This is a genomic window from Caballeronia sp. LjRoot31 (assembly GCF_964253885.1).
Lineage (GTDB): Bacteria > Pseudomonadota > Gammaproteobacteria > Burkholderiales > Burkholderiaceae > Caballeronia.
The window spans coordinates 2,120,027-2,235,369 of the sequence record NZ_CAXURX020000001.1 but is presented as its reverse complement, the minus strand read 5'-3'; the positions used below and the strand labels follow the sequence as shown (position 1 = coordinate 2,235,369).

Here is a 115,343-nt window from a genome sequence, read left to right as displayed (position 1 = left end):
CGCAGCCGCGATACCGCCACGCGGCCAGCGCAAGCTCCTCAACGTCCACCCCTTCGGACTCCAGAATTTCCAGCACCACCCCGCGAGGATCGAGTCCCGCCTCGAAGACGATGGCCGCGAGCGTCTGCTCATAACCCGGCTGGATGAAGGTGGACGGCGCGACGTTCAGGAAGAGCCAGCAGTCGAGCGGCAGGCGCTTGCGGGCATTCGCGAGATGGAGATGGTGGGTCAGGGAATCCAGATCGCTGATGCCGGGATTCGACTGTGGGGCGAACAGCTTGTCGGGCTGCAGCGGCGTGCCATGCTGGTCAAAGCCGCGCAGCAGGGCTTCGAAACCGACCTGCTTCTGATGCGACAAACTGTAAACCGGCTGGTAGTGGGTGAATAGATCGAACGCGCCCCAGCGGGTGACAACGACCGGTTCTTCATCGACCCGGGTGTCATTGTCTTCATCGAGCGCGGTAGCGCGCACGCGCTCGACCCGCCTTGCCTGCTCCACGAACACCCGGTTATGGCCCGCGTGTTTCGCGCGCAACAGCGCTTCGTCGGCACGGTCGAGCAGTTCGACGACATTCTCGTTCGGCCGGCGATGCGCTACGCCGAAGCTGGCGGTGAGAAAACCGTCGGGTCGAAGTATCGATGCAACGAGGGTGCGCAGCGTGTCGGCAAGCCCGGTCGCCTGGTCGGGGCCGGGCGCCTTGATAAGGACCGCGAACTCCTCGCCCCCCAGCCGACCGACCACCGCGTCCGCGGGCACGGCGTCGTTCAGGACCTTGGTGACGTCCATCAGCGCTTCGTCGCCTCGCGCGTGGCCGTACTGGTCGTTCAGCGACTTGAAACGATCGATGTCCAGGAAGATCGCGCTGACGACTTCATCGTGACCTTTCGTCTCGCTCAGTATCTGTTCCGCCTGCTCGAGAAAGGCGCGCCGGTTCAGGAGCTGGGTCAAGGGATCGGTTGCGGCGAGCGCCCGCAGTTTCTCTTCGAGCAGGAAGTGGTTGAGCCGGAACCAATAGAAGCCGAAATGAAACGTGGTCGCTGTCGGAATGCCGATAGCCACCCACATCGCGCATAAGACGTAGTCGTCGTGCGTGAAGGGCACGGCCATCACAAAGGGCAGCCCGGCCAGGTAGAACGCAATCGTTCCCACGATGAAATGCCGCGGCGTCAGCCATAGCGGCGCCGCGCAGATCGGGATGACCATGCCGGCCGGTAACATCCAGAAGAGCGGTTTTTCGACGCCTTGGACGTTGATCACCACCCCGATCTGGAGAACGACGATATAAAGCACGCCGATCAGGCCAAATATAAAAGTAGACGGGGCCTTGGGGATTGCCGCGACGAGCAACAACATGACGAACGCACAGGTCAGGCGCGGCCAGAGCGGTAAGTCGACCCCCGTTACGTGGGACCGGGCGATGATGAAAATCAGGAGCGCCACCACGGTAAAGGCCATGGTGACCGTTGATAGCGGCCGTTGCTGATCCATCGAGCGGCGGTGGAAACAGAGTCGAAGCGCAGGTGTGATCGTTGGCGGAAGCAGGGAGGTGAGCATGTTCTCGCGTAAGTTTTAGCAGCCTCATTAATTGATGATGGCTGTCGGCTGTGTCGGGCCGAGTTGTTTGAACTACCGCAGGTACTGAAATCACATGATCCGATTATCGTCGGATGAAATGGATTGTCTTACTAGGCGCGATTGGGCTCAAGAGAATGTTTAATCGACCATATTGTTTTGGGGAATAAGGCCATGCGCAGCTATGGCGCTTTTGAGTGCCGGCGTTGTGCGGGAGGGAGAAAGGACGATTTGCGCACAATGCAGTTACGGCTCGCAAACGATTTACCGCGGCTATCCGATATTGCAGACAGTTCGAAATCGTATAAAGGGGCAGCGCAACAGCAGCTTAAGTGTCTTCAATTAGTGTCTTCAATCGGTGCACGGGGATCGCGTTGATTCGTTGTTGAGTTGTGCGTCGCACAACATGCCATTGTCCGCAGAGCTCGCGGCGCCTTCAATAAACCCGTTGTAATTCAACCGCCGGTCACCGACCAGTCACCCACCAGTCAGCCGCGAACGGGAATTGCGACTCATTTCAGCGAGTTGCCAACGGGCTCAGGCGCGATGCAGCCAACCCGAACCTGCATTTCTTCACATGCATGCGCGCCATCATGAGAGAAGTTCGTACCCTTAATTCTCGTCGGTCCCGGCGGGTGTGTTCAGAATCGTTAGTATCCGCACGATCATGCAATTCGCCGCAGCGTTGCGACCGCTTTGCATGGTTCCAATTCGTGTATTCATCTAGACGTCTTGCAAGCGTCACCGCAACGTCATGTTGCGTTCCTAGAATCCGTCTCGACGCTGAAAAGCTTTGACACGCGATTGTGAGGACACCATGGATGCAATTCACATTGAACGTCTCTGCAAGACGTTCAATAACGGCCGCAAGGCACTCGACTCCATCGACCTGAAAGTGGGGCAGGGAGAAATGATTGCGCTGATCGGTGCATCGGGTTCAGGGAAGTCCACGCTTTTGCGGCACATTGCCGGCTTTACAGCATCCGACCCCGCGCCCTCGCATGTCACGCTGCTCGGCCGGCCCATCCAGCAAAACGGCAAGGTCGCGCGCGAGGTTCGTCGAATTCGCCGGGATGTCGCGTTTGTCTTTCAGCAGTTCAATCTCGTGGGGCGTCTCACCGTGCGCACCAATGTGCTGCTCGGCGCGTTGTCGCGAGTCTCGTTGTGGCGGCGTCTTATCGGCCGGTTTCCGCGGGTGGAGCATGAGCTTGCGATGGCGTCGCTCAGCGCAATGGGCATTGGCGACCACATCAACGAGCGCGCCAGCACCTTGTCCGGCGGTCAGCAACAGCGCGCAGCGCTGGCGCGCGCGCTGGTGCAGCGGGCCCGTATTGTTCTCGCCGACGAACCCATTGCATCGCTGGACCCCGAGTCGTCGCGGCGTGTCATGGAACTGCTGCAGTCGCTGAACGAGGATCACGGCTTGACCGTGGTGGTGTCCTTGCATCAGATCGACGTGGCGATGAAATATTGCGCGCGTACCGTCGCATTGCGCGACGGCCGCGTGGTCTACGACGGCCCGTCCGCCAGCCTCACGCCATCCCTTCTGCGCGACCTGTACGGTGCCGCAGCCGAAGAACTGCTGACCGACACGGAGAGCGCGCAGCGCGACGTGGCGAAGCAGGTCGAACGTGCCGTTGACCGTGCCGCGTCGCGCCCCGAAGGCGCGTCGGCACGCTCCGCCGCGTTCGCGTCGGCTGCCAGTTCCTGAACGCGTGCCTTCATTGTGCTTTTGAGCCCCGTTTTGAACACCCGCTTTGAACACCCGCTTTGAACACCTTTAACCCTGGACCTATTCGATGAAATCAGCCCGTCTTCTTCTGGCCGGTGTGGCCCTCGCTGCCTGTTTTGTCACGCAGGTGGTGCGCGCCGAAACGCTCAACTTCGGCATTATCTCGACCGACAATTCGTCCGCGCTCAGGCAGCGCTGGCAGCCGCTGATCGACGACCTGAACAAGCAGACCGGCCTCGACGTCAAGCCGTTCTTCGCGACCGACTATGCCGGCATTATCGAAGCGATGCGGTTTAACAAGGTGCAGATCGGCTATTTCGGTAACGCTTCCGCTATCGAAGCTGTCGACCGCGGCAATGGTGAAGTGTTCGCGAAGGTGAAGTACAAAAGCGGCGAAGCGGGCTACTACTCGCTGCTGATCACGAACGTGAACAGCAAGTGGAAGACCGTCGATCAGGTGCTGAAAAACACGCACGACATCAACCTCGGTTTCGGCGATCCGAACTCGACGTCGGGCACGCTCGTGCCGTCGTATTACCTGTTCGCGAAGAACGGCATTTCGGTGCGCAATGACTTCAAGAGCGTGCTTCCGTCCAGCCATGAGGCGAACATGCTGGCTGTGGTGAACAACCGTGTCGACATCGCAACGAACAATACCGACATGGTGGAGACCCTGAGGCAAAATCATCCCGATTTGCTCAAGCAGGTGCGCGTATTGTGGAAGTCGCCGCTGATTCCGTCGGACCCGCTGGTATGGCGCCGTGACCTGCCGCAGGCGACGAAGGACAAGCTGCGCAATTTCTTCGATCACTACGCGCAAAGCGATCCGCGCGAGCAGGCGATCATGGCGGGAATTACAGGTCTGTCGGGCTTCGCGGATTCCACCGATGCGCAGCTTATCCCGATCCGTCAAATGGCCTTGTTCCAGAAGAAGCAGCAGGTCCAGAACGACGCGCACATGTCCGACGCAGACAAGAAATCGCAGATCGCGGCGCTCGACCAGAAGCTCTCGCAACTGGATAGCGTGGCGGCGAAGTGAAGCACAACGCCGACGCCTATTCCCTCGACAGCGCGCAAGGTGGTGCGCTGCCACTGAAGCTCGAATTGCGGCAACCGAAGCGAAGCTGGTTGTCCATGTTCGGATGGTTGGTGGTGGTGGCCGTACTCGGGCTGTCCTGGCATAGCGCCGACATGCGCCCGCTCGATCTCTTCAGCGATTCCGGCAACATGCTGCAATTCGGCAAGGACTTTTTTCCGCCGGATTTCTCTGACTGGCGCACCTACGTTCACGAGATGATCGTCACACTGGCCGTAGCGGTGTGGGGCACAGCGCTCGCGCTGGTATGCGCCGTGCCGTGCGGGCTGCTGTCGGCCTCCAACATCGCGCCGATGTGGATCGTGCAGCCAGTGCGCCGCGCGATGGACGCATGCCGCGCAATCAACGAGATGGTCTTCGCGATGCTGTTTATCGTTGCGGTGGGACTTGGGCCGTTCGCGGGCGTGCTTGCACTTTGGGTGCATACCACCGGCGTGCTGGCGAAGCTGTTCGCCGAAGCGGTGGAAGCGATCGATGCACGGCCGGCGGAAGGCGTGCGTGCAACCGGCGCAAGCAGTCTCGATGAAGTCCTCTACGGCGTGCTGCCGCAGGTCCTGCCATTGTGGATCTCGTATGCGTTGTACCGGTTCGAGTCGAACGTACGTTCGGCGATGGTGGTCGGCATGGTCGGCGCGGGCGGAATTGGCGTGGTGTTGTACGAAGCGATCCGCTCGTTCAACTATGCGCAGACCGCGGCCGTACTACTCATGGTGATCGTGATCGTGACGCTGATCGATCTGGCGTCCGCGTGGCTTCGTGAACGCGTGATCTGAATGTGCTGGCCGCCGGTCAATGGTAATGGTCCGGCGGCCAGCAGTTCAAAGCTGTTGCTGACTGATTGCGGCCAGTAGCTGCTGGCCTGCTTCGGAAAGCAGACCCGAATTGTCGATGGTGATGAGCCGCGCCTGCTCGGGAAGCGACAAGACGGGGCGACGCGCAAGCCGCGCTTCCATCTGCCGCGAATCTTCGCGGCCGCGCCGCTCGAGCCGGGCGGCCAGGATCGTGGGGCTTGCGTGAATCTGGACGAACTGTGTGAACGGATAACGTTCCAGCGCAGCCGGTGCATGTTGGCGCGATCCGTTGACGACGACCGGCAACCCCCGCGTGAGCCACGCATCGATCTCGACGCCGATGCCATAGTGCAGTCCGAGACTTTCCCAATGCATCGAGAAAACGCCGCTGGCCAGACGCGCGGCGAATTCCTCGCGGCTCAGGGCGACATGATTTTCACCATCGGAAACGGGGCGCGTGATGTAGCGATGCGCGAACATCACCTGCGCGCCAATGCGTTCACGAACGAAGCCGAGCAACGAGTCCTTGCCGGCGCCCGATGGCCCCATTACGTAGATCAGTCGACCGGTTTCCATGCTCATTCAAGGGCCTCGGAGTGGGCATTCGCGAAGGGCAGGCGCTGCCATAGCGTGAACGGCGCACCCGGGTTCGGTTGAACAAAAAGCGCTGCCTCGTGGAAGGGCAGCGGTCCGAGCGCTTCAGCGCGGGTTTGCCACAGCGAGACAATGGCCGCACGCACCGAAGCCGAATCGAGTGCATCGGAGAGCGTCATGTGGAAGCGGAATTCATCGAGCACGTACGGGTAGCCCCATTCATGCAACAGGGTTCGCTGCCGCTCGCTCAAGCCTGACGCCAGCCGCCGTTCGGCATCTTCCGCCGAGGGACGCGCACGCAGCGAGGCGAGCGCGTACAACGCGCTGGCAGCCACCCGGCGGATAGATTCGTCGTCATCCGGCCGCGCGGCTCGCAACGCGACGAAGCGGCCCATCTCGACGGCGGAGAGGGGGGCATCGAACCGGGTGATGTGACTGGCCCACTCGCGAGTCTCCGATAAAACCTGCTGCGGCGTAACACCTTCGGCAGTATGAAAAGGTGCGACAAGCGTTCCGTGCCAGCCATAACGTCGCGGTGAGCCGGTCAGCGCGGCAACGGTCTGCCCGAGTGCGGTAATGGCAGGTTCCTCGGGTGTTTCGGTCGAGCGTCCAGTTTCGGCATTGCGGCCCAGCCATTCGCAGCCCACGCGCCACCATGTGGAAGACGCCGGCGGTGCGTAGTAAAGCGCGATGCGTGCGTCGGGTGTCCAGACATTCAAGGCGGTATCGTTCGCTTCGCCGCTCATACGCCGTCCTCGACCAGCAATTGCACCCGGTCGGCGGCGAAGTGGGTAATACCGTATTTGATGGGCACACCGGCTTCGTCGACGTCGACGCTTTCAACCCACATCACCGGTTGCGCGCGATTGATCTGCAAGCGCCGCGCGACGTCCGAGCTGGGCAGGATGCAGCCGATACGGCTCCATTTACGCGTGTAATCCACCACGCCGAATTCAGCCAGCGCCGCGCTGACCCCTTGTACGCCGGCAAGCACGCCGGGTAGGTCGGCGAAGCGCATGGCAGGGAACCAGCTGCGCGCATAGGTCAGCGGCACGTCGTCGGAATCGTGGCGTGTCTCGATCTGGTACACGAACGTCCCTGCGCGGATGGAGAGCGCTTTCGCGGTGACCGGATCAGCCTTCACCTTTTCGCTGGAAAGGACCACGCCCACCGATGCCTGGTTATTACGCCGCAGGTTTTCAGTGAAGCGCGTGCGTCGCCCGATCTGGTAGTCAATCGCACCCGGTTGCACGAATGTGCCTCGACCCTGCTCGACGCTCACCAGCCCCGTGGCGGCCAGCCGCAGCATTGCCCGGCGCACCGTGTGCCGGTTGACGTCGAAACGCCGGGCAAGTTCAGCCTCGCTGGGCAGGCGGCCATCTTCGCCGAAGCTGTTCGCCGTGATCTCCGCCGAAAGAATCTGTTCGATCTGACGCCATACCGCGACGCCCGCGCCGCGTTCCACGGCCAGGCCCGGCGTGCCAGTTTCGTTAGATGTCATGTCGCTGTCATTCCTGTCGGTTTGAATATCGTTTTCGGCATTGTAGTGCGCCGCCGATGGCGAAAATGTGAAAGCAGGGCGCTAGCGAAGAATTTTCATCCGGTTGCACAAACGTCTAGACGACCGGATGACTATTCTAGTAGCGTTCAGGCTGGACAGAACGATGAAATCACGGACGCGGCTTGGGGCACCATCGCGCCCTTTATTGACGAGGTATGACCATGAGTACATCTGCGCAGACGCCCGCGCCTCCCGCGCCACCCGGTCCCGCGACACGGCGGGAGTGGTTGGCCATCCTGGCGCGCACGCCGCGAGCCTGCATGAAAGACGCGCTTGATACGGCACTGGATGGCGCGTCGCCGCCTGAATTCGACTGGCTGCGCGCACCCGATATCGGCCTTGCGATGGTGCGCGGACGGGTTGGTGGCAGCGGAGACGCGTTCAATCTGGGTGAAGTGACCGTGACACGCGCGACGCTTCGGTTGCGGGTTCGCGAGGGACGTGCGGCAGTGGGTATCGCCGTGCACATGGGGCGGGACAAGGAGCGGGCGACACTCGCCGCGCTCGCCGACGCACTCCTGCAGACGCCTGCTTTCGAAGCCCGGATGCATGAGCACGTGCTGGCGCCGCTCGCTGCGCGCATCGCGGAAAACCGGGCGCAAAAACAGGCCCGCGCCGCGGGTACCAAGGTGGAATTCTTTACGATGGTGAGGGGCGACTGATGTTACCTGACAAGCTTTCAAAAAACTTTCGGGGTGCGGACGCTGCGGATACCGCGGGTATCGTGGGTATCGACCTCGCGACCCTGACCCCCGGTTTCAACGATACCGTCCACGATTCGCAGGGTGTGTTCCGCGCATTGCTCGACGCGCTGTCCCGGCCCGGCAAGATGGTCTCGATCGACGCCGTATTGCCCGGCCTGGATCAGGACGGCAGCACGGCCGCGACCCACGTGCCCATGGCCGCGTTCGCCGCGCTGCTGGCACTGGCCGACTATTCGACGCCCGTGCTGCTGCAACATGAGCATCGCGGCTTGAGCGACGCGCTGCGTTTTCACACCGGCGCACCGCTGACGCACGATCACGCGCAAGCGGTTTTCGCCTACGTGCACGATGCGGGATCGATGCCGCCGATCGACGCATTTTCGCTCGGTGATCCTGAGACACCGGAGAACGCCGCCATGTTGTTCATCCGCGTGGACTCCCTCACGGACGGCACACCGATGACCTGGCGCGGCCCCGGTATCCGCGATACACAGGTCGTCCATATCAGCGGCATCCCTGATGCGTTCTGGCATGAACGCGCGCTGCTGGCAAGTCAGTTTCCTTGCGGTATCGACTGTTATTTCGTACACGGCGGATCGGTGATCGGCCTGCCGCGTACAACTCGCGTGGGGGTGGCCTGATGTACGTCGCAGTCAAAGGCGGAGAACGCGCGATCGAGCGTTCGTGGGACTTGCTCGCGGCCAACCGGCGCGGCGATGAAGCATTCAAGGAACTCAGCGTCGACCAGATTCGCGAGCAGCTTGGGTTGGCGGTCGCGCGGGTGATGACCGAGGGCTCGGTCTACGATGAAGAGCTGGCCGCGCTCGCGATCAAGCAGGCCGCGGGGGATCTGGTGGAAGCCATTTTCCTGCTGCGGGCGTATCGCACGACGCTGCCGCGCTTCGGTTATACCGTGCCGCTCGATACGCAAGCCATGCTCGCGGAGCGGCGCATTTCGGCTGCATTCAAGGACATTCCGGGCGGACAGATGCTCGGCGGCACGTACGACTATACCCAGCGTTTGCTCGATTTCAGCTTGCTCGCCGAAGGCGGCCCCCGCACGGCGAATGCCAGCGTCGCGAGCACGTCCGCAGCAAAGCAGGAAGCCATGCCGCGCGTGCTCGAGCTGCTCGACAAGGAAGGTTTGATCGAGCAGGAGAAGATGCATGCGGACGCGCCCGAACCTGGCGATCTCTCGCGTGAGCCCCTGATGTTCCCCGTTGCGCGCCCGGTGCGTTTGCAGAATCTCGCCCGTGCCGATGAGGGTTTCCTGCTGGCCGTCGGCTACGCCACGCAGCGCGGTTATGCGAACTCGCATCCGTTTGCCGGCGAGATTCGTTATGGCGAAGTCGCCGTCGAACTGGAGCTTGAAGAGTTGGGATTCGCGGTGGAGATCGGCGATATCGACATCACCGAGTGCCAGATGATCAACCAGTTCGCGGGCAGCGGCGATGTGCCGCCCACATTCACGCAAGGGTACGGCCTCGCGTTTGGCCACTCGGAGCGCAAGGCCATGGCGATGGCGCTGGTCGACCGCGCATTGCGCGCGCAAGAACTGGGCGAGACCGTTTCGTCGCCGACGCAAGACCCGGAATTCGTGCTCTATCACAGCGACAACGTGGAAGCATCGGGCTTCGTTCAGCATCTGAAATTGCCGCATTACGTCGACTTCCAGTCTGAACTCGAATTACTGCGGCGTTTGCGTGCAGGCATCGAGAAAGAAGCGCAACGCGAACGCGAAGCTCAAGAAGAGCATCAAGCGCAACCCGAGCCCAGCGAGGAGAACGCCGCATGAACGCGCGTATAGAAGAAAGTGCCATGGCTGAAGGCTATAACTTCGCCTACCTCGATGAACAAACCAAACGCATGATCCGCCGTGCGCTCTTGAAAGCCGTGGCCGTACCGGGTCATCAAGTGCCGTTTGCATCGCGAGAAATGCCGCTGCCTTATGGCTGGGGAACGGGCGGCTTGCAGGTTACGTCCGCGATCATCGGACGCAGCGACACGCTGAAAGTGATCGACCAGGGTTCCGATGAAACCACCAACGCCGTGAACATTCGCCGCTTCTTTGCGCGCACGGCCGGTGTAGCGACCACCACGCGCACGGTGGAAGCGTCCATTATCCAGACCCGCCACCGGATTCCCGAAACGCCGCTGACCGAAGCGCAGATCCTTGTGTACCAGGTGCCGATGCCCGAGCCGCTGTTCCGGCTCGAACCTCGCGTCACCGAGTCCCGCAAGCTCCATGCGCTGGCGGACTACGGGTTGATCAACGTGAAGTACTACGAGGACATCGTGCAGCACGGCAGCATTGCGACGACCTACGATTACCCGGTGCTTGTGAACGATCGTTATCTCACTTCACCGTCGCCCATCCCCAAGTTCGATAACCCGAAGATGCACATGAACGCTGCGCTGCAACTGTTCGGCGCGGGCCGCGAACGCCGCATCTACGCGATTCCGCCTTATACGAAGGTACGGAGCCTCGACTTCGAAGATCACCCGTTCACCATTCAGCACTGGGATCATGAGTGCGCTTTGTGCGGTTCGCGTGAGAGTTTTCTCGACGAAATGATTGTGGACGACGCGGGCGCGCGCATGTTCGTGTGTTCGGACAGCGACTACTGCCAGGAACGTCGCGCGGCTCAAGAACAGGAGGACGAATGAATCTCTCGACACCCGCACTCCCTCTGCTCACCGGCCGTGGACTCACGAAGCGTTATGACGGCCGCGGTGGCTGCATCGATGTGGACATCGATATCTATCCGGGCGAAGTGCTTTGCATCGTCGGCGAATCCGGTTCAGGGAAATCCACGTTGCTGAACGCGCTGGCTCTGCGAACGCCCGTGAACGATGGCGCGTTGCACTATAGAACCGTGGAGCATGAACTGCTCGATCTGTTCGCGTTACCCATGCCGCGCCGCCGGATGCTCGCGCGTACCGACTGGGGGTTTGTGCATCAGAATGCGCGCGACGGACTGCGTCATGGCGTGTCGGCCGGGGCGAATATCGGCGAGCCGTTGATGGCGAACGGGGCGCGCCACTATGGACGCCTTCGCGAAACAGCCTCGGACTGGATGAATCAGGTCGAGCTCGATGCCGCGCGTATTGACGAGCTGCCTTCCGCATTTTCAGGCGGCATGCAGCAGCGGCTTCAAATTGCGCGCAATCTTGTCACGAAGCCACGTCTCGTGTTCATGGACGAGCCCACAGCGGGGCTGGATGTTTCTGTGCAGGCGCGGCTGCTGGACCTGCTGCGTACGCTGACCGCCAAGCTTCATCTCGCCGCCCTGATTGTCACGCATGATATTGGTGTGGCGCGTTTGCTCGCGCATCGCCTGATGGTGATGAAGGACGGCCGAGTGGTGGAGAGCGGACTGACCGACCAGGTGCTCGATGATCCGCAACATCCCTATACACAGACGTTGGTTGCGTCCGTGCTGCCAGTTTGAGGTACGAGAATGAATGCCAATGCCGATCTTTCCAATGAGCTTGCGTTTGCTGAACGCGCGTCGCTGATGCTGCGCGCGCGCGGGGTCAAGAAGACCTTTACGCTGCATCAGCAGGGTGGCGTGCGCATCGCTGCACTGGGCGGTGTGTCGCTCGATGTAGAACGAGGCGAGTGTGTCGTGTTGTCGGGGCCTTCAGGTGCCGGCAAGAGTACGTTGCTGCGTTGCATGTACGGCAACTATCTGCTCACGCGTGGCACGGTTGCCATCCGCGACGACAGCCGATCATCGCAATACCTGTCGCTTTCGGATGCGTTGCCGCACGATGTAATTCGCCTGCGCCGTACTACGATGGGTTATGTGAGCCAGTTTTTGCGCGCTATCCCGCGGGTGTCGTCGCTTGATCTTGTCAGCGAACCCTTGATCTCGCGTGGTGTGCACGAAGAAGACGCGCGGGTACGTGCCGGCACGCTGCTTGAACGGCTCAACGTGGCGCGGCGTCTGTGGACGCTTGCACCGGCCACGTTCTCAGGCGGTGAACAACAACGCATCAATATCGCGCGGGGGCTGATTGCTGAACAGCCGTTGCTGCTGCTCGACGAACCCACTGCGTCGCTCGATGCCGAGAACCGGCAGGTGGTGGCGGATCTCATCGTGGAAGCGCGCGTGCGGGGCGCGGCAATCGTCGGCATTTTTCATGACGAGGACACGCGTGAACGTGTTGCCACTCGCGTGATCCAACTCAACGCGCCCGCCGCACAGGCGGCAACGGCTTCAACGACTACGGAAACCTTGCAGACATGCTGATCAAAAACGCGCGTATTGTCACTCGCGATGAAGAGTTCACAGGCGTATTACAGGTAGCCGGGGGCTGCATAACCGAGGTAGCGCCTGGCACGACCTCGGTTGCTGAAGCCGAGGACTGGGGCGGCGATTATCTGTTGCCTGGACTTGTCGAACTGCATACCGACAACATCGAAAAGCATATCGCGCCGCGTCCGGGCGTGTTGTGGAATCACGACGCGGCCATCCTCGTGCACGATGCTCAAGTGGCAACTGCCGGCATCACGACAGTTTTCGATTCACTCGCGATTGGCTCGCGTGGAGGCGTGGGCGTACGCGGCAAGGAGATACAAACCAACTGCGCGCGCTCGATCGAGCGGCTGGCAGAGAGCGGCATGCTGCGCGTTGATCACTTCCTGCATCTGCGATGCGAAGTGGCGGCAGCGGACGTGCTCGACGTATTCGAGGGACTGGTTTCGCATCCGCTTTTGCGCCTTGTCTCCGTGATGGACCATACGCCGGGCCAGCGTCAATGGCACGATCCGGTCCAGTGGCGCCGGTATCAGGAGCGTCATGGAAAATGGACCGACGAACACGCAAGCACGGTGCTCAGTGAACTGACTGAGGACCAGCATCGGTACGCGCGGGTTCATCGCAGCGAGATCGTCGCGCGGTGCAAAACGCTGGGTCTGCCGCTCGCGAGTCACGACGACACGTCCATCGAGCACGTGCTGGAAGCTGTGAATGACGGTATTGTCCTCGCCGAATTTCCGACGACGCTGGCCGCGGCGCAGGCGGCGAGGGATCATGGCATTGCAACGATCATGGGTGCGCCGAACGTCGTACGGGGCGGCTCGCATTCGGGCAACGTATCCGCGCTTGAGATGGCGCGTGCGGGGCTGCTCGACATCTTGTCGTCGGACTATGTGCCGTCGAGTTTGCTCACCGCCACCTTTGAACTCGTCGATAAAGCCGGGTGGTCGCTGCCACAGGCTATTCGCACGATATCGTCGGCGCCGGCCAAGGCGGCGGGTTTGTCGGATCGTGGCTCGATTGGCCTTGGCCTCAGGGCCGATTTTGTGCGGGTCGCAATGGCAGGTCGCTTGCCCGTGCCGCGCGCGACGTACCTCGAAGGCCTGCGTGTAGCGTGATTGCCGGAAGAGGGTAGACGCGTTGATTACTGACTCTGACTATGCGCTCGTGCCTTTGACCATCTGGAAGCGGCTCGTTCGGGCAGCATGAAGGCGCGATCTTGGCGCCGCGGCCCGATTCGCGTCGTTGTCCCTGAACGCCGACGCGTGCTCGAAGCACAAGGCGCCAAGACACGCCGAACCCAAGCTTCATCGAAAAGCAATTGTCGACCGGCACGCCCAAACCACACTCGCAGCCCTTCCAGCCGGGCGTTTTCTGCCAAGCATAGCGGTACAGCACCACGTCAAATAGCCTCTATACCGGCGCGAGCGGGCATCACTCCGTGCACGCGCCGGAGGCGCCTTGAACTGAGCGTTAACTAAAACAAAACCCCCGATTCAGAAATCACGACTTCGCGAAACGGGTAGACGGGTTCATAGTCGAAGTCATTGCTGACGCCGCCTATCTACCCCGCTGCCACGTACAACGAGAGACGCCATCGTGCCCGAAGCGACTGAAAGATTCGACGACTGGCTGGATAAGACGCAAGTTGTTCATGACGTGATTACCGCTTTCCCGCTGGCGGCCATGGCCGCTACGCTGAACCGGGAACCCGAGACGAAAAACGTGCCGCCGCTATGGCACTGGCTCTACTTTTTACCGATCGCGCCCTTATCTGAAACCGGTCCCGACGGCCACCCGAAACGCGGCGGTTTCCTGCCGCCCGTGCCGCTGCCGCGCCGGATGTGGGCGGGCGGACGCCTGACATTTCACGCGCCGCTAGTGGTTGGCGAAGAGGCGACGCGCACGTCGACCATTGTGAATATCGAGGACAAGACGGGCCGCACCGGGCGGCTCGTGTTCGTGACGGTGCAGCATGAGATTGAAGTGGACGGTACGCTCAAGATCGAGGAAGAGCACGACATTGTGTATCGCGACGAGCCCGCACCCGACGCCATCAACGCGCCGAAGAAAGAACCGGCCAAAGCACCCGCCGACGAGACCTTCAGCCGCGAGATACCGACCGAGCCCGTGCTGCTGTTCCGTTACTCGGCGCTGACTTTCAACAGTCACCGGATTCATTACGATCATCCTTATGTTACGCAGGAAGAGGGGTATCCGGGGTTGATCGTGCACGGCCCGTTGATCGCCACCATGCTCGTGGATCTCGTGCGCCGCGAGTTGCCCGATGCGAATATCGCAAGCTTCGCTTTCCGCGCGCTGCGCCCGACCTTTGCGCCCAATCCATTTACCGTGTGCGGCAAACGATCGGATGACGGCCGAACCGTCGAGTTATGGGCGAAAGACCACGACGGTTACCTGACGATGCGCGCCACCGCGACGCTCGCCTGAATCTAAAAAAGTCCCTATGCAGACCACCCACTCCGATCAGTTCCAGGACATTCGCGAAGCGGTTCGCGACCTGTGCCAGCAATTTTCCGGCGACTATTTTCGGAAGATAGATGAAGCGCGCGGTTATCCGGAAACCTTCGTTGATGCATTGACGAAAGCGGGTTGGCTCGCCGCGCTGATTCCGCAGGAATACGGTGGTTCGGGACTGGGCCTGACGGAAGCGTCGGTGATCATGGAGGAGATCAATCGGGCTGGTGGCAATTCCGGCGCATGCCATGGTCAGATGTACAACATGGGCACGTTGCTGCGGCATGGCTCGGCGCAACAGAAAGAACGCTACCTGCCGCAGATCGCGAGCGGTGATTTGCGCCTCCAGTCGATGGGCGTCACCGAACCGACCACCGGCACGGACACGACGAAGATCAAGACCACCGCGGAACGCCGCGGCGACCGTTACGTCATCAACGGCCAGAAGGTATGGATCTCGCGGGTGCAGCATTCCGACCTGATGATCCTGCTTGCCCGCACGACGCCGCTCGCCGATGTAAAACGCAAGTCCGAAGGCATGTCCATTTTCATCGTAGACCTGCGTGAGGCGATCGGCCACGGCATGACCGTGCAGCCGATCCTGAACATGGTCAACCATGAGACCAACGAACTCTTCTTCGACAACCTGGATATCCCCGCTGAAAACCTGATCGGGGAGGAAGGGCAGGGGTTCAAGTACATTCTCGACGGCCTCAATGCGGAGCGTACGTTGATTGCGGCGGAATGTATTGGCGACGGCTACTGGTTCGTCGACAAGGTGACGGCCTATGCGAAAGAACGCATCGTATTCGGACGGCCTATTGGGCAGAACCAGGGCGTGCAGTTTCCCATCGCGCGCTCGTTCGTTAACGTGGAAGCGGCAAGCTTGATGCGTTTTGAAGCGGCGCGTCGTTTCGATGCTCACGAACCCTGCGGCGCGCAAGCCAACATGGCGAAGTTGCTGGCGGCGGACGCGTCGTGGGAAGCAGCCAACGCGTGCCTGCAATTTCACGGTGGTTTCGGGTTCGCCTGTGAATACGACGTTGAACGCAAGTTCCGCGAGACGCGGTTGTATCAGGTCGCGCCCATCTCCACCAACTTGATCCTTTCGTATGTCGCCGAACATATCCTCGGTTTGCCACGGTCATTCTGAATCGTGAGACCACTCGACGGCATCAAGGTCATTACGCTCGAACACGCGATTGCCGCGCCGTTCTGTACGCGTCAACTCGCCGATCTGGGCGCACGCGTGATCAAGATCGAGCGGCCAGGAACGGGCGATTTCGCACGTAGTTATGATGAACGCGTGGATGGGCTCGCGTCGCATTTCGTGTGGACGAACCGCTCGAAGGAAAGCCTGTCACTCGATGTCAAGCAACCGGAAGCCGCGAAGATTCTCGATACTTTGGTGGCGGATGCTGACGTGCTGGTGCAAAACCTTGCGCCGGGTGCGGCGGACCGGCTCGGCCTCGGCTACGACACGCTGAGCAAGAAGTACCCGAAGCTGATTGTCTGCGACATCTCGGGCTACGGGGCCGACGGTCCGTATCGTGACAAGAAGGCGTATGACCTGCTGATCCAGAGCGAATCAGGATTCCTGTCGATTACCGGATCGCCCGGAGAACCTGCGAAAGCGGGCTGCTCGATCGCTGATATTGCCGCCGGCATGTATGCGTATTCGAACATCCTGAGCGCGCTGATCTTGCGCGGACGCACGGGCAAAGGTTGCCGCATCGACGTGTCGATGCTCGAAAGCATGGTCGAATGGATGGGTTATCCGTTGTACTACGCAATTGGTGACCAGAGTCCGCCTGCGTTATCCGGCGCGTCGCACGCGACGATCTACCCGTACGGCCCGTTCCTGGCCGGCGACGGCAAGACGGTCATGCTGGGTTTGCAGAACGAACGTGAATGGAAAGTGTTTTGCGAACGCGTGCTTGAACAGCCGTCGCTGGCCACCGATCCGCGCTTCGACGCGAATTCGAAACGCTCGGCATCACGCAGTATCTTGCGCGAACTGATTATCGCTGCGTTCAGCACACTGACCGCGGCCGAGGTCCTGCAACGACTCGACGCCGCGGGCATTGCCAACGCGCAGATGAATACGCTGGCCGATGTCTGGGCGCATCCGCAACTCAAGTCGCGCGATCGCTGGCGCGAAGTCGGCACATCGGCGGGACTGATTCCCGCGTTGCTGCCGCCGGGCATGCCGAACGGGTTCATGCCGCGCATGGACCCGGTTCCGGCGCTGGGCGAACACACGGACGCCATCCTGCGTGAACTCGGCTACGAAGCCTCGCAGATCCAGGCGTTGCGCGAAGCCGGCACCCTCTAAACCTTTCAGGCGATCACCATGATGACCGATCATCCCAGCCGCACGCTCGCGACCTTCGCGGCATCGCTTCACTTCGACGATATTCCGCAGCACGTCGTGGAGCGCACGGTGAACCTGTATGTCGACTGGCTCGGGTCGGCGCTGGGCGGCAAGGGCGCGCGGCCGGTCGAAAGCATCGCATTGTTCGCGAGCATGGCGGGCGCGGCGAACGGCAACGGCCAGTCGGAAGTGCTGATCGACCGCACGCGCGCGACGCCGTATTTCGCCGCGATGGTGAACGCGGCCGCCTCGCATTTCGTGGAACAGGACGACGTGCATAACGGCTCCGTGTTTCATCCGGCGACGGTCGTGTTCCCCGTCGCGTTGGCGTTGGCGCAGGCCGCGCACGCGTCGGGCCGGGACTTTATCGCGGCGGTGGTGGCTGGGTACGAGGTGGGGATTCGCATTGGCGAATTTCTTGGGCGCTCGCACTACAAGGTCTTTCATACGACGGGTACGGCCGGAACTGTCGCGGCGGCGGCCACCGCGGGACGGATGCTGGGTTTAACGCCGGTGCAGATGCTCGACGCGTTTGGTTCGGCCGGTACGCAGGCTAGCGGGCTGTGGGAGTTCTTGCGTGACGCCGCCGATTCCAAACAGCTTCACACGGCCATGGCGGCCGCCAACGGCCTGATGGGGGCCGCCCTTGGGGCCGACGGCTTCAAGGGCGCCACGCGCATCCTGGAGGGCGAGAAGGGCATGGCGGCAGGCATGTCCACGGACGCCGACCCGTCTCGCCTCACCGACCGCCTGGGCGAACGCTGGGCGCTGACTGAAACCTCGTTCAAGTATCACGCTGCTTGCCGCCATACCCATCCCGCCGCTGACGCGTTACTTGCAGTGATGGCAGAGCATGGCCTAAAGCCGCAAGACATCGAGCGCGTGACGGCGCGGGTGCATCAAGGTGCAATCGATGTACTGGGCGCTGTGACCGTGCCCACGACGGTTCATCAGGCGAAGTTCAACATGGGTACGGTGCTGGCGCTCGTCGCTTATCACGGTTATGCGGGCGTGACGGAGTTCGAGGAAGGCTACGCCGCTACAAAGGTCGCCGCTTTTCGCGACAAGGTAGAAATGGTCTTCGACGAAGAAGTTGACCTTGCCTATCCAGCCCGCTGGATAGGCAAGGTGACGGTCCACACGCGCGATGGCCGCGAACTGACGGGGCGGGTCGATGAACCGAAGGGCGACCCCGGCAACACGCTTTCACGCGAAGAGATCACCATGAAGTTTCGGCGGCTTGCCGCCTTCTCGGGCGCGGCGTCGGACGAAGACGCATCGCGTTTGCTCGACGCCGCGTGGGGCATTGCATCGGAGACACGCATCGGTTCGCTCTTTGAAACGGATGTGCGGGCATGAGCGAGCGTTCTTATCTGTTCGTCCCGGGCAATCGTCCCGAGCGTTTCGAAAAGGCCCGCGCGAGCGGCGCCGACGCCGTGATCTTCGATCTGGAAGATGCGGTCCAGCCGCAAGAAAAGTCATCCGCTCTTGATGCAGTGCTCGGGCACATGGACGCAGCCCGTCCCGCTTTCGTACGGATCAATGCAGCGGATACCGAGTGGTTTGCCAACGATGCAGCGGTGATCGCGAATCATCCGGGCGTGGCGGGTATCGTGTTGCCGAAGGCTGAAACGTGCGAGCAGATAGAGACGGTGCTGGCGCATGCGCATGCGTCGCTGACCATTCTGCCAATCGTGGAAACCGCGCGGGGATTCGCAAACCTTACGCTGCTATGCGGGGCTCCGCGGGTACAGCGCATCGTGTTCGGCACGCTGGATTTTCAGATCGACTTGAACGTGGAGGGCGACGGCGAGGAACTCGATATGTTCCGCTCGCAGATCGTGCTCGCGTCGCGGCTGGCCGGCTTGGCCATGCCGGTCGATGGTGTCTCGACCGTGCTGGACGATCCTGTCACCATTGAGGCCGAAGCACGGCGGGGCCGTCGTTTTGGTTACGGCGCGAAGCTCTGTATTCATCCGAAGCAGATCGACGCTGTGCATCGCGCATATGCATGGACGGCTGCGGAGCTGGCCTGGGCCGGGCGTGTGCTGGAGGCGGTGGAAGCAAGCGGCGGTGCGGCGGTAGCTGTGGACGGGAAGATGGTCGATATGCCGGTGATCCTGAAAGCACGGCGAATGGTGGGCGCACGCTGAGCAACGTTTAGAAAAGGCATACGGCGCTTTGACAGTTTCAAGGCTTCAACTCTGACAGAGCGCGCGGCTCGGTGGAATTCAGCATTGTTGAGGATGCGCTTCATGGTCCGTTAAGATTGCGGTTTCGGTTCATTTCCGCCACCGCTATCTGCCACCCCAAGCCGCCACCGACATGCATTTCGATTTCGTCGATCTGACGCTCATTGTCAATCTGGCCGACACCAGGAACCTCGCACGAGCCGCCGAGCGCTGCCATATCTCGCCTCCCGCGGCGAGCAACCGTATCAAGAACCTTGAAGAGCAGTTGGGTTTCAAGCTCTTGTACCGGACCAGCCAGGGCATGACGCTGACACCGGCGGGCGAGGCATTCGTGCATCACGCGCGCCTGGTGCAAGAGCGCGTGGAGCATCTGGCCGGTGACATGCAGGAGTATGGCGAGGGCATCAAGGGGCATGTACGCATCTGGGCCAACACCACCGCGATCAGCGAATTCCTGCCTTCAGTACTGAGCGCTTTCCTGCGCGATCATCCGGATATCAATATCGACCTGCGCGAAGTGCTGAGCGGCGAGATCGTCAAGGGCGTGGCGGAGAGTGCGACGGACATAGGTATCGTGGCGGGCAATGTGCGCGCCGATCACCTGGAGATGTTGCCGTATCGCGATGACCGGCTGGTGCTGGTGACGTCGCTGGATCATCCGCTGGCGGCTGAGGAATCGGTCGACTTCGCCCGTACACTGAACGACAATTTCGTCGGACTGCCAACGACCAGCGCGATCCATGCGTTCATCGTCACTGCCGCGAACGCACTGGGTGCGCGCCTGAAACTGCGCATTCAGGTAGGCAATTTTGAAGCTGCATGCCGGATGATCGAACTGGGTGTTGGCATTGGCATCGTTCCCGAATCGGTGGCGAAACGCCACGGCAAGACCTTGAATATCCGCATGATCCGCCTCAACGACCCGTGGGCCGAACGTAAGCTCAAGATCTGCGTACGCAGCATGAAAGACCTGCCGCCGCTTGCACGGGTGTTGGTGGACCGGCTGACAAGCGCTGTGTGAGGCGGCGAGGGCCGTTGCTGGCCTTCATACGGTGGATATCCGGGAACACGTTGATCCGACGTTCACGACACGCCAGTCAATGCAGCAGCGAGCGTTGCGGGAACGCCCGCGCCGGCTGCTAGCTGCGGTGTCTTATGCCAGTCCGCACAACGCTGCAGCGCGCGGCGCAGGTCGGCCGTCAAGCCTGTGCCCACGCGCACGCCCGGTTCGATATGCAGCGACTTGAGTTCAAAAATACCTTGCGTGCGATGCGCCTTCGCGTCGACCCGTCCAATCAGACGCCCGCGATGCAAGATAGGGAGTGCGAAGTAACCGTACTTGCGCTTTGCGGCTGGCGTATAACATTCGATCGCGTAGTCGAACCCGAACAACGTGCTCGCGCGCTTGCGGTCCCATACGACGGGATCGAACGGCGACAGTACCGTGGTCACTGTGGAAGCGAGGCGGCCGGTGACCACATCGTCCAGTTTGTCCGCCAGGTCGCGGTGCACGAACGCATCTGCCTTCCAGTCGTCGACTCGCACGGGTATCAACTCACCGGCATCGGCGAGTTCATGAAGCGCTGAGGTGTATGGACGGCGTGGCATGCGGTAATAGTCCGCTACCCAGTCGGCACGAGTAATACCCAGCGCGCGACAAGCGCGCTTGAGTAGTTCCTGCGGAACCGCTTCGGCGGGCGGCAGGTCGCGCGCGTCATTCCAGTCCGGCAGCACGCGCTCGGTCACATCATAAATCCGATGGAAATTGCGCCGTTCCGCGACCATCAGTTCACCGGTCGCGAACAGCACTTCCAGGTGACGTTTCTCGGGTTTCCAATCCCACCAGCCGCTGCCATTGCCGCCTTCGCGAGCAAAGTCCGCCGAGCGAATCGGGCCGGTCGCCCGAATGCGCTCGAGCAGGCGCTCGATGTCGTCGCGATGTTTTGCATGCCAGTCTGCCGCGTATTTCCAGCCCATCCCGACAGGATCAAGCATTCGATGACGCAACAGACCGTAGTCTTCTATCGGCACAAGGCAGGCCTCGTGCGACCAGTATTCGAACAGGGAACCCTCGGCCAGATGCTCGTCGAGCCATTGTGGCTGATAGTCGCCAAGGCGGCTGAATAACACAAGATAAGGACTGCGAGCGACCACGTGGATGGTATCGATCTGTAACTGCGCCATGCGGCGGATTGCGTCAAGCACGTCTGTTTTTGTCGCCTTGCGGCGCGGCGGCGTAAGCAGGCCTTGGGCTATCAGATGCAGGGTACGGGCGGCCGACAGGGGGATTGTCTTCATGCGGTGGGCTCATGAGCGGAGGCACTTTGGTCGGATACGTTACCAGAGGACCTGCTTGATCGTGTGGCGGGGGCGGGATGACGAACTGCCGTTGTCAGGATCAGGAAACATCCCGAAGTCCGGGCTCACCTTTCAATCTCGAAAGGACCGCGCGAGCGCCAGGGACGCCGAAGGTTCGAACGTGAAAGGAAGTCATTCAGCGCCGCACGGCGCCTTTGGTCCCGCATACGCACCCGTGCCCTCGCCGTCATCTAAGCATTTTCCCCTACGTGCAAATCGCTTGACTACGAAAAAATGGCAACCTACATTTTGATCCTGTTCATACATGTACTTTTTGGAACGAATAGGTAGGTCAGCTTGTTCACTGCCGTTGCACGTCCACTATTTTTATTACCGGGGGGGTATATGAAGCTGGGTCGATACGCTGCATGTGCAGCGTTGTTGTCGTGTAGTTACGCTCATGCGGATTCTGGCGTGACGCTTTACGGTATCGTGGATGAATTCTTTCAGTATGTGAATACTGGCAATCACTACACCGCCGCCGTCGGATCAAGTTCCGAATGGGCCAGTCGTTTTGGATTAAAAGGCTCCGAGGATATTGGTGACGGCAATAAGGTCAACTTCCAGCTCGAGAACGGTTTTAATCCGAATGACGGCACGTTCGCTTCCACGGGACAGATGTTCAACCGGCAGGCGTGGGTGGGTTTATCGGGTAACTGGGGTGAAGTGAGACTGGGCCGCCAAAACTCGCCCGTCTTTTACGACCAGGGTTATCTGGATGCATTTGGCGCCGCGACCCAGGCGTCCGGATTCAGTAACTTGATGACCTACGTCGTGCGCACAAGTAATACCGTGTCGTATCAGTCACCGGTCATAGGAGGCTTGCAGGCGGGCGTATATGCTGGTTTTGGCGATGCCGGCGGATTGCGCTCGGCGGGTTCGAGTTATCAGGCCGACCTCCAGTACAACAGCGGCCCGATCGCGGCTACCGTGGCATGGCAAGCCGTGAAGAACGCCACCAACTCCTCGACCGATACCGCTGTTGAGGCCGGCGCTTCGTACACCATCCAGAAGGCGACGATTTACGCCGGTTATGCCGCCAGCAGATGGACGGACATTAATCTGAATGTCGACGTTTATGGTGTTTCCGGTAAATATCAATTCACGCCGTCCGTATTTGTTTCGTTAGGCTATACCGCGTTGCATGATAAAACCGCTGCCGCCAATAATGCGAACCAGATTGCCGCACTGGCTCAATATGATCTATCTAAAAGTACCAGCGTATACGGCACGATTTCTTATCTGACCAATCACAATCAGGCGTCGTATACGTTGGCTGGATCAGCGAATTCAGGTTTACCGCTGGCTAATCCCGGCGCCAATCCGCACGGCATCTCGATTGGTATGTTCCATAAGTTCTAGATTTCATGTTTGGCAAGACGCATGAAAACATGTTCATACATGTTCGCATAAACTCATTTCCTTTCTTTCGACGCTCAGGACAGAAAGATCACCACGATCGGGGGCGCTGCAATGAAAAAACGTTCGAACAATGTGGGCGCCTCAAAAGCGGAAATGGTCGCCGCGACGATCCAGGACGAGATCTTGACCGGGCGCTTGCCGTACGGCGTCCTGCTGGAAAGCGAGAGTGAGTTGGTGCAGCGGTTCTCGGTCAGCCGAAACACGGTTCGCAAGGGTCTTGAGGAACTGATGAATACGGGCCTGATTACCCGCAAGGTCGGCGTGGGTTCGTTTGTCACTTACAACGGTCAGACGCTGGATAGTGCGCTGGGCTGGTCAAAGGCGCTCGAAACGGCGGACGGCGGTGCTCAAACCCGGTTGCTGCAAATCCGGGTGATCCAGGATGAAAAGCTCGCCGTTCAACTCGCGCTGCAACAGCCTGCCTTTATCGCAGTGGACCGGTTGCGGGTGTTGGCGGACTCGGAACGGCCGATTTCGCTCGAACTCAGCCGGATTCCGTTCTCCGACCGGCTGGCGGACCTGCCGTTGCAGGGGTTGATCGGCGGCTCCTTGAACCAGACCTTGATCGAGTACGGCATGGCTGCGGATCACGGCGAAGAATGGGCGGAGGTGATCGGGCTCGAACAAGCCGACGCCGACATCCTGAAGCACCCGCCGGGCAAGTCGTTCCTGCGCACCCGTCGTCTCACGCGTGACAAGAACGGCAACCCGGTCGAATACGTCGTCAGTCTGCTCGATCCCGCCTATTTTGGATTGCACCTGGAGTTTTGAACGTGCCTTGGGGCGGGCGAGCAAGGACAGATGGATTGACCGCCCATTGTGTCGCTTCCATGCAGCCGTTGCTGATGCGCTAAGAGGCGCCCGCCTGGGAAAGATCACCGCGCTTGATGATTCACTAAGTTGTATTAACTAGTTACTGCCGCAGCCTGTGCTGCTTGAGTTCAACTTGATTGCCGGGAGTCCATGAAATGGCATTGATCGATAAAATACTTAAACGGGCGTTGACGTGCGCAATGGCAACAGCCGCCCTGGCTTCGTTTGCCGTGCACGCCGAAGATGTCCACGTGCTGAACTGGAAGGGGTATGGCACGGATGAGCCCTGGGCGCTCAAGGAGTTCGAAGCGAAGACCGGGTATCACGTGGTCAACGACTTCTTCAACTCCGAGCAGGAAATGCTCACCAAGCTGCGTACCAACCCGGGCGCGTACGACGTGGTGATGGTCAACAGCGCGTTCAACCAGCAAGCACGCGAACAAAACCTGCTTCAGCCTATCGATGTGACGGGGATGTCGAACGTCGCCGACCTGAACCCCAAGATGCGCCATTCTCATTTGCTGGAGATTGGCGGCCAGAGCTACGGCATTCCGTGGGTGTGGGGCGTGACGTCGTTTGCTGTCAACGACACAAAGGTCCATCCGGTTCCGGACACCATCCAGGCGCTGTGGGACCCGGCGTACAAAGGCCATGTCGGCATGCGTGACGACGCAATCGAAGCGGTCCAGTTCGCAGCGCTCGCAACGGGCCAGAATATCAACGACATCAAGAATCTCGATGCCGTCAAGGACAAGCTCAAGGCGCTGACCGGGCAACTGAAAACGTTCTGGAGTTCAGAGAACGACTGGAACCAGTATGTGGCGTCGGGGGTGTTTTACATCTCCACGTATTGGAGCGGATCAGCCGCACGCGCGCGCAACAAGTTCAACCTGCCGGTCACCTTCGTGATCCCGAAGGAAGGGGCGATCGGCTGGCTGGATTCCCTGTCGATTCCCAAGGGCGCGCATAACGTCGCCGGCGCGAAAGCCTTCATCAACTACATGATCGATCCTGGTTTCTACACGCAGTGGGATTCCCGTGTCGGCGCGCCGGTCTCGGCCAACGTCAAGGCAGTTGCAGCGTTGCCGGCCGACGCGTTCAACCGTGCGGTGCTGGCGAATCCGGCGGTGCAGTCGCGGATCCAGTTCCAGGAGCCGATCACCGACGACAAGCGCAAGGCTTACCTGCAGTTATGGCAGGAAATCAAGGCCCAGGCCGACTGACGACGTTCAAGGAAGTGCCATGAAATTTGCCCTCAGTTCGCCGCAAGGCCGACCGCTGGTTCGCGCCATGACGCTGGCCGGACCCGCCTACGTATGGCTCCTGCTAGCGGTGTTCCTGCCTTTGTCGGTCATGCTGTTCTACAGCTTCATGTCCGACGTGCCGACGAGCGGCGGCAACTGGTCGCTGACGTTCCAGAACTACCTGACGTTCTTCGATGAACCGCTGTATCGGAAGCTGATGGTGCGTTCGCTTGGACTCAGCGCCCAGGTCACGCTGATCTGCACGGTGCTCGGTTTTCCGTGCGCCTACATGCTCGCGAAAGTAATACGTGGACGCACGCGTGAAGCGCTGTTCCTGCTGATCATCCTGCCGTTCTGGAGCAACGGGCTGGTGCGGATATTCTCCTGGAACATGGTACTGCGCAGTGGCGGACCGGTGGACTGGGTGCTTAATCATCTCTGGCCGTGGACAGTCAGCACCGACCTGATGTTCTCTTATCCGGCAATCGTGATCGGACTGGTGCATTCCTACTTGCCGTATTCGGTGCTGACCGCTTATCTGAGCCTGCAGGCTATTGACGACTCCCTGATCGAAGCGGCTCGTTCAATGGGCGCGGGACGCGTGACCATCCTGCGCCGGCTGATCCTGCCGCTTGCGATGCCCGGCATGCTGGCGGGCGCCGTGTTGACCTTCGTGCCCGTGGTGGGAGCCTTCATGGAACCGCGGTTGCTCGGCGGGCGCAAGGGCACGTTCATCGGCACGGTCATCGAGGACCAGTTCGTTGCCGTATTCAACTGGCCGCTCGGCGCTGCATTGTCGTTCACGCTGCTGGCCCTCGTGCTGGCAATCCTGTTTGCCGGCATGCGGCTCTCGCGGAGGAAGGACAAATGAAGCAGGACAACACCATCGGGTCAATCGAGTTGGACACGCCGGCTGCCTCCAACGCGCCGCATACACCGCGTCGCAGGACGTGGACCGTGGGTGCATCGCTTGGGGCAATCGGCTACGGGTACGTCGTGGTCATGATTGGCTTTCTATATTTGCCGATTTTGGTCATGGCGTTGATGTCGGCTAACGCGTCGCCGCTTTATGAGTTGCCGTTTCATTTCACCACGCACTGGTATCAGGCGCTCGCCGAGGACGGCGTGCTGAAGGCGGCGGCGTTCCGGAGCATCGAGATCGCGCTGTGGACCACGTTGTTGTCCACCATTCTCGGCGTGATGGCGTCGCTGGCATTCTTTCGATACGACTTCGCGGGCAAGCGTTTCCTGCAAGCCATGCTGTTCCCGCCGATGGCGATCCCCTGGCTGATCACGGGCACCGCGATGCTGATTTTCTTCTTCGCGATCGGTATCGGGCGGGGCTTGCACGCCATCCTGCTCGGTCACGTGGCGCTCGCGTTGCCCTACGTGATCATCGTGGTCGGCGCGCGCTTGCGCACGTTCTCACCTGAACTGGAACTGGCCGCCCGTTCGCTTGGCGCGAGCGGCTGGCAGATCACGTGGCGCGTGACCTTGCCCGCGATTGCACCTGGCGTGGTGGCAGGGGCCTTGTTTGCATTCGCCGTGTCGTTCGATCAGTTCGTCGTCTCGTACTTCCTGTCCGACCCGGGCGAGACCACGCTGCCGGTCGAAATATACAGCGCGATCCGCAAGGGCTTTACGCCCGAGATCAACGCAATTTCAACCATCATCATTGTCGTGTCGATGGGCACGATGTTGATCGTGTCACGGCTGTATCGATTTGGTGGAGAGCAATAATGGCCGAAGTCAACGTAATCAAGGTATCGAAGCAGTACGGCGAATCACGCGCGCTGGACGACGTATCCATCCGTTTCGCGGAGGGCGGCCTCTATGGGCTGCTCGGACCGTCAGGCAGCGGCAAGACAACGCTCCTGCGCATGATTGCCGGCTTTGTGTTCCCGGACAGCGGGCAGATTCGCATCGACGATCAGCCGGTCGAACGCTTGCCCGTGGAGCGGCGGGAGATCGGCATGGTGTTCCAGAACTATGCGTTGTTCCCAAATATGAATGTGGCCGACAACGTCGCATTCGGGTTGTCCGTGAGGCATGTGGACAAGAGCGAGATCAAGCGCCGGGTGGGGGAGGTGCTGGATCTCGTGCAACTCGGCAGCCTGCACGCACGCGGGATCAATCAATTGTCGGGCGGGCAGCGCCAGCGCGTCGCACTGGCGCGCGCCATTGTGACGCGTCCTCGCGTGTTGCTGCTCGACGAACCGCTGAGCGCGCTGGACAAATCTTTGCGAGTGGACATGCAGGTCGAATTGCGCCGCATCCAGCGCGATGTCGCGATCACGACCGTATTCGTCACGCACGACCAGGAAGAAGCGCTTACGTTGAGTGATCGTGTAGGTATCCTGCGCGATGGACGATTGATCCAGGAAGGGACCGCACGCGAACTCTACGATCAACCGGCCAGCGAGTTCGCCGCCACTTTTCTCGGCGATGCCAACATTCTCAACGGTCGACTGGAGACCGGTGGCATGCGCATTAACGATGGCAGCTTGATTCGTTTCGGATCGCGCTCCGCTGTATCTGGTCAGATGAAGTGTGCGGTACGTCCCGAGAAAATCGCGCTCCAGCGTGCAACGGGCGCGGCCGCGCCGAGCGCGCATAACCGGCTGACGGCACAGGTTGCCCATCACGTCTTTGCCGGTGTGAATACAACCTATATGCTCGACTGGTGCGGCCAGCGGCTCAAGGTCCATGTGCAAAACTCCGGCGAGGACCTGATCCCGGTCGGCTCGCAAGTGACGTTGAGTTGGTCGCCCGACAGCACGATCCTGGTCCACTAAGGAGCTTTCAAGATCCGCATACCCTCTGGCGCGGGGCAGGGGATAGTAATTCCGTTCGTCCTGGGTCTAGTCCGGGAGATCAGGCACATGTCGGATCGGAGGTGGCGCGCTCAGAGTCCCACCCCCGACCGTCTCCAACGTGATTGCACTCAATACGCAAATATTCCGAAAGGTCGCTGGCGATAACCAGCAGGCATGAATCTCGTGCTGCCAGGGGCACCCGCACCGCCGGTTACTCAATAACCCCGACTTGATAGTGTCGATGGGGATTCGGAAGTAAAATGCGCGCATACGACTCGTGGAAGCTGGTGTAAATCCAGCACGGTCGCGCCACTGTGACCGGTTTCAGCACAAACCGGAAGTCAGACCTCGGCGTCGTATACCTCTTTTCTGACTTTGGGGCGCGCACTCCCCGGGAGACAAACATGACCGATGACCGATACTGCCCGCGATCCTGGCTTACAGCCAGAGCGGCATCCCCTCGATTGGCCCGCCTAGACCCACATAGACCCGCATAAGTGAATTCGGCTGCCCGCTTGGGGCGTGATCGATTGCGCAGGCGAGGTGGGCATCAGCGGTTCGCCAGGACCAGCACCCGAGACATGGGCGCATCTGCCGCGCGAGAGAACTCACCGCCACTTAAAAGTGCCTTGGCCGCTGCGCGTCATCGCGGGTTGATCTCGTCTATCGCGTGGACGGCAGGCCGGTGACGCCTCCAGGGAGGCCCGCGTTTCGTCATTGCCGCCATCCGAAATCGACATGCTGCGTTTGCGCTCGCAGCACGTCGTCCAATCTTCCAATAAAAAGGTTTTCCCCGTATGAAGTTCCGTCATTTCATCCTCACCTCTGCGTTGACGGTTTCGGCATGGCAGGTCGCGCAGGCCGCGGACGACTCGTCGTTTCCGCAGCCGGAGCAGCTTCCGGACGCAGCCACGCTGCCGAATATTCTCGTCACCGGCGACATGCAGCACCTGCCGCAATCGTTCGATCAACGCTATGCGTCGACGCAGGTCCTGACCCGCGCGGATCTCGACCGTTTGTCGCCGAGTGACCCGAGCATCACGCAAGCCCTCGCCACGTTGCCAGGCGTCACTATTTCACAAAACGGCGGCCCAGGATCTTCTGCTGCCGTCAGCATTCGTGGATCATCGGGAAGTCAGGTTGCGGTGTTCATAGATGGTATCCGCGTTGGTTCTGCGACTACGGGTCAAGCCGAGTGGGCCGACCTTCCGACCTCCGCCTTTGACCGTGTCGAAGTGATCTCAGGACCGGCGGCCGCTTCATTCGGTGCGGACGCGGTGGGCGGCGTCGTGCAACTCTTCACGAACCGCGCGGCCAATCAACCCAACCAGACTACGATTTCAACAGGCGGTGGTTCGAACAAAACGTTCGATACACAGATCCGCACTTCAGGCAGTATTTCGTCCACGGGTCCGCTCGCGGCACTGGCCGGACTGACCTATTCCTTGGGACTGCACGACTACAATACCGCGGGAATCGATGCGACCCAGCCCGGGGCTTACGGGCACGAGGATGGCCGCAACCCGTACCATGCTCAGGACGTGGATGCGCGTTTAGGCTATGCGCACGACAACTGGTCGATCTCCACATTCGCGCTCTATCACCGGTCCGATCTGTCCTACGACAATGCCGGCGGCGATAACCGGCAGCTTGATCATCAACTGACGACCGGCGTTGCGTTTCATCTGGACATCACGCCGTTCACGCAGTTTGACCAGTCTGTCGGCTACTCCACGGATCGACAGTTCCTCTATGCGAACAACCCGGCCATCCCGACCGATGAGATCGACTCGACGCGCTTAAGCACGTCGACCTCGCTGACCCATCAGGAGCGTGGTCAAACGCTCTTCAGTCTGCCACTGTCCGGTGAAACCAAGCTCGCCTACGACTTCACCCGCGAGCAAGCCTTCCTGCCGGTCGACATCCCCACGGGCGTGCCGACGCGCAACGATTCAGCCGTCTCGCTCCATCAATCAGTCACGCTCGGCGCGTTGACGGTGTTCCTGGCGGGACGCCACGAGATCATCCAGGGCCGGTCGATCAATACCGGCAATGTTGCTGTCGCTTATGCAATTACGCCGGTTTATACGGCACGCATTTCGTATGGCAACGCATTCCGCCTGCCGACTTTTAACGACCTGTACTACCCGGGTTACGCGAACCCTAATCTGCAGCCTGAGCGCAGCGATACGGTCGAGGCAGCGCTTGACGCGGCCTCTTCGTTCGGTACCTTCACGGCCGCTGTTTATGACACCCGCGTGCACGACCTCATCACTTACGACTCGGTGACCTTTCTGCCCGTGAATGTAGGCCGCGCGCACATTCAGGGCATCGACCTGTCGTACAAGGGCACGCTTGGTAAATCGACACCGGTCAGTCTCGCGGTCGGCATTTTGAATCCGCAGGATGTGACCGACCGGACGTGGCTCAACCGCCGTCCGCGTCAGACCGTCAGCCTGAACATCGATCACACATGGGACGAGTTTCACCTGCACGCGCTGAGCACGGGCATCTCCTTGCTTTACGGAGGATCGACCTACGACGACCAGTTCAACGCGACGTATCTGCCGTCGTACACAACCGTCGGGCTGCGTGCCGCGTACAAGGTCAATTCGCATCTCACCGTGTCCGCCAATCTGTCCAACCTCTTTAACCGGCAGTACGTCACCGCATACGGTTACAACACGTTGGGCCGGACGGCATTCGGCAAGCTCGCCTACACTTTCTAACCAAGAGAGCCGTTCAGCGGAAACTATTGCGTTAACCGAAGCACTCCCAAATTGCCGGCAATCTGTTGGAAGATGGCATTGAGTGTGGGGTTGTCCGGCGCGTGATAATAATTTCCCGGACTGGCGCAGCTTTGCATCGCCTGCTGCGAAACCGAGTTTGAGGCAGCACTGCCGAAGGTGATCGCGTACACGATCACGCCGCTCTGCTTGATCGCTGCGCAAACAGCCGACTGGAAGGTGTTGACGTCATCAGGCCAGCCTGCATTGTTGCCGCTCGACGGATCGGCAGGATTGTTTCCATGGAGTTCCGACGAGTCGGTCAGGCCATTGCTGAGGGTAGTGCCGTCTGCGCGCACTACGGTGGGGGCGGCGAGGCTCCGCGAGCCGACGCCTGACAGGCCGTTGAAATACAGGTCGTTGGGAATCGAGCCGGCCGCGCCGATCTGGTTCTCGCCATCGGTCAGGACAATCATGACGCGTTGCAGTCCTACGGTGGTCTCCGGTTTCGGAAAGCTTGAATCGGTCGAAATCCAGCCATTGCCGTTGGCGACGTTATTGGACCACGACGACGACAGCATGCGCCATCCCCACAGCAAGCCTTCCGGAATGATCGTTGAACCGCCCGCGGTCATGTTGCCAATCGCCTTGATCAGCGTCGGCTCGTCATTGGTGAGGAAGGTAACGGGTTGCGCAATGCAGTCACTATTTTGTGTCAGGGTCGACGTCCCATAACCGCTGCTGGACATCTGGTCATAATAGATTCCGAGGCCCGTGCCCTGTACATTCGATAAATAGCCGCTGCAGTAGTTGGGCTCGCCATTGCCATCCAGTGTGACAGGCACGCCGAGTACCGTCGAGGTGGTTGATCGGCCGCAAAACTGGTTGGTGTATGTGCGAATTTGCAGACCGGCAGCCGGTACGTTGTAGTAGTACGGCGTGAACTTCAGCGTGTCCGAAGGGGAATACGCATTCGGATACAGAAAGCCGTTCACGTCTCGCGGTTCGACCGCGCAACCACCCCATCCGGCAACTTTATTTTTTGCGCTCATTCCGACATTCGTCGTGTTGTAGGCGAACGATGGATTCATCCAGGTGCCCGCTGCGGGCAAAGCGCCACCAACATTGACCGTGCTCGCGAAGGGCACGAGACCGACGTAGTAGGTGGAGACCGATTGCGCATATAAATTTTGCACGAGAGTCGTCGTCGCCGCCTGGAGACCCGCCATCTTGCTCGGCCCGTTCCCTGACCCCGCTGCGGGATCGTTCATGGACCCGGTGTTATCCAGGACCATCACGAGTTCGAGCGTGCTTTGCGGGAGATACAGCGCGGTGTTGTTGGCAGTCAAGGGCGCCGTGGCCGGTAAAGTCGTGGTTCCGGAACCGGAACCGGAACCGGAACCCGAGCCATTGCCGGACGTCCCTGGCAAGACCACCGGGGCGATCAGTTTCAAGCTGCCTGTCGCCGACAATTGAATGGTCTCTCCCGAGGCCGGCGACCCGGTCACCGTGGCCACAAATCCGCTGTCTGGCATGGTGAGGGACATATAGCCGGCTGGCATGTTCGCGTTGTAGTAGGCGCGTGCGTCCTGCTGCCACTGTGCAACCGAGAGACTTGCGCCGTGCGCGAGGTCAATGCCAGCCGAAAGTGTCGCGACATCGAGCGCCGATTGCATGCGTGAGTGCGTCATGCCGCCGTCGATCGTATCGAGCGAAATGCACATGCACGCGATCATCATGCTGCCGCATAGTGCAAACACGACTGTGACCGCGCCCTGGTCCCCATGCAGCAGCGCGGCGGCACGACGCAGGTTCGGCTCTCGCGCGCGGGCTATCCGGTCATCACGATGTTTTTTAGCGGAGCGAGTCAGCATCATTCCGATACCAGTGTGAGCGGCTGAAGAGTACGCGGACGCACGTAGATACGTTCGTAGAGAGTCTGCGTGCCCGGAGCGCCGGGCCACAATCCGGCCGTCATCGCGAACGGATTGAACGTGTAGAAAACCTCTACCACGATGGCTGAGTCACCGTTGCGGAACGGCCAGGTCGCGGGAAGAATGTTGGCAGGCGTTACCCTCGTCGTCATGCCGCTGCCGTTCCATGGAGCACTTGCCTGCCACCAGATCTGCGGCACGCCTGCCACCATGGTCGGTGGGGGCATCGCCGGCCATACGCACGACGAGGTGGTTTCGCATACCGAAGTAATGATGACGCCGCCGCCCTGGTTCAAGCTGTTCGGGGCGCTTAGCAGCGCCGCTGCGTTCCAGATCGAACCAAGATCATTCGAGTCGGTTGTGGCGTTGGTGTTGATGAGCCGCGTTGTTTGTCCGAGCGAATCGGCCAGCGTGAAAGCCGTGTGTTCCAGCGCGCTTACCGTGCGCATGTACAGGTAGATCTCACTGAATCCCACCATCAGCAGCACCATGATCGGAATGACGATGACCAGTTCCACGGCCACGCTGCCGCGGTCCGAGCGAAGCAGCTTCCGAAGAGCTGCGAGGAACTCCGGATGTCTGCGCGACCGTACCGTGGCGAAGGCAGTTGTCATTTTTCGTTCTGCACAATGTAGTTGCGCTGGAAAGTCAGCAGTGGAATGCCAACCAGTTGGGGGATACCTGAGATGCCCGGCGTTGTCAGCGTGATGTTGTACGACACGACATCACCGAGCGAGCCGAGCCCGGCGGTGTAACTACTGCTGCCGACATCGTTGTACGTGCTGTAGTCGAGCTCGGTGATGGTGAGGGTCGTTTGGGGCATGCCGGTCCAGCCGCTCATGATGCTCGTCACGATCTGTTGCGCCTGGTTTGCCCGCGTGCCCGAGGCAGGGTTGGTCGTCGTCAGCCCCACGCGGGACGCCGACTGAGCGGCGATCTGAACGGTCGCGTCGATCATCATGTCGACCGCGAGCTCCACGGTACCAAGCACGAAGATGAACACGAATGGCGCGGCGATCGCGAACTCGATCGCGGACACGCCGCCGCTGTCGCGGTGGAGGGTGGCAAGGAAGCGCACGAATCCGCGCAGGTTCCCCGCTGTCATCGCACGCTCGACGCCTGGATCGAGGCCGTCGGCACGGCCGTAGCCACCGTGGCAGGACGGCCTGCCGTCTTCGCCAGAATGGCGCGCTGGATTTCATAGAAACGCAGGTTGTCCTGTACCGACGCCTTCGGCAGCGTCTTTCCAAGGATTTCGGCAGCGGCCTCGGAATTGCCGAGCAGCCCGTAAGCGAGAGCCAGATCCTGGCGCGCCTGCGGTGGCGCTTCCGGATAGCGCGTGACGTCGAGCAGCACGTTGGCGCCCTCGCGTGGATTGCCGCCGAGCACCAGCGACAAACCCAGGTTCACGCTCAGCAGCGGGTCGCCCGGATTGGCCTTTAGCGCCTCCCGCAGCACGGCTTGCGCGCCTGCGTGGTCCCCCTTCAGGTCGAGCGCCGCGCCTAAACCCGCCGACGCCATCGGGTCGCCCGGCATGCGGGAGAGCACGCCTTGATAGGTCGCGATCGCATCGTCGAAGCGGCGTTGATGGATCGCGACACGCGCAATGCCGATCAGCGGCGCCACCGCGGCCGGATCGAAACTGCTGGCGCGCTGATAGTAGACGCCCGCGCGGGTGAAGTCACCGACAGCGTAGAGCGTATCGCCAAGGCCGGTCAGGCCCGGCACGGACTTCGGGTCGGCTTTCACGACCTTGTCGAAGAGCGAAGTCGCCAGGTCAATGTTGCCCGAGTCGAGGGCGGTGGCCGCGATGCGCAGCTCGCCCATCGTGCCCGGCGACGAATTACGTGTCACCGGCCGCGCTTCGGTCACGTGCTCGGTCGTCGTGCAGGCGGCGCCCGTGAGCAGTAGTGAAGCGCCCAGTGTCGTGAGGCACAGGCTTCGCAACATACGGACAACTGACGATAGGGCGGCAGCCGGCGTCGTTTCAACAGAAGAAAGCAGGGCGGACGAGTTCATTTTTTGTTGATCACTTCGAGAAGCTGAATGACGGCCGGCCCCGCTGCGATCACAACGACCGCCGGAAGAATGAAGAGCATCATCGGAAGCACCATTTTGGGCGCCAGCTTGGCCGCTTTTTCTTCAAGGGAAACGATGTGCGTCAATCGTTCCGTGCGCGACAAGATACGCAGCGCCTGGGTGATCGGGGTTCCATAGCGCATTGATTGCGTCAGCGTCGAGATCAGCGCGCGGATCGAGGGCAGGTCGATGCGCTCGGCGAGGCCGTGCAGCGCGCGGGTACTGTCGCCGGAAAGCTTCAACTCGTCGGCGGTCAGTGAGAATTCGTCGGACAGCGGCGGGCAGATCGTCGCGAGTTCATCGGCGACGCGCCGGATGCTGACGGCAAGGCTGTTGCCGGCATTCGTGCAGATCACGAGCAGGTCGAGTGCATCGGGCAGGGAGCCGGCCATCTCTTTGCGCCGGCGTGATGCCCGAAATGCGATCGCATATTCGGGGAGCATCATGCCGATCACGAAGGCACCCATCATGGCCGCGCCGCGTCCGACCGGAAACGAGCCGATCAATGGAATATGCTGACCGAGCATGACCGTCGGCGCGGCGCACAGCAGGCCAAAGCAAAACTTGACGGCAAGAAGAACCGACACCGCATAGTGGCTGCGATAGCCGCTGCGGACCATTTCCTGACGAAGTTTTGCACGGTATTTTGCGTCGAAGAGCGGCAGTTTGTCACCGAATGCGGCGAGCCGGCGCAACAGGCGGCGGCGAAAGGTCTTTTCTTGTCCGTCGTCTTCGAAATCAGCCGGGACTGTCTGATGACTGAGCGCGGCTTCGCGCACCCGCTCGGCAATGCGCCCGCGTTTGCCACCGTGTTTGGTCGCCCACCAGATCGCGAGCCCGACGAAAAGCGCCAGCAGCATCAGCAGGTTGATCAGCGTCTCGACGTTGGATGGACTCATCGCGAGGTATCCAGTTTCGCCAGCTTGTTGATCAGCGCTACGCCGAATACGACCGAGATCGCAGCGTAGGTCAGCAGTTTGTGACCCGCCTCCCGTTCGAATAACACCATCATGTAGGGGCGATTCATGAAGTACAGGCACAGCATGATGCAGACCGGGATGGCCGCGAGGATCTTGGTCGTGATGCGGGCTTCGGCGGTCAGCGCCTTGGTCTTTTGACGAACCTCTCGCCGGGTCCTGACAATGCCGGACAAGTTTTCCAGTGTCTCGCCGAGCTGGCCGCCGGTTTCCCGCTGCAGCAGCAAACAGACGCAAAAGAACGAGAAGTCGGCAATTTCGATACGCCGCATTGCTACTGCCAGTACTTCTTCGAGATCACGCCCGACCTGCAGCGAATCGCTCATCTGCTTGAACTCGTGTTTCAGCGGCTCGGGACAGTCGTCGGCTGCCGATCCGATCACGTGCGTGACCGGCACGCCCGCGCGAACCGCGCGCACGATCGTATCGAGCAGGTCCGGAAAACCATTGAGGAAGCGCTTGCGAAAGCGTTCGACCAAAAAATTGTAAGCACGCATAGCCCCGAACACAGGCAGCCCCAGGATCAGGAGCGGTTTCGCGAAACCGGGCAGCGGCATGAAGTGCGTCATGAGAAGCGCAATCAATTCGCCGGCAACCGTTATTGCAACAACGACGTGGATGCCATTGGTACCGGCGACAGTGCGTAGCCGCGAAAGCTTGGGCCGAAGCCAGCCGCTAAATACGTTGTCGGTTTTATCGACCGTGAACAGGTCCGAATTGACGTTGACCGTGCTGTTCTCGCGCGTCATGTGAACCAAAAATGATTCACGCATGCGCGTCTTGATTCTCGCGTCTGGCTGCTTGTGCCGCATGTCCATGACCACGAGCGCCATCACGCCGCAGAGAATCACGCCGATGAACGAGCACACCGTGAAGACGTCGATCGGGCTCATGTCCTCATGGCCTCCAGCAAAGACTCCTCCAACCCGTAGTAGGCTGCGCGCGCCGAAAAAGCGGGCCTGACGGACGCACATTCGTACACGCCCTTGACCTCTTCGCTGTAGGCGGTCGCGTCGTAGTGAAACGTGAACAGGTCTTGCGTGATGATCACGTCGCCTTCCATGCCGACCAGCTCGGTGATGCGCGTAACGCGCCGCATGCCGTCGCGCATCCGCTCGATCTGCACGATCAGGTGCACGGCACTCGCGATCTGCCGGCGAATCGACATCAGCGGCAGGTTGCCGTTGGCCATCATGACCATGCTTTCCAGCCGCGTGATACCGTCTCGCGGCGTGTTCGCGTGGATCGTGGTCATCGAGCCGTCGTGGCCGGTGTTCATGGCCTGCAGCACGTCGAATGCTTCGGCGCCGCGTGTTTCACCGAGGATGATCCGGTCCGGGCGCATCCGCAGCGCATTGCGCACGAGGTCGCGCTGGGCGACGGCGCCCAGCCCTTCGGCATTCTCCGGCCGCGTCTCCAGGCTGACCACGTGCGGCTGCACGAGCTGCAGTTCGGCCGCATCTTCAATCGTGATGGTGCGCTCGCCCAGTCCGATGAAATGCGACAACGCGTTGAGCAGGGTGGTCTTGCCGGAACCCGTACCGCCGGACACGATGATATTGAGGCGGCACGTGCTCGCGAGTTTGAGCACGTTCGCCATGGCCATCGACATGTTGCCCTGCTGCGCCATGCGGTAAAGCGTGATATTGCGCTTCGAGAATTTACGAATGGAGATGGTCGCGCCGTGAATGGCGAGCGGGGGTAACACGACGTTGACCCGGCTGCCGTCGGCGAGCCGTGCATCGACCATTGGACTGCTTTCGTCGACACGGCGTCCCACGCCCGCGGCAATCCGCTGCGCGACGTTGACGACGTGGGCGTTGTCGCGGAACTTGTACGCGGTCAATTCGAGCCGGCCGCTGCGCTCCACATAAACCTGGTCCGGGCCATTGACGAGCACGTCGGTGACAGTTTCATCGGCAAGCAGCGGTTCAATGGGGCCGAGTCCGAACATGTCGTTGAGCAACTCACCGACAATCTGCCCCTGCTCGGACATGGTGATATTCAGGCGTTCCCGTTCGGCAATGCTGAGCACAAGCTGTTCGACGCCAGGCTTCATCTGCTCGCGTGTCTTGCCGATCACCGCTGATGCGTTCATGGAGTCGAACACACCGTTGCGGATGACTTTGAACAGATCCGAGCGAACCAGCGCTTCGTTACCTTCGACCATCGGGGCATAGGTGGCGGCCGGCGCATCCGGGACGGGTGCGCCGACTTTCTCGAACGCCGCGAGCGCCGCCTCTCCAGCAGTGGGAACGGATTCGGTCTGGGTTCGCGCGACCTGTTTTTGCCCGAACATCAAGCTTTCCTCAGTTTGAACTTGTGCAGCAGTGTGCGTTCAACTGCCGCGTGCTGTCCGGTCAGATCATTGGCGATCCGGGTGATCGACTGGTTGAAACCGGTCGAGGCTTTTTCCTTCGGCGCCTCGCCGAGGTTTTCTGCGATCGACAAGGACTTCGCTTCGAACTGCACTTCGTGCAGCACATTGCGACCGACTGCCGTGGTGAAATCGGCCGTCTCAACCTTGCCCGCGCTCACCGCGTTAGGGCTGTTCAACAGCAGCGACGTTGCCGGGTTGTTATTGCGGTCCTCGATGTAGCGCAGCAGGCGGATGGTCTGCCGCGTGGAGAATACGGTGCGATCGGTGACGAGATACACACGCGATGCGTTGTCGAAGGCTTCTACCGCGAGTGGATCAACCGGGTTGCCGATATCGAGCAGTACATAATGAAAGCTGTCGCACAGTAGTTGCACCACGCGTTTCAGTGCTCCTGCCTGATAGGACTGTGCAGCGTCGAAGTCGAGCTCGGCGGACAGCACAAAAAGCCGGCTGCCCTTCGCAACGAGCGTGCGTTCGACATACTGTGGATCGAGCCGGTGCACGTTCTGAAGGACATCGTTCAGGCCATTGTTGCTCGTGATGCCGAGCATGCTGTTCGCGGCGCTGCCGTTCACGTTGAGGTCGATATAGGCCACCCGCCTATGGGTTTCATCGGCAAGATGGCGCGCGAGATTCAACGCGAGGGTCGTGACACCCACGCCTCCGCGCGTCCCGGCGAATACGATTGTCTTGCCGATCCGTGCAGTCGCAATCGGGCTGATTTTGCCCTCTCCGACATTGATGGTTCTCTTGAGCAGTTCGATGGTCAGCGGCTTCACGAGATAGTCGCGCACGCCGATTTTCAACAGGCTGCGGAAGAGTCCGACGTCGTTACGTTCGCCGAGCGCGACGACCTGGACCGACGGCTCGCATACCTCCGAGAGGCGGGCGAGGTCGGACAGCGGCATGGCGGAGTTATGCAGGTCGACCAGCAGAAAGAGCGGCGAGCGCTCAAGTTTTGCGATATACGCGATGGCGTCATCAATCCCGCCGATCACGACATGCACATGGGGCATTGCCTGTTCGAGCACAAACGTCTTCAGGACCCGTTCCGTCGCGCGGTCGGAGACGAAGGCGATGAAGTCGGCGATCCGCACGCCGGCGCCGGCTTTCGTCAAGTTGAACCCTGTGGTGCTCATGGCGTGTCTTCAATGAAGGTTGAACGCATCATTTGGAATCGCGCGACGTGGTCGTGTCGAGCGGGATCACATGGCCTGTTTCGTAACGGTGCACGGCGCTCGCTGCGACGGCGGCATCGGCGGGCGCGAGCTTCCCCGGCGCCACGAGGTCTTTCGGATTGGCAACCTGGGCAGCGAGGTTGGTGTACGTCGCGCAACCCCACTGCATGGAGGGACGGTGCCAACCTGCATCGGTCAACACCGAGCCGCGAGCAAGCTCGGTGCAGTCTGGCGACACCGCATTTTTGCCGTCGAAACCGATAACTGACTGGTCAGGCATATCGCGCGGCGGCTTGAAGCAGCCGCTGACGCAAGCGGTGGTCGCACAGACAAGAAGGAGGGTGAGGATTTTTGTGGAGTTCATGGCATCCGGCTCAATAAACGTATCCGGCCGCGCCGACGAGACGTGGCTCTTCAGCCTGCGAGGACGCGTTGGCTGCCCGGTGTTGCTGGAAGCTGTATTCCACGTCATTGCTGGGCGATACGAGCGATTCGAGCGGTGTACGCAGCTTGCCGGGGTCGGTTGGCTCGACCAGATAAGGCGTCACCATGATCACCAGTTCGGTCTTGTTGTTCTGGTAATTGGTCGACGAGAACAGCTTGCCCAGGATCGGAATGGAACCCATGCCCGGAACCTGCGAAATGATGTCGGTCGTATTGCTTTGAAGCAGGCCACCGATCGCGAAGCTTTGGCCGCTCGCGAGTTCGACGGTCGTATCGGCGCGGCGCACACTCAGGCCCGGGACCGTGATGCCGCCGGTTGTCACGCTCACCGTCGAGTCGATCTGGCTGACTTCCGGACGGACCTTGAGACTGATACGGCCTTCGCTCAACACAGTCGGGGTGAAGTCGAGCTTGACCCCGAACTGCTTGAACTCGACGGAAATCGCGCCGTTGACTTGCGACACGGGAATGGGGAACTCGCCGCCTGCGAGGAAGCTTGCCGTCTGCCCTGACAGCGCCACGAGACTTGGCTCGGCGAGCACAGTCACCAGACCTTCCTGGTTCAACGCGTCGACCAGGGCCTGAATGTCCGTGCTGCCGGTCTTGAATTGACCGAACAGCGAATAGGCATTGTTGCTCGGCAGATTGACCGGATAAGTGACCTGGCCGTTGGCGCCGGTTAGCGGCTGCGCCAGGTTGTAGATGGGGCGACCGCTATAGATGCCACCGAAGAAATTCCCGGCTGCATTACCGAGCGCCTGCCAGTTGATCCCGAGTTGCTGCGTGACATTCCGGTCGACCTCGGTGATGCGCACGCGCAATTGCACTTGCTGCGGCCGGTCGATCGTCATGCGATTGACCAGCACTTCCTTGTCGGCCAGATACGGCGTAAGTGACTGCACTACGGCGTCGGCATCGGCGGCGTTAGCGGCTTGTCCTGACACTTGCAATGATCCATTGCCCGCGCTCAATTGCAGATTCATCGATGGAAACCGCGCGGTTACCATGCTGTGCAGCGCGTCCATGTCGCGCCCGACCACGATCGAGCGCTGCAGCAGCGTCTTGTTGTTCGCGCCCAGCACATAGAGGGTCGTAGTGCCGGCCTTCTTGCCCAGCACGAAAACCGCCCTCGGTGAAGGGACATGAACATCGGCGACCGCCGGGTCCGCCACGAACACTGAAGTCGCGTCTTCGTTGAGACGCACGAGCGTGCCCTTGCCAGCGGCGACATCGAGTGAACCCTGGGAAACGGCCGGCGCGTCAGTGGCCGGATTGGCCGAGTTGGCCGCCAGCCGCGGCTGGGCAGCGTATGCCGGCGTGGCGAGAATCAAAGCCGCCGAGCACAAGGCACATACCGAAAGCCTTGTCGTGTTGGCATGCAAACTGAACGGCAGTGTCATGACTTCCTGTCCTGGCGAATGGCTGCGACGTCGAACGGCTTGCATGGGATCACCGCGGCATGGCGACGGTTGGTAGCGGCGGCACCGCATCACCACCGGCCTGGGCGACGCTAGATGTCGAGTCGGCCTTTTCGGAACCTCTATAGACGGTCACTGATTTCGGCGTGGCCGGCGAGGCCATCCCGCCTGCCTTGAGCGCAACCGGATGCGCTCTGGGCAGGTCACGCAACGCGCGGGAAATGTCGCCAGCCCAGACGGGCGCGCGCGGCGCATCGCCGTCTGCGGAGGCAGCAGCGGTTCCCGATGCGAGTGCATACGGGTCGCGCGACACGGTGGCAAAGCTACGCAATGCGAGCGACAAGCTGCCGAGCCGGGCGGCCACCGCCACGACCTCGCCCATGTGCGGCGTCACTTCGAGCGTTACGGTACGAACGCGCTCGTTGTGGTCCGTCGAGTCGCCACTTTTCGGACGGTTGATATCGGAGCCGGACGCCAGCACGCGAACATGTTCGACGACGGTTTCACTCGATACCGCCAGATCGGGCGAATCGGTCTTGCGGTCCATCTGCTGGGTGAGCAGCAGGTCCACGTAGTCGCCCGGTTGAATCAGTCCGGCGTTGCCGGAGACATCGTCGACGGCAACCGATACCGCGCGCATCTCGGGTTTGAGCGTGGCGGCCAGGAAGCCGGGTGCGTTTGGGAGAATGACGTCATCGGCGACGATGACCGTACCGCTGGTCACCGGATGGCGCAGCAGGGCGCCTTTTAGTTCGACCGCACCGGGGGCGCCGGATACGATAGCGCCTGGCGGCAATGTCTTGACGGGAACGTCCATCCATTTGATGTCTTCATCTCGCAGGAGCAAGCCTTGCGGAAGATCGGCGGCGCTCACGCGGACTTTTTCCTGGTTGATGACTGCCGTGGAGGGGCGTGTCGCACTCGCGACGACTACTCGTACGACCAATGCAACCAGGATGGCGCCTACGATAAGGATTGCGAATTTAATGATATTAGACATAAGGATGCCATCCTATCGCGCCAAAATCAAAGGCAGTAAGGCGGGCAGCATGATGACTGAACCGCCCCCGAGTGCGAGCGCTACACCGTAGGGCACGCCGCGCGCTCCTGAAAACATTGCCAACGCCCGCATGGGGAGTGAATGCTGGTCCAGATCCATGTGTCGTGTTGCAAGACTGACCAGCGATACGAGCGTTCCGATCACGGAAATCAGCGTAAGAGCCGGCAGCCAGAGACTCGGGCCGGCCCACAGAAAAATGATTGATGCGAGCTTTGCATCGCCCCCGCCGAGCATTTTTGCAGCGAACAATGCGGCGCAGATGACCAGCACGCCGAATGCCAGAAGCAGATGCGCAAGAACGTCGCCGAGAGACATGCGAACGATCAGTGCGTTTAGAAAAAACAGGCCGCCGATTGCAAGAACCGCTGGGGTCGGCAGGCGCCGGACCCGCACGTCGACAATAGCCAGCCATAGCAGCGCGCAAAGTACTACGAAGCGAATTGCCAGGGGCAGGAATTGCACAATGTCGTTCCGAGAACGGTGAATGAAGTGTAGGTTCGAACTTGGGTCCGAACCTACAGGAGCGATGTTTAGCCGCCCTTGGCCTGATTTGTCGCGATCGAGTTGAACATGGTGGTGAACATGGTCGACACGCTGCTGCTGAACGTCGTGGCTACCGCGCCAAGCGCTACTGCTACGATGCCTGCCAGAACCGCATATTCCATGGCGCTGACACCGCGTTCATCGCGAACGAACCAGCTGATAAATTTGCGCATTTTTAGATTCCCCTAACGTGATGGTTGGCGTCGGACCATCGGGTAAGTGAAAGCCCTGAAGACCGACAGATCTATCGTACCCAGCAGCCCCGATTTTCTAAGGAGCAGACACAAGACATATCTCGCCTCAGTTCGCACTTTAGGATCCGGGAGCGGGTGAATCACTTAACGACTGCGCGTAGAAAAACTTTAGGAATGGAAACAAATAAGTTCGCGTGGTAAGAAATTCCGCTTACTTTGCACCACCTCGGGAAGATTAGAAGTTAGGTTTCCAAAGGTTTACATATCGATTTTTTTATTGGGAATCTGGTTTTTACTGGGGGGTCACTAGCGCATGCGCTCTTGGTAAAACCCCTTGGTGCAACCGGTTCTTTAATGACACCCAGTCGGGCGAAAGGGGCGAAAGCCTAAGTGATCCTGATTGATTACAACCAGCTAACATTTGCGACCGAATCGCGCAAAATCAGACCGAAGGGCGGGGTGACGGGAAACCGATTTTGGGGTCGTCGTCGCTGAGCGATCTCGGCAATTGACACGAATGAAATTTGCACCGATCACCGAGGTGATCGCGACCTGACATTGGTTCAAATGATGAGAGAGATTCTGGCGGCGTTTAAAAGAGGTGCAGGGTAGTCAGTCGGCTAGTGATGGCATCGACGTCATCGATAACCACGAGTAATTTGCAGGCCGGCGTGCGTTCCTCAAACCACCGATGATCGCTGCCATCGATCTGGATCAGCTCGCCCAGGCACGAACGCCGGTTCCTCGGCTGGTGGATCTTGGGCGGGCGCTGCTTGCGCGGAATCCACAGGCCCGCGTCAGTCATCAGGTGCCGCACGGTTTCGGCCGCGAGCGTCAGCCCGTGAGATTCTCTGAGCTTCTCGCACGCGAACGTCGGCCCAAAATCGGCATAGCGCTCGCGAATGATCGCCAAGGCATGATCTGCCAGTCCGGCGGGCAATTGGTGATTGCTGCAGCGCTCGCGCTTGCGTGAAATCAAACCCGCGGCGCCTTCGCTTCGATATCGGTTCGTCAGCCGTTCCACCTGACGCCGGCTGATGCCCAATCGCTCAGCGGCACGCCAAGGCATCAGCAGTCCATCGGCGACCATTTGGATCGCCTTCAGTCGCTCAAGCTCACGCATGCTCATGGTGATCATCCCAGTGCGGTCCATGATCGACTCCCAGCGACGGCGGAGCCCCAGCATGGGCCTGATCGAGCCTTCGGTGCGACATTTCTACTTGGCTCAAGTACGACATTACTATTTGGGGCCTACAATGAAATGTCGAGGCCAGATTCAGATGTCGGGGGGCGGGCTAATTAGAAATGTCGGGTTTTGGGTTGGTTTGAGGTTGGTTTCAGCCTTCTAAATCTCTCTTGAAAGGGTCATTTCCCCACCGCGGCTACCCGCCTTTCGGCCGTTCTCAAGATGATGCCGTTCAGGTCCGCTTGCGTGAGCGCGCGCTGCTTGCGCGTGTTGTTGGCCCGCATCTTCGGCTTCGCCGGCTCGCCCTGATTAGTCCTCGACGGCGAACCCGAGATGCGCCGGTTGTCCCGCTCCAGCTGCACCTGCCGCGCCACCTCCAGCACGTGTCCCAGCCGCTTGTTATCCACCACCACCCCTTGGTCAATATCGGACAAGCGATCGTACTGGCGATAGGTCAGGGCGGCACCATTGGCCCGGATCTCGATGCGCCCATCGGGGTATTCGACCACGTCCAGGTAGTGGTGAATCAGGCCGCGGTTGGCCGGCGTATCGTCCAGCAAATACATCACCCGGTCATACTGGACGGTCAACGTCGCCGACACGCAGCGCGAGACCCGACAGGTCAGAATCAGATCAAGATTCTCATCCGCCCTGAGCGGCCGGTGCGCGTTGTACGCACTCCTCGGTGCCTTGCCAAAGCGGCCATTGAAGTCGGCAATGAAGTGGGGCGCATAAGCGTTCGCCGCTTCCTTCGTGTCGATCTTGCGCAGTCGCAACTCCTTCACCAAGCGGTCCTGCAAGGTCAGGTTGGCGCGCTCCACGCGCCCCTTGGCCTGGCTGCTGTTGGCACATAACGTATCCACGTTCAACTCGTACAAGGCCCGTCCGTATTGGGTTACACCCTTGCCGGGCGTGCTCGCCGGGTGGTTGCAGTGGAACACGCTCGCGCGGTCGCTGTAGAGTGCGACCGGTTTGCCATACGCTTCGATGTACTGGCGCGTCGCTTCGAAATAACTGAAGGTCGACTCGGTCGCGGTGAAGTGCAGCGTCATCAGCCGACTGGTCGCGTCGTCAATAAACACCAGCAGCGTGCAGGCCGGCGCGCGTTCCTCAAACCACCGATGATCGCTGCCATCGATCTGGATCAGTTCGCCCAGGCACGAACGCCGGTTCCTCGGCTGGTGGATCTTGGGCGGGCGCTGCTTGCGCGGAATCCACAGGCCCGCGTCAGTCATCAGGTGCCGCACGGTTTCCTTTGAAAGCGTCAGACCGTGAGATTCACGCAGCTTCTCGCAGGCCAGTGTCGGGCCGAAATCGGCGTAGCGGTCTCGGATCAAAATTAGCGCCCGGTAAGCCGTGGCTTCATCGAGCTTTCGATTACCAGGACGTCCTCGGGCAGCCGATCCAACGCCGCCCGGCCCGGTCTGTTTATACCGAAGCACCAGCCGCTCGATCTGACGCACCGTCAGGTGCAAACGCTCGGCGGCCAGGCCCGGTTTGAGCATCCGGTCCATCACAGCTTGAATCACTTTGAGTCGGTCGAGTTCGCGCATGTTCAACGTCACCAGGTCGGTTGGCTGCATGGCGAGCTCCCATCGTTGGATCGGAAGCTCCCAGCATCGCACCAGCACCAAAACACGACATTCCTATCTTGCTCAAACACGACATTAGGATATTGCTGCTACAATGAAAATGTTGATAATTTATGTTATGTCAACTTGAAAATTGCTATCCACGAACTGCTTCCGAATGCCGTCGCTCAACAACTTCCCGCCTCGGCCCCTGATAAACCGCGCCATTGACGATATCTTCGCAGAGGCGATCTCGGAAGCGGATTCGCTCTATGCCAAGACATCGCTTGGGTCTATATAGTACGAAAAAATCCACCGCTTGAAGCTACTGAATCCACTCAAGGCATTCAAGCCGACGCACCCACCCCGCGACTCAAGCAGCGAGCCTTCCCGAGGAACCATCCATGTTCTTGCCACAGGAAATCGTCCGTAAAAAACGCGACGGACAAACACTCTCGAAGGAAGACATCGTCAGTTTCGTTCGTGGCATCGTTGAAGGCAGCGTAACCGAGGGACAAGTCGCCGCCTTCGCGATGGCCGTGTATTTCAACGACATGAGTGTCGACGAACGCGTGGCGCTCACGCTCGCGCAGCGCGACTCGGGCCAGGTGTTGCAATGGGGTTCGTTCGACCTGCCGGGTCCGGTTCTCGACAAGCATTCGACGGGTGGCGTCGGCGACCTGACATCGTTGCTGCTCGGTCCGATGGTCGCGGCCTGCGGCGGATTCGTGCCGATGATCTCCGGCCGTGGCCTCGGCCACACCGGCGGCACACTCGACAAACTCGCCTCAATCCCCGGCTACAACATCGCGCCCGACACCGGCACATTCCAGCGCGTCGTGCGTGACATCGGTGTTGCGATCATCGGGCAAACAGCGCAACTGGCGCCTGCAGACCAGCGAATCTACGCCATCCGCGATATCACCGCGACGGTGGAATCGGTCGCGATGATCACCGCGTCGATCCTCTCGAAGAAACTCGCGGCGGGCCTCGAAGGACTGACGATGGACATCAAGGTGGGTTCGGGTGCGTTCATGCCGACCTACGAGAAGTCGGTTGAACTGGCGAGAAGTATCGTCGATGTGGGTAACGGTGCAGGATTGAAGACTACCGCAGTGCTGACCGACATGAACCAGCCGTTGGCGCGCTGCGCGGGCAACGCGCTGGAGATCCAGTGCGCCATCGACTACCTGACGGGGCGCGTCCGATCGGTACGGCTACATGAAGTCACCCTCGCGTTGGCGGCACAGATGCTCGTGCTCGGCGGTCTCGCCCCTAACCTCGCTCAAGCTCAAGTACAACTGAATGCGGTCCTCGACTCAGGCGCCGCAGCCGAACGTTTCGCGCGGATGGTCAGCGCACTCGGTGGTCCCGGCGATCTGCTCGAAGTGCCCGAACGTTATCTGGGCCATGCGCCGGTTGTCTTGCCGGTTGCCGCGCCGCATGCGGGTTTCGTTGCGCGCATCGATTGCCGGGCACTCGGTCTGGCGGTCGTCGGCCTGGGCGGCGGCCGGCGCCGGCCCGAGGACAAGATCGACTGTCAGGTTGGTTTGACGGCGCTCGTCGAACTTGGGCAAGGTGTCGAGGCAGGCCAGTCCCTCGCCGTTGTGCACGCCCGCGACCTGCAGTCCGCGCAAAACGCAGCGAGTGAAATTCAAGCCGCGTATGCGTTCGCGACGAGCGGCTTGCCGGTGCCCCCGAGCGTGTACAGCCTCGTAGATTGACATGCCCAAAACAATCGTCAACTGCCCTCGTTCGCGACACTCAAGACGCGATAAACCGCGCGATCACGAACGAGTTCAAATGTCTGCACGCCTTTAAAGCATGCTGAGCGCGGTGGCGAGCACGGCCTGCTTGAACTTCGCCGGATCGTTCGGAAGCGGGGAAAAAATCGACAGGAGATGACTGTACGAAACCGTCTTGCCTACTCCATTAGTTAGCATAGCGAACAGTACCTCCGGGTCATTGGGCGCCAGTTCGCCTGAACCGATCGCGTCGGCGAGCAGCGGGACAAACACGTCGTGGTAAGGACGCAGAAGGCGTTCTATCAGTACATCCAGCCGCTCGCCCTGCTCGGTTGCGACTGTCGCGAAAAACGTCCCGATATCCGGCTCGCTAAACACCTTGTCGATAAAAATACCCAGCGCCCGCTCTACTCTCTGACGATTCGTCAGATCGGCGGTACGCAGCTTTCCCGTTGCATCGATCATGGGTGCGGTGTGCTGCGCGATCTGCTCGACCACCGCGATCCACAATGCCTCTTTCGAGCCAAAGTGATGCGAAATGAGCGCCGGATCCACCCCCGAGTCCCGCGCGATTTCCCGCACGCTGGTCGACTCGAACCCGCGCTTGGCGAACGCCCGCCGCGCGCTTTTGAGCAGCGCGTCGGAGCCGGCTATCTGGCTGCAGGTGGGCCGGCCGCGCGAACGTTTCTCCTTGGCGGCTTGCGCCGGGCGTGCGGTTGAAGCTGTCATGGTTCGATCCGGATTCCAATGCTGTAAGGCGAGCCCGAAGTTTAACCGACGCAAAGTGCCCCACCCCGCATCGGTCCGCGCGGCGTTTGACATCGACCGCCGGAATGCCCTAATATCGCATTAATTCATCACTCGTTGAATATTCTTTCGCAGCGGACGCTTCGCGCAACTGAGTCCCGCCATGCTTTACGGACTGCGTCAGCAGGCTTTGGCAAAACGAGCCTGCCGTGACGGCCGAATGCATCGATGGCTTGTGCGACCGCCAATCCGCGTGACGTGATGGTCTCGTCGTGACGCCGGGGAAACCGGCTGCCCGGAATTTCTTGTAAAGGAAAGGTGAGATGCTCGAGAAACACACCAGTGCATGGTCCCGGACCGTAGCGTTACTCGATAACGCACGCGCCCAGCAAGTCGCTGACGAAGCAACACGAATTTCCCGGCGGCGTCCGGCAAAAACCATCTGGACCGATCACGCAGCGTTGATGGTCAGCGTGATCGAACTCCCCACTCCACGCACTGCCACGGTTTCATGGTGCGACCCCCTCTCGGGCTATTACGGGCATCAGACGTGGCGGGTAGCATTGGCCAAACAAGGCGGCGAGTGCGTGCTGAGCGGCAAGTCCATCAAGCGCGGTGACTTTATCTATCGGCCGGCGACTAGCCAGCCGCCGCCCGGCAATGCAGGCGCGATGATCATCGCGTCCGAGCTGGTGCCTTGCGCCACGCCGAGTCAATCGTAGTCAGGGTGCGAGTCGGTGCCTTGGCCGACGCACTCCGCACGAACACCGCTCAAGGGTTCTCGCATCGAAAACTTGAGGCATTGTTGACATTGCCATGGCCCAGATACTTCGGGTAACCGGGATACCGGCACAGCGGCCGGGTCCGGCCGTTGGTCGCGCTCGCTATATCCGTCCCGACCAGCGTCTCCGGCGCGATGTTCGCGGTGACCCAGCGGTCCAGCGCACCCAGTTCATCCCACGCCGGAATGAACACGCCGTTGCCGTGCTGGAATCCCGGCACCATGTAAAGCCGCATGAATGAATCGACAATACTCTGCCCGTACTTCTCAACCAGCGAATCATAGAAAGCGATGGTCTGGTTCGGGCTGATGACTTCATCGGCGAGACCGTGCATGGTGATCAACTTGCCGCCATGCGCAATGAATGCCGACAGGTCAGGGTTCATCGCGCCGACCGTCTCCGATAAATCGATCAGGCGGGACTTATAGATTCCCGGATGATCGACATCGAAACCGAGTGTGTTGAAGCGCAGGTCATGCGTGACGAAGTACTTCATGTAGCTGTCGCCTTGCGTGAACAGATAACCGTTGGCATCGAAGCGCGAGGGCTGCGTGAGCGCCGATGAATTTCCGAGTCCCAGCCCGCTGGAAAAATCCACGCCCTGGAACACGTTGTAGCCGTAGTACTTCGTGACCCCGTAGGCAAGTTCATACGGTAACGTAAAACCATCGCGCAGAACTTCCAGCGTCGCAAGCTGCGCCTGCGACAAACAACTGTCTCGTAACGAAGGCCGTTGCCCGTTCGCACATTGCAGTTGCGCGATGATCTGCGGTTCGTGTTCACGGCACGCTTGCACATTCGAGACAATGCCGTCGACCACGCCATCCAGCGCGTCGCATTCCTGGAGCACAGTCTCGACCACGCGTTTTTGCTGGACCGGCCCGACAAAACCCCCTGGCGTCCCATACGCCGCCTGCCCTACTTTCACGCCCATCAACCGCACGCCCGAAAAGTTGATGGCCGGTGCGTTGGCGATCACGCCGTCGTAGTCGTTTGGATATCGTTCGATCACCGTGAACGCTTCGCGACCGCCGGTCGAGCCGCCGGCGAAGTAGGTTTGCTCGGGCTTGCGCCCATAGCCCATGATGATCAGCGCGAGCGCCACGTCATGGGTTTTCTTGAGATGACCGTAGCCGAAGTTGATCACGGCTTCGTCGTTCATCGCGAAATCGGCGCGGCCGGAATTGCCTACATGGCCGGAATCGGAGCCGAAAGTTGCATAGCCGTTGGACAGCGGCGAGGCGTAGGGCGCGAAGGCCGTAGGCTCGGTGCCGCTGACGATCACGCCGTTGTAGCCGCCTCCGCCCATCTGCAACGCGCGGCCGTTCCAGCGTGCGGGCAGATTGACCTCGAAGCGGATGTCGGGCGTGGTGTCCAGTTCCGCCTTGATCACGCCGACAAGGCGGCAGTACTCGCCATTGCGGTTTTTCGGCGCGGCGGCGGCTACGACTGACGCGTCCAGGATGGTTGCGCCCCGAGTAGGCAGGCCGATCACCGATGCCGGCACCGACTGGCCCTCCAGTTCGGCGCAATGCTTGACGACGTACGACGCGGCGCTCGCGTGAGTGCTGCACGCGAACAGGGCAGTGAACAACAGCGCACGCGGGAGATGAGTTGTAGCTTCGGGCATTGCCTAATGGGGTGAATTGCTGCGGTGCCTGACTGTAATCAGTTGCTGTGCCAGGATTGAAGCGGAAAGCCGACAGCGTTTTTCGCCGCACAATATATAAGAAGCATCCTATTGGCAGAAATCCAGTTGCCTGAATTCGTTGCGTTTGCACAACCGGTTTGCACGATCCGCATCTCCGTGCGGCGGGGCAATTGATCCGATGAATAGCGTCACACCCGCGTCAGCGCCTTCGCGCATGCGTCATGCCAGGGCGAAATTAACAACCGCTCATTCGCCTGCCCATTCACCTTGCAGATCGCTATTTTGCAAAATCTCCAGCAGCGTCTCCGCAGGGCGGCTCAAATGCTTCGCCCCCAGGGCGATGAACTCGACCTCCGGCAACTCAGGCAGAGCAGCGCGATTCACCGGCGGCGAAAGTCCCCTGCCCGCGAGGAAATGAGACCGCACGGTGAGCCCCAGCCCACCGCGCGCAGCGGCAATGCACCCTGCATACGAACTGCTCGTGCAGACCATCTGCCAGCGCGCGCCAACCGCGGCCAGCGAGTCGAGCACCACCGCACGCGTCACACTCGGCTCGGCGACGAGGATCAACGGCAGCGGCTGTTCAAGGTCAACCTCGGTGCCCGTCAACCCAATCCATTCGAGCTGTCCGGAAAACAGCAGAATGCCGCGTGGGTCGCCAATGCGCCGTTTGCCGATCAGCAAATCGATCGATCCCGCATCCAGATGCTCGTAAAGCCGCCCCGTCATGCCGATCGTAATCTCCAGTTCAACGTCCGGATGAGTCCGGCGAAATGCCGCGAGCACGCTCGGCAAGGGGCCAAGCGCGACATCGTCGGAGGAACCCAGGCGCACGCGGCCCCTGAGCCGCGGCGAGCGGAACTGCAACTCGGCGTGGGTCATCGCGTCCAGGATCATGCGGGCGTGGACCAGCATGGCTTCGCCGTCGGCGGTGAGCGCGAGCGAATGGGTATCGCGCACGAGCAGCCGGCGGCCGACGTGTTCCTCCAGCCGCCGGATGTGCTCGCTCACACTGGATTGCGTGAGCCGGAGCTGCCGCCCGGCGTCGGTGAAACTGTGCGACGCGGCCACCGTCGCGAACGTGTTCAGCCAGACTGGATTGAGCATGATCCATTGTGATCGGATTTATCGATGATAGTCAATGCGGCCAGCGGGGTTCCCGATTGCCAATTGACGTCTTAAAATCGACACATCGCGTTAAAACCTGCGCGACATTGTTCCTGCTGCAATCGATGACTTCAAAAAACTCACACACGGCGCTTTTGTGGATCGTAGCCGTCGGCTTTTTCATGCAAGCCCTCGACACGACCATCGTCAATACGGCCCTGCCCTCCATTGCGCACAGCCTCCACGCGCAGCCGCTCGCGATGCAGCCTATCGTCGTCGCTTACACGCTGACCATGGCGCTCCTCACGCCCGCGTCCGGCTGGCTTGCCGACCGCTTCGGCACCCGGCGCGTCTACTTCGTCGCCATCCTGTTGTTCGTCATCGGCTCGCTGTGCTGCGCCAACGCGCAGTCGTTGAATCAACTGATCGTGGCGCGCGTGATCCAGGGGATCGGCGGCTCCATGCTGTTGCCTATCGGCCGGCTGGCCGTGCTGCGCAGCGTGACGGGCGAGGCCTATGTCTCCGCGCTGGCGGTCATTTCAATTGCCGGCCAGGTTGGCCCGATTCTCGGACCGACGCTCGGCGGCTGGTTCGTCGAATCGTTCACGTGGCACTGGATTTTCCTCATCAACGTACCTATTGGCGCCGTGGGTTTGTTCGCCGTGCATCGTTTTCTTCCCAACGATGCCATTACACAGGCTGCCCCCTTTGACTTTATCGGCTGCGCGTTGCTGTCACTTTGCATGGTCGCGTTTTCAATGGGCCTCGACAGTCCTGCGCATACGCACAAACTGCTGGTGTCGGGCGCACTGTTCGTGCTGTCCGCGGTCGCTGCGCTCGCTTACATTCCCTACGCCAAACGCCGGCGCAATCCGCTTTTCAAGCTGTCCTTGTTCAGCGAGCCGAACTTCAGCGTCGGCTTGATCGGCAACCTGCTGTGCCGGATCGGATCAAGTGCCGTACCGTTTCTCCTGCCGCTGCTGATGCAATTGCAACTCGGTTATACGCCGCTGCACTCGGGCTTGATGATGTTACCCGCCGCGTTCGCCGGCACCGTTGCAAAGGGCTGGATCTCGCCGCTCGTGAAGCGTTATGGCTACGATAACTTCCTGCTGTGGAACACCATTCTTGTCGGGGCGTCGATAGTCGGCTTCGCGTCGTTCTCGGTGAGTACGCCGCTCGTGATCGAGATCGCGATCCTCGCCGTATTCGGTGCGTGCAATTCCATGCAGTTCGCCGCGATGAACAGCGTCACGCTTAAAGGGTTGTCGATCAAGGACGCGGGCAGCGGCAACAGCCTCTTTTCGATGGTGCAGATGCTGGCCATTGGCCTAGGTGTCTCGATTGGCGGCGGCCTGGTGTCGGTGTTCTCGGAGAGTCTCGGCTCGGCGGCGCTTGCGTTCCGGATCGCGTTTGTTTGCGTGGGCCTGGTAACGCTGGCGTCGGCCATCGTGTTCCGCTTCCTCGATGCCGTGCCCCCGCGCCCTTCGCCGCGGGCCGCAGCAACCTCATAGTCGACTCACAACGAGCAGCACTTCAGCCACGCAAATGCAGGCTCGCGCCTGAACGTTTAAGCTGGCTGGACATTCAACACGCCCAAGGAGCTTGCCATGCAGTATCGTAAATTTGGCCGTACCGGCCTGAACGTCTCGCGTTTGTGCCTGGGCACGATGACCTTCGGTTTGCAGACTGAAGAGGATGTGTCGCGCAGCATCATGGATCGTGCGGCTGAAGCCGGTGTCAATTTCATCGATACCGCCGACGTCTATCCGCTCGGCAGCACGGAAGACGTGGCCGGGCGTACGGAGGAGATCGTCGGGCGCTGGTTGAAGGATTCGCCAGCGCGCCGCAGCCAGTTCATCCTGGCGACCAAGGCGGTCGGCAAGATGGGGCCTGCAGCGTGGGATCAGGGCGCATCACGCAAGCATTTGCTGGACGCTATCGATGCCTCGCTCAAACGTCTCAATACCGATTACGTCGACCTGTACCAACTGCATTCCGACGACCTCAACACGCCGCTCGACGAAACCCTGGAAGCGCTCGATACAATCGTGCGCCAAGGCAAGGCGCGTTACGTGGGGGTATCGAATTTCCTGGCGTACCGGCTCGCCACTGCGCTGGGCCGCTCTGATTTCTTGCGCGTGGCGCGCTTCGTTTCCGTCCAGCCGCGTTACAACCTGCTATTCAGGCAGATCGAGCGCGAACTGCTGCCGCTCGCGACAGACGAGCATCTGGCCGTGATCCCGTACAACCCGCTCGCGGGCGGCTTGCTGACGGGAAAACATAAACACGATACCGCGCCGTCGGAGGGCCGCTTTACGGCGACCGTCGGCCGGGCGGGACCGATGTATCACCAACGCTACTGGCATGAGCGCGAGTTTGAAACCATCGAAAAATTGAAGAAGATCGCGACCGCAACCGGTGAGTCGTTGACGAAGACATCGGTGGCGTGGGTGCTGGCGAATCCGGCGATTACGTCGGCGATTATCGGCGCGAGCCGGCCCGACCAGCTCACGGATACGCTGGCTGCAGTGGATCTTGCTCTGAGTGACGAGATCAAGGCGCAGCTGGACGACGCCACGGTGGAGTACCGCTGGGGCGATGCCGCGCGGTAAGCCACGATAAGCCGCACCCGGTGATTTGTCGTTTGGGCCTTCGGCACGCGTGCCCGGGTTCGAACGACTGTCTTTCCTAATACCGGGTAATGTCCCGCGTTTCCAGCACTCGCGACGCGGCGCGTTCCTTGGCCACGGCGATCATCGCCCGCCCCAACTGGCTGGTCGTCGTAACCGCGTTCGGGAACGCGCGCCGCATCACGGGAAACAAGGGCCGCAGCAGAGAAATCGCCATCTGATACACCGCCGTCTTCGAGCGAATTCCGTCCATCGGCTGGATCATGCCGGGGCGATACATATAGGCGGCCTTGAACGGCATATGCAGCAGCGCGTTTTCGGTGCGGCCTTTTACGCGCGCCCACATGCTGCGTCCGCGCTCGGTGCTATCGGTTCCTGCTCCCGTCACGTACGAGAAGGTCATGCCCGGATTAAGACGCGACAAGGTCCGGCCAGCCGCGAACGTCAAATCGTACGTGAGGTGCGTGTAGTCGGCCTCGCTCATCCTGAACGACGACACGCCCAGGCAGAAAAAACAGGCATCGAAACCGGTGAGTTCGGACTCGATCGATGAGAGATCGAAGAGATCCTTATGCACGATCTCGGTCAGCTTCGGATACTGCTGGCCCGTCGCATTGCGCCCCACCGTCACCACTCGTTCGATATCCTTATCAAGCAGGCATTCGCGCAACACACCCTGCCCGACCATTCCGGTCGCGCCAAAAATAAGCACTTTCATGATTTTCCCGGCCAGGACACGCCTGTTAGTTTCACCGATACATCCCACAGTTTAGCGGCAACCGTCGTGTCCTTCGCTTGGGGGGCGATGCGGGCCTCGGCGGGGGCGCCGATCAACTCCTGGAAACCCTTTGGGCCGTAATAAGCGCCGGGCCGCGCATCGGGCGATGTGGCCGCCAACAGCGTGGGCAGCGCGCCTTCAGCGGCGCTATGGCTCAGGAATGGCGTCATCGCGCGGCTGAGCATCGACAACATGCCCGAATTACCCGGCCCGTTCGCGATGAGATCCGTCCGCGCAAACCCCGGATGCGCGGCATTACTCATGAGATGCCAGCCGTTTGCGTCGCTGCGGCGTTGCAGTTCGAGGGCGAACATCAACATGGCGAGTTTCGACTGTTCGTACGCCGGCCACGCTTTATAAGCACGCTCGCCTTGCAGATTATCGAAGGCGATCTTGCCTCGCCTGTGCGCAATACTGCTCAGGTTTACCACGCGCGGCGCGGCACTCTTTTCCAGCAACGGCAGCAACTGCGCGGTCAGCGCGAAGTGACCGAGATAGTTGGTGCCGAACTGGCGCTCGAAGCCATCGGTGGTTGTTTCATGCTTGGGCAACATCATCACGCCGGCATTGTTGACGAGCACATCGATTGCCTCGCCTTCTTCAAGCAACCGCTGCGTGGCGCTCGAGATCGATGCGAGGCTCGCGAGGTCAATAGGCTCGAAACGAATTCGGGCATGGGGCACTTCGCGGCGAATGCGTTCGAGAGCGATTCGCCCTTTGGCCTCGCTGCGCCCGGTGAGAATCACTTCAGCGCCGGCCCTGGCCAGTTCGAGCGATGTTTCATAACCCAATCCGCCAGTCGCGCCGGTCACCAGCGCGCGTTTGCCCGATTGCGAGGGAATGTCGGCCGTGGTCCATGTACTCATGTGTTTGTCCTCCAGATGTTTTTGCGTGAGTAATCAGTCATTAAAACCTTGGATCAAGCGAGCAACAGACCGTGCCCGCTTGATCAGTCGGTCATTCAACTATCCGTATTGCGGGCAATGCCGTTCCAGAACACCTTGAATCCAATCGTCCGATACTCACCCGCCTCTTCCGGGTACGCGGCCATGAAGGCCATTGTGGTTTCGGCCATCGACTTCATGCTTGCAGCAATAAACGCGACCGGATAAGCGTGCAAAACGCCCGTGTCGATACTGCGTTGCGCCAGCGCTTCGATCTCGGCAAACGGTTCATAACCGACGGCCTTTGACTCTTCGCTGACCGTATCCGCCACTGACAACTGATCGAGCACATTCAGCCGTTGCGGGTTCGCGACGCCCCAATCGACGAACGCGCCCCACAGATATTCCAATCGATCGCGTACGGGTCCGTGCCGGGGGAACCGCGTCATCAGGGCATCGGCGAGATCGAGCTTGATGGAACGGTACAGCGCGTTCACCAGTTCGTCCTTCGTGCGGAAGTAGGTGAACAGGGTCCCTTCCGCGACGCCCGCCTGCTTCGATATAGCCGATGTCGGCGCGGCTGCAAGCCCGCGCCGGGCAAAAACCTGTTCCGCGGCGAGCAGCAGCGCGTTGTGTTTGTCGTCGCTTTTGGGTCGAGCCATCGTGCGTGATCGAATCGATGTGATTAATGAGTGAATACTCAATTATACCTATTTTCAAGATACCGGCAACATGACAGCGGAAGACCGGCCTCAAGCGTTAAATAAATATTACAAAATGCGCTGGATGGACCAAAACTTGCACGTGCTAGCATCCGCAATTGCATTGTCGGGGTGACCTGGCGTTGAAGCTCGCGCTCCTCGCTTGGGCCTCCGCCTCATTTCAGGGATCTCATGAATAGCCGCTCGGTTCACCAGAACTTCTTCCATCTCTTGCTGTTTGTCGTCACGGTTGCGCTCTGCTGGATCTTGTTACCGTTCTTTGGCGCGATCTTCTGGGGCACGATTCTCGCGATCCTGTTCCAGCCCTTGCAGCGTTATCTCGCGGCTAAATTCGGCAAGCGGCGCAATCTGGCGGCGTTCGCCACGCTGGGCTTGACGATCGTGATCGTGATCCTGCCGCTCAGCTTCGTCGCGGCCACGCTCGTCCAGGAAATCGGCCTCGCGTACGCCCAGGTCAAGGCTGGCCAGCCCAATTTCACGACCTACTTCCAGCAAGCCATTCACGTACTGCCGGACTCGGTGCAGACGCTGCTCGGCCGCTTTGGCCTGACCGATATCCCGAGCATCCAGCAACGGCTGACCAACGGCGCCGCCGCGATCAGCCAGTTCGTCGCTTCGCAGGCGTTGAGCATCGGTCAGAACACGTTCCAGTTCGTGATCAGTTTCGGCGTGATGCTGTATCTCGTGTTTTTCCTGCTGCGCGACGGCGGTGAAATTGGCCGACGCATCCGCCGCGCCCTGCCCTTGGACGATGAACCCAAGCAACATTTGATCGCGAAGTTCACGACCGTCGTCCGGGCCACGGTGAAGGGCAATATCGCGGTGGCGGCGGTCCAGGGATTCCTCGGCGGCATGATCTTCATGATGCTGGGCATCCAGGGCTCGCTGCTGTGGGGTGTCCTGATGGCGTTCCTGTCGCTGCTGCCGGCCATTGGCGCGGCGTTGGTCTGGGCACCGGCCGCGGCCTATTTCCTGCTCACCGGCGATATCTGGCGCGGCGTGATCCTGATCGTGTTCTGCGTGGTAGTGATCGGCATGGTGGACAACGTGCTGCGCCCTATCCTGGTTGGCAAGGACACGAAAATGCCTGACTGGGTGGTGCTGATTTCCACGCTGGGCGGAATGGGATTGTTCGGGATCAACGGCTTCGTGATTGGACCGCTGATCGCCGCGCTGTTCATGGCAAGCTGGGATTTGTTCACGCAAAACGAAGAAGCCAGGACTATCGATAAAGTCTAGGGCCTCGGTGCGGCTCAATAAAAGTAGAAAACCGGCTTGCTGATTAACTCAGTGAGCCGGTTTTTTTATGCGGTTTTTTTATACCCCAATGAACGAACGCAAATGACTCAGCGTTTCTCCGCTCCGGTGTATTTGCAATCGAAGCGTTTTCTCACCGTTCCGTTCTCGTCGACGCTTTCAAGATATACGTCGAATTGCCACAGCCGCGCCATGTGCTTGAGGACCTCTTCGCTGTCATTGGTCAGGTGACGGTTATCGGTCATGAAATGGCGCAGCGTCAGGCTGCGATCGCCACGAGTATTCACTGAATACACCTGGATATTCGGCTCACGATGATGCATGTCGTACTGCCGCGACAACGCCTGGCGAACATACCGGTATCCGCTTTCGTCGTGAATAGCGGACACTTCCAGCGAGTCGCGCATATCGTCGTCGAGAATGGAGAACAGGCGCATTTCTCGAATCAGATGCGGCGATAAATACTGCGCAATAAAACTCTCGTCCTTGAAATTGCGCATGGCGTAATGCAGCGCTTCAAGCCAGTCACTGCCGGCAAGCTCCGGAAACCATTCGCGATCCTCATCCGTTGGATGTTCACAGATGCGGCGAATATCGCTCATCATGGAAAAACCCAGCGCATACGGATTGATGCCGCTGTAATACTGTTTGGTCACGGGCGGTTGATACACCACGTTACTGTGCGAATGCAGGAACTCCATCATGAAACCGTCTTCCAGACGGCCTTCCGAATAAAGCGTATTGAGCAGCGTGTAATGCCAGAACGTGGCCCAGCCTTCGTTCATGACCTGCGTTTGCCGCTGCGGATAAAAATACTGGCCGACCTTGCGGACAATACGAATGACTTCGCGCTCCCATGGCTCAAGCAGCGGCGCATTTTTCTCCGCAAAATACAGCAGGTTTTCCTGGGGTTCCGGCGGATAACGGCTTTCAATTTCCTCGGTCGTCGTCGCCTTTTTATTCGGCAGCGTGCGCCAGAGTTCATTCACTTGCGACTGCAAATACGCTTCACGTTCGCGCCGGGCGGCCATTTCCTTCGCCAGCGACAATTTCTGCGGCCGCTTATACCGGTCCACGCCATAGTTCATAAGCGCGTGACATGAGTCGAGCAGTTCCTCCACCCGGTCAATGCCATGCCGCTCCTCGCATTCCGCGATGTAATTCTTCGCATAAACGAGGTAATCGATAATCGCGTGCGCGTCCGTCCACAGCCTGAACAGGTAGTTGCCCTTGAAAAACGAGTTGTGTCCGTACGCCGCGTGTGCGATGACGAGCGCCTGCATCGTCATCGTGTTTTCTTCCATCAGGTACGCAATACACGGATTCGAGTTGATGACAATCTCGTACGCCAAGCCCATTTGCCCGCGCCGATAACTCTTCTCGGTAGACAGGAAGTGCTTGCCGAACGACCAGTGCCGATAGTTCACCGGCATGCCGACCGACGCGTACGCGTCCATCATCTGCTCGGCGCTGATCAGTTCGAGCTGGATCGGGTACACGTCGAGCCCATAACGCTGTGCGACACGGGCAATCTCGGTGTCGTATTCTTCGATCAGTTCGAAGGTCCAGTCCGATGGACACGGCAAGGGCCTTTTTTCCGCCACGTTCATGGTGTCTCCTTCCGACGCCGCGTTTTTGCGAGGCTTCCTGGCCTTTTGTGGCGCGCTGTCTTGTGCTTTCAGTTCTTCGCCAGGTTTGAGGTGATACCCACGTGCTTCGTTGTCCAAATGCCGTGTCGTCATGCAGCCGCCTGTTGTTTCTCAAACAATTCGCGAAAGACAGGATAGATATCTGCAGCCGATTCGACCTTCTTCATCGCGAGTTCAGGCGCGCTTTGCGCCAGATGAGCATATTCCACCCAGAGATTCTGCTCTTCAGGCGCCACTTGAATATAGGCAAAATATCGCACCTTCTGGAGGATGTCCTCGGCGAGGAGCTTCCGGCACTTGGGCGAATCGTCAGTCCAGTTGTCGCCGTCGGACGCCTGCGCCCCGTAGATATTCCACTCGGTAGGCGAATACCGCTCGTCCATGATCTTCTTCATCAACTCAAGCGCGCTGGACACGACCGTGCCGCCGCTTTCAGTCGAATGGAAGAAGGTTTCTTCATCCACTTCTTCGGCGCGCGTGTGATGCCGGATAAAGACGACCTCGATCTTTTCGTAATTCCGGTTCAGGAACAGGTACAAAAGGATGAAGAAACGCTTCGACAGATCCTTGCGCTGCTCGTCCATGGAACCGGACACGTCCATCAGACAAAACATCACGGCCTTGCTCGAAGGCGTGGGCTGCCTGGTCCGGTTGACGTACCGCAAGTCGAATGGATCGATGAAAGGAATTCGCGTGATGCGTCCCTTCAGGATCACGATGTCGGCTTCCAGCCGCGCGATTTCCTCGGGGTCGCCTTTCTCCTCCAGAAGCACTTCCAGCTGACGCTCCATCTCGTGCAACTGACGCGATAACGGCGACCCTAGCGCGATCCGCCGCCCCAGCGCGCTACGCAACGAACGGACAACGTCGATATTGTTCGGGGTTCCTTCGGCCGAAAACCCCGCCCGCACGTTTTTCCACGTGGGCACCGCAGCCAACTGAGTTTTGACGAGACGCGGAAGCTCGAGGTCATCGAAGAAATACTGCATGAACTCTTCCCGCGACAACTCGAACACGAAGTCGTCCTGGCCTTCACCCTCGTTGCTCGCGGTCTTACCGCCGCCACCTCCACCGCCATTCGGGCGCGCGATCTTGTCGCCACGAATGTATTCGGCGTTACCCGGATGCACGAGCTCGCGCTTTCCGCCAGGACCATGCCGGAACGAGGGTTCGGCAATGTCCTTCTTCGGAATCGTGATGCTTTGCGTGCTCTGGATGTCCTTGATGCTTCGATCCCGAACGGCGTCCGACACCGCGCGGCGAATATAGTTTTTGACACGACGCAAAAAGCGTTCGCGATTGGCAATGCTCTTGTTCTTGCCGGCTAACCTGCGGTCGATGATTTGATGCAGCACATCCAGTCTCCCGCGTAATTGGCGAGGAAGCGAAGCGCCCATGGCCTTGAACCGCGCGCTGCGGTGTTGGTCGTAAAGCACTCGCCAAGGTGCTCGCGGTTCGCCGGTTTGTAGCCGGCGTCGCGCGAACGTATGACTATAAAACTAGCGACACAATACTGATTCAAGCACGTTTTGCCCGGTTTCGCTGAGAACTCATTTCTCTCCCGTTAAAAACACGACGAAAACATCTTCATCAGGACGACTTCCGTACCCGGAGATACCAGTCGCAGAGCAGGCGCACTTGCTTTGGCGTGTAACCCTTGGCGACCATCCGGTTGACGAAGTCTTCATGCTTGCGCTGTTCTTCCGCCGATCCTTTGGCGTTGAACGAGATCACCGGCAGAAGCTCTTCCGTGTTCGAGAACATCTTCTTCTCGATCACCACCCGCAACTTCTCGTAGCTGATCCACGCCGGATTCTTGCCGCCATTCGCAGCCCGAGCCCGCAGCACGAAGTTCACGATCTCGTTGCGGAAATCCTTCGGGTTGCTGATACCCGCCGGCTTCTCGATCTTCTCCAGTTCCGCATTCAACGAAGCGCGGTCGAAACTTTCTCCCGTATCGTGATCGCGGAATTCCTGATCCTGAATCCAGAAGTCTGCATACGTGACGTAACGGTCGAAGATGTTTTGTCCGTACTCTGAATACGATTCCAGATACGCGGTCTGAATCTCCTTGCCGATGAACTCGGCATACCGCGACGCCAGGACGTCCTTGATGAACGACAGGTATTTCTGTTCGGTTTCCGGCGGGAATTGCTCGCGTTCGATCTGCTGTTCGAGCACGTACATCAGGTGCACCGGATTGGCCGCGACTTCAGCGGAATCGAAGTTGAATACCCGGGAAAGAATCTTGAACGCGAACCGGGTTGAAACGCCGTTCATGCCTTCATCGACACCCGCAAAATCGCGGTACTCCTGGAACGATTTTGCCTTCGGGTCCGTGTCCTTCAGATTGTCGCCATCGTAGACCTGCATCTTCGAAAAGAGGCTGGAGTTTTCCGGCTCATGCAAGCGAGTGAGCACCGCCATCTGCGCCATCATCTTCAACGTACCCGGCGCGCAAACAGCGTTCGTCAACGAAGAATTGCGCAGCAGCTTCTCGTAGATCTTCATCTCTTCGCTGTAGCGCAGGCAGTACGGCACCTTGACCACGAAGATACGATCGAGCAGTGCTTCGTTGTTCTTGTTATTGCGGAAAGTCTTCCATTCCGACTCGTTCGAGTGAGCCAGGACCACGCCGTCGAACGGGATTGCGCCGAAACCTTCCGTGCCCTTGAAGTTGCCTTCCTGGGTAGCGGTCAGCAGCGGGTGCAGCACCTTGATCGGAGCCTTGAACATTTCAACGAATTCAAGCAAGCCCTGGTTCGCGAGACATAAACCGCCGGAATAGCTGTAGGCGTCGGCGTCGTCTTGCGAAAAAGTTTCGAGCTTGCGGATGTCGACCTTGCCGACAAGTGACGAGATGTCCTGATTGTTTTCATCGCCCGGTTCGGTCTTGGCTATACCAATCTGGCGCAGGATGGAGGGATAACGGCGAACGATGCGGAACTTGCGGATGTCGCCATTGAATTCGTGAAGGCGCTTCACTGCCCACGGACTCAGGATGTTCTTGAGATAACGGCGCGGGATGCCGTATTGCTCTTCGAGGATAGGGCCATCTTCGTCGTAATCGAAAAGCCCAAGCGGCGATTCATTGACGGGAGAACCCTTGATTGCATAGAACGGCACGCGCTCGGCGAGTTGCTTCAGACGTTCGGCAATAGATGACTTGCCGCCGCCTACCGGCCCGAGCAAATACAGAATCTGTTTCTTCTCTTCAAGACCCTGAGCAGCATGCCTGAAGTACGACACCACTTGCTCGATCACTTCCTCCATTCCGTAGAACTCACGGAATGCCGGATACACCTTGATGACCTTGTTTGCAAACACACGCGATAAGCGCGGATCGGTACGTGTGTCGACGGACTCCGGTTCCCCGATTGCCGACAACATCCGTTCGCCCGCTGTTGCATACGTTGCAGGATCGTCTTTGCAGAGCGCGAGATACTCTTCGAGCGAGAATTCCTCCTCGCGGGTTTTTTCGAAGCGGGTCGCGAAACTGCTGTAGATATCCATGCTACCTCCTCGCCGAAGTCAGAAAGCAATGTGTGCGCGGCGCGCCTAATCAGAACAACATCGCTTCAGTTCATCCTAAACCTATTCGAATTTTTTTTCATGCAAATGCGTTGTTGATTTGCTTCGAAGTATTCCTAGCTTGGTGGAATATTTTCGTTCACCTACAATCATCATCCCGACTCGCGAAACGTTCTCCGCATTGGCTGCATAGCCTTGCTGTACAAGCCCTGGACCCATGCGACATGCTGGCAGCCTAACACGCTGACTGCTGCTGCCGGCGGTGCAGCGTTGCCCTCATTTATGCATTGAGCGCTTATGTCGCTGATATGGCGCGCCCATGCTGCATGTTTGTCTCATCCATGCCGGGTTGTCCTCCGCTCATCCACATGCTCATCCACAATGTTATCCACCGGTTATCCCCTATACGCGTCGTAGCACCGGAACGATGCAACACCCGGGTGCGTTTTTTTACATCGACTCTCCAATGTCATTCGAATGCACGCTCTCAAACGCTATGCGCCTCTCTTTCTAAACGATGCGCACCCACATCCGTTGACCGCCTATACCCCGCTTATACCCCACTCATACCCCGGTTATACCCGTTCAGCGGACAGGGATTTAGACGCAAAAAAAGCACTCGAATGAGTGCCTTTTTTTGATGTGACGCGCGCGCATGAATGTTTCCGCGCGCCCTGTCACGGTGTGTCGGAATGCTGCAAAAATATCATTCTAGCGTCAGTTCGATCTCCCCGATCCGGTCTACCCGGCCGCTTATCACGCTTGGACCCTCGACGCGCCGCGCGCCCGTGTAGGAGCCGGTGGTGATGGTCCAGAACGGCTGGACCGTGTGTCCGTGAGTGCTGCAATGGTTGACGAACCAAACCAGCAGTTCACGGGGGTCGCCGGCCGGATTACCCGTGCTCGGAGGCACGATCGAGACGCCGTCGATGGACAGTTCGAGCAGCGGTGAAAGAAAATCGAAGTTAGGTGCGATTACGTCATACGGCTCCATCTTGCCGACAACCAGTGCCCCATTGTTCTGCGAATCGGCAAGTTGTGCCAGTGTCGCCAGGTTTGGCCATTGCGCGAAGCGGCTATCGACCACCTCCAGCGCCACGGCCATGCTGCCCAGTGCCGCGAACACTTCGTTGCGGCTGTAAGGTTCGTCGCGGGGCGGGAGTGCGTACGAAAAACGAAACGCGATCTCCAGTTCAATCAGCGCGCGAAAAAACGACGCGTGCGCAATGCGCGCCGGCGATGTGTGCACCAGTTCCGCGTCGATGGGCGCCGTGTTCGCCAGTGCGCCGGGCGCGCGGGCACCGACTTTCCATGCGCCAATTCGCGCGCCGGAAAGGGTCAGAACTTCGTGCTGGATGGCGTAAGCCGCTTCGGCGTCAGCAGGGATATCGACTGACTCGAGGTCTTCTATCTGCGTGCGCTGGCGGCGGGCCTGAACGAGTTGCGCGGCAAGGGTGGATCCGGTCATGGCAGGCGTCCTGTGGTGGTGATCGAAACGCGTTCTAATCCCGTGAAGGTTGAACGAAGTGCGCTCAGTGTACGGGGAAGTCGGACTGGATCGCGAGTTCGGGTCAAGACAACAAGGTTACGGAATGGCGATTGCTTGATGCGTGCGCCGCCGCGGGCGGTGGGCCCTTGTGTTGACGGAAGCTTGCATCGGAGCCCGATGGCAATGCGCTGATCAGACCCTCTTCGCATGCTCGCTTGCTGGAGCGCTCTGTGGACGACAGGATCGACTATGGGGCGGGTTGGAGCGCGTTGGGGCGCATCAACCCAAACACGCTTCATCAGCGGCGGCCGGGTGGGAGTGAAAGTTCGGGTGAGTCCGGTTAAAGCAAACCCCTCGCGATCAATAAAAACGCGCTCCGCAAGCCAGGTTCGGGGAGTGCGTTTGACTCAATAAACCCGCTCACCCGATCAGAAGGTTTGCCAATCGCCGTTAGCTGCAGCCCCAGTTGCAGCCGCAGCCGCCACCGGCCTTGCTGCAACAGGCGCTTTAGCCAATGTGATTGCCGGCGCTGCACGCCGCGGCCTCGCCGGAACGACCACGTGCGGCTTTGCTGCCCCCGATGATCCGGGCCTCGCCGCAGCGTGGCTGAAACCCGCTTCGACCGCGCTGTCGTCGTCGAGTTGAAATACCGCCACGGCCTGCCGCAGCTTCGCTGCCTGATCCTCCAGCGATTGCGCCGCCGCCGCGGCCTCCTCGACCAGCGCCGCGTTCTGCTGCGTCACTTCGTCCATCTGCGTGACTGCGCGCGCCACTTGTTCAATGCCGCTGCTCTGCTCCTGCGACGCTGCCGCGATCTCGCCCATGATGTCGGTTACACGTTGCACCGCGCCGATAATCTCGTTCATCGTGCGGCCGGCTTCGTCGACCAGCGAAGTCCCCGATTGCACGCGCTCGACCGAGGTATCGATAAGACCCTTGATCTCCTTCGCCGCCGCCGACGAGCGTTGCGCGAGGTTGCGCACCTCACCTGCCACGACGGCAAAACCGCGCCCTTCTTCACCGGCCCGCGCGGCTTCCACGGCCGCGTTCAGCGCCAGGATATTGGTCTGGAACGCAATCCCTTCGATGATCGTAATAATGTCCGCGATCTTCGCCGAGCTCTGGTTGATATCGCCCATGGTGTCGACCACCTGGGCCACCACGCGGCTGCCCTTGTTCGCGATCTCCGACGCGTTGGCCGCCAGCGAACTTGCCTGCCGGGCGTTATTGGCGTTCTGCTTCACCGTGCCGGTCAGTTCGTCCATGCTCGACGCAGTTTCCTGCAGCGCCGACGCCTGTTCTTCCGTACGCGAGGACAAGTCGATATTGCCCGCCGCGATCTGCTTGGTCGCCGACGCGATGGATTCGCTGCCCGAGCGTACGCTTCGAACGGTCCCCACAAGGCTGGCCTGCATCCGTGCAAGACCTTGCATCAGCAGGCCCATTTCGTCGCGTGAAGTGGCGACGACCTTGCCCCGCAAATCGCCCGCCGCGATGGCTTCGAAATGCTCGAGCGCGGCGTCCAGCGGGCGGCCGATAGCGCGCCGCAACGCGAACCACGAAAACGCGGCGGCGGCCAGTCCGACCACGATCGCGATCAGGCTCAACGTGCGAAAACTCACAGCGGCCGATTGGGCTGCATCGTAACCTTGCCTGGCGCTGTCGAACTGGAATTTGCGCAGCGCGTCGTTGGCTGTCGAAAGCTCGCCATAGGCGACCTGCATGGCTTTGGCTGTCTCCACGATACGCGCCTGGTCATTGGCCCTGACAGCTTCATAGCCGCTGTCGATCACCTTTTGCAACGCGAGGCGTTTGGCGTTCGAGGTATCGGCGAGCTGCTTTTCGTTGGGGTCCTCCGGCAACTCGGTGTATTTTTTCCAGTAATCGTTGGCGCGGCCGCGCATCATGCCGCCACGTTCGATGGTCGCCGCCACTTCCGGCGTACCGGCAAGAAACGCCGCCCGGTCGAATATGAGCCGTTCTCGTGCCGTATAAAGCTCCGCGTTGCTGACGGCGTCAGCGCTGGGCATCTGGTTTTCGAACGTGTCGCGATAGGCCCGGTTCGACTGCGTCATCCCGTAAAGCCCCAATCCGCCGATCGCCACCAGAAGCAGTCCCAGAAATACCATCGTCAGACCGAGACGCGCCTTGATCGTTAAACTCATGTTCATGATTTTCCTCGGGAGGCTGCTGATAAAAATGTCGGCCGGGCGCGGTTCTGGATCACGATTTAGGGCAAGACCAGATTCGCCTGCTTGGACATCTTTTACGGCGTGTGCGCGGCGCACTTGAGGAAATTCATGAAATGTTATTTCGTCTAATGATTTACCCTAAGAACTTTAGATGCACGTTATTAAGCAAGAGCACGCATTAATGCGATTGTTGTAAACAATTCAAGATGAATCGCACCATCGGCCTGATGGCCGCGAGTGGAACTGGATGAGGTTTAATTTGGGGGGAAGAACGGGGGAAGAGCATGCTGCCGGCCGGGATGATTGGATCATCTCTCCAGATTTTTAGTCCTTTGCTGCGCGTGGTTCGCACGCGCCGCCGGGGCGCTGGCAAACAGGGTCCTGCCGACGCCGGCAAAACTCCGAATGCAAGCCCCCTCAGCCTGCTTCAGGCCTTCTCGGTATTGCCTTGGCCCAACGCCACGGAATTCGCCGCAGCAGCGGGCCCGGCCGCCACATCTTTCCGATAAACCCGCGGCAACACTTCCGGCACGACCGCTGTCGATTCACGCAAGATCATGCGCGGCGTCACGACGCGTCGCCGCGTGGTCGCCGGCACCTTGCCCGCGATCCGGTCGATCAGCGTCTGCGCCGCCAGCTCCCCGAGTTCGCGCACCGATTGCCCAACCGTCGACAACGCCGGATAGGTGTATCGGCTCAATTCGATATCGTCGAAACCGATGATCGAACAGTCGCGCGGCACGTTGATGCCCCTCTCCGCCGCCGCCCGCAACGCACCGACGCCCATCATGTCGTTGCACGCAAAAATACCGGTGGGCCTGAGGGTATCGAAGAGTTGGGACGCCGCCTCGTAACCGCCGGTCGCCGAAAATGCACTCTGCTGAATGGCGTTCGGCTCGATCTCGATGCCACGCTCCGCCATTGCACGGATAAATCCGTGGACGCGCATCGCGCTGACCGCCGTGGCAATGGGACCGGTGATACAGCCAACCCGCGAGTGCCCGAGTTGCAGCAAGTGGCGCGTAGCCAGATAGCCGCCCTTCTCGTGGTCGATCTGCACCAGATCCGCCGACACGCCTTCAATATTCCGGTCCAGGATCACCAGCGGTTCGCGCGATCCGGCCAGGCTTTGCGCCAACACCGCATCTTCTCCCGCCGACGCAATCACCAGCCCGTCGATGCGTTTTTCCTGCAGCACGCGCAAGTAGCTGCGCTGCTTGGCGGGGTCATCGTCCGAATTGCAGAAGAACATGCAATAGCCGTTCTTCGCGCACCCGTCTTCCACCCCTCGCGCCAGTTCCGCGAAGTACGGGTTGGTTGCGTTCGGCACCAGCAAGCCGATGGTGAGCGTGTTGCGCGCCTTGAGAGAGCGCGCCACCGCCGAGGGCACGTAATCCAGTTCCAGGATCGCGCGCTCCACCTTCAGCCGCACCTCAGCCGACACGGGCCGCGAATTGTTCACGACATGAGACACCGTAGTGAACGATACGCCCGCAATGGCTGCTACATCTTTGATCGTCGCCATACTTGGTCCTTCTCTCTGACTTGGGTCTTGCTTCTTGCTCTTCTTGATTGGCCCCCGCAACGCGCATCCCACTGCGCTGCCCTCTGGCCTTGCGTTTCCGGTTGCCTGCTTGGGTCTTACAGCCCTACATCTGCCTGTGTGCGGCCCTTTGTGCGGCCGTTAGGACCGCCCCGGACCGCCGCCGGCGTTTTCCCCGCGCCGGCTTTCATGCTTTCTTGCTTGGCGGGCACCGCAGCTTTTTGCTGCTTTGCGCCTGCTTTAACTGCCTTTCACCGCCTCTCACTACCGTGATTCAACTGCTTTAAAGACTTCCATTGTGCCTGTTCAGCGCTTCAGCGCCGATCCGCCGCTGCTCGGCTGAGGCGGCGCCTTGGCATCCGGCACGATGGGTTCCTGGAGGATTTCGTCGCGTTTCGCGTAACCGGCAAAAGCTGCCGCCAACAGCGCGTCCTGCGACCATGTGTCCCGCTCGAAGACCCCGGTCATCCGTCCCGCCGACATCACCCCGATCCGGTCGCAAATAAGCATCAGTTCGCGCAGATCGCTCGACACCACCACCAGCGCCCGCCCTTCCAGCGCCAGCGCGCCCATCAACGCATAAATATCAAACTTCGCGCCGACATCGATGCCGCGCGTGGGTTCATCGAACAGCAGCACGGTCGAGGCGCGCGCGAGCCAGCGGCCGATCACCACCTTTTGCTGATTGCCGCCCGATAACTCCGACACCGGTTGCAACGGACCGGCGGCGCGGATATGCATCGCGTCGATCTGTTTTTGCGCCAATGCCGCTTCACGCCGTCCATCGATAAAACCCCTGCTCGACACCGCGCCGATATTACCGAGCGAAATATTCGCGGCAATCGGCTGCGGCAGCAGCAAACCCTCGCCCTTGCGATCCTCGGTGATCAGCGCAATGCCGTTCTTCACCGCGTCCGCAGGCGACGCGATTTTCACCGGCGTAAGCGCCCCACCGTCATGCGCTATCGAGACCACGCCGCTATCGGCCCGATCCGCGCCGTAGATCAGCCGCATCAGTTCCGTACGGCCCGCGCCAATCAACCCGCTGATGCCGAAAATCTCGCCCGCCTTCACCTCGAAGGACACATCGCGGACCACCTGGCCGCGGCTCATGCCGGCAACTTTCAGCGCGACGCCGCGAATCCTCCGTTCGCCCAGATCGATCCGCTCACCTATGTCACGCCCCACCATGAGCGTGACCAGGCGGTCGCTGGTCAGGTTCTGCATGGCGTCGATATGAACCAGCTTGCCGTCGCGCAGTACGGCTGCGCGCCCGGCGATCCGCCTGAGTTCTTCCAGCCGATGCGAGATGTACACCAGCGCCACGCCCCGCGCTTTCAGGCGCTCGACCTGCTCGAACAGCAGGTCCACTTCGCGCGCCGTCAGCACGGCGGTGGGTTCGTCAAGAATCAGCACACGGCAATCGCCAATCAGATTCCGCGCGATCTCCACCATCTGCTGATGCCCGATCCCCAGTTCGCCCACAAGCGTATCCGGGTCGATCGCGTCAAGCCCGACCTGCTGCATCGCGTGCCGGGCGTCCTCGCGCAGCGCCGCCCGGTCGATCCAGCCAAATTTGAATCCCTTGCGCTGCGGCAAGCGGTTCAGGAACAGGTTTTCCGCCACCGATAACGTAGGCAGCAGGTTCAATTCCTGCATCACCATGCGCACGCCCAGCGCTTCTGCTTCCTTGCGGCTGGCCGGCGCGTAAGGCGCTCCACCCAGGGTCATGGTGCCGGTGGTTGGATCGACCAGGCCGCCGATGATCTTGGAGAGCGTGCTTTTCCCGGCGCCGTTTTCCCCGGTCAACGCGAGCACTTCGCCCGCGTGCAAGTCCAGCGTGACGCCGGCTAAAACCGGCTCCACGTAGGTCTTGCCTATCCCGCTCACCGTGAGAACGGGCGCGGTTTTCACTCTGTCGTCCATCCTCTTCTCCGGCGAAAAGCCGCCGCGCTCTTCACGCGCGCCCCTTTCGCTGCGAGAGGCTCGATCGCAATCGTTTGCAGTCAAGCCTGTTCCTGAAGCCTCGACTAGCCCAATACCGGCCCGCTATCCATTATCCAGTCCACTATGTGCAGATACAAAATTCCGGGCTCCGCCTGGCGTTCATCGAAAAAACGAGTTGATCATCCCATTCTCTCGTTTATCGGCAGCGGCGCCCGTTTCTTAAGATTTTAAGCAGACAAATCAAATTTTCTATGCGTGTAATACCTATTTTTTGGTAATCAGGACCACCGGTGTTTCGACCACGCCCGACAATTCCGACTGTTTCTTATGCTCGGAAATCGCTTTCAAAGCCGTGTCGATACCAAATACCGCTTGTTTCGCGGCGTATTGATCGGCCGTTGCAAGCACCCGGCCGTCGGCGAGCATCGGTTTGATGGCGTTGATGTTGTCGTAACCGACGACCTGCACCTTGCCTGCCTTACCCGCCGCCCGCACCGCAGCCACCGCGCCGAGCGCCATGTTGTCGTTGCCGCACAGCAGCGCCTTGATGTTCGGGTTCGCGTTCAGGATCTGCGATGCCACCGCGTTGCCCTTGTCGATTTCCCAGTCGCCCGATTGCAGCGCAACAACCTTCATGCCACCTGCTTGCATCGCTTGCTTGAAACCGGCCGTGCGTTGCTGCGCGTTGGTGGTGGTCGACACGCCTTCGATAATGCCGACTTCATCGCCGGCCTTGAGTCGCTTGGCCAGATAATCTCCGACCAGCCTCGCTCCCTTCGCGTTGTCCGGGCCGACGAACGGCACGTTCAGGTCCTTCGACTTGAGCACGTCCGGGTCCAGCCGGTTGTCGATATTCACCACGATGATCCCTGCATCCACGGCCTTCTTGACGACCGGGACGAGCGCCTTGGAATCAGCCGGGGCGATCACGAGCGCGTCGACCTTCGAGACGATCATCTGCTCGACAATGCGAATCTGGTTCGCGGTATCGGTTTCGTCCTTGATGCCGTTGGTGATCAGGTCAAACTGACTCGAGTTGTGTTTCTGATAATCCTTGGCGCCGGTTTCCATGGTCAGGAAAAACTCGTTCGCCAGCGATTTCATCACGAGCGCGACCTTCGGCTTATGCGCGGCTTGCGCGGCGGCACCGGTGGAATACAGCGACAACGGCAACATGGCGCACGCGCCCAGTGACAGCGCGACAGACATGAAACGGCGGCGCAGCGCGGGTTCGACAGGTTTGTGATGTGAATTCATGCGGCATATCTCCTGGTTTCGTTTTGAGTTATCGGATATTCAGTTATTGGCTGAAACAGGATGGGTGTGTGCGTGTTGGATTGCTGCTTCCGGCAGCTTCTCGGCTACCTCGGACTGCCCTTGGTGGGGATATCGGGCCGTCGTGCCGGACATCGGGACACGACCCCGTCAGATAGATGGGATTCAACGTTGTGCGGGATTCCCGTGCGGACTTGCGTGTTTTTCGTCCAGGTGAAAGCACGCCTCGTACGGCCCGATGAGCGTGGACGCTTGCGCCGCCTACCGCAATTGCTGTTGGCCCTGATTCTGGTGCAACGCGTGATGCAACTATGCGGGCCGGCTTTTACAGCTCATCGACGGACTCCCCTTGCACCTTCTTGTCGATGATCGCCCGCGCATAGTCAATACCCGCTCGTGTCGCGTCGATCGGGCTGTTGAACGGTTCCTGCTCCGGCACGCCGAACATCTCCGACTTCCCGCCCTCGCCGCTGGCGCTGCGCGAAATGTTGACGATGATATCGAAATGGCGCGGACCGTCGTCCGGCTCGTCGCGCTCTTTGCCGCGGCGCAACGCCTGGACGGTGATTTCAAAACCTTTGTAGTGATCGGACAAGGGGCGGGACATACGCGACTCCTTTAAGCAGTAGAACGACAGGATCGCACGGCTTTGCAACGCTGCGCACGAAGAGTGTAGGCAGAGACTGTGAAGGCGCTTTGTCCGCGTGTTGACACCGTTCGCGCTAATGTTGCGACGCTACAACGGAGGCTTGCCCCTGTGGAGACCGGTAGGTGCCGGTCGTTGCCGGTCGCGAAATCATCGAGCGTCATTGGCCGTTCAAGCGCGCAGCCGAAATGAAAATTGTAAGCCTCCTGTCCAGAACCGTTGTCGTCCGATAAAGAAAGCTTACAGAGCGCGTATCAATGGACACGGAACAGATCGAATTGGTGTTAATCGGCGTGAAGCGATTATTGCGAGCGCCTTTTGAATGACGCGGACGTTATGTGCTTTTCGATTTTTGAGGTTCGAAACCGTACGGCATTTGTATGGCTTTTTGCCATAATGGGTTACCTTGGGTTTGCCTGATCAAGCCGCCTGACGATGGCAATGACGGCAAAAGCCACGGCAAAAGCCGCAGCCGTATTGAGCGGGATAGATATGTGCCTGACCTTGCAGCACCTCACCTCGTTTCATGTCATTCATTTAAAGGGAGAAAACGCATGAAGATCCGGGCAACCATGGCAACGCTCGCATTGGGCGTCGCTTTAAGCGCGACCTTCGCTGCAACACCGGCGTTTGCCGATAACAGCCAGCAATCGAAGATGACAACCTGCAATGCGCAGGCTTCGGGCAAGAAAGGCGATGACCGCAAGGCCTTCATGAAAGATTGCCTCTCGTCAGGGCCTGCTGCTGCCGCTCCGATGACTCAGCAGCAGAAAATGACGGCGTGCAATAAATCGGCGACGGGCAAGAAAGGCGACGATCGGAAAGCCTTCATGAAGGACTGTCTCAGTAACAAGGGCTGAACCGGAGCGAGGTGACGTTCAATTGTTTGTTAAAGCCGCGTGCCTTTGAACACGCGGCTTTTTTCATGGTTTTTTCGGGCATAAATCACGCACGAATCGCGGGTAAGTAGGCGGGCAAGTAAGCGGGTAAGTAAAGTCCCGAACCCGGGAAAACCCCGCCCCGTCTTATTGCAGTGCAGCTACGGTCGTGCTACGCGGCGCGCGTTTTATCTCATAAGATGATGCGAAGGCGGCCCACCAGAATAACTAATGCGCCATCGGTCCGCCACAGTCTAGCCGGCTTGCAGCATTGCAATAGACGGAGGCCCCAAGGATGGTATGGCGATATAAAAACCGCTGGTTCAGGCGGTGGCTGGTTGTGATCATTTTTTGGGCGGTCCCGATCATGATCGTTGCGGCAAACGAGCTTCGCGAACAGCTCTCGTACGATGCCCAGGATCTTGCCCACTCCCTCTCCACCTGGACGTTCACGGACGCGCAACGTGCCTCTGCCGCCGTTTCGCGCTGCCACGGTTCCCTCGACGAAGCGCGCACGGCCGGCTGTCCGCCCGACGTAGTCGCAGCCAATGCCGCCAAGAACCAGGATGCCCTGGAGGAGTATTCGACTCGCCGCAGCGTGCTGTTCGGTTATCTATGGCATGCGTTTGTCGGTTATTGGGTCGTGCCGGCGATCACGCTGTTTTTGCTGGGCGCCGTGATCGGCGTGATTCGACGCGCCCTCCGTCGCCCCGCCACAAAAAATGACAAAGCGAAGCAAGCCAATGAATCCACTCGGATTGCCAAGCCGTAAAAACATCACATTGCGATGTGGAGACAACGCCTCTGCAGTTTTTTGCACTATCTCACGAAGTTTTTCGTTTTATTTTGACGGGTAACTTTGACCGAAATTCGAGCGGCCAGGAAGGGCTGGCCCACCGTTTGCGCCTTCGGATCTTGTCTGTTGCGAGGGACGAATGTTTCGTGCAAACAAGCGTTCTCTGACGCGGACAGCATCCTGGCCGGGCAGGTCAAAATTACCTCACTGCATCTGCCTGACACGGCGCAAGCCAAGCGGGGTAAGGCTCCGCGACATTTCAGGACATGTTGCTCACGGACGTGCTGTGTTATAAAACGCCATGCTGCAACACTCGTAGATGGGGTTTCCCAAAAAACCACGATGGAGAAAACGATGCAAAGACGAAACTTCATGATCAAATCGACCGCCGCGCTTGCAATGGGTGGCTTCGCGCTAGCCGGTTGCACGACAACGTCGAATCAAGGCGCACAACAGACCGCCGGCGACGCGGACGCACGCCGTTCGATCGATGCGGATGTCGACGCAACCATGCAACGCCTCTACGTCACCGCTCGCGGCTCGCGTGAGCTGGTTGGCAAGGCGCGCGGCGTGCTCGTGTTCCCGTCGGTGCTGGCGGCAGGTTTCATCGTCGGGGCGCAGTACGGCAAGGGTGCATTGCGGGTAGGCGGCGGCTCGGTTGGCTACTACAGCACGACGTCGGCGTCGATTGGCCTGCAAGCAGGCGCGCAATCGAAGGCGATCATCTTCCTGTTCATGACGCAGGACGCGCTCGACAAATTCCGCAATACGGATGGCTGGTCGGTCGGCGGCGATGCATCGGTCGCGCTGGTCAAGATGGGCGCGAACGGCAATATCGATTCGGACACCGCAACGGCGCCGGTCGAAGTGTTCGTGCTGACAAACGCTGGCCTGATGGCTAACCTTTCGCTGGAAGGCACGAAGGTATCGCGCCTGAAGATCTGATCAGGGTCTTCGGCTGAATCCTGAATCAAGCGCGCATAAGTTAAAACCGCCGCGCAGCACGACCTTCTGGTCGTGCTGCGCGGCGGTTTTCTTTATGGCTTTCTTGATTGGCTCTGAAGCTCGCGAAGCGCTTTTCAGGCGCGCCGTTCAGCTGGCTGCGCTGTCGATCAGCTTGAAGCGTGAACGCTTTTGCGCGCGCACGACCGCCTGATAAGCATCAACATATTGCTGCGCCATGCGACGCGAGGTGAAGCGTTCCTCGAAGCGCTTGCGTACGCCCTCGCGCGACACGGTATGCAGCCGGTTCACCGCCGCCACGGCGCCAATCTCGTCCTCGACGATAAACCCCGTCACGCCCTCGTCCACCACTTCCGGCACGGCTCCGCGATTGAACGCGATCACCGGCGTGCCGCACGCCATCGCCTCGATCATGACCAGCCCGAACGGCTCCGGCCAGTCGATCGGGAACAGCAGCGCGTGGGCGCCGGAGAGGAAGCCGGCTTTCTGGTCATCGTCGATTTCACCGATGAATTCCACATACGGCAGCTTCATCAGCGGCGCGATTTCGCGTTCGTAGTATTCACGGTCCGCCGCGTCCACCTTCGCCGCGATCCTGATTTTCATCCCGCACCGGCCGGCAATCCGGATGGCGGTATCGACGCGTTTTTCCGGCGATATACGCCCAAGGAACGCCAGGTACGTCTGCTCGACCGGCTGCGGCAAGTAGCGCCTTTCCGGCAGCCCGTGATACACCGTGGTCAGCCATTTGGCCTGCGGCAACGGATGACGTTGCGCGTCCGAAATGGAGATGACCGGCGCGGTATCGAATGTGTTGAAGATCGGTTGTTGCTCCGGCAAATCAAGCCGGCCATGCAGCGTGGTGACGAACGGCGTGTCCTGGCGTTTGAACAGCGAGAACGAGTAGTAATCCATGTGGAAATGCAGCACGTCGAAGTCGTCGGCGCGGCGCCGCACCATTTCCATCAGCAGCATATGCGGGGCGATCCGGTCGCGGATAGCCGGGTCCAGACGCAACGCGCGCGGCCACACGGCTTCCAGCTTCGCCTTGGTTTGCGAGTCGCCTGAAGCGAACAGGGTCACGTCGTGGCCGAGTTCAACCAGTGCCTCGGTGATATACGAAACAACCCGTTCAGTGCCGCCATACAACTTGGGCGGTACTGATTCGGTCAAGGGGGCTATTTGTGCAATTCTCATTGTTCGCGTCTCCACTCGGTCTGACTTCGCCGTGATGTTTAGTCTGTGATATTGATCGGCAGGGGCGCCGGTCGCCCGCGCGCGCGATGCGTGCGAACGACACCCTATTATTGGCCGTGGAAGCCAACGCGTTGACAAAACTTTCACTTTCACGACCCTGTTACAGTCGCGAAACACTCGAATATCGTCGAATTCCTGCGGTTTTCAGGCCGATATCCCGTTGGCGGACAGCGTTTTTAAATCGACGCTGCATGTGTTGTTATTTGTTGCCCGCCGGGCGTTTGTTCGGCTGTTTGTTCAAGTTCACGCCTCGCAGGTCGGCGAGAAACGAGTCGCGCCAGACGCCCAGGTCGTATTTGCGAAGCATTACCATGCTGGTTTCGTAGCGCTCGCGGCGTTCGGCGAGCGGCATGGAGAGCGCCCGCCCAATAGCCTCGCTCATGCCGACTATGTCGTGCGGATTCACCATCAGTGCGCCCTTCATTTCATCGGCGGCGCCCGCGAACTGGGACAGCACGAGCACGCCGGGATCGTCGGGATTTTGCGCCGCGACATATTCCTTCGCGACGAGGTTCATACCGTCGCGTAACGGCGTGACCAGCCCGATCTGCGACTCGCGAAACAGCGACATCAGTTTCCACCGGTCGTAACGCTGGTTCATGTAGCGGATCGGCGTGTAGTCGAGGCCCGAGTAGCGGCCGTTGATACGTCCTGCTTCGTATTCCAGGTTATGGCGGATCTGCTGGTAGGTATCCACGTCCGAGCGCGTGGGCGGCGCGATCTGCACCAGCGTGACATTACCCCGCCATTCCGGCGATTTTTCGAGGAAATGTTCGAACGCCTTGAAGCGCTCGACCAGGCCTTTCGAATAGTCCAGCCGGTCCACGCTCATGATGAGCTTGCGGCCTTCCAGGCTCTGCTTCAGGTCCATCACATCCTGACGCGCTTCGCCGCGGGTGGCTTGCTCGGCGATTTCATCAGGGAAGATGCCGATGCGGTACACGCCGGTTTTAAGCCGGCGGCCGAACGCTTCCACTTCGCCATCGGCCGTGGCTGTTCCATGCGCGTGACGCACGATGTAATCGTGGAAAGCAGCCTGGTCGCCGGGCGTCTGGAAGCCCACCACGTCATAGCAGCACAGCGACTTGACCAGTTCCGCGTGCGGCGGAATGTTGAGCAGAATCTGCGGTGACGGAAACGGGATATGCAGGAAAAAGCCCATGCGGTTGGTCACGCCTTCCGAACGCAGCGCCTCGCCAAACGGGATCAGGTGGTAGTCGTGGACCCAGATGACGTCGTCGGGTTGCAGCAGCTTGATTGCGCGATGCGCCAGCCATGAATTGACCCGCCTGTAGCCCGCGTATTCCTCGCGGTCGTAGACGGCCAGGTCGTTGCGATAATGGAAGACAGGCCATAGGGTCGCGTTCGAAAACCCGCGGTAATACTGGTCGTAATCCTTCTTCGGCAAGCCCACGGTGGCGAACGTGACCGCGCCGTCCTGTTCGAGTTTCGGTCCCTGGTTCGCCACGCTGTCGCTGACTACGTCGCCGCTCCAGCCGAACCAGACGCCGCCGCTGTCCTTCAGCGCGCCGAAGACACCCACGGCGAGGCCGCCGGCGGAGCCTTTGGTTTCGGTCGGAGAGGCTACTCGGTTCGATACAACGACTAAGCGGGTCATTACTGGCTTCCTTTTTTGCGATTCTGTTCAGGGTGTGTGTATTTTTTTCTTGGCCGTAATTTTCATAGCCACCCTGGCCACATTACGTGTGAGGGTCGTGGCCGTTTATTTTTCTGCTGATGATCTTCGTTCGGCTCCGGGCAACGGCCTCGGTTCAATTTCACTCGGTTCAATTTCATTCTCGCGTTCGGTAATGCCCGGGCCTGCTTCGCGGTCTGTGTCAGCTTGTCCGCAATCTCGATGCCACCGCCCGGCTCAGCGCCGCTCGGAGGGTTTCGCCGCACCGCCGCCGGGCGCACTCGGGGCGGTGCTTGCCGCCGAATTCGCCGATGCGTCCGGGCCGTGCCGCTCTCCCCGGCTCGCCACCGGATCGGCTTCCGTATTGGCTGTCCGGCTGGATGCCGGCGGCCTGATCGTTCCGCCCGCGCCCTCATGGCCGTCCGCCATGCTGCGCCCGAGCGGCGCAACAAAATCGGCATCCTCCCCTTCCTGCGATATATCCGCTCGCGTGCGCGGCAGGAACTGCGGATACGACGACTGCATGAAATTGAGCAGACCTTCGCGCACCCGGCATCGAAGATCCCAGTTCAAGCCGGAATCGAAGGAACTGACGAGCACGCGAAGCTGCATGGACTTTTCAGTGGCGTCGGTGACCTGCAGCACCTGCACGCGCTTGTCCCACTCCGGCGCGTTCTGCAAGATCCGATCGAGCTCTTCGCGCATCGGCGCAAGCGGCATGCGGTAATCCACATAGAAAAACACCGTGCCAATGATCTGCGAACTGTTGCGGGTCCAGTTGGCGAACGGATTCTCGATAAACCATTGCAGCGGCACGATCAGGCGCCGCTGGTCCCAGATCCGGATGGACACATAGGTCCCGGTGATCTCCTCCACCCGTCCCCATTCGCCCTGGATCACCACGACGTCGTCGAGCCGGATGGGTTGCGACAACGCGATCTGCAATCCGGCGATCAGGTTGCCCAGCACCGGCCGTGCGGCGATACCGGCGACCAGCCCCGCCACGCCCGCCGAGGCCAGCAAACTCGCGCCGACCTGACGCACAGCGGGAAAGGTCATCAACGCGCCGCCGAATCCAATGATGACGATCACCACCATCACCGAACGCGCCAGCACGCGAGCCTGCGTGTGAATCCGGCGCGCTTGCAGGTTGTCCTGGCTGTCGAGCGGATGGGCCTGCACCAGCGCTTCGGCCACCGCGCCCACCGAGCGCACGGCAAGCCACGTCAGCGCGACAATCAGCATCACGGTGAGCAGGTCGCGCAGCGCGGCGGCGAACGGCAGCGAATCGGGTGCCTCTGCCAGCACGAAACCCAGGCCGAGGATGATCAGCAGCGCGAGCGCGGGTTTGTCGATAAAGCGCAATACCACGCTCATCAACGGATACGGCCGCGCAATGCGCATCAGGATGCGCGCACCCACGCGATGCGCGCCGATGGCGAACAGCACGGCGAGCGTCGCGACGACAAGCGCGCCGGGCCAGGTACTGAGCGGAGCGGAAGCGATTCGCTCGAAGGAGTCGAAAGAGGTCATCGTCGTCGTGGGATCAGCCTTGGAAGGTGATATCGGGGGATACGACGGATTGTGCGTGTTTGCGGCCCGCCTGCGCATGCAGCGCAACGGCACCGGCGGCCGGCTTGGCCAGCCAGCCGCGCCATGAGATGACTATTCTATTGCATTGCAGCAGCCGCCGAACCAGCGGGCGGCGCGGACGAACCTCGCCGCCTTGAATGGTGATCGGGCTGCTTAATTTTCAGCTTTGCAGGGAAAAGCCTTGCCGAGCCCGAGCGACACCATGGTCGTGGCGTTGAAGTTGCCGCGCGTGGGATTGTCGGCGATGAACTTGCGTACCGCGTCCGTCAGTTCCTGCGGTTTGACATCGACTGGCAGGCAAAAATACTGGCCGATCTGCGGTCCCGATGTGCCGCCAATGGCTTCGATGGTGTTGTAGATACCGTCAGCGGCACCTTCTATATAAGCCGCGCATGCGCTGCGCGAGGCTGTGTCGGTCTTCGTACAAAGCATGTTCAGATCGTTGCCTGTGAACGCGGCCGCGCTAAGCGGAAACGCAAGCACACTGGCCATGACAAAAACCCGCTGCATGATGGTCCTTTCTTATGTTGGCGGTTGCGGGCCGGCGTGGACGCGCAGGCGAAAACATCCTGTCTTGTTGGCCAAAACCCATCTTTTCAGCGAGCGCGCCCGGGCTAGCCTTCCTTCGGCTTATCCTTCCCGGATCATGCCCGCTGTTCCTCGTATTTGCCTCGTCTCGCGCGGTCGGGACCTGTTGTCAGTCAAACCTGAGTCAGGTGCTCGCCGTGCGAGCGTCATTTTGCACTGTTTGCGCCGCTTTGCGGTGCCCCGGACGCGCCCGCTGCGCTCTGGTTTTGCATCGCTGCCAGCCGTGCCGCCAGCCCTTCCGCCACATCTTTCTCGTGATACTGGTTTGCGAAGTCCACCGCCGTCAGGCCAAGCTGGTTCTTCACTCGCAGATCCGCGCCTTCATCGAGCAACAGCTTGACCGTCGACAGATGGCCGCCGCGCGCCGCCATCATCAGCGGGGTCGTGCCGTTGGGCGAACCCGAGTCGATATAAGCCGAATGGTCGAGCAGTACCTTCACCACGTCGTCGTGACCGTTGGTGGCGGCATAGTGCAGCGGCGTCCAGCCCTTCTTGTTCACTTCCGCGTCCTTCGCGATCAGCAGGTTCACGAAGATGAGGTCGTCGTTGAGTGCGGCCAGCATCATCGCGTTTTCACCGGCGGGATCGAGCTTTTCAAGGTCGATGTTCGGGTTATCGGCGAGCAGTTGGCCTACCTTGTCCGACTTTTCCCTTGCCGCGATCACGAGCAGCGGCGTGCCAGTGTCATCGACGAGATTCGGATCCACGCCCTGTGACAACAGTTTTTTAACGGCAGATATGTCGTCGAACTTTACCGCCTTGATCATGGAGTCGGCAGGCGTCGCAAAGGCGGGTTGCGCGATGGCGGCGGCTGTCAGCACCAGGCCCGTCACCAGGGTTCGCCAGGTTTTACGCGTCAACGCGGATTGACGGGTTGAGCATGTTGAAAGGGTCGAAGAGGAAACCGTCGAAAATGTAAGCATGTGTTCCTTGGGGATTACTTAACGTTCTGAACGTTCTGGTAACAAAATAATGAATCTGTCGGGCGAAGGGGTCATTCTCCCTGTCTCACCGCGCGACGGTAAAGAACCGTAGCAGGCTTCAGTGCCCAACCGCCTGCGGGATCTTGAACAGCGTGAAAAAATTACGCGTGGTGGCTGCCGCCAATGCTTCTTCCGGCATCTCGCGCAATTGCGCGATGAAGCGTCCGACATAACTTACGTACGCAGGTTCATTCGATTTCCCGCGATACGGCACCGGCGCCAGATACGGCGAGTCTGTTTCAATCAGCAAACGCTCGAGCGGCACACGGCCCGCGACGTCCTGCACGTCTTTCGCGCTCTTGAACGTGACAATGCCCGACAGCGAAATGTAAAAATCCTGGGCAAGCGCCGCCTCGGCGACATGCCACGGTTCCGTGAAGCAATGCATCACGCCGCCCGGCACGCTCGCACGCTCCTCGGCCATGATCCGCAGTGTGTCTTCCCACGACGACCGCGTATGGATGATCAGCGGTTTCGCGCTCGCGTGCGCCGCCCGGATATGTGTGCGGAAGCGTTCACGCTGCCATTCCATATCGGCGATGCTGCGGCCTTCCAGACGGTAATAATCCAGCCCCGTCTCTCCGATAGCCACTACTTTCGGATGCTGCGCCAGTTCCACGAGATCCGTCACGCTCGGTTCACGCGCGTCCTCGTGATCCGGATGCACGCCGACCGATGCGTAAATATGCTCGTTTTCTTCGGCGATCTTCAACACCGACGGCAGCGTTTCCAGATCAACCGATACGCACAACGCATGCGTCACTTTCAGCTCGCGCATTTTGTCGAGCACCTCGGGCAGGCGGTCGGCCAGGCCTTCGAAATTGATGTGGCAATGCGAATCGACGAACATGGGGATTCCGTTAAAGCGGGATTGGGTTGGGTGGCGAGCGTTCGGTTAGCTGAATGGATCGGATCAGCCGAGCCGCCGGCCGAGAATCAGGAGGTCTCGTTCAACACCGTCCAGCACCGCGACGCGCGGCAGCGACCCCCACGTCTGGAATTCGAAGCGCTGGAACAGGCGCAGGCTCGCTTCGTTGTGGCCGAAGATGAAACCCAGCAGCGTGTCGATACCCAGCGCCGGTGCGCGTTCCAGCGCCACTTGCAGCAACTGCTTCCCAAGCCCCTTGCCACGGGCGCTTTCGGCGAGATAGATACTGACTTCCGCAGTGCGCAGATAGGCTGGGCGGCCGTAAAAGTCGGAGAAACTCAGCCACGCTATGACCGCGCCATTTTCTTCGACCACCCATAGCGGGCGTGCCTTCGGGCCATGCGCATGAAACCACGCGAGCCGGCTTTCGACCGTGACCGGTTCAAGGTCAGCGGTAACAAGGCGCGAGGGCACGGTGGAATTGTAAATGGCCACGATACCGGGAAGATCGTCGAGCGTGGCGTCGCGGAAATTGGGATTCATGGTGCGTTGGTGTGCAAAGAGAGTGAGTCGGTAGTCAGGCGGTGAACACGTCGCGATAGCCCAGGAACAATTCTTCGAACACCAGTCGCGCATTCAGTGGATGATTTTCCACCGCGCGCTGCCGTGTCACCGTCTTTTGAAAGCGGGCGAAACGCTCGGTATCGATCTGCGCGGCGCAGCGTTCGAGCGCCTTCGATGCCCCCGGGAAATAGCGCGGACGCCCCGCCGTTTTCTGCGCGAGCAGGTCGTAAAGCCAGCGCTGCAGCCAGCCGAGCACCATGGGCACCGGCAGCTTTTGCAGGCTTTCGCCGCACGCGAAAGCGTCGCAGTCGGGGCCGGCGGCCAGTTGCGCCAGCGCGAAATCACGCAGCGCGCGGTTTTCATCGGAGGCGAGCGCCAGCGCGGTCAGCGGCGCGCCGCCGGCTTCCGCCAGCACGGCTGCTGGACGCTCCACGCCCTGCTGCGCCAGCCATGCAACGGCGGGTTCGGTGGCCGGGAGGGTCATCGGCCATTGGCGGCAGCGGCTGATGATCGTCGGCAGCAAGCGGTCTATGCGCGCTGTCACCAGAATGAACACCACGCCCGCGGGCGGCTCTTCCAGCGTCTTGAGCAATGCGTTTGCGGCGAACACGTTGATCGATTCAGCCGGATACAGCAGCACGACCCGCAAACCGCCCCGGTGCGAACCGAGGCTGAAAAAATTCATCAGCCCGAGCACCTGATCGATCTTGATCTCCTTGCTCAGGACTTTCGTTTTCTTGCCGTCCTCGGCGTCTGCCTTATCAGCCTTGTCGTCGCTGATCAATTCACCCGCGAGCGCTTCCGGCAGGACCGCGCGATAGTCGGGATGGTTGCCCTGGCTGAACCACAGGCAGGCGACGCACTTTCCGCACGGTTCACGGGTTTCAGTCGGGGTTTCGCAGAGCAGACTTTGAGCAAGATGCTGCGCAAACTGCAATTTACCGATACCGGCGCGACCGTGCAGGAGCAATGCGTGCGGCCAGCTTGCTCGCAGTTGTTCAAGATGGGTCCAGTCATCGGTTTGCCACGGATAGATCATGAAAAGTCTTTTGGATCAGGTGTTTGCGGCGCAATCTTGTGAATCTGAATTTACTTTAACTTCTCGGCTAAGTTCAATCAATTCAAGTATTTGTTGACAGTAATTGAAGCTTTTTCGAAGCTTGGCCAAGGTTTGTGCCGGCGAACGTCAGCGACCAAAACCGTCGAATGACGAGACTTAAAGTAAATTCTATCTACAGGTTTTTATCAAAATCAAATACTTGCGATCACTGCTTCAAGTTGTTTCTGGATATCGTCGATCGAATGCGTAGCGTCGATTATCACAAATCGCTCCGGCGATTCCGCCGCCCGACGCAGATATTCCGCCCGCGTACGGCCGAAAAACGAATCCGATTCGCTCTCGAACTTGTCGGGTGAACGAACCGCGCCGCGTCGTTCGCTGGCCACGTTCGTCGGGACGTCGAAGAGCACGGTCAGGTCCGGCTGAAAACCGCCCTGTACCCAGCGCTCAAGCGCTTCCAGCTTGTCACGCGGTAAACCGCGACCGCCGCCCTGATACGCGAAGGTGGCGTCGGAAAAACGATCCGACAGCACCCAGTCACCCCGGGCCAACGCCGGCTCAATGATCTGCGCCAGATGTTCACGGCGTGCGGCGAACATCAGCAACGCTTCGGTTTCGAGGTCCATCGGCTGGTTGAGCAGCAAGTCCCGCAGGCTTTCTCCCAACGTCGTGCCGCCGGGTTCCCGCGTCATCACAACCGAGCGGCCCGTGGCTGCGATCTTGTCCTCCAGGCGCTGACGAAACCACGCGAGGTGCGTCGTCTTACCCGCCCCGTCGATACCTTCAAACGTGATAAATCTGCCGCGCACCATCATTGTCCCCGGATGTACTTGTCGACGGCCCGATTGTGGTCGCCGAGATTGTCTGAAAAGAAACTGCTGCCGTCGCCGCGCGACACGAAATACAGTGCCGTGCTGGACGCAGGATTGACCGTCGCCGCAAGGGCTGCCACACCCGGCAGCGCGATCGGACCGGGCGGAAGGCCCATGCGCGTGTAGGTATTGTACGGAGTGTCGGTTTGCAGGTCTTTTTTATGCAGCCGGCCGCCGTAGGCCGAACCCAGGCCATAAATCACCGAAGGGTCCGTTTGCAGCGGCATGCCGATGCGCAGCCGGTTCGCGAACACAGCCGCGACCAGCGGCCGGTCGGCGGCTCGCCCCGTTTCCTTTTCGACGATCGACGCCATGATCAGCGCCTCGTAAGGCGTCTTGTACGGCAAATTCTGCGCGCGGGTAGCCCAGGCTTCGGTGAGGCGCTGTTGCATCAGCTTGTACGCCCGTTTGTAGACGGCGATGTCGCTCGTGCCTTTGTCGAAGAGATAGGTGTCGGGGAAAAACAGGCCCTCCGCGCTCACCCGCGCAATCACGTCGTCCGGCGCGCCGATTGCCTTCAGCAAGTCGGTGTCGGTCATGCCGGCTGTGTCGTGCTGCAGCGCCGGATTGCCATCCAGTTCGTTGCGCATTTTCTGGAACGTCCACCCTTCGATTACGGTCGCCACGTATTCATTGACGTCGCCGCGGGCGATTTTCTGCAGCATCTCGTAGGGCGTGATGCCCATCTTGAACTCATAGTTACCCGACTTGAGCTGCGACGACAGGCCGAGCGCGCGCGTCATCAGCACGAACAACTGCTGTTGGACGTGCGCGCCGCCGCGGTCCAGCTGAAGGGCCACGCTGCGCAGCGTACTGTGGGATTTGATGGTGATGTCGAGTTCGGGTGAGGCCAGGTCGACCGGGCTATTCGCCCATTTGAACATGCCCGCAGCGAGCGCACCGGCAACCACGATCGCGACGACCGCCGCGATCAAACATTTCTTCAAAAGGGACATGCGAAACACGCTCGTGGTTAGACCCATATAATAACTTCGTTCGCACCCGTCAAAGTCAGGTTCATGAATTCCCCGACCGTCTCATCGCTTTCATCTCCCTTCGACGCCGTCCTTCACGCCGGCGTGTTCGTGCCGCTGACGCAGTTCGGCATTATCGATACAACCGGCGACGACGCCGCTGCTTTTCTTCATACGCAATTGACGAGCGACGTCCAGCACCTGGACGCGTCAAGCGCGCGACTGGCCGGTTATTGCTCGCCGAAAGGCCGCTTGCTGGCGTCGTTTTTGATGTGGCGAAGCGGTGAAGCCGTGCGCCTGATGCTCGCCGCCGACATACAGGCGTCGGTGCAAAAACGCTTGTCGATGTTCGTGATGCGCGCGAAAGCGAAGCTCGCCGATGCCACGCCGGCGCTCGCCGCAGTCGGTTTTGCCGGCGATGTCCGCAAGACGCTGTCCCATCTCTTCGATGCCATGCCCGACGGCGTACATGTGAAAGTGGACGGCCCGCTCGGCTCGCTGATCCGCGTGCCTGACGCCGCCGGCCGGCCACGTTTCCTGTGGGTCGGCCCGAAGGCTGACGTTGAAGCGCACCTCGCCGATATCGAAAAGCAGCTCGTGCGTGCCCCGGCCGAGTTATGGGACTGGCTCGACATTCACGCAGGCGAACCGCGCATCACGCAGCCGACTTCCGAGCAATTCGTCCCGCAGATGGTCAATTTCGACGTGCTCGGCGGCGTCAATTTCAAGAAGGGCTGTTATCCGGGGCAGGAAGTGGTGGCGCGCAGCCAGTATCGTGGCACGATCAAGCGCCGCACGTCGCTGGCCCATGCTGAAACCGCGAAGCCCGGCGACGAACTGTTCCACTCCGACGACCCCGGCCAGCCGTGCGGCCTCGTGGTCAATGTAGCGCCCGCGCCCGGCGGCGGCGTGGATGCGCTCGTGGAAATCAAGCTCGCGGCGCTTGAACAGGGTTCGGTACACGTCGGTGCGGCGGACGGGCCCGCGTTGAAATTCTCGCCGCTGCCCTATGCGCTGCCGAGCGAAGTCTGATTCATTGCGGACGGTTCGCTCATGTGCCTGATTGTCTTCGATTGGCAACCGCATTGGCAACCGGACGCGGCGTCGTCTGATACTGAGCGCCCATTGCTCACGCTCGCGGCGAATCGCGACGAATTTTTTCATCGTGAAACCGAGCCGTTGCACTGGTGGGAAAACGCCCCCGGGGTGCTCGCCGGACGCGATCTGACGGGCGGCGGAACCTGGCTCGGCGTCACGCGCGACGGCCGTTTTGCCGCGTTGACGAACTATCGGGCGCCGGCGGAAGTACGGCCTGACGCTCCGACTCGCGGTACTTTGGTCAGCGACTTTTTATCCGGCGCACCGGTCGCGCCGATGGCCTATCTGGATGCGATAGCCCGCGACGGGCATCGGTACAACGGTTTCAATCTGGTTGTCGGCGACTTCACGCGGCGCGAACTGGCCTGGTACGGCAATCGTGCCGATGCCCCGCCTTCCCTGCTTGACCCCGGCATTCACGGGTTGTCGAACAGTTTGCTCGATACCCCGTGGCCCAAGCTCGTCGCGCAACGCGATGCGCTGAGGGATCTGCTTCACGTCGATGAACGGCCGTCGCTGGACAGCCTGGTCGAGACCATGCGCAATCCCCAACTCGCCGATGACCATCTGCTGCCGTCTACCGGGCTCTCGCTTGAGCGCGAGCGCGTGTTGTCGGCGGCGTTTATTGAGTCAGAGGGTTATGGCACGCGCAGCACGACGGCGTTGCGCGTGGTCGCGGTTGACGGTAAGAGCGGTGATTTGACGGTGCAAATCAAGGAAATCAGCGACGACGATGGTTCGCATAACATCAAACGTCCCGGCGCGTTCGAACGAAGCGATGCATTCACGATCGTGCGGGCGGCTTAGGATCGTTGCGTTCCGATTGATTGCGCGCGTAAAGCTCCCGGCGCTCGGTTCTATCGCTCTGTGACTTCCATGTATCGACGCAAAGCATCTGCCGCGTCCGCGTGCGCCTTCGCTACCTCCGGCACAAAACCGCCCATCTTGAAGAATTCGTGCGTCATGCCTTCGTAGCGAACCAGTTCGACTGGGACATGCGCTCTTTCGAGCTTGGCCGCATACGCTATGTCTTCGTCGAAGAGTGGATCGTGATCGGCTGCGGCGATCCATGCGGGGGCAACGCCGGTGAAATCCGGCACTGGCCCGCGTGCGTCCAGCGGGGCGAAACGCCAGTCGTCGCGGTCTTTGTCGTCGCGTAGATACTGCGCGAAAAACCACTGAATGGTTTTCGCCGATAACACGAACCCCTCGCCGAATTGCGCATGCGATTGGGTATCCTGCCGCGCGCTTACGCCGGGATAAATCAGCAATTGGAGGCGCAGCGAGATGCCGGTATCGCGGGCGAGTAATGCGCTGACCGTCGCGAGCGTGCCGCCCGCGCTGTCGCCGCCGACCGCGAAACGCGTGCTGTCGAGGCCCAGCGACGCCGCTTGCGCGTGAAGCCACGTGAGGGCGTCGAAGGCATCGTGCACGGCGGTTGGAAACTTGTGCTCGGGCGCCAGCCGGTAATCGACCGATGCCACCGCGCAACCGGAGTCAGCGGCGAGGCGTCGGCAGAGCGAGTCGTGGGTATCGATACTGCCGACTACAAACCCACCGCCGTGAAAGTAGATCAGCGTAGGCGCAGGGGCTGCCCAGTTGGGCTCGACCGGGTGATAAAGGCGTGCGCGGATGGACGCTTGATCACGCGTGGGAATGGTGAGCTCGTGGACGTCGAACATCGCGGCCGGCGCGATGTCGAGGATCAGCGCACTGCGCTCGTAGGAAGCGCGCGCGGCAGAAGCCGAAAGCGTGTGGAACGGCGGCCGCTTGGCCTTCGCGATGAGTTCGATGACCTGTGCAATGGCAGGATTCAGCGGCATGAGAGCAGGAAATGGGTGGGCGTTGGAAGCTCGCGATGATGACATAGAGCGGCGAATTCGGGGCGTCAGCTCGCCAATGCCCTCCTCCTACCCCTTCACCTCCGGCTTCAACGACAACGGATCGGTCGGATTGCGCAACTGCGCGACGTCATCGAAACGCAGTTGCACCGACGCCAGAATCTTCGGATGCGTCAGCACGTAAAACCGCCGGTCGCGCACCGCGTCGAAGGTCAGTTCCGCCACCTGTTTCGCGCTGAGCTTGCCGCTCTCCACCGCCTTCGTGAGCTGCTTGCCGGCCATGCGCTGCGATGCCGTCAGCGGTTCGTCATTACGCAAGCCCTCGGGCCGCGCGCGCTCGGCGTTCGCAATGCCTGTCGGCACGAATGCCGGACACAGCAACGAACAATCCACCTGGCCGCCGACGATCTTCAAGTCCTGATACAGCGTCTCCGTCAACGCGACGACCGCGTGCTTCGATGCGTTATAGACGCCCATTCCCGGCGCCGACAGCAAGCCCGCCACCGACGCCGTGTTGACAATATGCGCCGGCTCTTGCTGCGCGAGCATCAACGGCGTGAACGCGCGCACGCCATTCGCCACGCCCATTACGTTGACGCCGAACACCCACGCCCAGTCGTTCGCGCTGCTTTCCCAGACGAAACCACCCGTGCCGACACCCGCGTTATTGAAGAGCAGATGGACGGCGCAGTAGGTATCGATAGTCGTGCGTGCAAGCGCATCGACCTGCGTGGCATCGGAGACATCAGTGGGCACGCCGAGCGCTTCAGCGCCCAAACCGCGCGCCATTTCCACCGTTTCCGCGAGGCCTTTCACATCGACATCGGCGAGAACGAGCTTCATGCCCAGCGCCGCGCCCTTCAATGCAAACTCGCGGCCGAAACCGCTGCCGGCGCCCGTGATCACGGCCACTTTGCCGTCGAACTGATCCACTGCGTCTCCTTTCTCTCTTTTGGATTTCGAACGTTCAGATCAGCTTGACGAGCTGCTTGCCGAAGTTCTTTCCTTTGAGCAATCCGAGAAAAGCCTCCGGCGCGTTTTCCAGGCCCTGCGCAATGGTCTCGCGATATTGCAGCTTCTTCTGCGCAACAAGGCCGCCGAGTTGCGTGAGCGCCTCGGGCCACACTTCCGGCGATTCGCTGACGATAAAACCCTGCAACTTCAAGCGCTGCGTGAGTAGCAGAGCGGGTTTTTTAAGCGGCATCGGTGAACCGTCGTAACTTGCGATCATCCCGCATAACGCAATCCGGCCGAACGCATTCATGCGTGACAGAACCTCGTCCAGTATCTCGCCGCCGACGTTTTCGAAGTAACCGTCGGCGCCGTTGGGCAACGCCGCCTTGAGGTCGTCATGGAGGTTGCCGGCCTTGTAGTCGACGCATGCGTCGAAACCGAGCGTCTCGGTGACGTAGCGGCATTTGTCCGCCCCGCCCGCGATGCCCACCGCACGGCAGCCCGCCGCTTTCGCCAACTGGCCGACCACGCTTCCCACCGCGCCGCTCGCCGCGCTGACCACAACCGTTTCACCCGCTTTCGGCGCGATGATCTTGTTGAGCCCAAGCCATGCGGTCACGCCGGGCATGCCGACCGGGCCGAGATAGGTTGAAAGCGGGATAAGGGTGTCGTCGACTTTACGCAGGCCCTTCCCATCCGACGTACCGAATTCCTGCCAGCCGTATGCCCCGACCACTTTGTCGCCGATCGCAAACTTCGGATTCTTCGATTCCACCACTTCGCCCACGGTCCCGCCGATCATCACCTCGTTGAGCGGTTGCGATGCGGCGTACGACTTCGAGTCGTCCATACGGCCGCGCATGTACGGATCGAGCGAGAGGAAATGATTGCGCACGCGCAATTGCCCCTCGGCTAGCGGCGCAAGCGGAGTCTCGACGAGTTTGAAGTTATCGACGCTTGCCGCGCCTTGGGGGCGCGAAACGAGGAGGATCTGGCGATTGATTGAGTTGTGTTCTGACATCGTGATACTCCTGTGCGGTCCGGGGATAAATCAGGGGGCAACGTGCGCTAGTAACGGCGTCAGGCGTCGCTGGGACCGGGTGTGGCGGACGGATCTGAACGGATGCGTTGCTGCACGATGTCGCGGCCGACGGCGAGCTTGCGCATGTATTTGAAGGTGCCGAGCGCTTTTGCGACGAAATGGCCTTCGCTGTCTCGGATTTCGCCTTCGCAATACGCCATGGTGGTGGAGCGATGCAGCACGCGGGCAAACGCGCGGAGTTCACCGCGGCCCGGTTGCATGAAATTGACTTTCATTTCGACGGTGACCACGCCGATACCGTCGCCGGCGAGACTGCGCGCGGCCATCGCGAGGGCGACGTCGGCAAGCGTCATGGTCACGCCGCCATGTGCAATGCCCCAGGTGTTCATATGCGTGCCGGTCAGCGGCAACAGTACTTCGCTCGCGCCATCTTCGGCGGAGATGAGCTGCACGCCGAGCGAATCGACGAACGGGCTTTCAGGGAGTATGGAGAAATCGGTCATGGTCTCAGACTTCGTAATCGATGCATTGACGCGACTCACGTACCGCTGCAACGAAGTCCTTGATCGCCAGATGCTTCGGGTGGACCTGATAGGCTTGAAGGGCTTCGGGATTGTCGAAGTCGGAGACGAGGATCACGTCGCAGGTGGCTTCGTAACCGGGTTGCGCAACGCCCACTTCGAAGTGGCCTTGGCCCGAAACGATGCTGCGGCAGCTTTCGAGTTTGGCTTTCAGTTTGATGATGTTTTCAGCGCGAGTGCCGCCTTCGGCGCTTTCCTTCAACTTCCACATGACGATGTGACGTAGCAAGACGGGCTCCTGAATGTAGCGAATGATTTATGCCGATCGCCCAAGCGTATCAAAAACGCCGGGCGATCGGTCAAAATCACACTACTTCAAACAACCCGGCCGCGCCCTGCCCGCCGCCAATGCACATGGTCACCACGACAAACTTCGCGCCGCGCCGCTTGCCTTCGATCAACGCGTGCCCCGTGAGCCGCGCGCCCGACACGCCGTATGGATGCCCCACCGCAATTGCGCCGCCGTTCACGTTAAGTCGATCAGCCGGGATGCCCAAAGTATCGCGGCAATACAGCACTTGCACGGCGAACGCTTCGTTCAGTTCCCACAGGTCGATATCGCTGACTTTAAGGCCCGCTTTCCTCAACAGTTTGGGCACGGCGAACACGGGGCCAATCCCCATTTCATCCGGCTCGCATCCGGCGACCGCAAACCCCCGGAAAATCCCCAGCGGCCTCAGCCCTTCTTTCTCTGCCAGCGTAGCGTTCATCACCACACATGCCGACGCGCCATCGGAGAACTGGCTTGCATTGCCCGCCGTGACCACGCCGCCGGGCATCGCGGTGCGAATCTTCGATACCCCTTCGAGCGTCGTATCAGCGCGAATGCCTTCATCGGCGGCCAGCGTGACTTCCTTCGTGAACATGCGGCCCGTGGCTTTATCGGCGACACCGGCAAGTACCGTGATAGGCACGATTTCGTCATTGAACTTGCCTGCCGCTTGCGCCGCAGCGGCGCGCAATTGCGATTGCACGCCGTACTCGTCCTGCCGTTCTTTCGATATCTCGTAACGCTTGGCGACGTTCTCGGCCGTCTGCAGCATCGACCAGTAGATGGCGGGCCTGTGTTGTTTGAGCCAGCCATCGAACAGCATGTGCTGGTTCATCTCGTTCTGCACGCACGAGATGGATTCCACGCCGCCCGCCACATAGACATCGCCCTCGCCGGCGATCACGCGTTGCGCCGCCAGCGCGATGGTTTGCAGCCCCGACGAGCAGAAGCGGTTCACGGTCATGCCCGGCACGCTGACCGGCAAACCCGCGCGCAACGCAATCTGCCGCGCGATGTTCATGCCGGTCGCGCCTTCCGGATTCGCGCATCCCATGATCACGTCTTCCACGCGCGCCGGGTCAATGCCCGCTCGCGCCACCGCCGCTTGCGTGGCATGGCCGCCGAGCGTCGCGCCGTGGGTCATGTTGAATGCGCCGCGCCAGGATTTGGCGAGGCCCGTGCGTGCCGTCGATACGATTACCGCGTCAGTCATGCTTGTCTCCACTTCGAATACGAATAGTGTTGGTTCATTTGGCTAAACCCGGCGGCTTTTAAATTAAGCCCGCTAGTTCAACCTGCCGTTCAGCGTAGCAAGTCCGTCGATCCGATTCGCGATACACCCGCTGTCGTCATCTGTTCCCACGCGCGCGCAAGCGAGCCGTCGAGGTCGATCGCGCGACAGGCATCGTCGATAACGACCGCTTCGAAACCCGCGCTGCGCGCATCGAGCGCCGACCACGCGACGCAATAATCCGTCGCCAGCCCGCAGCAATAGACCCGCTTCGCGCCGACATCGCGGAGATAACCCGTGAGGCCCGTCGGCGTTTGGCGATCAGCCTCCATGAAGGCCGAATAACTATCGACGTCCACGTGATGACCCTTGCGGATCACCAGCCGTGCATGCGGCACGTCCAGATCGCGATGCAGCGCCGCGCCGTCCGTGTCTTGCACACAATGGGTCGGCCACAAAACCTGCTGGCCGTAGCTCAGCGTGGCCATGTCGAAAGGCGCGCGCCCCGCGTGATTCTCGGCGAAGGAAACATGCTTCGCCGGATGCCAGTCCTGTGTCACCACCACATGCGAAAACGCACGCGCGAGGCGGTTGATCACAGGCACGACTTCGTCGCCATGAGCGACCGGCAATGCGCCGCGAGGCATGAAATCATTCTGGACATCGATCACAAGCAGGACTTCGTCAGCGCCTTTCATCGCGAATCTCACCGGTTGTGTCTAGCTGTTGAATCTAGCTGTTAAAGCCGCGTCCTTCTGCGGCCAGTTCGGTCACGCGCGCCGCGGGCTTCCATGCATCGCCGTTGGCTTGGGCCCCATACTTGCGCATCGCGCGTTCGACGTTGTACAGGCCGACCGTATCCGCATACAGCATCGGTCCGCCGCGATACAGCGGGAAACCGTAGCCGGTCAGATAGACCATGTCGATGTCCGAGGCCTTCGATGCAATCCCTTCTTCCAGGATCAGCGCACCTTCATTGACGAGCGCGAACACCAGCCGTTCAACAATCTCATCGTCAGAAATCTTGCGGCGCGTGACGTCCTGTTCCTTCGAATACGCAACGATCATGTCGTCGACAATCTTCGACGGATGCGCCGTGCGGTCCCCTGCCTTGTAGTCGTACCACCCCGCACCGGTCTTCTGTCCGAAGCGCCCGGTCTCGCACAAGCGGTCCGCGATCTTCGAATACTTCAGGTCCGGCTTCTCCTGATAACGGCGCTTGCGAATCGCCCAGCCGATGTCATTGCCCGCGAGGTCGCTCATGCGGAACGGTCCCATCGCGAACCCGAATTTTTCGATCGCGCGATCCACTTGCGCCGGCAACGCGCCTTCTTCGAGCATGAAAAGCGCCTGACGCAGATACTGCTCGATCATCCGGTTGCCGATAAAACCATCGCAGACGCCCGACACCACGGCCGTCTTCTTTATCTTTTTGGCGAGTTGCATGACGGTGGCGAGCACGTCTTTCGATGTCTTCGCGCCGCGCACGACTTCCAGCAGCTTCATCACGTTGGCCGGGCTGAAGAAGTGCATGCCGACCACGTCTTCGGGACGCTTGGTGAACGCGGCAATCTTGTCGACATCGAGCGTAGACGTATTCGACGCCAGGATCGCCCCCTTCTTCGCGACCTGATCGAGTTTCGAAAACACCTGCTCTTTCACGCCGAGTTCTTCGAACACCGCTTCGATGATCAGGTCGGCGTCCTTGAGGTTCTCATAAGCGAGCGTAGGCGTGATCAGCGCCATGCGTTCTTCCAGTTTCTCGGCAGTCAGACGGCCTTTTTTCACGGCGCTTTCGTAGTTCTTGCGGATAGTGGCAAGCCCACGGTCCAGCGCTTCCTGCTTCGTCTCCAGCAGCGTCACCGGCAGTCCCGCATTGACGAAATTCATGGCGATGCCGCCGCCCATCGTCCCCGCGCCGATCACGCCAACGCGTTCGATCTTGCGCACGGGTGTGCTCGAAGGCACGTCGGGAATCTTGCTCGCCGCGCGTTCGCCGAAGAACGCGTGGCGCAGCGCGCGGCTTTCGGGCGTTTGCACCAGCGCCACGAAACATTCGCGTTCGACGGCCAGGCCTTTATCGAAACCGAGCTTCACGCCGGCTTCCACTGCATCGATACATTTGAGCGGCGCCGGAAAGTTCTTCGCCAGCGGCGTGACGCCGTTGCGCGCGAACTGGATAAACCCTTCAGCGTTCAGATGCTCGATCTTGCGATCACGCACCTTCGGATGCGGGCCGCTTTGCGCGCCCACTTTTTGCGCGAATTTGACGGCTTCGTCGAGCAGATCGCCTTGCGCCATGTGATCGAACAAGCCCGTTCCGGCCAGTTTCTCCGACATCACCGGCGCGCCCGACACAATCATGTTCAGCGCCGTTTCCAGACCGACCGCGCGCGGCAAGCGCTGCGTGCCGCCTGCGCCAGGCAGGATGCCGAGCTTGACTTCGGGCAACGCGATCTGCGCCCCCGCCGATGCCACCCGATAATGCGCGCCCAGCGCCAGTTCCAGCCCGCCGCCCATTGCCACGCTGTGGATTGCGGCCACAACAGGCTTTGTGCTGCCTTCCACGGCCTTGATGACCGTATGCAGCGTGGGTTCCTGAGTCGCCTTGGGCGTGTTGAATTCGGTGATATCGGCGCCGCCGGAAAACGCCTTGCCCGCGCCGATGATCACGATCGCGCTGACGGACGCGTCCGCCTGCGCTTTTTCAACGCCCTCGACAAGCCCAAGCCGGGTGGAAAACCCGAGGCCGTTCACCGGCGGATTGTTCAGCGTAATAACGGCGATGCCGTCGCGAGTCGTGTAGTCCACTGCCATTTGTCTACCTCCATTCGATGCCTGCCGATAGTCAGATTCTCCGGGAAACTCCCGGAAAGCGCTGATTACCGTGTCGCTGGGATTGTGAGTTACCCGGAGAAGAATACACAAAAAAGAACGCTCGTTCAATTTTGTTATTTTGGGATGGAGATAAACTTCGAAGAGCTTCGAAGGGTCGAGCGAAGAAAACCGGGCTGCGCGCCGGCAGCCCGGTAAAGCGAAAGAGCCCGGAAACTAAGATTCAGACAAAAACTCAAACCACTTTTTCATCAACCGTCGGCAGCACATGCTCCCTATACAACTCTCTTAGCCTGAGCTTCTGTAGCTTGCCCGTAGCCGTATGCGGGAGTTCATCGGCGAAAACAACATCGTCCGGTTTCCACCATTTCGCCACCTTGCCGTCGTAGAACGCGAGCAGTTCCTCACGCGTGACGGTCGCGTCCGGACGCAGCACGACCACCACCAGCGGCCGCTCCGTCCACTTCGGATGTGAACACGCAATACACGCCGCTTCCGCCACCTGCGGATGCGACATCATCACGTTCTCCAAGTCGATCGAACTGATCCATTCGCCGCCCGACTTGATCACGTCCTTGCTGCGATCGGTGATGTGCATGAAACCATCGGCATCGATAGTCGCGACATCGCCCGTCGGAAACCAGCCGTCGATCAACGGCGAAACCTCCTTGCGGAAATACCGGTCGATTACCCACGGCCCGCGCACATGCAGATCGCCAAACGACGTGCCGTCCCAAGGGAGTTCCTGGCCGTCATCGCCGACGACTTTCATGTCCACGCCGAACATAACGTGACCCTGCTTTTCGCGCAGATGCCGCCGCTCTTCCGGCGAGCGTTGCTGCTGCTTCCAGGTGAGCTTGGCGAGCGTGCCGAGCGGCGACATCTCCGTCATGCCCCACGCATGAATCACCTCTACGCCATAGTCGTCCTCGAAGCTGCGCAACATGGCCGGCGGACAAGCCGAGCCGCCAATCACCGTGCGTTTGAGCGTATTGAAGCGCACGCCAGCCTGCTTCATGTAGTTCAGCAAGCCGAGCCAGACCGTCGGCACGCCTGCCGAAAACGTCACGCCTTCGGCTTCCATGAGTTCGTAGAGCGCTTTGCCATCGAGACAATTGCCGGGCAGCACGAGCTTTGCGCCGACCAGCGGCGCGGCGTGCGGAATGCCCCACGCGTTGACGTGGAACATGGGCACGACGGGCAGGATTGCATCGCGGGCGGAACAGCCCATGGCGTCGGGAAGCGATGCGGCGAATGCATGCAAGACGGTCGATCGATGCGTGTAAAGCGCGCCCTTCGGATTGCCGGTCGTGCCAGACGTGTAGCAAAGAAACGATGCCGAGCGTTCGTCGAGGACCGGCCACGCGTAGTCGCCGTCGCATTTGCCGATCAGCGTTTCATAGCTGAGCGCGGGCGTGGCCATATCGGCGAGATGGGTGCTGATGCAAGTCTCGTCGCCGAGCGCAATCCAGCCCTTCACGTTCGGACACTGCGGCGCGATGATGTCGACGAGCGTGGCGAACGTCATGTCGAACGCGACGTATTCGTCGTCGGCGTGATTGACGATGAACGCAACCTGATCGGGAAAAAGCCGCGGGTTGATGGTGTGACAGACGGCTCCCATGCCGGTCACGCCGTAATAACATTCCAGATGGCGATATCCGTTCCACGCCAATGTGCCAACGCGTTCGCCCGGTTGCACACCCAGCCCGATCAGCGCCTGCGACAGTTGTTTCGCGCGTTTTTCGCAATCGCGCCAGGTGTAGCGATGAATGTCGCCTTCAATGCGGCGCGAGACAATCTCGGTATCGCCGAAATGGCGTGCAGCGTGGGATAACAACGATGAAGCGAGCAGCGGTACATCCATCATCTGGCCGAAAAGCGGCGACGTCATGGGCGAGTTCCTCACAAGTCCGGATGCACGGTTTTTGATGCCTGATCTACTACCTGGACTAATACCTTAATTTGGTGTCGCAGCCAATGTGAGAGCGGCCCGGCGCGGGCTTGTGCAGCGGCGCGAGCGCGGATTTACAATATCGGTTAATCATGAGGTGCTCAATATGTCGTTTTCCCCAAGCAGCACCGCAGCAGTCGCCGAACCCGCAAGCCTTGCTCCCGTGGATTCACTGCTTGCATCGATCGAAACCGATAGGCCGGATGCGTTCGTTTCACTCGGCGCCGCCTTTCTCACCCGCCTGCCCGCTGCGCCGTTGCCGGACCCTTATCTGGTGGGCATTTCCGCCGATACCGCCGCGCAACTCGGTTTCAACGCCGCCGACGCGCAAGATCCCGCGTTTGCAGCGCTTTTCGCGGGCAATCCCACGCGGGAATGGCCGGCGGAGAAGTTGCCGTATGCATCGGTGTATTCGGGGCACCAGTTCGGCGTGTGGGCCGGCCAGCTTGGCGATGGCCGCGCGATCGGCCTGGGCGAGATCGAACACGATGGCAAGCGCTTCGAACTGCAGCTAAAAGGCGCGGGACGCACGCCGTATTCGCGCATGGGCGACGGACGGGCGGTGCTGCGGTCATCGATACGCGAATATTTGTGCTCCGAAGCCATGCACCATCTCGGCATTCCGACTACGCGGGCGTTGTGCGTTATCGGATCGGACCAGCCGGTGCGCCGCGAAACGATGGAAACGGCCGCCGTTGTGACGCGAGTCGCGCCGAGTTTCGTGCGCTTTGGCCACTTCGAGCACTTCTACACGAACGACCGGCTCAATGAACTGAAAAAGCTCACCGATCACGTGATCGACCGGTTCTATCCGCAGTGCCGCGAAGCCGACGATCCCGCTCTGGCGCTCCTGCAGGAAGTCACGCACCGCACCGCTGACTTGATGGCGGATTGGCAAGCCGTCGGGTTTTGCCATGGCGTGATGAACACCGACAACATGTCGATTCTCGGGCTGACGATCGATTACGGCCCGTTTGGCTTTATCGATGGATTCAACGCGAATCACATCTGCAATCACTCGGATTCGCAGGGTCGGTACGCTTATAAAATGCAGCCGCAGATTGGCTACTGGAATCTGTTTTGCCTCGCGCAGGCGCTGGTGCCGCTGTTCGGTCCGCAATACGACAGCGACGCTCGCAACGACAAGGTGATCGAAGACGCGCAGCGGGTGCTGGAAGGGTTCAAGGACCGGTTTGCGCCCGCGCTCGAGCGCCGTATGCGCGCGAAACTTGGACTGGCTGAGATTCGCGAAGGCGACGATAAACTCGCCAGCCGCCTGTTTGACGTGATGAACGCCAATCGCGCCGATTTCACGCTGACGTTCCGAAACCTGGCCAAAATGCGCAAGGCGGACGCTTCTGGCGACGCGCCCGTGCGTGACCTGTTCCTCGATCGCGCCGCTTTCGATGTCTGGGCGAACGACTACCGGTTGCGCTTGTCGGAGGAAACACGGAGCGACGAAGCGCGGGCAAGCGCGATGAACGCCGCGAACCCAAAGTATGTCTTACGCAATCATCTGGCCGAGAACGCCATCCGCCTGGCGAAGGAGAAGGATTTTTCCGAAGTTGAACGGCTGGCAAAGGTGCTGCGCCATCCCTTCGACGAACAACCTGAATTTGAAGCGTATGCCGGCCTGCCGCCCGACTGGGCGAGTGATCTGGAAGTCAGTTGCTCTTCCTGAAATAGCCCCCAAATGAATGAGCCGAAACTAGCCGCCCAAACGAGCCGCCTTGTTGGGCGCCGCTAAAGATCTGGAGATAGAGAACCATGAACCGAGACGATCTCACGAAAGACCCTGTTGACCCCGTTGCTCCGCTGCAGAAGGACGACGCCGCGTATCGGAAGGAATTGACCGATATCCAGTACCAGGTGACGCGCCACGCCGCCACCGAACGGCCGTTTACCGGCGAATACTGGGATCACACGGAGCGCGGTGTGTATGACTGCGTATGCTGCGGCACACCGCTGTTCGAGTCGGATACGAAATTCGATGCCGGTTGCGGCTGGCCGAGCTACTTCAAGCCGATCAACGGCGAAGTCATCAACGAAAAGACCGATCGTGCGCACGGCATGCTGCGCATTGAAGTGCAATGCAAGAACTGTGGCGCGCATTTGGGCCACGTCTTCGAAGACGGTCCCGCGCCGACGGGCTTGCGCTACTGCATCAACTCGGCTGCGCTACAATTCGAACCCAAGTAAGCGCGTCGGGCGATGCTGGCCAGTGAGTCTGCGAGTCGATGTTGCCGCGGCGAGCACCCTCGCCGCGCGTTTTCAAACACGGCTGACTTACAGCCAGATGATTGAGGCCAGATAAGGCCAAATGCGGCTGACTGCGGCTATTCACTCGCCAGGCGTCGTGCTGTGCCGGTAGCGAACCGGTGACGCGCGGCGCGTGCGCGCTTTCAAATTGATGCCCTCCACGTCCCTACGACATGAAATTTCTGTTCGATCTATTTCCGATCCTCCTCTTCTTCGTCGCATTCAAGATCTGGGGCATCTACACCGCCACCGCTGTAGCAATTGTCGCCACGCTTGTGCAAATTGCGTGGGTCGCGTTCCGGCATCGCAAGGTCGACCCCATGCTGTGGGTGAGCCTGGGTGTGGTGGTCGTATTCGGCGGCGCGACGCTCGTGCTGCACAACGATACGTTCATCAAGTGGAAACCCACCGCGCTTTACTGGCTTTTTGCCGGCGCGCTAATCGTGTCGCAAGTCGCTTTCGGGAAGAATCTCATTGAAGCAATGATGGGCAAGCAGATTGTTTTGCCGCATCGCGTGTGGGGTCAATTGAATCTTGCCTGGGCCGTGTTTTTCGCGATTCTCGGCGTGGTCAATCTGTTCGTGGCGTTCAACTACACCACCGATCAATGGGTCAACTTCAAGCTGTTCGGCGCCACCGGGTGTTTGCTGGTGTTTATCGTGGCTCAGAGTTTGTGGCTCGCGAAGTATATGAAAGAGGACGAAGGCAAATGAGCGACCCCGGTTTTATCGAGAACTTCGTCAACGCGTCGGCCGAAGGCAAGATCGCTTATCTCGAAGCGCGGCTTAATGCGGCGCTTGAGGCTTCGTCGGTGCATATAGACGATGACAGCGCCGCGCATGCGGGCCATGCCGGAGCCTCGGCGGGGAGTCACTATACGGTTACCATTGTGGCGGCCCGATTCGCCGGGAAGCCACGCGTGGCGCGGCACCGGCTGGTGTATGATGCGCTGGCCGACGAGCTGCGGCAGGGTATTCATGCGCTTGCCATCAAGGCTTTTACACCCGAAGAGTTTGCAGACCAGTTCGAGTGACCCCTAGTAACTTAACTGTCCTTTAGAACTGTCCTTCAGTTCAGTTTTGCTTTCAGCCAACAGATTTCAGCCAAGATTCCCAGCCCTCGTTCTGATCAGGAACTATTGATGATTTTAAAAAATCCCCGTATCTGGGTGTTGCTGGCCGCGTTCGCGGCGGCGCCCGTGTTTGCTCAGAACATTGCCGTGGTGAACGGCACGCCGATTCCGAAATCCCGTGTCGATGCGCTTGTCGCGCAACTCGTTCAGCAGGGTCAGCAGGACACGCCGCAATTGCAGGCGGCCGTGCGTCAAGAGCTGGTGAATCGCGAGATCTTGATGCAGGAAGCGATGCGACGCGGTATTGCCACGCGTCCCGACGTGAAGGCGCAGATTGCCGTTGCTCAGCAGACGGTGGTCTTGCGTGCGTTGATTGAAGATTTCGTGAAGAACAATCCGCCGACCGATGCCGAGATCAAGGCTCGATATGACGACATGGTCAAGCAGGTCGGCGGTGGCAAGGAATATCACCTGCACCATATTCTCGTCGACAACGAAGCTCAGGCTAAGGACTTGATTGCGAAGATCAAGGCTGGCGCGAGTTTTGAAGATCTGGCGAAGCAGTATTCGAAGGATCCGGGATCGGGCAAGAATGGCGGCGATCTGGACTGGTCAAGCCCACAGGCGTATGTGCCGGAGTTTGGCGCGGCGGCTGAGAAGTTGAAGAAGGGTGAGATGACCGATGAGCCGGTGAAGACGCAATTCGGCTGGCACATCATTCGGTTGGACGACATTCGCGATGTCGCGCCGCCGCCGTTGGAGCAGGTCAAGGACCAGATTGCGAAGCAGATTCAGCAGGAAAAGCTGCAGGCTTTTGAAGAGGGTTTGCAGAAGAAGGCTGTAATCAAGTAGGGGGTGCTCGCGCCGGTGGACCGGAAGGGTGAGTTTGCTGGCGCGGATTGGTCGTTAGGGTTTGGTCGGGGTTGATGGTGGGTTGGTCGGTTCTGGGGTTAGTGGTCGGGGTTTATGCCGGGTTGGTCGGTTCTGGGGCTAGCGGTCGGGGTCTATGCCGGGTTGCTGCTTTCGGCGTTAGTGGTCTGCGAGAGTCGGATTTTCTCTTTATCACTATTAGCCACTGTGCGTGGCGGCACGTCATTTCTTTGTCCAAAGCGACAAAGAAACGAAGCAAAGAAAGCGCTTTAACCGCTCTACCCTAAGTGTCCACAGCGTGCAGTTTCTATTCATAGGTGCCCCAAAAGCACGGTGCTCGCCAGAGCGGAGGATGTGTGAAACCCTCCTTCTCCGAACACCGATACCCACACGCTTCGCCACCAGTGATTGAACCTGCCCAAGGGACACCCCGCGCTATCCGCGGATAACCTACCTCCAAATAGGTATGGACACCGAACCACATCGCCAATTCACCAAAAGCCCCGGGGTCTTGGATGCGTGAGGCAGTGAGTCATAAAAATGACGCCTCAGGTCGAGTAGTTGACCCACGAAGAACCGCAGAAGCAAATACGCGTTAGTCCGGGCTGGTTCCTGGGCAAATCGTGCTTGCCCGACAGCACGGACGGTAACGCGTTTTCATATGAAAGCACGACGTTACGAGTACGCGTGAGGCCGTGCGAGTCCTTGGCGAATGTGCTTGCCCGAGAGCACTGGTGGCGAAGCGTGTTCATGTCAGGATTCGCGAGAAGGAGGGGTTCACACATCGGTCGCTCTGGCAAGCACCGTGCTTTTGGGGCACCTATGAATAGAAACTGCACGCTGTGGACACTTAGGGTAGAGCGGTTAAAGCGCTTTCTTTGCTTCGTTTCTTTGTCGCTTTGGACAAAGAAATGACGTGCCGCCACGCACAGTGGCTAATAGTGATAAAGAGAAAATCCGACTCTCGCAGACCACTAACGCCGAAAGCAGCAACCCGGCATCAACTCCGACCACTAACTCCAGAACCGACCAACCCGGCATAAACCCCGACCACTAACCCCAGAACCGATCAACCCAGCATCAACCCCGACCACCCCCAAAACCTAACGACCAACCCGCGCCAGCAAACCCACCCCTCGGTCCACCGGCGCGAGCGACCCCTCTCACCCTACCCAGCGCCGCGCATTCTGAAACACGCGCAACCACGGACTCGCGTCCCCAGTCCAATCCCCTGGCGTCCAACTCATCTGCACGTTCCTGTGCACCCGCTCCATATGCGGCATCAGCACCGTAAAACGCCCATCCGGCGTCGTCACCGACGTAATCCCATCCGGCGAACCATTCGGATTCAACGGATAACGCTCGGTCGCAGCGCCCTGGTGATCGACGAAACGCATGGCCACTAAAGCGTTCGCTACGTCGCCCTGCTGCGAGAAATCAGCAAAGCCTTCGCCGTGCGCAACGGCCACCGGAATCCGCGAACCTTCCATTCCAGCGAAGAATATCGACGGCGAGCCTTGTATCTCAACCGATGCAAACCGCGCCTCGAATTGCTCCGATTTGTTCCGCGTAAACTTCGGCCATGCCTCCGCGCCAGGGATCATCGAAGCGAGGCTGCTCATCATCTGGCATCCATTGCAAATGCCCAGCGCAAAGGTATCGGTGCGACCGAAAAACGCCGCGAACATATCAGCCAGACGCGGATTGAAACGAATCGTCTTGGCCCAGCCCTCGCCCGCACCGAGCACGTCCCCGTAAGAGAAACCACCGCACGCAACCGCACCTGCGAAGTCCGCAAGCGTGACTCGCCCTTCCAGCAAATCGCTCATGTGAACGTCGTGGGTGTCGAACCCCGAACGGTCGAACGCGTAAGCCGTTTCCAGATGCGAATTGACACCCTGCTCACGCAGGATCGCGACACGCGGACGCGCCCCCTTGTTGAGGAACGGAGCCGATACATCCTGCGTCGGATCAAAAGTCAGCACCGGCGAGATGCCCGGATCAGCGGGATCGAGCAACGCGTCGTATTCGGCATCGGCGCAAGCCGGGTTATCGCGTAACCGAGCAATACGCCAGCTCACTTCGCTCCACGCACGCTGCAACTCATGGCGCGGGGCGTCGTAGATTTTCTTTGCATCGCGATAAATTTCGATCGTGTCACGCTCGTTCGGCTTGCCGATCACTTCGCTGCAACCAAACAGTCCGTGTTCGCGCAACACAGCCAGCACGGCATCGCGATCCGCCAGAGGCACCTGGATCACACCGCCCAATTCCTCGGCGAACAACGCGCGAATGGTCCGGTCCTCACGACGGCCGCTGGTCTGCTTCGCCCAGTCCTTGGCATCGCCGTAATCGGATTCATGGTTGGGATCGAGGATCAACATGTCGACGTTCAGCGACACCCCCACATGCCCCGCAAACGCCATTTCGCAGACAGTGGCCCAGAGGCCGCCATCGGAACGGTCGTGATACGCGAGCAACTTGCCAGCAGCATTGAGCGACTGGATCGCGTTGAAGAACCGCTTCAGGTCCTCGGCGTCGTCGACGTCGGGAACCGCATCGCCGATCTGCTGCGTCACTTGCGCCAGAATGCTGCCGCCCAGACGATTCTTGCCGCGGCCGAGATCGATCGAGATCAGCACCGTATCCGTGCCACGCTGCAATTGCGGCGTGAGCTGGCGGCGTACATCTTCAACCGGCGCAAACGCCGAAATGATCAGCGACACCGGCGACACGACTTCCTTCGCTACGCCCGCCTCGTCCTGCCATTTGGTGCGCATCGACAGTGAATCCTTGCCGACAGGAATACTGATGCCCAGCGCCGGGCACAACTCCATGCCGATAGCCTTCACGGTGTCAAACAGCGCCGCGTCTTCGCCAGGACTGCCGCACGCGGCCATCCAGTTAGCGGACAGCTTCAGCTTGCTCAACGATTCGATCGGCGCCGATGCAATGTTCGTCACCGCTTCGCCCACTGCCATGCGGCCGGATGCGGGTGCATCGATCACGGCAAGCGGCGTGCGCTCGGCAATGGTCATTGCTTCGCCACGGAAGCCCGCGTAATCCATGGTCGTGATTGCGCAATCGGCGACGGGCACTTGCCACGGGCCGACCATCTGGTCGCGCGCCGTCGTGCCGCCCACCGAGCGGTCGCCGATGGTGATCAAAAACGATTTGCTCGCGACCGTCGGATGTTTGAGCACGCTTACCGCGATCTCGGACAAAACCATACCGGTCACATCGACGGGCTCGAACGTCAAGACCTCGCGCTTCACGTCGCGATGCATCTTCGGCGTCTTGCCCAGCAGGACTTCCATGGGCATATCGACGGGTTCGAGCTTTTGATCCGCGCTCTTCAAGTCGTCGATCAACTGCAACTGGCGTTCTTCCGTCGCAACGCCCACCACCGCGACCGGGCAGCGTTCACGCGTGCAGATCGCTTCGAAGGCCGGCAGGCTTTCCGGCGCGATAGCCAGAACGTAGCGTTCCTGCGCTTCGTTCGACCAGATTTCGCGCGGCGACAAACCCGATTCCTCAAGCTGCACGCGACGCAATTCGAAACGCGCGCCCTTGTCCGCTCCATCGACCAGTTCAGGGAACGCATTCGATAACCCGCCCGCGCCCACGTCGTGGATGCTCAGGATCGGGTTCTCGGCGCCCAACTGCCAGCACGCATTGATGACTTCCTGCGCGCGCCGCTGGATTTCGGGGTTGCCACGCTGGACGGAATCGAAGTCGAGTTGCGCGGTGTTGGCGCCGGTCGCCATCGAACTCGCCGCGCCGCCGCCCATGCCGATCCGCATGCCCGGACCGCCGATCTGAATCAGCAACGACCCCGCCGGCAAATCCATCTTGTGCGTGTGCTGGTCCGAGATATTGCCGATCCCGCCCGCGATCATGATCGGCTTGTGATAACCCCGCACGCGCCCGGCAGCGTTCTGCTCATACGCGCGGAAATAGCCGCCCAGGTTGGGCCGGCCGAACTCGTTGTTGAACGCAGCCGCGCCGATGGGGCCGTCGATCATGATCTGCAACGGCGATGCAATCCGTTCCGGCTTGCCGTACGGCTCATGCGTATCCGATGGATTGCGCTGCGGCACCGGCACGGCGCTGTCGCGGGCGTTTTCCCACGGCTGGCGTGCGTCGGGCAAGTCCAGGTTCGATACCGTGAAACCCGCCAGGCCCGCTTTCGGGCGCGCACCGCGGCCCGTCGCGCCTTCATCGCGGATCTCGCCGCCGGAGCCGGTTGCCGCGCCGGCGAAAGGCGAAATGGCGGTCGGGTGGTTATGCGTCTCGACCTTCATCAACGTGTGCGTCAACTCGGTGTGACGGCCGTAATGTTCGTTCGAACCACGCGGGAACCAACGCTCGGCCGTGCCGCCTTCCATGATCGCCGAGTTGTCCGAATACGCGACGATCGTGCCGGCGTGATTCAGCTTCTCGGTGTTGCGGATCATGTTGAAGAGCGAGATGTCCTGCGGCTCGCCGTCAATGGTCCACTGCCCGTTGAAAATCTTGTGACGGCAATGTTCGCTATTGGCCTGCGCGAACATCATCAACTCGACGTCGGTCGGATTGCGCTCCAACTGCTTGAACGAATCAACGAGATAGTCGATTTCATCGTCCGCCAGCGCGAGGCCCAGTTCCGCGTTCGCCGTTTCCAGTGCGCCGCGGCCATGGCCGAGGATATCGACGGCTTGCAGCGGCTGGGCCGGCAGTTCGTCGAAGAGATGCAGTGCGTGATCCCGCGACGGCGCCACGCTTTCGGTCATCCGGTCATGCAGCGCGGCCGTAACTGCTGCGCGCTCCTGCTCGCCCAACGCCTTCTTGCCGCCGATGCCGCTGCCGAGCAAGCCGCTTTTCAGGATCACCGTATATTCGATGCCCCGCTCGATCCGGCGGACCTGCGTGAGCCCACAGTGATGCGCAATATCTGTCGCCTTGCTCGCCCACGGCGAAACAGTACCGAAGCGCGGCACGACCATGAAGGTCTCTTGCGCGCCACGCTCGGTGCTGGCCTCGAACGGCGTGCCGTAGTGCATCAGCGCGTGGATGCGGTTGCTGTCTTCATCGGAGAGCGGATCGACCGAGTTCACGAAATGCAGATACTGGCCGCGCACGCCGACGATTGCCGGGTCGATGCGCGTCAATGTTTCGAGCAGGCGGGTTTGACGGAAATCGGAGAGGGCCGAAGCGCCGGGGAAACACGAGAAGTGGGCCATTGTCACGGTGCTTAAAGGACGTCGAATTCGCCAAGGCTGACGTCGAGACGATAGACGTCGGAGCCGGTTGCGGCAGTGCCGCAACCGGCGGTGGGAAGTCCCGGATTATAACCCGGAAGTGTCTCGAAAACGGACCCGGGGCCAAGCCGTGAAACGGCCTGGCGGCACACCCGCAATCTCTGAAATATGCCCGGAACGTTTTTGAGACGATCCGGCGACGCACTTCAGGGGCCTTGCCACGCAAGGGTTTTCAGCCGCCGACCCGGCCACCGGCGCCGCTGTGCCACGCCTCTTGGCGTCCCGCCGATGCCCGTTTGGCGCTATGATGGCGCGCTTTCCCCGACCGGCGTTTGGTCGCACAAACGCCGGCTCGCCTCTCTCACGAGAATCCCGGCGAATCCCGGGCGCCCCGACACAGTCGGGCGCCGGCTCGTGAACCAGTCTGGTCTTGCGCCTTCGGGCGAGAATGAATCATGGATGTCATCGTCATCGGCGGCGGAATCGCCGGCATCGCCACCGCGTATCAATTGCGTGCAAACGGCCACCGCGTCTGCGTGGTCGAGCGCCATGCCACCGTTGCGCAGGGCGCAACCTACGGCCACGGCGGCTCCGTGCTGCCCTCGCCGCTCGACGTGTGGTTCGGACCAACGTTCATGCAGACACGTCGCTCGGCCAAAACCGGCATTGTGTACAAACCCGGCTTCAATTCCGATACCCGCGCGTTCGCCAGGCAACTCGCGCGGCTCAAGGACCCGGCGCTTTTCAAAGGTCAGTACGTTGCTTTGCGGCCGCTGGTGGATATCTCGCGCGACCTGATAGCGGATATCGACTCCCGGTATTCCCTCGATTACGAACAGCGCACGGGTGTGCTGCACGTGTTCCGTCATGAACGCGATCTCGAACTGGCTCAGTCCGCGATCGCCCTGCTGCAGCGCTTCGAGACACCGTATCGCCTGCTGACGCCCGAGGAATGCGTAGCGGCGGAGCCTTCCATTCCCGATGATCCGCCGCTTGCTGGCGGCGTATTGCTGGGCGATGCCCACACCGCCAATTGCCCGTTGTTCACGAAGCTGCTGAAGCAGGTGCTGGAAGACAGCGGCGTGCAATTCCAGCTGGGCCGCGAAGTAACGGCCATTCGCGCCGATGCCCAGCGTGCCGCCGTGGAACTCGGACCGCGCGCGGGCGAAATGGACGGCAAGGGCCGCAAGTCCCGCGACGTGGAACTGATCGGCGCAGACGCCATCGTGGTCGCGGCCGGTACCGGCACGCCGGCCTTGCTGGCCACGCTGGGAATCACGCTGCCGCTGCATCCGCTGCGCCTGCACACGCTGACCGCGCCGATTGCTTACGAAGAGCGTGCGCCTCACATTACGGTGGTCGATTCGGTGAAACGCATCACGATGACGCGGATCAACCAGCGCATGCGTGTGACCGGCGGCGCGGTGCTTGAGAGCGCGGCAAAAGCGCACAAGCCGATGAACGAAAGCATGACGCGGCGCGCCCTCGCGCTGCTCGGCCAGGCGACGCACGACTGGATTCCGGGCGCGGCGAAGGTATCGGCGGCGCGGGCTTGGGATGGCATCCGGCTGGTGTCGCCCGATGGCTTGCCCGTTGTAAGCCCGACCGGGCACGCCCGTTTGTTCATCAACGCGGCGCACGGGCCGGCGGGCTGGGGTATCGCTTGTGGAGCGGCCACGGTCGTGGCGGCGATGGTTTCCGGAATCACGCCCGACGTGCCTCTTGAAACGGTGCGCGCGCTGCGGATGAACCGGTTTTAGGCAGGATTGAGCGCTATCCGGCTTGGGTCCAGGGCGGCGAAAACGCTAGCGAAGTGAAGTAGCGAACTGCCTTTTTCGCGGACGTGATGCACTTTACGGATCCCCGGCCGGCGTTTGTGGTCATTTGGGCGCAATAATTGCGATGAGCTAACGCACTCCTCCAACGCTGGCGCCATGACCGACTCCGACTTCTCCACCGTCTCAAACACCCCTCAGCCGCCCTACGTCGAGCCGCGCGATCACGCGCTGGCGCTGCTGACACTCGGCGAACTACGCACGCTGGAAAGCCGCGCGGCGGCCGCCCTTTCCCCGAATACATTGATGGCGCGCGCCGGCGCTGCCGCGGCGCAATTTGTCATCGATCAGAATCGGCATGCGCCGCATCTTGCCACCCTGCCAGTCTGGATCGTGGCCGGCCCGGGCAACAATGGCGGCGATGCACTCGTGATGGCCGCCCGCTTGCGGCGCGCCGGTATAGACGTTGAAGTCTGCATGCCGGTGGAAGTCAAACCCGACGATGCACGCTGGGCGCTGGCCGAAGCCAGGCAAGCTGGCGTGAAAATCACCACCGAATCCCCTCCATCCTTCGATACCTTCGGCTGGCTCATCGACGGCATGTTCGGCATCGGTCTCGGACGGCCGCTGGAAGGCGCGTTCGCGGATCTCGCCGGGCGCCTGTCACGGCGCTCGAAGGCGAGCGGCGGCGTGCTTGCGCTGGATATCGCGAGCGGGCTGTCGAGCGATACCGGTGAGCCGGTCAGCCGCAGCGCCGATGGTCGTGCGCAGGCCGTGCGGGCCACGCACACCATCACGTTTATCGGCGCGAAGCCGGGCCATTTCACCGGCGATGGCCGCGACCTCACGGGCAAGCTTTATATCGCCGATCTGGGCGTCAAGCCGCCGCTTGAACCTTCTGTCGTGCTGAACGCGCCATCGCTGTTCGGCTCGCACTTGCCGCCCCGCGATTTCTCGACCAACAAGGGCACGTTCGGCACGCTGGCCGTGCTCGGCGGCGACACCGGCATGTGCGGCGCGCCGATCCTGGCCGCGCGCATGGCATTGTACGGAGGCGCGGGCAAGGTCAACGTGGCGTTCATCGGCACTGATTCACCGCCTTATGACCCGCCGCATCCGGAACTGATGCTGCACCACGTCGACCAGATCTCACTCGACAAGATGAACGCGCTCGCGGTCGGCTGCGGCATGGGCCAGAGCGAGCGCGCGAAAAAGGTGCTCGTCGATGTCCTCGCACTCGATGTCCCCAAGCTCTTCGATGCCGACGCGCTCAACCTGATTTCATCGGATGAAAAGCTGGCTGCCAAGATCGCCGAACGGGGCGCTCGCGGGGACCCGTGCATATTGACGCCGCATCCGCTGGAAGCTGCGCGCTTGCTCGGATCGGAGGTAAAAAAGGTGCAAGCCGATCGCATCGCTGCCGCGCGGCAACTGGCGGCGCGTTTCGCGGCTGTCGCTGTGCTGAAAGGCACCGGCACGATCGTCGCTTCGCCCGATGGGCGCGTGTCGGTGAACCCCACCGGCAATGCCGCGCTCGCTACTGGCGGGACCGGCGACGTGCTGGGCGGGTTGATCGGCGCGTTTCTCGCGCAGCGCTTGCCGGCTTATGAGGCGGCGCTTGCCGGGGTTTATCTGCACGGGCTGGCCGCTGAAGAGTTGACCGGCGAAGGCGAAGGGCCAGCAGGATTAACCGCGGGCGAGCTGGCGCCGAAAGTGCGCAGTTTGCTCAACCGGCTTTTTTACGCTACGTGATCAGGCTAACGTGCTCGAGGTGCGGGTACGTCGGCGAGTCCGTCCGTGGCGCCGTTTGCCGAGCGGCGTTTATCCGTGCGATACGTACGCGAGGCCACCTGTACCGCCGGCCGCCTCGCGCCGTTTATCCATGACGAACGAAACATGAAGCCATGGCCGATGCGCTTATCGTCCATGCAAGCAATCATTCATCCATCGTGGCTATACTTGTTGACTCGCGCGTAAGGGGTTCGAGATAGACCCTCATCGGACCCCGCGCGATGATCAGTACTTCCCGTCACCCTCTGATAAACGGACCGTTATGACGCTCAATTCGCTCCCTGCCTGGCCGGCGCTCCAGACGCATTACGATGCCATCCGTGACGAGCGCCTGCGCGACTGGTTCGCGCCGCAAAACGACACAACGCCGTCCCGCGCCGAGCGCCTGACTTTTGACGGCGGCGGCATTTCCATCGATTTCTCGAAGAACCGGATTACCGAAGCCACGCTCAAGCTGCTGGTCGAACTCGCGCAGCAGGCCAAGGTCGCTGAAAAACGTGACGCCGTGTTTGCCGGCGATATCGTCAACGTCACGGAACATCGCGCGGTGCTGCATACGGCCTTGCGTTCCATCGACGACAACTCCCCGTTCCAGAAAGAAATCCGCGCTGAAAAAGCCAAGATGGCCGCATTCGCCAACAAGGTTCGCGACGGTTCGTGGACCGGCTACACCGGCAAGCCGATTCGCCATGTGGTGAACATCGGGATTGGCGGCTCGGATCTCGGGCCGAAGATGGTCGTGCATGCATTGCAGCACCTGGCAAAGCCCGGTCTGGACACGCATTTTGTCTCCAACGTCGATGGCGCCGATATCTACAACGTGCTCAAGGGCATCGACGCTGAAGAGACGCTGGCTATTGTTGTGTCGAAGACCTTCACCACGCTCGAAACCATGACCAACGCGCGCTCCATGCGCGAGTGGTTCGTGAAAAGCGGCTGCCCGGAAGAAGCGTTGTCGAAGCACTTCGTGGGGGTATCGGCGAATCCTGAGGAAGTGGTCAAGTTCGGCATTGCGAAGGAAAACGTCTTCGAGATGTGGGACTGGGTCGGCGGCCGTTATTCGCTATGGTCCACGGTTGGCTTGTCGATCGTGATCTCGGTCGGTCCGGAAAATTTCGAAAAGCTGCTGGCCGGCGCGCATGCGATGGACGAGCATTTCCGTACCGCGCCGTTCGAACGCAATTTGCCCGTGCTGATGGGCATGATCGGCATTTGGTACCGCGACTTCTTCGAGTCGCAAAGCGTGATGGTCGCGCCGTATTCGCAAGCCATGCGCTACCTGTCTTCGTATCTGCAGCAACTCGAGATGGAGAGCAACGGCAAGTCGGCGCGTCTCGACGGCACCATGGTCGATTACCCGACCGCTGCGGTGATCTGGGGCGAGCCCGGCACGAATGGCCAGCACGCGTTCTACCAGATGCTGCATCAGGGTCCGACGTTGATCCCGGTCGACTTTATCGCCGTGCTGACGCCGGAACATCCGCTGATCGATCATCACGCGAAGCTGCTGGCGAACTGCTTTGCGCAAAGCGAAGCGCTGATGCTCGGGCGCACGCTGGAAGAAGCGAAGAAGGTCGCAGGACCCGGCAAGGAAGAACTTGCTACTCACCTGAGCTTTCCTGGGAATCGCCCGACTACCACGATCATTCTTGATGCTCTGACGCCCGAGACATTGGGCGCGGTCATCGCGCTGTACGAGCACAAGGTGCTGGTACAAGGCGCGGTGTGGGACATCAACTCGTTCGATCAGTGGGGCGTCGAGCTGGGCAAGATCCTCGGCAAAGTGGTGGAAGCCGATATCACCAGTGACAAGGCCGATCCGGCCAAGCACGATTCGTCGACATCGGCGTTGATTGCGCGTGCGCAGGCCGCGTTGAAGGGGCTGTAAGCGCTTTATGCTGGAGGATGTCTCGCGGTTTCTGCTGGTGGGGGAGCGCGAGATGTCTTTCGTTCGCACTCGGGGGTGGTCGTAGTGGTCGGGGTGGTGCCGGGGTGGTCGGTTTTGGGTTAGCGGTCGGAGTCAGTGCCGGGTTGGTCGGTTCTGAGGTTAGCGGTCGAGGTCAATGCCGGGTTGCTGCTTTCGGCGTTAGCGGTCTGCGAGAGTCGGATTTTCTCTTTATCACTGTTAGCCACTGTGCGTGGCGGCACGTCATTTCTTTGTCCAAAGCGACAAAGAAACGAAGCAAAGAAAACGCTTTAACCGCTCTACCCTAAGTGTCCACAGCGTGCAGTTTCTATTCATGGGTGCCCCAAAAGCACGGTGCTCGCCAGAGCGACGGATGTGTGAACCCCTCCTTCTCCGAACACCGATACCCACACGCTTCGCCACCAGTGATTGAACCTGCCCAAGGGGCACCCCGCGCTATCCGCGGATAACCGCCCGCCAATTTGTACGCACGACGGACCACGCAGCCAACCCGCCAAGTAATAAAGCCCCAAAATATGTAAGGCCGCAACCGACGAAAATAACCGCGTAAGCACGCGGTCAGCTCACCAAAAACTGACGCACTAAACACGCATCGAGCTGCTAGACATCAAGCTGTGATCCACGAATATGGCCGCACGAACCAGGCCGCGAACCCATCAAAAAAAGACGGCCGGCAGAACGCGTGAGGCCGTGCTGGTCCTTTGGCAACTTGTGCTTGCCCGAGAGCGTACGGGGCGAAGCGTGTTCGTGTCAGGATTCGCGAGAAGGAGGGGTTCAAACATCCGTGGCTCTGGCGAGCACCGTGCTTTTGGGGCACCTATGAATGAAAACTGCACGCTGTGGACACTTAGGGTAGCGTGGTTGAAAGCGTTTTCTTTGCTTCGTTTCTTTGTCGCTTTGGACAAAGAAATGACGTGCCGCCACGCACAGTGGCTAAAAGTGATAAAGAGAAAATCCGACTCTCGCAGACCACCACGGCCGAAAGCACCAACCCAGCATCAACCCCGACCACTAACCCCAGAACCGACCACCCCGACACCAACCCCAACCACTACGACCACCCCCGAGTGCGAACGAAACCAACTACACGCTTAGACCATTCACAAGCCGCCCTGCTTCTATTGTCACCGTCGCATCGCATCGCTCGGCCAGTTCGGTATCATGCGTAACGAGGATGAGCGTAGCGCCATTGCGCCGGTTCATCTCGAACATCAGGTCAATGATTGCATAACCTGTTGCCGCATCAAGACTGCCAGTGGGTTCATCGGCGAAAAGCACCGCCGGATGCGTGACAAACGCGCGCGCAAGCGCCACGCGTTGTTGCTCGCCGCCAGATAACAGCTTGGGATAGTGCCCAGTCCGCTGACCGAGGCCGACCTGTTCAAGCAGGTCACGTGCACGAATCACGATCTCCTTGTGCGGCACGTCGCCGCGCAATTCCAGCGGCAACATCACGTTCTCGAGTGCGCTCAGATGCGGCATCAACTGGAACGACTGGAACACGAATCCCACCGAGCCGCTGCGCAATGCCGCGCGTTCGTCTTCGTTCAGCGCGCCCAGGTCGCGCCCGAGCAAGCGAACCGTGCCCGCCGTCGCGCTGTCCAATCCCGCAAGCAGACCGAGCAGCGTGGACTTGCCGGACCCCGATGCGCCGACTATGGCGACACTGCTGCCCTTTTCGATCGACAGGTCGATCTGATCGAGGATGATCAATTCGCCCGTCGCGTCCTTCACCCGCTTGCTTAAACCCCGTACTTCAATGACTGGTTCGATATTGTTTTGCATGGAGAGACTTAAGGTGAACTGGACAACGCGCGCCACGCTGGCACCGCTGGCATTGGTTGCATGCATGAGCGCTACGCCGGCTTACGCGGCGCAAGACGCGGCTGTGGCTACGATTGCAGCGACCGCCACGGCCACAGCCCGCAAACCGTCGATCGTGGTCCTCGGCGACAGCATTTCCGCGGAATACGGCCTGCCCCGCGATACAGGCTGGGTAGCGTTGCTGCGCTCAAAGCTTCCGCAAGAGCACTTCGATTATAGCGTCGCCAATTCAAGCATCAGCGGCGACACCACCAGCGGCGGCCTCGCCCGCCTGCCCGCTGCGCTCAACCGGCTCAAACCAAACATAGTCATTGTGGAACTCGGCGCCAACGACGCGCTGCGCGGCGTGCCGCTCGCGACCACCGAAGCGAACTTGCGGACCATCATCGAGAAATCACAGGCCGTCAACGCGAAAGTTTTACTCGTGGGGATGTACGTTCCGCCTAACTATGGCCCCGACTATTCGCAAAAGTTTCACGGCGTCTATGAACAATTGTCCAAAGAAAAACAGGTGCCGCTGGTCCCGTTCCTGCTGGCGGGCATTGAAAACAAGCCCGAAATGTTTCAGGCAGATCAGATTCATCCGACCCCTCAGGCCCAGCCTTTGCTATTGAACAACGTCTGGCCAGTTTTAAGACCTTTGCTGGGCGCGCCATCGAAATGACGGGGGATTTAACTGATTGAAGCAATTCATCGATATAACCCTGTCAGCGCGTCGCCTGGTTGGCTTTTAGCCATGCGCGGAATACGGCCACGATTCAGTAATCAGGATTTTCGCGTAACCCTGAAAAACCCCGGCTCCGCTGTGAGCGCATTGAAAGGAGGTAACGTGAAATATTTACCAATTCTCGCTTTGACCGTCGCGATCTCGGCTTGCGCCGCTCCGTCCCCTGGCGTTAGCCAGGTCGGCACGAGCCAGCAACCGCCGAAGGTTGTCGCACAATGTATCGCGCAGAAATGGGCCGATAAATCACAGCAACAAGTGGTGTCTCAAGACACGCTCGCGAACGACATGGCATCCAATGTCTACGTTCCGGGTCAGCAACCGCCGGACGGCGCAGCTGCCATCGTTCGCCCCAACTATTCGGGCCCGGGTACATGGGTCGGTTTCCACACTGCGGGCTCGGCCGGCAGCGATGCCACCGGCGACATCCAGGCATGCCTCTAATCTCGGTGCAGGTCTCGTAACGCTTGCATCGGGCGCCTTCTGTTATTTTCCTGGACCTTCAGAGGAAGCCCGATATGAAAAAACCCCGCTGGTTTTCGCCGGCGGGGTTTTTTTATTGTGCGGATCAAATTGCACGAATCATTGCGACTGATCGGACGTGGTGGGCACGTTGGTGACCTTCACCTTCGAGCGCGCCTTCAATGACTCGAGGTACGACTCCATCTCGGCTTGCGCGTAGACCTGAGCGACTTGCTGCTGTGCGCCGGTAAGACGGTCCGCAGTCACCGGATCAGGCTT

100 protein-coding genes, 1 pseudogene and 1 riboswitch (2 of these 102 running past the window's edge) are annotated in these 115,343 nt (G+C 60.3%); of the genes and pseudogenes, 43 read left to right on the top strand and 58 right to left on the bottom strand.

Annotation, left to right across the window (positions count from 1 at the left end; translation table 11 throughout):
• Positions 1-1,555, bottom strand: partial view of an EAL domain-containing protein gene (locus ACSQ8V_RS09890; protein WP_436205607.1) — the 5' portion only. Its footprint begins 791 nt before the window's first position; only the first 1,555 of its 2,346 coding nucleotides appear in the window; it begins with the start codon at positions 1,553-1,555; its stop codon lies beyond the left edge, outside the window.
• 835 nt (positions 1,556-2,390) lie between these two features.
• Here ACSQ8V_RS09890 and phnC point away from each other — a divergent pair.
• The 3 genes from phnC (at position 2,391) to phnE (ending at position 5,174) form a co-directional block, all read left to right on the top strand.
• A complete protein-coding gene (phnC, locus tag ACSQ8V_RS09885; RefSeq protein WP_436205606.1) occupies positions 2,391-3,284 on the top strand; it encodes a phosphonate ABC transporter ATP-binding protein in 894 nt (297 codons plus the stop codon).
• Positions 3,285-3,372: 88 nt separating this feature from the next.
• On the top strand, positions 3,373-4,344 hold the full coding sequence (gene phnD, locus ACSQ8V_RS09880; RefSeq protein WP_436205605.1) for a phosphonate ABC transporter substrate-binding protein: 972 nt from the start codon (positions 3,373-3,375) through the stop codon (positions 4,342-4,344).
• Positions 4,345-4,439: 95 nt separating this feature from the next.
• On the top strand, positions 4,440-5,174 hold the full coding sequence (gene phnE, locus ACSQ8V_RS09875; protein WP_436183144.1) for a phosphonate ABC transporter, permease protein PhnE: 735 nt from the start codon (positions 4,440-4,442) through the stop codon (positions 5,172-5,174).
• Between the two features lie 45 nt (positions 5,175-5,219).
• Here the strand turns inward: phnE and phnN are convergent, their stop codons facing one another.
• Genes phnN through phnF form a run of 3 tightly spaced genes read right to left on the bottom strand, consistent with a single transcriptional unit; the run spans position 5,220 to position 7,287 of the window.
• Positions 5,220-5,774, bottom strand: a complete 555-nt coding sequence (gene phnN, locus ACSQ8V_RS09870; protein ID WP_213768432.1) for a phosphonate metabolism protein/1,5-bisphosphokinase (PRPP-forming) PhnN — start codon at positions 5,772-5,774, stop codon at positions 5,220-5,222.
• Positions 5,771-6,532, bottom strand: a complete 762-nt coding sequence (locus tag ACSQ8V_RS09865; protein WP_436205604.1) for a DUF1045 domain-containing protein — start codon at positions 6,530-6,532, stop codon at positions 5,771-5,773. The genes phnN and ACSQ8V_RS09865 overlap by 4 nt, the downstream gene beginning before the upstream one ends.
• Positions 6,529-7,287: a phosphonate metabolism transcriptional regulator PhnF gene (gene phnF, locus ACSQ8V_RS09860; protein WP_213768434.1), complete on the bottom strand. Its 759-nt coding sequence runs from the start codon at positions 7,285-7,287 to the stop codon at positions 6,529-6,531. Before phnF ends, ACSQ8V_RS09865 begins: the two co-directional genes overlap by 4 nt.
• A 221-nt stretch (positions 7,288-7,508) precedes the next feature.
• On the opposite strand from phnF, the gene phnG reads away from it, so the two are divergent.
• The 13 genes from phnG (at position 7,509) to ACSQ8V_RS09795 (ending at position 20,381) form a co-directional block, all read left to right on the top strand.
• Positions 7,509-8,009, top strand: coding sequence for a phosphonate C-P lyase system protein PhnG (phnG, locus tag ACSQ8V_RS09855; RefSeq protein WP_436205603.1), 501 nt, complete (start codon positions 7,509-7,511; stop codon positions 8,007-8,009).
• Positions 8,009-8,692, top strand: a complete 684-nt coding sequence (gene phnH / locus ACSQ8V_RS09850; protein WP_436205602.1) for a phosphonate C-P lyase system protein PhnH — start codon at positions 8,009-8,011, stop codon at positions 8,690-8,692. The genes phnG and phnH overlap by 1 nt, the downstream gene beginning before the upstream one ends.
• Positions 8,692-9,846: a carbon-phosphorus lyase complex subunit PhnI gene (locus tag ACSQ8V_RS09845; protein ID WP_436205601.1), complete on the top strand. Its 1,155-nt coding sequence runs from the start codon at positions 8,692-8,694 to the stop codon at positions 9,844-9,846. The genes phnH and ACSQ8V_RS09845 overlap by 1 nt, the downstream gene beginning before the upstream one ends.
• A complete protein-coding gene (locus tag ACSQ8V_RS09840; protein WP_436205600.1) occupies positions 9,843-10,718 on the top strand; it encodes an alpha-D-ribose 1-methylphosphonate 5-phosphate C-P-lyase PhnJ in 876 nt (291 codons plus the stop codon). Before ACSQ8V_RS09845 ends, ACSQ8V_RS09840 begins: the two co-directional genes overlap by 4 nt.
• Positions 10,715-11,503: a phosphonate C-P lyase system protein PhnK gene (gene phnK, locus ACSQ8V_RS09835; RefSeq protein ID WP_436205599.1), complete on the top strand. Its 789-nt coding sequence runs from the start codon at positions 10,715-10,717 to the stop codon at positions 11,501-11,503. Before ACSQ8V_RS09840 ends, phnK begins: the two co-directional genes overlap by 4 nt.
• A 9-nt stretch (positions 11,504-11,512) precedes the next feature.
• The gene (phnL, locus tag ACSQ8V_RS09830) at positions 11,513-12,307 is read left to right on the top strand and encodes a phosphonate C-P lyase system protein PhnL (protein WP_436205598.1); all 795 of its coding nucleotides are present in this window, start codon (positions 11,513-11,515) and stop codon (positions 12,305-12,307) included.
• Positions 12,301-13,434: an alpha-D-ribose 1-methylphosphonate 5-triphosphate diphosphatase gene (locus tag ACSQ8V_RS09825; RefSeq protein ID WP_436205597.1), complete on the top strand. Its 1,134-nt coding sequence runs from the start codon at positions 12,301-12,303 to the stop codon at positions 13,432-13,434. The genes phnL and ACSQ8V_RS09825 overlap by 7 nt, the downstream gene beginning before the upstream one ends.
• Positions 13,435-13,915: 481 nt before the next feature.
• A complete protein-coding gene (locus ACSQ8V_RS09820; protein ID WP_436205596.1) occupies positions 13,916-14,767 on the top strand; it encodes an FAS1-like dehydratase domain-containing protein in 852 nt (283 codons plus the stop codon).
• 16 nt (positions 14,768-14,783) lie between these two features.
• Entirely contained in the window at positions 14,784-15,947 is a 1,164-nt protein-coding gene (locus tag ACSQ8V_RS09815) for an acyl-CoA dehydrogenase family protein (protein ID WP_436205595.1), read from the top strand.
• A gap of 3 nt (positions 15,948-15,950) precedes the next feature.
• On the top strand, positions 15,951-17,129 hold the full coding sequence (locus ACSQ8V_RS09810; protein WP_436205594.1) for a CaiB/BaiF CoA transferase family protein: 1,179 nt from the start codon (positions 15,951-15,953) through the stop codon (positions 17,127-17,129).
• A gap of 21 nt (positions 17,130-17,150) precedes the next feature.
• Positions 17,151-18,527: an MmgE/PrpD family protein gene (locus ACSQ8V_RS09805; protein ID WP_436206630.1), complete on the top strand. Its 1,377-nt coding sequence runs from the start codon at positions 17,151-17,153 to the stop codon at positions 18,525-18,527.
• Positions 18,524-19,321 (top strand): HpcH/HpaI aldolase/citrate lyase family protein, encoded by a 798-nt coding sequence (locus tag ACSQ8V_RS09800; protein ID WP_436205593.1) that lies wholly within the window; start codon positions 18,524-18,526, stop codon positions 19,319-19,321. The genes ACSQ8V_RS09805 and ACSQ8V_RS09800 overlap by 4 nt, the downstream gene beginning before the upstream one ends.
• Positions 19,322-19,493: 172 nt before the next feature.
• A complete protein-coding gene (locus tag ACSQ8V_RS09795) occupies positions 19,494-20,381 on the top strand; it encodes a LysR family transcriptional regulator (RefSeq protein WP_436181771.1) in 888 nt (295 codons plus the stop codon).
• A gap of 62 nt (positions 20,382-20,443) precedes the next feature.
• Here ACSQ8V_RS09795 and ACSQ8V_RS09790 read toward each other — a convergent pair whose 3' ends face one another.
• Positions 20,444-21,658 carry a winged helix-turn-helix domain-containing protein gene (locus tag ACSQ8V_RS09790; RefSeq protein WP_436205592.1) on the bottom strand — a complete coding sequence of 405 codons (1,215 nt, stop codon included), beginning with the start codon at positions 21,656-21,658 and terminating at the stop codon, positions 20,444-20,446.
• 405 nt (positions 21,659-22,063) lie between these two features.
• Between ACSQ8V_RS09790 and ACSQ8V_RS09785 the strand changes: the two genes are divergently transcribed.
• The 7 genes from ACSQ8V_RS09785 to ACSQ8V_RS09755 all read left to right on the top strand — a co-directional run bounded on the left by ACSQ8V_RS09785 (position 22,064) and on the right by ACSQ8V_RS09755 (position 30,742).
• Positions 22,064-23,080 (top strand): porin, encoded by a 1,017-nt coding sequence (locus ACSQ8V_RS09785; protein ID WP_213768447.1) that lies wholly within the window; start codon positions 22,064-22,066, stop codon positions 23,078-23,080.
• Positions 23,081-23,191: 111 nt separating this feature from the next.
• On the top strand, positions 23,192-23,911 hold the full coding sequence (locus ACSQ8V_RS09780; protein WP_213768448.1) for a GntR family transcriptional regulator: 720 nt from the start codon (positions 23,192-23,194) through the stop codon (positions 23,909-23,911).
• Between the two features lie 197 nt (positions 23,912-24,108).
• A complete protein-coding gene (locus ACSQ8V_RS09775) occupies positions 24,109-25,176 on the top strand; it encodes an ABC transporter substrate-binding protein (protein WP_436205591.1) in 1,068 nt (355 codons plus the stop codon).
• A gap of 19 nt (positions 25,177-25,195) precedes the next feature.
• Positions 25,196-26,068, top strand: a complete 873-nt coding sequence (locus ACSQ8V_RS09770; RefSeq protein WP_436205590.1) for an ABC transporter permease — start codon at positions 25,196-25,198, stop codon at positions 26,066-26,068.
• Positions 26,065-26,937 (top strand): ABC transporter permease, encoded by an 873-nt coding sequence (locus tag ACSQ8V_RS09765; RefSeq protein ID WP_436205589.1) that lies wholly within the window; start codon positions 26,065-26,067, stop codon positions 26,935-26,937. Before ACSQ8V_RS09770 ends, ACSQ8V_RS09765 begins: the two co-directional genes overlap by 4 nt.
• Positions 26,937-27,992, top strand: a complete 1,056-nt coding sequence (locus tag ACSQ8V_RS09760; RefSeq protein WP_436205588.1) for an ABC transporter ATP-binding protein — start codon at positions 26,937-26,939, stop codon at positions 27,990-27,992. Before ACSQ8V_RS09765 ends, ACSQ8V_RS09760 begins: the two co-directional genes overlap by 1 nt.
• A 273-nt stretch (positions 27,993-28,265) precedes the next feature.
• Positions 28,266-28,418, top strand: a riboswitch (adenosylcobalamin (AdoCbl) riboswitch).
• 392 nt (positions 28,419-28,810) lie between these two features.
• Positions 28,811-30,742: a TonB-dependent receptor domain-containing protein gene (locus ACSQ8V_RS09755; protein WP_436205587.1), complete on the top strand. Its 1,932-nt coding sequence runs from the start codon at positions 28,811-28,813 to the stop codon at positions 30,740-30,742.
• Between the two features lie 23 nt (positions 30,743-30,765).
• Here the strand turns inward: ACSQ8V_RS09755 and ACSQ8V_RS09750 are convergent, their stop codons facing one another.
• The 15 genes and pseudogenes from ACSQ8V_RS09750 to ACSQ8V_RS09680 all read right to left on the bottom strand — a co-directional run bounded on the left by ACSQ8V_RS09750 (position 30,766) and on the right by ACSQ8V_RS09680 (position 45,715).
• Positions 30,766-32,616, bottom strand: coding sequence for a VWA domain-containing protein (locus ACSQ8V_RS09750; protein ID WP_436205586.1), 1,851 nt, complete (start codon positions 32,614-32,616; stop codon positions 30,766-30,768).
• Positions 32,613-33,287: a TadE/TadG family type IV pilus assembly protein gene (locus tag ACSQ8V_RS09745; protein WP_436205585.1), complete on the bottom strand. Its 675-nt coding sequence runs from the start codon at positions 33,285-33,287 to the stop codon at positions 32,613-32,615. The genes ACSQ8V_RS09750 and ACSQ8V_RS09745 overlap by 4 nt, the downstream gene beginning before the upstream one ends.
• Positions 33,284-33,778 (bottom strand): TadE/TadG family type IV pilus assembly protein, encoded by a 495-nt coding sequence (locus ACSQ8V_RS09740; protein WP_436205584.1) that lies wholly within the window; start codon positions 33,776-33,778, stop codon positions 33,284-33,286. The genes ACSQ8V_RS09745 and ACSQ8V_RS09740 overlap by 4 nt, the downstream gene beginning before the upstream one ends.
• Entirely contained in the window at positions 33,775-34,692 is a 918-nt protein-coding gene (locus ACSQ8V_RS09735; RefSeq protein WP_436205583.1) for a tetratricopeptide repeat protein, read from the bottom strand. The genes ACSQ8V_RS09740 and ACSQ8V_RS09735 overlap by 4 nt, the downstream gene beginning before the upstream one ends.
• On the bottom strand, positions 34,689-35,651 hold the full coding sequence (locus tag ACSQ8V_RS09730; RefSeq protein WP_436206629.1) for a type II secretion system F family protein: 963 nt from the start codon (positions 35,649-35,651) through the stop codon (positions 34,689-34,691). Before ACSQ8V_RS09730 ends, ACSQ8V_RS09735 begins: the two co-directional genes overlap by 4 nt.
• Positions 35,648-36,622, bottom strand: coding sequence for a type II secretion system F family protein (locus tag ACSQ8V_RS09725; protein ID WP_436205582.1), 975 nt, complete (start codon positions 36,620-36,622; stop codon positions 35,648-35,650). Before ACSQ8V_RS09725 ends, ACSQ8V_RS09730 begins: the two co-directional genes overlap by 4 nt.
• The gene (locus tag ACSQ8V_RS09720; RefSeq protein ID WP_436205581.1) at positions 36,619-38,031 is read right to left on the bottom strand and encodes a CpaF family protein; all 1,413 of its coding nucleotides are present in this window, start codon (positions 38,029-38,031) and stop codon (positions 36,619-36,621) included. The genes ACSQ8V_RS09725 and ACSQ8V_RS09720 overlap by 4 nt, the downstream gene beginning before the upstream one ends.
• Complete coding sequence (locus tag ACSQ8V_RS09715) at positions 38,028-39,248, bottom strand: AAA family ATPase (protein WP_436205580.1); 1,221 nt, start codon at positions 39,246-39,248, stop codon at positions 38,028-38,030. The genes ACSQ8V_RS09720 and ACSQ8V_RS09715 overlap by 4 nt, the downstream gene beginning before the upstream one ends.
• A 28-nt stretch (positions 39,249-39,276) precedes the next feature.
• Entirely contained in the window at positions 39,277-39,651 is a 375-nt protein-coding gene (locus ACSQ8V_RS09710) for a CpaD family pilus assembly lipoprotein (RefSeq protein WP_436205579.1), read from the bottom strand.
• Between the two features lie 10 nt (positions 39,652-39,661).
• On the bottom strand, positions 39,662-41,131 hold the full coding sequence (locus ACSQ8V_RS09705) for a type II and III secretion system protein family protein (RefSeq protein ID WP_436205578.1): 1,470 nt from the start codon (positions 41,129-41,131) through the stop codon (positions 39,662-39,664).
• A 49-nt stretch (positions 41,132-41,180) separates the two neighbouring features.
• Positions 41,181-42,149, bottom strand: a complete 969-nt coding sequence (gene cpaB / locus ACSQ8V_RS09700; protein ID WP_436205577.1) for a Flp pilus assembly protein CpaB — start codon at positions 42,147-42,149, stop codon at positions 41,181-41,183.
• Positions 42,150-42,161: 12 nt separating this feature from the next.
• A complete protein-coding gene (locus tag ACSQ8V_RS09695; protein ID WP_436205576.1) occupies positions 42,162-42,671 on the bottom strand; it encodes an A24 family peptidase in 510 nt (169 codons plus the stop codon).
• Between the two features lie 68 nt (positions 42,672-42,739).
• Positions 42,740-42,925 (bottom strand): Flp family type IVb pilin, encoded by a 186-nt coding sequence (locus ACSQ8V_RS09690; protein WP_436205575.1) that lies wholly within the window; start codon positions 42,923-42,925, stop codon positions 42,740-42,742.
• 622 nt (positions 42,926-43,547) lie between these two features.
• Positions 43,548-44,099: pseudogene (locus ACSQ8V_RS09685) on the bottom strand (helix-turn-helix domain-containing protein); the annotation flags it as partial.
• A 212-nt stretch (positions 44,100-44,311) separates the two neighbouring features.
• On the bottom strand, positions 44,312-45,715 hold the full coding sequence (locus ACSQ8V_RS09680) for an ISNCY family transposase (RefSeq protein WP_436205574.1): 1,404 nt from the start codon (positions 45,713-45,715) through the stop codon (positions 44,312-44,314).
• A 392-nt stretch (positions 45,716-46,107) separates the two neighbouring features.
• Here ACSQ8V_RS09680 and deoA point away from each other — a divergent pair, with 392 nt between their 5' ends.
• A complete protein-coding gene (gene deoA, locus ACSQ8V_RS09675) occupies positions 46,108-47,427 on the top strand; it encodes a thymidine phosphorylase (RefSeq protein WP_436205573.1) in 1,320 nt (439 codons plus the stop codon).
• 93 nt (positions 47,428-47,520) lie between these two features.
• Here the strand turns inward: deoA and ACSQ8V_RS09670 are convergent, their stop codons facing one another.
• The gene (locus ACSQ8V_RS09670) at positions 47,521-48,177 is read right to left on the bottom strand and encodes a TetR/AcrR family transcriptional regulator (protein WP_436205572.1); all 657 of its coding nucleotides are present in this window, start codon (positions 48,175-48,177) and stop codon (positions 47,521-47,523) included.
• Positions 48,178-48,518: 341 nt separating this feature from the next.
• On the opposite strand from ACSQ8V_RS09670, the gene ACSQ8V_RS09665 reads away from it, so the two are divergent.
• Positions 48,519-48,917 (top strand): DUF3331 domain-containing protein, encoded by a 399-nt coding sequence (locus ACSQ8V_RS09665; protein ID WP_213768303.1) that lies wholly within the window; start codon positions 48,519-48,521, stop codon positions 48,915-48,917.
• 49 nt (positions 48,918-48,966) lie between these two features.
• On the opposite strand, the gene ACSQ8V_RS09660 is transcribed toward ACSQ8V_RS09665, so the two are convergent.
• Positions 48,967-50,607: a tannase/feruloyl esterase family alpha/beta hydrolase gene (locus tag ACSQ8V_RS09660; protein ID WP_213768302.1), complete on the bottom strand. Its 1,641-nt coding sequence runs from the start codon at positions 50,605-50,607 to the stop codon at positions 48,967-48,969.
• A 267-nt stretch (positions 50,608-50,874) separates the two neighbouring features.
• A complete protein-coding gene (locus tag ACSQ8V_RS09655) occupies positions 50,875-51,735 on the bottom strand; it encodes a LysR family transcriptional regulator (protein ID WP_213768301.1) in 861 nt (286 codons plus the stop codon).
• A 125-nt stretch (positions 51,736-51,860) separates the two neighbouring features.
• Between ACSQ8V_RS09655 and ACSQ8V_RS09650 the strand changes: the two genes are divergently transcribed.
• Both ACSQ8V_RS09650 and ACSQ8V_RS09645 read left to right on the top strand, forming a co-directional pair.
• The gene (locus tag ACSQ8V_RS09650; RefSeq protein ID WP_213768300.1) at positions 51,861-53,249 is read left to right on the top strand and encodes a DHA2 family efflux MFS transporter permease subunit; all 1,389 of its coding nucleotides are present in this window, start codon (positions 51,861-51,863) and stop codon (positions 53,247-53,249) included.
• A 96-nt stretch (positions 53,250-53,345) separates the two neighbouring features.
• Positions 53,346-54,350, top strand: coding sequence for an aldo/keto reductase (locus ACSQ8V_RS09645; protein WP_436205571.1), 1,005 nt, complete (start codon positions 53,346-53,348; stop codon positions 54,348-54,350).
• Between the two features lie 76 nt (positions 54,351-54,426).
• On the opposite strand, the gene ACSQ8V_RS09640 is transcribed toward ACSQ8V_RS09645, so the two are convergent.
• The 3 genes from ACSQ8V_RS09640 to ACSQ8V_RS09630 all read right to left on the bottom strand — a co-directional run bounded on the left by ACSQ8V_RS09640 (position 54,427) and on the right by ACSQ8V_RS09630 (position 56,692).
• Positions 54,427-55,086 (bottom strand): NAD-dependent epimerase/dehydratase family protein, encoded by a 660-nt coding sequence (locus ACSQ8V_RS09640; RefSeq protein WP_436205570.1) that lies wholly within the window; start codon positions 55,084-55,086, stop codon positions 54,427-54,429.
• The gene (locus ACSQ8V_RS09635; protein WP_436205569.1) at positions 55,083-56,012 is read right to left on the bottom strand and encodes an SDR family oxidoreductase; all 930 of its coding nucleotides are present in this window, start codon (positions 56,010-56,012) and stop codon (positions 55,083-55,085) included. Before ACSQ8V_RS09635 ends, ACSQ8V_RS09640 begins: the two co-directional genes overlap by 4 nt.
• A gap of 95 nt (positions 56,013-56,107) precedes the next feature.
• The gene (locus tag ACSQ8V_RS09630; protein ID WP_436205568.1) at positions 56,108-56,692 is read right to left on the bottom strand and encodes a TetR/AcrR family transcriptional regulator; all 585 of its coding nucleotides are present in this window, start codon (positions 56,690-56,692) and stop codon (positions 56,108-56,110) included.
• A gap of 231 nt (positions 56,693-56,923) precedes the next feature.
• On the opposite strand from ACSQ8V_RS09630, the gene ACSQ8V_RS09625 reads away from it, so the two are divergent.
• Positions 56,924-57,991 (top strand): AI-2E family transporter, encoded by a 1,068-nt coding sequence (locus tag ACSQ8V_RS09625; RefSeq protein WP_436205567.1) that lies wholly within the window; start codon positions 56,924-56,926, stop codon positions 57,989-57,991.
• A gap of 107 nt (positions 57,992-58,098) precedes the next feature.
• Here the strand turns inward: ACSQ8V_RS09625 and ACSQ8V_RS09620 are convergent, their stop codons facing one another.
• The 9 genes from ACSQ8V_RS09620 to ACSQ8V_RS09580 all read right to left on the bottom strand — a co-directional run bounded on the left by ACSQ8V_RS09620 (position 58,099) and on the right by ACSQ8V_RS09580 (position 72,242).
• Positions 58,099-59,751, bottom strand: coding sequence for a SpoVR family protein (locus tag ACSQ8V_RS09620; RefSeq protein ID WP_213768294.1), 1,653 nt, complete (start codon positions 59,749-59,751; stop codon positions 58,099-58,101).
• Positions 59,748-61,013, bottom strand: a complete 1,266-nt coding sequence (locus ACSQ8V_RS09615) for a YeaH/YhbH family protein (RefSeq protein ID WP_436205566.1) — start codon at positions 61,011-61,013, stop codon at positions 59,748-59,750. Before ACSQ8V_RS09615 ends, ACSQ8V_RS09620 begins: the two co-directional genes overlap by 4 nt.
• Positions 61,014-61,248: 235 nt before the next feature.
• Positions 61,249-63,171 carry a PrkA family serine protein kinase gene (locus ACSQ8V_RS09610; protein WP_089161091.1) on the bottom strand — a complete coding sequence of 641 codons (1,923 nt, stop codon included), beginning with the start codon at positions 63,169-63,171 and terminating at the stop codon, positions 61,249-61,251.
• 724 nt (positions 63,172-63,895) lie between these two features.
• Positions 63,896-64,657, bottom strand: coding sequence for a 2-keto-4-pentenoate hydratase (locus ACSQ8V_RS09605; RefSeq protein ID WP_213768292.1), 762 nt, complete (start codon positions 64,655-64,657; stop codon positions 63,896-63,898).
• Positions 64,658-65,106: 449 nt separating this feature from the next.
• Positions 65,107-66,849 (bottom strand): methyl-accepting chemotaxis protein, encoded by a 1,743-nt coding sequence (locus tag ACSQ8V_RS09600; protein WP_436205565.1) that lies wholly within the window; start codon positions 66,847-66,849, stop codon positions 65,107-65,109.
• Positions 66,850-67,297: 448 nt separating this feature from the next.
• Positions 67,298-68,395: a LacI family DNA-binding transcriptional regulator gene (locus tag ACSQ8V_RS09595; RefSeq protein ID WP_213768290.1), complete on the bottom strand. Its 1,098-nt coding sequence runs from the start codon at positions 68,393-68,395 to the stop codon at positions 67,298-67,300.
• 324 nt (positions 68,396-68,719) lie between these two features.
• The gene (locus ACSQ8V_RS09590; protein WP_436205564.1) at positions 68,720-70,339 is read right to left on the bottom strand and encodes a sugar ABC transporter ATP-binding protein; all 1,620 of its coding nucleotides are present in this window, start codon (positions 70,337-70,339) and stop codon (positions 68,720-68,722) included.
• A 285-nt stretch (positions 70,340-70,624) separates the two neighbouring features.
• Positions 70,625-71,617 carry a substrate-binding domain-containing protein gene (locus ACSQ8V_RS09585; RefSeq protein WP_436205563.1) on the bottom strand — a complete coding sequence of 331 codons (993 nt, stop codon included), beginning with the start codon at positions 71,615-71,617 and terminating at the stop codon, positions 70,625-70,627.
• A gap of 343 nt (positions 71,618-71,960) precedes the next feature.
• Complete coding sequence (locus tag ACSQ8V_RS09580; RefSeq protein ID WP_213768288.1) at positions 71,961-72,242, bottom strand: hypothetical protein; 282 nt, start codon at positions 72,240-72,242, stop codon at positions 71,961-71,963.
• 593 nt (positions 72,243-72,835) lie between these two features.
• Here ACSQ8V_RS09580 and ACSQ8V_RS09575 point away from each other — a divergent pair.
• The 3 genes from ACSQ8V_RS09575 to ACSQ8V_RS09565 all read left to right on the top strand — a co-directional run bounded on the left by ACSQ8V_RS09575 (position 72,836) and on the right by ACSQ8V_RS09565 (position 74,900).
• On the top strand, positions 72,836-73,141 hold the full coding sequence (locus ACSQ8V_RS09575; protein ID WP_213768307.1) for a PsiF family protein: 306 nt from the start codon (positions 72,836-72,838) through the stop codon (positions 73,139-73,141).
• Between the two features lie 313 nt (positions 73,142-73,454).
• The gene (locus ACSQ8V_RS09570) at positions 73,455-73,931 is read left to right on the top strand and encodes a hypothetical protein (protein ID WP_213768287.1); all 477 of its coding nucleotides are present in this window, start codon (positions 73,455-73,457) and stop codon (positions 73,929-73,931) included.
• A 378-nt stretch (positions 73,932-74,309) separates the two neighbouring features.
• Positions 74,310-74,900 (top strand): BPSL1445 family SYLF domain-containing lipoprotein, encoded by a 591-nt coding sequence (locus tag ACSQ8V_RS09565; RefSeq protein ID WP_213768286.1) that lies wholly within the window; start codon positions 74,310-74,312, stop codon positions 74,898-74,900.
• Positions 74,901-75,047: 147 nt separating this feature from the next.
• Here ACSQ8V_RS09565 and ACSQ8V_RS09560 read toward each other — a convergent pair whose 3' ends face one another.
• The 10 genes from ACSQ8V_RS09560 to mltG form a co-directional block, all read right to left on the bottom strand.
• Positions 75,048-76,115 carry a glycosyltransferase family 4 protein gene (locus ACSQ8V_RS09560; protein WP_213768285.1) on the bottom strand — a complete coding sequence of 356 codons (1,068 nt, stop codon included), beginning with the start codon at positions 76,113-76,115 and terminating at the stop codon, positions 75,048-75,050.
• Positions 76,116-76,374: 259 nt separating this feature from the next.
• A complete protein-coding gene (gene otsA / locus ACSQ8V_RS09555; protein ID WP_213768284.1) occupies positions 76,375-77,793 on the bottom strand; it encodes an alpha,alpha-trehalose-phosphate synthase (UDP-forming) in 1,419 nt (472 codons plus the stop codon).
• A 255-nt stretch (positions 77,794-78,048) separates the two neighbouring features.
• Positions 78,049-79,344 (bottom strand): mechanosensitive ion channel family protein, encoded by a 1,296-nt coding sequence (locus ACSQ8V_RS09550; protein ID WP_436205562.1) that lies wholly within the window; start codon positions 79,342-79,344, stop codon positions 78,049-78,051.
• A 213-nt stretch (positions 79,345-79,557) separates the two neighbouring features.
• On the bottom strand, positions 79,558-79,914 hold the full coding sequence (locus ACSQ8V_RS09545) for a Rap1a/Tai family immunity protein (protein WP_213768282.1): 357 nt from the start codon (positions 79,912-79,914) through the stop codon (positions 79,558-79,560).
• A 224-nt stretch (positions 79,915-80,138) separates the two neighbouring features.
• A complete protein-coding gene (locus ACSQ8V_RS09540) occupies positions 80,139-80,915 on the bottom strand; it encodes an ankyrin repeat domain-containing protein (RefSeq protein ID WP_436205561.1) in 777 nt (258 codons plus the stop codon).
• A 118-nt stretch (positions 80,916-81,033) separates the two neighbouring features.
• Entirely contained in the window at positions 81,034-81,825 is a 792-nt protein-coding gene (locus ACSQ8V_RS09535) for a TatD family hydrolase (RefSeq protein ID WP_436205560.1), read from the bottom strand.
• A 63-nt stretch (positions 81,826-81,888) separates the two neighbouring features.
• Positions 81,889-82,386, bottom strand: coding sequence for a GNAT family N-acetyltransferase (locus ACSQ8V_RS09530; protein WP_213768279.1), 498 nt, complete (start codon positions 82,384-82,386; stop codon positions 81,889-81,891).
• Positions 82,387-82,420: 34 nt separating this feature from the next.
• The gene (locus ACSQ8V_RS09525) at positions 82,421-83,446 is read right to left on the bottom strand and encodes a DNA polymerase III subunit delta' (RefSeq protein ID WP_436205559.1); all 1,026 of its coding nucleotides are present in this window, start codon (positions 83,444-83,446) and stop codon (positions 82,421-82,423) included.
• Between the two features lie 212 nt (positions 83,447-83,658).
• On the bottom strand, positions 83,659-84,279 hold the full coding sequence (gene tmk / locus ACSQ8V_RS09520) for a dTMP kinase (RefSeq protein WP_436183141.1): 621 nt from the start codon (positions 84,277-84,279) through the stop codon (positions 83,659-83,661).
• The gene (mltG, locus tag ACSQ8V_RS09515) at positions 84,279-85,295 is read right to left on the bottom strand and encodes an endolytic transglycosylase MltG (RefSeq protein WP_436205558.1); all 1,017 of its coding nucleotides are present in this window, start codon (positions 85,293-85,295) and stop codon (positions 84,279-84,281) included. The genes tmk and mltG overlap by 1 nt, the downstream gene beginning before the upstream one ends.
• 63 nt (positions 85,296-85,358) lie before the next feature.
• Here mltG and ygfZ point away from each other — a divergent pair, with 63 nt between their 5' ends.
• Complete coding sequence (ygfZ, locus tag ACSQ8V_RS09510; protein ID WP_436205557.1) at positions 85,359-86,345, top strand: CAF17-like 4Fe-4S cluster assembly/insertion protein YgfZ; 987 nt, start codon at positions 85,359-85,361, stop codon at positions 86,343-86,345.
• A gap of 21 nt (positions 86,346-86,366) precedes the next feature.
• A complete protein-coding gene (locus ACSQ8V_RS09505; RefSeq protein WP_436205556.1) occupies positions 86,367-87,218 on the top strand; it encodes an NRDE family protein in 852 nt (283 codons plus the stop codon).
• A 50-nt stretch (positions 87,219-87,268) separates the two neighbouring features.
• Here ACSQ8V_RS09505 and ACSQ8V_RS09500 read toward each other — a convergent pair whose 3' ends face one another.
• The 9 genes from ACSQ8V_RS09500 to ACSQ8V_RS09460 all read right to left on the bottom strand — a co-directional run bounded on the left by ACSQ8V_RS09500 (position 87,269) and on the right by ACSQ8V_RS09460 (position 97,060).
• Entirely contained in the window at positions 87,269-88,234 is a 966-nt protein-coding gene (locus ACSQ8V_RS09500) for an alpha/beta hydrolase (RefSeq protein ID WP_436205555.1), read from the bottom strand.
• An 87-nt stretch (positions 88,235-88,321) separates the two neighbouring features.
• Positions 88,322-89,185 (bottom strand): SDR family oxidoreductase, encoded by an 864-nt coding sequence (locus tag ACSQ8V_RS09495; RefSeq protein ID WP_436205554.1) that lies wholly within the window; start codon positions 89,183-89,185, stop codon positions 88,322-88,324.
• A gap of 34 nt (positions 89,186-89,219) precedes the next feature.
• A complete protein-coding gene (locus tag ACSQ8V_RS09490) occupies positions 89,220-90,227 on the bottom strand; it encodes an NADP-dependent oxidoreductase (protein ID WP_436205553.1) in 1,008 nt (335 codons plus the stop codon).
• Positions 90,228-90,286: 59 nt separating this feature from the next.
• On the bottom strand, positions 90,287-90,751 hold the full coding sequence (locus ACSQ8V_RS09485; protein ID WP_213768270.1) for a PaaI family thioesterase: 465 nt from the start codon (positions 90,749-90,751) through the stop codon (positions 90,287-90,289).
• 4 nt (positions 90,752-90,755) lie between these two features.
• Positions 90,756-91,058: a Dabb family protein gene (locus ACSQ8V_RS09480; protein ID WP_436181739.1), complete on the bottom strand. Its 303-nt coding sequence runs from the start codon at positions 91,056-91,058 to the stop codon at positions 90,756-90,758.
• Between the two features lie 76 nt (positions 91,059-91,134).
• On the bottom strand, positions 91,135-92,313 hold the full coding sequence (locus tag ACSQ8V_RS09475; RefSeq protein ID WP_436205552.1) for an acetyl-CoA C-acyltransferase: 1,179 nt from the start codon (positions 92,311-92,313) through the stop codon (positions 91,135-91,137).
• A gap of 89 nt (positions 92,314-92,402) precedes the next feature.
• Positions 92,403-93,029, bottom strand: a complete 627-nt coding sequence (pncA, locus tag ACSQ8V_RS09470; protein ID WP_436205551.1) for a bifunctional nicotinamidase/pyrazinamidase — start codon at positions 93,027-93,029, stop codon at positions 92,403-92,405.
• Positions 93,030-93,063: 34 nt separating this feature from the next.
• Positions 93,064-95,148: a 3-hydroxyacyl-CoA dehydrogenase NAD-binding domain-containing protein gene (locus tag ACSQ8V_RS09465; RefSeq protein ID WP_436205550.1), complete on the bottom strand. Its 2,085-nt coding sequence runs from the start codon at positions 95,146-95,148 to the stop codon at positions 93,064-93,066.
• 253 nt (positions 95,149-95,401) lie between these two features.
• Positions 95,402-97,060 carry a 3-(methylthio)propionyl-CoA ligase gene (locus tag ACSQ8V_RS09460; protein ID WP_436205549.1) on the bottom strand — a complete coding sequence of 553 codons (1,659 nt, stop codon included), beginning with the start codon at positions 97,058-97,060 and terminating at the stop codon, positions 95,402-95,404.
• A 166-nt stretch (positions 97,061-97,226) separates the two neighbouring features.
• On the opposite strand from ACSQ8V_RS09460, the gene ACSQ8V_RS09455 reads away from it, so the two are divergent.
• From ACSQ8V_RS09455 to ACSQ8V_RS09435, 5 genes are all read left to right on the top strand, one after another.
• Complete coding sequence (locus ACSQ8V_RS09455; RefSeq protein ID WP_436205548.1) at positions 97,227-98,801, top strand: protein adenylyltransferase SelO; 1,575 nt, start codon at positions 97,227-97,229, stop codon at positions 98,799-98,801.
• Positions 98,802-98,887: 86 nt separating this feature from the next.
• The gene (gene msrB, locus ACSQ8V_RS09450; RefSeq protein ID WP_213768264.1) at positions 98,888-99,319 is read left to right on the top strand and encodes a peptide-methionine (R)-S-oxide reductase MsrB; all 432 of its coding nucleotides are present in this window, start codon (positions 98,888-98,890) and stop codon (positions 99,317-99,319) included.
• Positions 99,320-99,552: 233 nt separating this feature from the next.
• The gene (locus tag ACSQ8V_RS09445) at positions 99,553-100,092 is read left to right on the top strand and encodes a septation protein A (protein WP_089160312.1); all 540 of its coding nucleotides are present in this window, start codon (positions 99,553-99,555) and stop codon (positions 100,090-100,092) included.
• The gene (locus ACSQ8V_RS09440; protein WP_089160311.1) at positions 100,089-100,412 is read left to right on the top strand and encodes a BolA family protein; all 324 of its coding nucleotides are present in this window, start codon (positions 100,089-100,091) and stop codon (positions 100,410-100,412) included. The genes ACSQ8V_RS09445 and ACSQ8V_RS09440 overlap by 4 nt, the downstream gene beginning before the upstream one ends.
• Before the next feature lie 108 nt (positions 100,413-100,520).
• Entirely contained in the window at positions 100,521-101,303 is a 783-nt protein-coding gene (locus ACSQ8V_RS09435; protein ID WP_213768261.1) for a peptidylprolyl isomerase, read from the top strand.
• 1,181 nt (positions 101,304-102,484) lie between these two features.
• Here ACSQ8V_RS09435 and purL read toward each other — a convergent pair.
• Positions 102,485-106,543: a phosphoribosylformylglycinamidine synthase gene (gene purL, locus ACSQ8V_RS09430; RefSeq protein ID WP_436205547.1), complete on the bottom strand. Its 4,059-nt coding sequence runs from the start codon at positions 106,541-106,543 to the stop codon at positions 102,485-102,487.
• A 473-nt stretch (positions 106,544-107,016) separates the two neighbouring features.
• On the opposite strand from purL, the gene ACSQ8V_RS09425 reads away from it, so the two are divergent.
• Both ACSQ8V_RS09425 and ACSQ8V_RS09420 read left to right on the top strand, forming a co-directional pair.
• Positions 107,017-108,321, top strand: a complete 1,305-nt coding sequence (locus ACSQ8V_RS09425) for an FAD-dependent oxidoreductase (RefSeq protein ID WP_436205546.1) — start codon at positions 107,017-107,019, stop codon at positions 108,319-108,321.
• Between the two features lie 174 nt (positions 108,322-108,495).
• Positions 108,496-110,088: an NAD(P)H-hydrate dehydratase gene (locus ACSQ8V_RS09420; protein ID WP_436205545.1), complete on the top strand. Its 1,593-nt coding sequence runs from the start codon at positions 108,496-108,498 to the stop codon at positions 110,086-110,088.
• Between the two features lie 5 nt (positions 110,089-110,093).
• Here the strand turns inward: ACSQ8V_RS09420 and ACSQ8V_RS09415 are convergent, their stop codons facing one another.
• Entirely contained in the window at positions 110,094-110,264 is a 171-nt protein-coding gene (locus ACSQ8V_RS09415; protein WP_436205544.1) for a hypothetical protein, read from the bottom strand.
• 125 nt (positions 110,265-110,389) lie between these two features.
• Here ACSQ8V_RS09415 and pgi point away from each other — a divergent pair, with 125 nt between their 5' ends.
• Positions 110,390-112,015, top strand: coding sequence for a glucose-6-phosphate isomerase (pgi, locus tag ACSQ8V_RS09410; protein WP_436205543.1), 1,626 nt, complete (start codon positions 110,390-110,392; stop codon positions 112,013-112,015).
• Positions 112,016-113,137: 1,122 nt separating this feature from the next.
• On the opposite strand, the gene ACSQ8V_RS09405 is transcribed toward pgi, so the two are convergent.
• Positions 113,138-113,839 carry an ABC transporter ATP-binding protein gene (locus ACSQ8V_RS09405; RefSeq protein WP_213763870.1) on the bottom strand — a complete coding sequence of 234 codons (702 nt, stop codon included), beginning with the start codon at positions 113,837-113,839 and terminating at the stop codon, positions 113,138-113,140.
• Between ACSQ8V_RS09405 and ACSQ8V_RS09400 the strand changes: the two genes are divergently transcribed.
• Together ACSQ8V_RS09400 and ACSQ8V_RS09395 are read left to right on the top strand one after the other, a co-directional pair.
• Positions 113,814-114,542 (top strand): arylesterase, encoded by a 729-nt coding sequence (locus ACSQ8V_RS09400; protein ID WP_436205542.1) that lies wholly within the window; start codon positions 113,814-113,816, stop codon positions 114,540-114,542. The two genes, ACSQ8V_RS09405 and ACSQ8V_RS09400, sit on opposite strands and share 26 nt — an antisense overlap.
• A gap of 165 nt (positions 114,543-114,707) precedes the next feature.
• Entirely contained in the window at positions 114,708-115,046 is a 339-nt protein-coding gene (locus ACSQ8V_RS09395; protein WP_213763872.1) for a hypothetical protein, read from the top strand.
• 138 nt (positions 115,047-115,184) lie between these two features.
• Here ACSQ8V_RS09395 and ACSQ8V_RS09390 read toward each other — a convergent pair whose 3' ends face one another.
• Positions 115,185-115,343: the end of a SurA N-terminal domain-containing protein gene (locus tag ACSQ8V_RS09390; RefSeq protein WP_436205541.1), read on the bottom strand. It continues 1,770 nt past the right edge of the window; the window shows 159 of its 1,929 coding nt (coding positions 1,771-1,929); its start codon lies off the right edge, out of view; its stop codon occupies positions 115,185-115,187.

Coding starts and splice junctions, on each gene's coding strand:
- mltG (WP_436205558.1), bottom strand. CDS start 85,295: ATGTCCCTTTTGAAGAAATGTTTGATCGCGGCGGTCGTCGCGATCGTG.
- ACSQ8V_RS09725 (WP_436205582.1), bottom strand. CDS start 36,622: ATGAGCCCGATCGACGTCTTCACGGTGTGCTCGTTCATCGGCGTGATT.
- phnL (WP_436205598.1), top strand. CDS start 11,513: ATGAATGCCAATGCCGATCTTTCCAATGAGCTTGCGTTTGCTGAACGC.
- ACSQ8V_RS09740 (WP_436205584.1), bottom strand. CDS start 33,778: ATGACAGCGGGGAACCTGCGCGGATTCGTGCGCTTCCTTGCCACCCTC.
- ACSQ8V_RS09650 (WP_213768300.1), top strand. CDS start 51,861: ATGACTTCAAAAAACTCACACACGGCGCTTTTGTGGATCGTAGCCGTC.
- ACSQ8V_RS09655 (WP_213768301.1), bottom strand. CDS start 51,735: ATGCTCAATCCAGTCTGGCTGAACACGTTCGCGACGGTGGCCGCGTCG.
- ACSQ8V_RS09440 (WP_089160311.1), top strand. CDS start 100,089: ATGAGCGACCCCGGTTTTATCGAGAACTTCGTCAACGCGTCGGCCGAA.
- ACSQ8V_RS09690 (WP_436205575.1), bottom strand. CDS start 42,925: ATGCGCAAATTTATCAGCTGGTTCGTTCGCGATGAACGCGGTGTCAGC.
- ACSQ8V_RS09665 (WP_213768303.1), top strand. CDS start 48,519: ATGCTCGAGAAACACACCAGTGCATGGTCCCGGACCGTAGCGTTACTC.
- ACSQ8V_RS09670 (WP_436205572.1), bottom strand. CDS start 48,177: ATGACAGCTTCAACCGCACGCCCGGCGCAAGCCGCCAAGGAGAAACGT.
- ACSQ8V_RS09710 (WP_436205579.1), bottom strand. CDS start 39,651: ATGAACTCCACAAAAATCCTCACCCTCCTTCTTGTCTGTGCGACCACC.
- ACSQ8V_RS09530 (WP_213768279.1), bottom strand. CDS start 82,386: ATGAATCCCAATTTCCGCGACGCCACGCTCGACGATCTTCCCGGTATC.
- ACSQ8V_RS09605 (WP_213768292.1), bottom strand. CDS start 64,657: ATGACCGGATCCACCCTTGCCGCGCAACTCGTTCAGGCCCGCCGCCAG.
- ACSQ8V_RS09550 (WP_436205562.1), bottom strand. CDS start 79,344: ATGACCTCTTTCGACTCCTTCGAGCGAATCGCTTCCGCTCCGCTCAGT.
- ACSQ8V_RS09635 (WP_436205569.1), bottom strand. CDS start 56,012: ATGAGTACATGGACCACGGCCGACATTCCCTCGCAATCGGGCAAACGC.
- ACSQ8V_RS09645 (WP_436205571.1), top strand. CDS start 53,346: ATGCAGTATCGTAAATTTGGCCGTACCGGCCTGAACGTCTCGCGTTTG.
- ACSQ8V_RS09755 (WP_436205587.1), top strand. CDS start 28,811: ATGAAGTTCCGTCATTTCATCCTCACCTCTGCGTTGACGGTTTCGGCA.
- ACSQ8V_RS09825 (WP_436205597.1), top strand. CDS start 12,301: ATGCTGATCAAAAACGCGCGTATTGTCACTCGCGATGAAGAGTTCACA.
- ACSQ8V_RS09565 (WP_213768286.1), top strand. CDS start 74,310: ATGCAAAGACGAAACTTCATGATCAAATCGACCGCCGCGCTTGCAATG.
- ACSQ8V_RS09545 (WP_213768282.1), bottom strand. CDS start 79,914: ATGCAGCGGGTTTTTGTCATGGCCAGTGTGCTTGCGTTTCCGCTTAGC.
- pncA (WP_436205551.1), bottom strand. CDS start 93,029: ATGAAAGGCGCTGACGAAGTCCTGCTTGTGATCGATGTCCAGAATGAT.
- ACSQ8V_RS09865 (WP_436205604.1), bottom strand. CDS start 6,532: ATGAGCGGCGAAGCGAACGATACCGCCTTGAATGTCTGGACACCCGAC.
- ACSQ8V_RS09800 (WP_436205593.1), top strand. CDS start 18,524: ATGAGCGAGCGTTCTTATCTGTTCGTCCCGGGCAATCGTCCCGAGCGT.
- ACSQ8V_RS09760 (WP_436205588.1), top strand. CDS start 26,937: ATGGCCGAAGTCAACGTAATCAAGGTATCGAAGCAGTACGGCGAATCA.
- ACSQ8V_RS09445 (WP_089160312.1), top strand. CDS start 99,553: ATGAAATTTCTGTTCGATCTATTTCCGATCCTCCTCTTCTTCGTCGCA.
- cpaB (WP_436205577.1), bottom strand. CDS start 42,149: ATGTCTAATATCATTAAATTCGCAATCCTTATCGTAGGCGCCATCCTG.
- ACSQ8V_RS09620 (WP_213768294.1), bottom strand. CDS start 59,751: ATGACGACACGGCATTTGGACAACGAAGCACGTGGGTATCACCTCAAA.
- ACSQ8V_RS09775 (WP_436205591.1), top strand. CDS start 24,109: ATGGCATTGATCGATAAAATACTTAAACGGGCGTTGACGTGCGCAATG.
- ACSQ8V_RS09750 (WP_436205586.1), bottom strand. CDS start 32,616: ATGATGCTGACTCGCTCCGCTAAAAAACATCGTGATGACCGGATAGCC.
- ACSQ8V_RS09805 (WP_436206630.1), top strand. CDS start 17,151: ATGACCGATCATCCCAGCCGCACGCTCGCGACCTTCGCGGCATCGCTT.
- otsA (WP_213768284.1), bottom strand. CDS start 77,793: ATGACCCGCTTAGTCGTTGTATCGAACCGAGTAGCCTCTCCGACCGAA.
- ACSQ8V_RS09735 (WP_436205583.1), bottom strand. CDS start 34,692: ATGAACTCGTCCGCCCTGCTTTCTTCTGTTGAAACGACGCCGGCTGCC.
- ACSQ8V_RS09780 (WP_213768448.1), top strand. CDS start 23,192: ATGAAAAAACGTTCGAACAATGTGGGCGCCTCAAAAGCGGAAATGGTC.
- ACSQ8V_RS09660 (WP_213768302.1), bottom strand. CDS start 50,607: ATGCCCGAAGCTACAACTCATCTCCCGCGTGCGCTGTTGTTCACTGCC.
- ACSQ8V_RS09405 (WP_213763870.1), bottom strand. CDS start 113,839: ATGCAAAACAATATCGAACCAGTCATTGAAGTACGGGGTTTAAGCAAG.
- ACSQ8V_RS09765 (WP_436205589.1), top strand. CDS start 26,065: ATGAAGCAGGACAACACCATCGGGTCAATCGAGTTGGACACGCCGGCT.
- ACSQ8V_RS09525 (WP_436205559.1), bottom strand. CDS start 83,446: ATGATCTATCCGTGGCAAACCGATGACTGGACCCATCTTGAACAACTG.
- ACSQ8V_RS09425 (WP_436205546.1), top strand. CDS start 107,017: ATGGATGTCATCGTCATCGGCGGCGGAATCGCCGGCATCGCCACCGCG.
- ACSQ8V_RS09435 (WP_213768261.1), top strand. CDS start 100,521: ATGATTTTAAAAAATCCCCGTATCTGGGTGTTGCTGGCCGCGTTCGCG.
- ACSQ8V_RS09790 (WP_436205592.1), bottom strand. CDS start 21,658: ATGAAGACAATCCCCCTGTCGGCCGCCCGTACCCTGCATCTGATAGCC.
- ACSQ8V_RS09505 (WP_436205556.1), top strand. CDS start 86,367: ATGTGCCTGATTGTCTTCGATTGGCAACCGCATTGGCAACCGGACGCG.
- msrB (WP_213768264.1), top strand. CDS start 98,888: ATGAACCGAGACGATCTCACGAAAGACCCTGTTGACCCCGTTGCTCCG.
- ACSQ8V_RS09625 (WP_436205567.1), top strand. CDS start 56,924: ATGAATAGCCGCTCGGTTCACCAGAACTTCTTCCATCTCTTGCTGTTT.
- ACSQ8V_RS09460 (WP_436205549.1), bottom strand. CDS start 97,060: ATGACGTCGCCGCTTTTCGGCCAGATGATGGATGTACCGCTGCTCGCT.
- ACSQ8V_RS09785 (WP_213768447.1), top strand. CDS start 22,064: ATGAAGCTGGGTCGATACGCTGCATGTGCAGCGTTGTTGTCGTGTAGT.
- ygfZ (WP_436205557.1), top strand. CDS start 85,359: ATGAATTCCCCGACCGTCTCATCGCTTTCATCTCCCTTCGACGCCGTC.
- ACSQ8V_RS09570 (WP_213768287.1), top strand. CDS start 73,455: ATGGTATGGCGATATAAAAACCGCTGGTTCAGGCGGTGGCTGGTTGTG.
- ACSQ8V_RS09730 (WP_436206629.1), bottom strand. CDS start 35,651: ATGAGTCCATCCAACGTCGAGACGCTGATCAACCTGCTGATGCTGCTG.
- ACSQ8V_RS09575 (WP_213768307.1), top strand. CDS start 72,836: ATGAAGATCCGGGCAACCATGGCAACGCTCGCATTGGGCGTCGCTTTA.
- ACSQ8V_RS09580 (WP_213768288.1), bottom strand. CDS start 72,242: ATGTCCCGCCCCTTGTCCGATCACTACAAAGGTTTTGAAATCACCGTC.
- ACSQ8V_RS09475 (WP_436205552.1), bottom strand. CDS start 92,313: ATGACTGACGCGGTAATCGTATCGACGGCACGCACGGGCCTCGCCAAA.
- ACSQ8V_RS09595 (WP_213768290.1), bottom strand. CDS start 68,395: ATGGCGACGATCAAAGATGTAGCAGCCATTGCGGGCGTATCGTTCACT.
- ACSQ8V_RS09640 (WP_436205570.1), bottom strand. CDS start 55,086: ATGAAAGTGCTTATTTTTGGCGCGACCGGAATGGTCGGGCAGGGTGTG.
- phnD (WP_436205605.1), top strand. CDS start 3,373: ATGAAATCAGCCCGTCTTCTTCTGGCCGGTGTGGCCCTCGCTGCCTGT.
- ACSQ8V_RS09840 (WP_436205600.1), top strand. CDS start 9,843: ATGAACGCGCGTATAGAAGAAAGTGCCATGGCTGAAGGCTATAACTTC.
- ACSQ8V_RS09590 (WP_436205564.1), bottom strand. CDS start 70,339: ATGGACGACAGAGTGAAAACCGCGCCCGTTCTCACGGTGAGCGGGATA.
- deoA (WP_436205573.1), top strand. CDS start 46,108: ATGTTCTTGCCACAGGAAATCGTCCGTAAAAAACGCGACGGACAAACA.
- ACSQ8V_RS09535 (WP_436205560.1), bottom strand. CDS start 81,825: ATGTTCGTCGATTCGCATTGCCACATCAATTTCGAAGGCCTGGCCGAC.
- ACSQ8V_RS09400 (WP_436205542.1), top strand. CDS start 113,814: ATGACTGGTTCGATATTGTTTTGCATGGAGAGACTTAAGGTGAACTGG.
- ACSQ8V_RS09745 (WP_436205585.1), bottom strand. CDS start 33,287: ATGACAACTGCCTTCGCCACGGTACGGTCGCGCAGACATCCGGAGTTC.
- ACSQ8V_RS09455 (WP_436205548.1), top strand. CDS start 97,227: ATGTCGTTTTCCCCAAGCAGCACCGCAGCAGTCGCCGAACCCGCAAGC.
- ACSQ8V_RS09770 (WP_436205590.1), top strand. CDS start 25,196: ATGAAATTTGCCCTCAGTTCGCCGCAAGGCCGACCGCTGGTTCGCGCC.
- ACSQ8V_RS09560 (WP_213768285.1), bottom strand. CDS start 76,115: ATGAGAATTGCACAAATAGCCCCCTTGACCGAATCAGTACCGCCCAAG.
- ACSQ8V_RS09680 (WP_436205574.1), bottom strand. CDS start 45,715: ATGCAGCCAACCGACCTGGTGACGTTGAACATGCGCGAACTCGACCGA.
- ACSQ8V_RS09465 (WP_436205550.1), bottom strand. CDS start 95,148: ATGGCAGTGGACTACACGACTCGCGACGGCATCGCCGTTATTACGCTG.
- ACSQ8V_RS09815 (WP_436205595.1), top strand. CDS start 14,784: ATGCAGACCACCCACTCCGATCAGTTCCAGGACATTCGCGAAGCGGTT.
- ACSQ8V_RS09585 (WP_436205563.1), bottom strand. CDS start 71,617: ATGAATTCACATCACAAACCTGTCGAACCCGCGCTGCGCCGCCGTTTC.
- phnN (WP_213768432.1), bottom strand. CDS start 5,774: ATGAGCATGGAAACCGGTCGACTGATCTACGTAATGGGGCCATCGGGC.
- purL (WP_436205547.1), bottom strand. CDS start 106,543: ATGGCCCACTTCTCGTGTTTCCCCGGCGCTTCGGCCCTCTCCGATTTC.
- phnF (WP_213768434.1), bottom strand. CDS start 7,287: ATGACATCTAACGAAACTGGCACGCCGGGCCTGGCCGTGGAACGCGGC.
- ACSQ8V_RS09420 (WP_436205545.1), top strand. CDS start 108,496: ATGACCGACTCCGACTTCTCCACCGTCTCAAACACCCCTCAGCCGCCC.
- phnH (WP_436205602.1), top strand. CDS start 8,009: ATGTTACCTGACAAGCTTTCAAAAAACTTTCGGGGTGCGGACGCTGCG.
- ACSQ8V_RS09845 (WP_436205601.1), top strand. CDS start 8,692: ATGTACGTCGCAGTCAAAGGCGGAGAACGCGCGATCGAGCGTTCGTGG.
- phnK (WP_436205599.1), top strand. CDS start 10,715: ATGAATCTCTCGACACCCGCACTCCCTCTGCTCACCGGCCGTGGACTC.
- phnE (WP_436183144.1), top strand. CDS start 4,440: ATGTTCGGATGGTTGGTGGTGGTGGCCGTACTCGGGCTGTCCTGGCAT.
- ACSQ8V_RS09715 (WP_436205580.1), bottom strand. CDS start 39,248: ATGAGCACCACAGGGTTCAACTTGACGAAAGCCGGCGCCGGCGTGCGG.
- ACSQ8V_RS09485 (WP_213768270.1), bottom strand. CDS start 90,751: ATGACCGATTTCTCCATACTCCCTGAAAGCCCGTTCGTCGATTCGCTC.
- pgi (WP_436205543.1), top strand. CDS start 110,390: ATGACGCTCAATTCGCTCCCTGCCTGGCCGGCGCTCCAGACGCATTAC.
- ACSQ8V_RS09415 (WP_436205544.1), bottom strand. CDS start 110,264: ATGGACGATAAGCGCATCGGCCATGGCTTCATGTTTCGTTCGTCATGG.
- ACSQ8V_RS09600 (WP_436205565.1), bottom strand. CDS start 66,849: ATGAACATGAGTTTAACGATCAAGGCGCGTCTCGGTCTGACGATGGTA.
- ACSQ8V_RS09795 (WP_436181771.1), top strand. CDS start 19,494: ATGCATTTCGATTTCGTCGATCTGACGCTCATTGTCAATCTGGCCGAC.
- ACSQ8V_RS09610 (WP_089161091.1), bottom strand. CDS start 63,171: ATGGATATCTACAGCAGTTTCGCGACCCGCTTCGAAAAAACCCGCGAG.
- tmk (WP_436183141.1), bottom strand. CDS start 84,279: ATGGTGCGCGGCAGATTTATCACGTTTGAAGGTATCGACGGGGCGGGT.
- ACSQ8V_RS09540 (WP_436205561.1), bottom strand. CDS start 80,915: ATGCTTACATTTTCGACGGTTTCCTCTTCGACCCTTTCAACATGCTCA.
- ACSQ8V_RS09630 (WP_436205568.1), bottom strand. CDS start 56,692: ATGGCTCGACCCAAAAGCGACGACAAACACAACGCGCTGCTGCTCGCC.
- ACSQ8V_RS09500 (WP_436205555.1), bottom strand. CDS start 88,234: ATGCCGCTGAATCCTGCCATTGCACAGGTCATCGAACTCATCGCGAAG.
- phnG (WP_436205603.1), top strand. CDS start 7,509: ATGAGTACATCTGCGCAGACGCCCGCGCCTCCCGCGCCACCCGGTCCC.
- ACSQ8V_RS09490 (WP_436205553.1), bottom strand. CDS start 90,227: ATGTCAGAACACAACTCAATCAATCGCCAGATCCTCCTCGTTTCGCGC.
- phnC (WP_436205606.1), top strand. CDS start 2,391: ATGGATGCAATTCACATTGAACGTCTCTGCAAGACGTTCAATAACGGC.
- ACSQ8V_RS09705 (WP_436205578.1), bottom strand. CDS start 41,131: ATGACACTGCCGTTCAGTTTGCATGCCAACACGACAAGGCTTTCGGTA.